At 63.2% G+C, this 114,686-nt stretch carries 97 protein-coding genes (1 of these 97 running past the window's edge); 20 read left to right on the forward strand and 77 right to left on the reverse strand.

Going from position 1 to position 114,686, the window contains the following annotated elements:
- The 6 genes in view from APH34_RS04730 to ccmA are tightly spaced (at most 46 nt apart) and all read right to left on the reverse strand, a layout consistent with a single transcriptional unit that may run on beyond the window.
- On the reverse strand, positions 1-1,207 hold the 5' portion of the coding sequence (locus APH34_RS04730; protein ID WP_177337012.1) for a heme lyase CcmF/NrfE family subunit. It extends 767 nt beyond the left edge of the window; 1,207 of the gene's 1,974 nt are visible here — the first part of the coding sequence; the start codon lies at positions 1,205-1,207; its stop codon lies beyond the left edge, outside the window.
- Positions 1,208-1,218: 11 nt separating this feature from the next.
- Positions 1,219-1,674, reverse strand: a complete 456-nt coding sequence (gene ccmE, locus APH34_RS04735) for a cytochrome c maturation protein CcmE (protein ID WP_054900026.1) — start codon at positions 1,672-1,674, stop codon at positions 1,219-1,221.
- A complete protein-coding gene (gene ccmD, locus APH34_RS04740) occupies positions 1,671-1,847 on the reverse strand; it encodes a heme exporter protein CcmD (RefSeq protein ID WP_054900027.1) in 177 nt (58 codons plus the stop codon). Before ccmD ends, ccmE begins: the two co-directional genes overlap by 4 nt.
- Positions 1,847-2,611 (reverse strand): heme ABC transporter permease, encoded by a 765-nt coding sequence (locus APH34_RS04745; protein ID WP_054900028.1) that lies wholly within the window; start codon positions 2,609-2,611, stop codon positions 1,847-1,849. Before APH34_RS04745 ends, ccmD begins: the two co-directional genes overlap by 1 nt.
- Positions 2,612-2,657: 46 nt before the next feature.
- Positions 2,658-3,335 (reverse strand): heme exporter protein CcmB, encoded by a 678-nt coding sequence (ccmB, locus tag APH34_RS04750; protein ID WP_371263294.1) that lies wholly within the window; start codon positions 3,333-3,335, stop codon positions 2,658-2,660.
- Complete coding sequence (gene ccmA / locus APH34_RS04755) at positions 3,323-3,955, reverse strand: cytochrome c biogenesis heme-transporting ATPase CcmA (RefSeq protein ID WP_054900029.1); 633 nt, start codon at positions 3,953-3,955, stop codon at positions 3,323-3,325. The genes ccmB and ccmA overlap by 13 nt, the downstream gene beginning before the upstream one ends.
- Positions 3,956-4,084: 129 nt before the next feature.
- On the opposite strand from ccmA, the gene APH34_RS04760 reads away from it, so the two are divergent.
- The 5 genes from APH34_RS04760 to APH34_RS04780 all read left to right on the forward strand — a co-directional run bounded on the left by APH34_RS04760 (position 4,085) and on the right by APH34_RS04780 (position 14,523).
- Positions 4,085-5,641 (forward strand): flagellar hook-length control protein FliK, encoded by a 1,557-nt coding sequence (locus APH34_RS04760; protein ID WP_054900030.1) that lies wholly within the window; start codon positions 4,085-4,087, stop codon positions 5,639-5,641.
- Complete coding sequence (locus tag APH34_RS04765) at positions 5,638-5,982, forward strand: EscU/YscU/HrcU family type III secretion system export apparatus switch protein (protein ID WP_054900031.1); 345 nt, start codon at positions 5,638-5,640, stop codon at positions 5,980-5,982. Before APH34_RS04760 ends, APH34_RS04765 begins: the two co-directional genes overlap by 4 nt.
- A 59-nt stretch (positions 5,983-6,041) precedes the next feature.
- The gene (locus APH34_RS04770; RefSeq protein WP_054900032.1) at positions 6,042-8,765 is read left to right on the forward strand and encodes a dermonecrotic toxin domain-containing protein; all 2,724 of its coding nucleotides are present in this window, start codon (positions 6,042-6,044) and stop codon (positions 8,763-8,765) included.
- Between the two features lie 114 nt (positions 8,766-8,879).
- Positions 8,880-11,627: a dermonecrotic toxin domain-containing protein gene (locus APH34_RS04775; protein WP_054900033.1), complete on the forward strand. Its 2,748-nt coding sequence runs from the start codon at positions 8,880-8,882 to the stop codon at positions 11,625-11,627.
- Between the two features lie 100 nt (positions 11,628-11,727).
- Positions 11,728-14,523, forward strand: a complete 2,796-nt coding sequence (locus APH34_RS04780) for a dermonecrotic toxin domain-containing protein (protein WP_054900034.1) — start codon at positions 11,728-11,730, stop codon at positions 14,521-14,523.
- Between the two features lie 49 nt (positions 14,524-14,572).
- Here the strand turns inward: APH34_RS04780 and APH34_RS04785 are convergent, their stop codons facing one another.
- The 64 genes from APH34_RS04785 to APH34_RS05100 all read right to left on the reverse strand — a co-directional run bounded on the left by APH34_RS04785 (position 14,573) and on the right by APH34_RS05100 (position 83,058).
- A complete protein-coding gene (locus APH34_RS04785) occupies positions 14,573-14,968 on the reverse strand; it encodes a DUF2802 domain-containing protein (RefSeq protein ID WP_054900035.1) in 396 nt (131 codons plus the stop codon).
- 1 nt (position 14,969) lies between these two features.
- Positions 14,970-15,449, reverse strand: coding sequence for a chemotaxis protein CheW (locus APH34_RS04790; protein WP_003254393.1), 480 nt, complete (start codon positions 15,447-15,449; stop codon positions 14,970-14,972).
- A 42-nt stretch (positions 15,450-15,491) separates the two neighbouring features.
- Positions 15,492-16,361 carry a CheW domain-containing protein gene (locus APH34_RS04795; RefSeq protein WP_054900036.1) on the reverse strand — a complete coding sequence of 290 codons (870 nt, stop codon included), beginning with the start codon at positions 16,359-16,361 and terminating at the stop codon, positions 15,492-15,494.
- The gene (locus APH34_RS04800; RefSeq protein ID WP_054900037.1) at positions 16,358-17,149 is read right to left on the reverse strand and encodes a ParA family protein; all 792 of its coding nucleotides are present in this window, start codon (positions 17,147-17,149) and stop codon (positions 16,358-16,360) included. The genes APH34_RS04795 and APH34_RS04800 overlap by 4 nt, the downstream gene beginning before the upstream one ends.
- 160 nt (positions 17,150-17,309) lie before the next feature.
- Positions 17,310-18,155, reverse strand: a complete 846-nt coding sequence (motD, locus tag APH34_RS04805) for a flagellar motor protein MotD (RefSeq protein ID WP_054900038.1) — start codon at positions 18,153-18,155, stop codon at positions 17,310-17,312.
- A gap of 3 nt (positions 18,156-18,158) precedes the next feature.
- Positions 18,159-18,899 carry a flagellar motor protein gene (locus APH34_RS04810; RefSeq protein WP_054900039.1) on the reverse strand — a complete coding sequence of 247 codons (741 nt, stop codon included), beginning with the start codon at positions 18,897-18,899 and terminating at the stop codon, positions 18,159-18,161.
- The gene (locus tag APH34_RS04815; protein ID WP_054900040.1) at positions 18,899-20,023 is read right to left on the reverse strand and encodes a chemotaxis response regulator protein-glutamate methylesterase; all 1,125 of its coding nucleotides are present in this window, start codon (positions 20,021-20,023) and stop codon (positions 18,899-18,901) included. The genes APH34_RS04810 and APH34_RS04815 overlap by 1 nt, the downstream gene beginning before the upstream one ends.
- 46 nt (positions 20,024-20,069) lie before the next feature.
- Entirely contained in the window at positions 20,070-22,280 is a 2,211-nt protein-coding gene (locus tag APH34_RS04820) for a chemotaxis protein CheA (protein WP_054900041.1), read from the reverse strand.
- Positions 22,281-22,292: 12 nt separating this feature from the next.
- Positions 22,293-23,081, reverse strand: coding sequence for a protein phosphatase CheZ (locus tag APH34_RS04825; protein WP_054900042.1), 789 nt, complete (start codon positions 23,079-23,081; stop codon positions 22,293-22,295).
- Positions 23,082-23,099: 18 nt separating this feature from the next.
- Entirely contained in the window at positions 23,100-23,474 is a 375-nt protein-coding gene (locus APH34_RS04830; protein ID WP_115274187.1) for a chemotaxis response regulator CheY, read from the reverse strand.
- Between the two features lie 104 nt (positions 23,475-23,578).
- Positions 23,579-24,319 carry an RNA polymerase sigma factor FliA gene (gene fliA / locus APH34_RS04835; RefSeq protein WP_054900043.1) on the reverse strand — a complete coding sequence of 247 codons (741 nt, stop codon included), beginning with the start codon at positions 24,317-24,319 and terminating at the stop codon, positions 23,579-23,581.
- A complete protein-coding gene (fleN, locus tag APH34_RS04840) occupies positions 24,316-25,149 on the reverse strand; it encodes a flagellar synthesis regulator FleN (RefSeq protein WP_054900044.1) in 834 nt (277 codons plus the stop codon). The genes fliA and fleN overlap by 4 nt, the downstream gene beginning before the upstream one ends.
- A gap of 93 nt (positions 25,150-25,242) precedes the next feature.
- On the reverse strand, positions 25,243-26,550 hold the full coding sequence (flhF, locus tag APH34_RS04845) for a flagellar biosynthesis protein FlhF (protein WP_054900045.1): 1,308 nt from the start codon (positions 26,548-26,550) through the stop codon (positions 25,243-25,245).
- Between the two features lie 11 nt (positions 26,551-26,561).
- Positions 26,562-28,691: a flagellar biosynthesis protein FlhA gene (gene flhA / locus APH34_RS04850; protein ID WP_054900046.1), complete on the reverse strand. Its 2,130-nt coding sequence runs from the start codon at positions 28,689-28,691 to the stop codon at positions 26,562-26,564.
- A gap of 128 nt (positions 28,692-28,819) precedes the next feature.
- On the reverse strand, positions 28,820-29,962 hold the full coding sequence (flhB, locus tag APH34_RS04855) for a flagellar biosynthesis protein FlhB (RefSeq protein WP_054900047.1): 1,143 nt from the start codon (positions 29,960-29,962) through the stop codon (positions 28,820-28,822).
- A gap of 2 nt (positions 29,963-29,964) precedes the next feature.
- Positions 29,965-30,741, reverse strand: a complete 777-nt coding sequence (gene fliR / locus APH34_RS04860; protein WP_054900048.1) for a flagellar biosynthetic protein FliR — start codon at positions 30,739-30,741, stop codon at positions 29,965-29,967.
- 7 nt (positions 30,742-30,748) lie between these two features.
- The gene (fliQ, locus tag APH34_RS04865; RefSeq protein ID WP_054900049.1) at positions 30,749-31,018 is read right to left on the reverse strand and encodes a flagellar biosynthesis protein FliQ; all 270 of its coding nucleotides are present in this window, start codon (positions 31,016-31,018) and stop codon (positions 30,749-30,751) included.
- A gap of 21 nt (positions 31,019-31,039) precedes the next feature.
- Positions 31,040-31,795, reverse strand: a complete 756-nt coding sequence (gene fliP / locus APH34_RS04870; RefSeq protein WP_054900050.1) for a flagellar type III secretion system pore protein FliP — start codon at positions 31,793-31,795, stop codon at positions 31,040-31,042.
- A complete protein-coding gene (gene fliO / locus APH34_RS04875; protein WP_054900116.1) occupies positions 31,795-32,235 on the reverse strand; it encodes a flagellar biosynthetic protein FliO in 441 nt (146 codons plus the stop codon). Before fliO ends, fliP begins: the two co-directional genes overlap by 1 nt.
- A 12-nt stretch (positions 32,236-32,247) precedes the next feature.
- Complete coding sequence (fliN, locus tag APH34_RS04880) at positions 32,248-32,712, reverse strand: flagellar motor switch protein FliN (RefSeq protein ID WP_054900117.1); 465 nt, start codon at positions 32,710-32,712, stop codon at positions 32,248-32,250.
- Positions 32,713-32,759: 47 nt separating this feature from the next.
- Entirely contained in the window at positions 32,760-33,728 is a 969-nt protein-coding gene (gene fliM, locus APH34_RS04885; RefSeq protein ID WP_054900051.1) for a flagellar motor switch protein FliM, read from the reverse strand.
- A gap of 9 nt (positions 33,729-33,737) precedes the next feature.
- Positions 33,738-34,232, reverse strand: a complete 495-nt coding sequence (gene fliL / locus APH34_RS04890; protein WP_054900052.1) for a flagellar basal body-associated protein FliL — start codon at positions 34,230-34,232, stop codon at positions 33,738-33,740.
- Positions 34,233-34,348: 116 nt separating this feature from the next.
- Positions 34,349-35,650 (reverse strand): flagellar hook-length control protein FliK, encoded by a 1,302-nt coding sequence (locus APH34_RS04895; RefSeq protein WP_054900053.1) that lies wholly within the window; start codon positions 35,648-35,650, stop codon positions 34,349-34,351.
- 71 nt (positions 35,651-35,721) lie between these two features.
- A complete protein-coding gene (locus tag APH34_RS04900; RefSeq protein ID WP_054900054.1) occupies positions 35,722-36,069 on the reverse strand; it encodes an Hpt domain-containing protein in 348 nt (115 codons plus the stop codon).
- 60 nt (positions 36,070-36,129) lie between these two features.
- Positions 36,130-37,821 carry a fused response regulator/phosphatase gene (locus APH34_RS04905; protein WP_054900055.1) on the reverse strand — a complete coding sequence of 564 codons (1,692 nt, stop codon included), beginning with the start codon at positions 37,819-37,821 and terminating at the stop codon, positions 36,130-36,132.
- A gap of 8 nt (positions 37,822-37,829) precedes the next feature.
- Positions 37,830-38,135, reverse strand: a complete 306-nt coding sequence (locus APH34_RS04910) for an STAS domain-containing protein (protein ID WP_054900056.1) — start codon at positions 38,133-38,135, stop codon at positions 37,830-37,832.
- Positions 38,136-38,293: 158 nt separating this feature from the next.
- Entirely contained in the window at positions 38,294-38,746 is a 453-nt protein-coding gene (gene fliJ, locus APH34_RS04915) for a flagellar export protein FliJ (RefSeq protein WP_054900057.1), read from the reverse strand.
- Between the two features lie 6 nt (positions 38,747-38,752).
- Complete coding sequence (fliI, locus tag APH34_RS04920; RefSeq protein ID WP_054900058.1) at positions 38,753-40,111, reverse strand: flagellar protein export ATPase FliI; 1,359 nt, start codon at positions 40,109-40,111, stop codon at positions 38,753-38,755.
- Entirely contained in the window at positions 40,101-40,865 is a 765-nt protein-coding gene (fliH, locus tag APH34_RS04925; protein WP_054900059.1) for a flagellar assembly protein FliH, read from the reverse strand. Before fliH ends, fliI begins: the two co-directional genes overlap by 11 nt.
- Positions 40,866-41,030: 165 nt before the next feature.
- On the reverse strand, positions 41,031-42,050 hold the full coding sequence (fliG, locus tag APH34_RS04930) for a flagellar motor switch protein FliG (protein WP_054900060.1): 1,020 nt from the start codon (positions 42,048-42,050) through the stop codon (positions 41,031-41,033).
- Positions 42,043-43,821, reverse strand: coding sequence for a flagellar basal-body MS-ring/collar protein FliF (fliF, locus tag APH34_RS04935; RefSeq protein WP_054900061.1), 1,779 nt, complete (start codon positions 43,819-43,821; stop codon positions 42,043-42,045). Before fliF ends, fliG begins: the two co-directional genes overlap by 8 nt.
- A 15-nt stretch (positions 43,822-43,836) precedes the next feature.
- Positions 43,837-44,169 carry a flagellar hook-basal body complex protein FliE gene (fliE, locus tag APH34_RS04940; RefSeq protein ID WP_054900062.1) on the reverse strand — a complete coding sequence of 111 codons (333 nt, stop codon included), beginning with the start codon at positions 44,167-44,169 and terminating at the stop codon, positions 43,837-43,839.
- A 129-nt stretch (positions 44,170-44,298) separates the two neighbouring features.
- Positions 44,299-45,660, reverse strand: coding sequence for a sigma-54 dependent transcriptional regulator (locus APH34_RS04945; RefSeq protein ID WP_054900063.1), 1,362 nt, complete (start codon positions 45,658-45,660; stop codon positions 44,299-44,301).
- Positions 45,657-46,877, reverse strand: coding sequence for a PAS domain-containing sensor histidine kinase (locus tag APH34_RS04950; protein WP_054900064.1), 1,221 nt, complete (start codon positions 46,875-46,877; stop codon positions 45,657-45,659). Before APH34_RS04950 ends, APH34_RS04945 begins: the two co-directional genes overlap by 4 nt.
- 194 nt (positions 46,878-47,071) lie before the next feature.
- Positions 47,072-48,547, reverse strand: a complete 1,476-nt coding sequence (gene fleQ, locus APH34_RS04955) for a transcriptional regulator FleQ (protein WP_054900065.1) — start codon at positions 48,545-48,547, stop codon at positions 47,072-47,074.
- Between the two features lie 165 nt (positions 48,548-48,712).
- On the reverse strand, positions 48,713-49,009 hold the full coding sequence (locus APH34_RS04960) for a flagellar protein FliT (protein ID WP_054900066.1): 297 nt from the start codon (positions 49,007-49,009) through the stop codon (positions 48,713-48,715).
- Between the two features lie 14 nt (positions 49,010-49,023).
- Positions 49,024-49,419: a flagellar export chaperone FliS gene (gene fliS / locus APH34_RS04965; RefSeq protein ID WP_054900067.1), complete on the reverse strand. Its 396-nt coding sequence runs from the start codon at positions 49,417-49,419 to the stop codon at positions 49,024-49,026.
- Positions 49,420-49,552: 133 nt separating this feature from the next.
- Complete coding sequence (fliD, locus tag APH34_RS04970; RefSeq protein WP_054900068.1) at positions 49,553-50,965, reverse strand: flagellar filament capping protein FliD; 1,413 nt, start codon at positions 50,963-50,965, stop codon at positions 49,553-49,555.
- A gap of 80 nt (positions 50,966-51,045) precedes the next feature.
- On the reverse strand, positions 51,046-51,423 hold the full coding sequence (locus APH34_RS04975) for a flagellar protein FlaG (protein ID WP_054900069.1): 378 nt from the start codon (positions 51,421-51,423) through the stop codon (positions 51,046-51,048).
- A gap of 71 nt (positions 51,424-51,494) precedes the next feature.
- Entirely contained in the window at positions 51,495-52,346 is an 852-nt protein-coding gene (locus APH34_RS04980; protein WP_054900070.1) for a flagellin domain-containing protein, read from the reverse strand.
- Between the two features lie 252 nt (positions 52,347-52,598).
- Positions 52,599-53,534, reverse strand: coding sequence for a ketoacyl-ACP synthase III (locus tag APH34_RS04985; RefSeq protein ID WP_054900071.1), 936 nt, complete (start codon positions 53,532-53,534; stop codon positions 52,599-52,601).
- Positions 53,535-53,749: 215 nt separating this feature from the next.
- Positions 53,750-54,895, reverse strand: a complete 1,146-nt coding sequence (rffA, locus tag APH34_RS04990) for a dTDP-4-amino-4,6-dideoxygalactose transaminase (RefSeq protein ID WP_054900072.1) — start codon at positions 54,893-54,895, stop codon at positions 53,750-53,752.
- Between the two features lie 47 nt (positions 54,896-54,942).
- Positions 54,943-55,629: a metallophosphoesterase gene (locus tag APH34_RS04995; protein WP_054900073.1), complete on the reverse strand. Its 687-nt coding sequence runs from the start codon at positions 55,627-55,629 to the stop codon at positions 54,943-54,945.
- Positions 55,610-56,587, reverse strand: a complete 978-nt coding sequence (locus APH34_RS05000) for an ATP-grasp domain-containing protein (protein ID WP_054900074.1) — start codon at positions 56,585-56,587, stop codon at positions 55,610-55,612. The genes APH34_RS04995 and APH34_RS05000 overlap by 20 nt, the downstream gene beginning before the upstream one ends.
- Positions 56,584-57,432: an NAD(P)-dependent oxidoreductase gene (locus APH34_RS05005; RefSeq protein ID WP_054900075.1), complete on the reverse strand. Its 849-nt coding sequence runs from the start codon at positions 57,430-57,432 to the stop codon at positions 56,584-56,586. The genes APH34_RS05000 and APH34_RS05005 overlap by 4 nt, the downstream gene beginning before the upstream one ends.
- Positions 57,429-58,157: a bifunctional 2-polyprenyl-6-hydroxyphenol methylase/3-demethylubiquinol 3-O-methyltransferase UbiG gene (locus APH34_RS05010; RefSeq protein ID WP_054900076.1), complete on the reverse strand. Its 729-nt coding sequence runs from the start codon at positions 58,155-58,157 to the stop codon at positions 57,429-57,431. Before APH34_RS05010 ends, APH34_RS05005 begins: the two co-directional genes overlap by 4 nt.
- Positions 58,158-58,224: 67 nt before the next feature.
- Positions 58,225-61,770 (reverse strand): glycosyltransferase, encoded by a 3,546-nt coding sequence (locus tag APH34_RS05015; RefSeq protein ID WP_054900077.1) that lies wholly within the window; start codon positions 61,768-61,770, stop codon positions 58,225-58,227.
- A gap of 51 nt (positions 61,771-61,821) precedes the next feature.
- The gene (locus APH34_RS05020; RefSeq protein ID WP_054900078.1) at positions 61,822-62,523 is read right to left on the reverse strand and encodes a WbqC family protein; all 702 of its coding nucleotides are present in this window, start codon (positions 62,521-62,523) and stop codon (positions 61,822-61,824) included.
- 118 nt (positions 62,524-62,641) lie between these two features.
- Positions 62,642-65,392 (reverse strand): glycosyl transferase, encoded by a 2,751-nt coding sequence (locus APH34_RS05025; RefSeq protein ID WP_256215523.1) that lies wholly within the window; start codon positions 65,390-65,392, stop codon positions 62,642-62,644.
- 55 nt (positions 65,393-65,447) lie between these two features.
- Positions 65,448-69,026, reverse strand: coding sequence for a glycosyltransferase (locus tag APH34_RS05030; RefSeq protein ID WP_054900079.1), 3,579 nt, complete (start codon positions 69,024-69,026; stop codon positions 65,448-65,450).
- Between the two features lie 145 nt (positions 69,027-69,171).
- The gene (locus APH34_RS05035; protein ID WP_054900080.1) at positions 69,172-70,755 is read right to left on the reverse strand and encodes a flagellar hook-associated protein 3; all 1,584 of its coding nucleotides are present in this window, start codon (positions 70,753-70,755) and stop codon (positions 69,172-69,174) included.
- 13 nt (positions 70,756-70,768) lie between these two features.
- Positions 70,769-72,799, reverse strand: coding sequence for a flagellar hook-associated protein FlgK (gene flgK / locus APH34_RS05040; protein ID WP_054900081.1), 2,031 nt, complete (start codon positions 72,797-72,799; stop codon positions 70,769-70,771).
- A 12-nt stretch (positions 72,800-72,811) separates the two neighbouring features.
- The gene (gene flgJ, locus APH34_RS05045) at positions 72,812-73,978 is read right to left on the reverse strand and encodes a flagellar assembly peptidoglycan hydrolase FlgJ (protein ID WP_054900082.1); all 1,167 of its coding nucleotides are present in this window, start codon (positions 73,976-73,978) and stop codon (positions 72,812-72,814) included.
- Between the two features lie 11 nt (positions 73,979-73,989).
- Entirely contained in the window at positions 73,990-75,099 is a 1,110-nt protein-coding gene (locus APH34_RS05050) for a flagellar basal body P-ring protein FlgI (RefSeq protein ID WP_054900119.1), read from the reverse strand.
- Between the two features lie 12 nt (positions 75,100-75,111).
- The gene (flgH, locus tag APH34_RS05055; protein WP_054900083.1) at positions 75,112-75,807 is read right to left on the reverse strand and encodes a flagellar basal body L-ring protein FlgH; all 696 of its coding nucleotides are present in this window, start codon (positions 75,805-75,807) and stop codon (positions 75,112-75,114) included.
- Between the two features lie 42 nt (positions 75,808-75,849).
- Positions 75,850-76,635 carry a flagellar basal-body rod protein FlgG gene (gene flgG / locus APH34_RS05060; protein WP_054900084.1) on the reverse strand — a complete coding sequence of 262 codons (786 nt, stop codon included), beginning with the start codon at positions 76,633-76,635 and terminating at the stop codon, positions 75,850-75,852.
- 47 nt (positions 76,636-76,682) lie between these two features.
- The gene (gene flgF, locus APH34_RS05065; RefSeq protein WP_054900120.1) at positions 76,683-77,423 is read right to left on the reverse strand and encodes a flagellar basal-body rod protein FlgF; all 741 of its coding nucleotides are present in this window, start codon (positions 77,421-77,423) and stop codon (positions 76,683-76,685) included.
- 281 nt (positions 77,424-77,704) lie between these two features.
- The gene (locus tag APH34_RS05070) at positions 77,705-77,890 is read right to left on the reverse strand and encodes a hypothetical protein (RefSeq protein ID WP_054900085.1); all 186 of its coding nucleotides are present in this window, start codon (positions 77,888-77,890) and stop codon (positions 77,705-77,707) included.
- A gap of 72 nt (positions 77,891-77,962) precedes the next feature.
- The gene (flgE, locus tag APH34_RS05075) at positions 77,963-79,318 is read right to left on the reverse strand and encodes a flagellar hook protein FlgE (RefSeq protein ID WP_054900086.1); all 1,356 of its coding nucleotides are present in this window, start codon (positions 79,316-79,318) and stop codon (positions 77,963-77,965) included.
- Positions 79,319-79,348: 30 nt separating this feature from the next.
- Positions 79,349-80,056, reverse strand: coding sequence for a flagellar hook assembly protein FlgD (flgD, locus tag APH34_RS05080; protein ID WP_054900087.1), 708 nt, complete (start codon positions 80,054-80,056; stop codon positions 79,349-79,351).
- Between the two features lie 15 nt (positions 80,057-80,071).
- Positions 80,072-80,515, reverse strand: coding sequence for a flagellar basal body rod protein FlgC (gene flgC, locus APH34_RS05085; protein WP_054900088.1), 444 nt, complete (start codon positions 80,513-80,515; stop codon positions 80,072-80,074).
- Between the two features lie 2 nt (positions 80,516-80,517).
- Positions 80,518-80,928, reverse strand: coding sequence for a flagellar basal body rod protein FlgB (gene flgB / locus APH34_RS05090; RefSeq protein WP_054900089.1), 411 nt, complete (start codon positions 80,926-80,928; stop codon positions 80,518-80,520).
- Between the two features lie 321 nt (positions 80,929-81,249).
- Positions 81,250-82,077 (reverse strand): protein-glutamate O-methyltransferase CheR, encoded by an 828-nt coding sequence (gene cheR / locus APH34_RS05095; RefSeq protein ID WP_054900090.1) that lies wholly within the window; start codon positions 82,075-82,077, stop codon positions 81,250-81,252.
- A gap of 51 nt (positions 82,078-82,128) precedes the next feature.
- The gene (locus tag APH34_RS05100) at positions 82,129-83,058 is read right to left on the reverse strand and encodes a chemotaxis protein CheV (RefSeq protein ID WP_054900091.1); all 930 of its coding nucleotides are present in this window, start codon (positions 83,056-83,058) and stop codon (positions 82,129-82,131) included.
- Between the two features lie 77 nt (positions 83,059-83,135).
- Between APH34_RS05100 and flgA the strand changes: the two genes are divergently transcribed.
- The 4 genes from flgA to APH34_RS05120 all read left to right on the forward strand — a co-directional run bounded on the left by flgA (position 83,136) and on the right by APH34_RS05120 (position 85,696).
- On the forward strand, positions 83,136-83,888 hold the full coding sequence (gene flgA, locus APH34_RS05105; RefSeq protein WP_054900092.1) for a flagellar basal body P-ring formation chaperone FlgA: 753 nt from the start codon (positions 83,136-83,138) through the stop codon (positions 83,886-83,888).
- A 152-nt stretch (positions 83,889-84,040) separates the two neighbouring features.
- Complete coding sequence (gene flgM, locus APH34_RS05110) at positions 84,041-84,355, forward strand: flagellar biosynthesis anti-sigma factor FlgM (protein ID WP_054900093.1); 315 nt, start codon at positions 84,041-84,043, stop codon at positions 84,353-84,355.
- A 49-nt stretch (positions 84,356-84,404) separates the two neighbouring features.
- Complete coding sequence (locus APH34_RS05115) at positions 84,405-84,872, forward strand: flagella synthesis protein FlgN (RefSeq protein ID WP_054900094.1); 468 nt, start codon at positions 84,405-84,407, stop codon at positions 84,870-84,872.
- 80 nt (positions 84,873-84,952) lie between these two features.
- Positions 84,953-85,696 carry a flagellar brake protein gene (locus tag APH34_RS05120; protein ID WP_054900095.1) on the forward strand — a complete coding sequence of 248 codons (744 nt, stop codon included), beginning with the start codon at positions 84,953-84,955 and terminating at the stop codon, positions 85,694-85,696.
- Positions 85,697-85,763: 67 nt separating this feature from the next.
- Here the strand turns inward: APH34_RS05120 and APH34_RS05125 are convergent, their stop codons facing one another.
- From APH34_RS05125 to bkdR, 3 genes are all read right to left on the reverse strand, one after another.
- Entirely contained in the window at positions 85,764-87,104 is a 1,341-nt protein-coding gene (locus APH34_RS05125) for an MFS transporter (RefSeq protein WP_054900096.1), read from the reverse strand.
- Positions 87,105-87,234: 130 nt separating this feature from the next.
- Positions 87,235-88,476 (reverse strand): glutamine synthetase family protein, encoded by a 1,242-nt coding sequence (locus APH34_RS05130; protein ID WP_177337013.1) that lies wholly within the window; start codon positions 88,474-88,476, stop codon positions 87,235-87,237.
- A 183-nt stretch (positions 88,477-88,659) separates the two neighbouring features.
- Entirely contained in the window at positions 88,660-89,145 is a 486-nt protein-coding gene (gene bkdR / locus APH34_RS05135) for a Bkd operon transcriptional regulator BkdR (RefSeq protein WP_054900098.1), read from the reverse strand.
- 198 nt (positions 89,146-89,343) lie between these two features.
- Here bkdR and APH34_RS05140 point away from each other — a divergent pair, with 198 nt between their 5' ends.
- Genes APH34_RS05140 through lpdA form a run of 4 tightly spaced genes read left to right on the forward strand, consistent with a single transcriptional unit; the run spans position 89,344 to position 94,290 of the window.
- Positions 89,344-90,576, forward strand: a complete 1,233-nt coding sequence (locus tag APH34_RS05140; RefSeq protein WP_054900099.1) for a 3-methyl-2-oxobutanoate dehydrogenase (2-methylpropanoyl-transferring) subunit alpha — start codon at positions 89,344-89,346, stop codon at positions 90,574-90,576.
- A gap of 1 nt (position 90,577) precedes the next feature.
- Positions 90,578-91,636 carry an alpha-ketoacid dehydrogenase subunit beta gene (locus tag APH34_RS05145; RefSeq protein ID WP_054900100.1) on the forward strand — a complete coding sequence of 353 codons (1,059 nt, stop codon included), beginning with the start codon at positions 90,578-90,580 and terminating at the stop codon, positions 91,634-91,636.
- On the forward strand, positions 91,637-92,908 hold the full coding sequence (locus APH34_RS05150) for a dihydrolipoamide acetyltransferase family protein (RefSeq protein WP_054900101.1): 1,272 nt from the start codon (positions 91,637-91,639) through the stop codon (positions 92,906-92,908). It abuts the gene before it with no gap.
- Positions 92,909-92,910: 2 nt separating this feature from the next.
- Positions 92,911-94,290, forward strand: coding sequence for a dihydrolipoyl dehydrogenase (lpdA, locus tag APH34_RS05155; protein ID WP_054900102.1), 1,380 nt, complete (start codon positions 92,911-92,913; stop codon positions 94,288-94,290).
- 73 nt (positions 94,291-94,363) lie between these two features.
- Here lpdA and APH34_RS05160 read toward each other — a convergent pair whose 3' ends face one another.
- Positions 94,364-95,362: a diguanylate cyclase domain-containing protein gene (locus APH34_RS05160; protein ID WP_054900103.1), complete on the reverse strand. Its 999-nt coding sequence runs from the start codon at positions 95,360-95,362 to the stop codon at positions 94,364-94,366.
- 214 nt (positions 95,363-95,576) lie between these two features.
- On the opposite strand from APH34_RS05160, the gene APH34_RS05165 reads away from it, so the two are divergent.
- Together APH34_RS05165 and APH34_RS05170 are read left to right on the forward strand one after the other, a co-directional pair.
- Positions 95,577-96,143, forward strand: a complete 567-nt coding sequence (locus APH34_RS05165; RefSeq protein WP_054900104.1) for a hypothetical protein — start codon at positions 95,577-95,579, stop codon at positions 96,141-96,143.
- Positions 96,144-96,297: 154 nt separating this feature from the next.
- Positions 96,298-97,248 (forward strand): endonuclease, encoded by a 951-nt coding sequence (locus APH34_RS05170; protein ID WP_054900105.1) that lies wholly within the window; start codon positions 96,298-96,300, stop codon positions 97,246-97,248.
- Between the two features lie 53 nt (positions 97,249-97,301).
- Here the strand turns inward: APH34_RS05170 and APH34_RS05175 are convergent, their stop codons facing one another.
- Positions 97,302-98,951 carry a twin-arginine translocation signal domain-containing protein gene (locus APH34_RS05175; RefSeq protein WP_054900106.1) on the reverse strand — a complete coding sequence of 550 codons (1,650 nt, stop codon included), beginning with the start codon at positions 98,949-98,951 and terminating at the stop codon, positions 97,302-97,304.
- Positions 98,952-99,129: 178 nt separating this feature from the next.
- Between APH34_RS05175 and pvdM the strand changes: the two genes are divergently transcribed.
- The 5 genes from pvdM to APH34_RS05200 all read left to right on the forward strand — a co-directional run bounded on the left by pvdM (position 99,130) and on the right by APH34_RS05200 (position 107,091).
- Complete coding sequence (pvdM, locus tag APH34_RS05180) at positions 99,130-100,494, forward strand: pyoverdine-tailoring dipeptidase-like protein PvdM (protein ID WP_054900121.1); 1,365 nt, start codon at positions 99,130-99,132, stop codon at positions 100,492-100,494.
- Complete coding sequence (pvdN, locus tag APH34_RS05185) at positions 100,494-101,783, forward strand: pyoverdine-tailoring periplasmic protein PvdN (protein ID WP_054900107.1); 1,290 nt, start codon at positions 100,494-100,496, stop codon at positions 101,781-101,783. Before pvdM ends, pvdN begins: the two co-directional genes overlap by 1 nt.
- 25 nt (positions 101,784-101,808) lie before the next feature.
- Positions 101,809-102,663, forward strand: a complete 855-nt coding sequence (locus APH34_RS05190) for a formylglycine-generating enzyme family protein (RefSeq protein ID WP_054900108.1) — start codon at positions 101,809-101,811, stop codon at positions 102,661-102,663.
- A 181-nt stretch (positions 102,664-102,844) separates the two neighbouring features.
- On the forward strand, positions 102,845-104,503 hold the full coding sequence (locus tag APH34_RS05195) for a cyclic peptide export ABC transporter (RefSeq protein WP_054900109.1): 1,659 nt from the start codon (positions 102,845-102,847) through the stop codon (positions 104,501-104,503).
- Between the two features lie 83 nt (positions 104,504-104,586).
- Positions 104,587-107,091 carry a TonB-dependent siderophore receptor gene (locus tag APH34_RS05200; protein WP_054900110.1) on the forward strand — a complete coding sequence of 835 codons (2,505 nt, stop codon included), beginning with the start codon at positions 104,587-104,589 and terminating at the stop codon, positions 107,089-107,091.
- A gap of 73 nt (positions 107,092-107,164) precedes the next feature.
- Here the strand turns inward: APH34_RS05200 and APH34_RS05205 are convergent, their stop codons facing one another.
- Positions 107,165-108,130, reverse strand: a complete 966-nt coding sequence (locus APH34_RS05205; protein ID WP_054900111.1) for an alpha/beta hydrolase — start codon at positions 108,128-108,130, stop codon at positions 107,165-107,167.
- A gap of 59 nt (positions 108,131-108,189) precedes the next feature.
- On the reverse strand, positions 108,190-114,686 hold a 6,497-nt coding region (locus tag APH34_RS05210; RefSeq protein ID WP_156358063.1), incomplete at its 5' end, for a non-ribosomal peptide synthetase.

Here is a 114,686-nt window from a genome sequence, read left to right on the forward strand (position 1 = left end):
TCAACAGCGCCATGAGCGGCAGGAACAGTGCATCGAAGTAGGGTGGGCCCACCGACAGCTTGGCCCCGGTGAGGGCGTCGAGTACCAGTGGATAGAGGGTGCCGAGCAGAATCATCGACGCCGCCACCACCAGCACCAGGTTGTTGGCCAGCAGCAGCGTTTCGCGTGACCACAGGGCAAAGCCCACCTGGCTCTTGACCACCGGAGCGCGCAGGGCGAACAAGGTCAGCGAGCCGCCGACCACGAACAGCAGGAAGATCAGGATGAACACGCCGCGCGACGGGTCGGCGGCAAACGCATGCACCGACGTGAGCACACCCGAGCGAACCAGGAAAGTACCCAGCAGGCTCAGGGAGAAGGCGGCAATTGCCAGCAGCACGGTCCAACTCTTGAACACCCCGCGTTTCTCGGTCACCGCCAGTGAATGGATCAACGCCGTGCCCACCAGCCAGGGCATGAACGAGGCGTTTTCCACCGGGTCCCAGAACCACCAGCCACCCCAGCCCAGCTCGTAGTAGGCCCACCAGGAGCCCAAGGTGATGCCCACCCCCAGAAACGCCCAGGCGACGATGGTCCAAGGCCGCGACCAGCGTGCCCAGGCTGCATCCAGGCGCCCGCCCAGCAACGCGGCAATGGCAAAGGCAAAGGCCACCGAGAAGCCTACATAACCCATGTACAGCATCGGTGGGTGAACGATCAGGCCGATGTCCTGCAACAGCGGGTTGAGGTCGCGGCCATCGGTTGGCACTTGTGGCAACAGGCGCTGGAACGGGTTGGACGTGATGATCAGAAAGCTCAGGAAGCCCACGCTGATCATGCCCATTACCGCCAGCACCCGCGCCAGCATCCCTTGCGGCAGCTGGCGCGAGAACACCGACACGGCAAAGGTCCAGCCACCGAGGATCAGCGCCCAGAGCAGCAACGACCCCTCGTGCGCGCCCCATACGGCACTGAACTTGTAGTACCAGGGCAAGGCGCTGTTGGAGTTGCTGGCCACGTAGGCGACCGAAAAGTTGTCGGTCATGAAGGCGTGGGTAAGGCAGGCAAAGGCAAAGGCGAGGAAGGCAAACTGCCCCCACGCCGCTGGGCGCGCCAGGCTCATCCACAGGCTGTCGCCGCGCCAGGCGCCGAGCAGCGGCACCGTGGCCTGCACGGCAGCGAAGCAAATGGCCAGGATCATCGCCAACTGGCCAAGTTCGGGGATCACCAACGCCGCGTTCATGGCTTGGCCCCCGTGCCAGTGGCTGCCTGGCCGCTTTCTTTCAGGGCCTTGGTGACTTCCGGCGGCATGTATTTTTCATCGTGCTTGGCCAACACTTCATCGGCCACCACCACACCTTCGGCATTGAGCTTGCCCAGGGCGACGATGCCCTGCCCTTCGCGGAACAGGTCGGGAAGAATGCCACGGTAGGTGATCGGCACCGACTTGCTGAAATCGGTGACCACAAAGCGCACGTCCAGCGAATCGGCCGAACGCTGCACCGAGCCCTTTTCGACCATGCCGCCGGCACGAATGCGGGTGTCCAGGGGGGCCTCGCCATTGGCGATCTGGGTGGGGGTATAGAACAGGTTGATGTTCTGCTGCAGGGCGCTGAGGGCAAAGCCGACGGCAACCGCCACCCCTGCCAGCAGGCCGAGGATCAGGAACAGGCGTTTCTTGCGCTGCGGATTCACTGCTTGTTCTCCCGGCGCAGACGGCGCGCCTCTTCTTGCAGGTAGCGACGGCGGGCCAGCAAGGGCACTGCGACATTGAGCGCCAGCACCGCCAGGCAGATGCCATACGCCGACCAGACATACAGGGCATGATGGCCCATGGCGAGAAAGTCACCGAATGAAGAAAAAACCATCACGCGGCCCTCCGGCCCAGGCTGTTGATCACCTCGTCCTTGACCCAGCTGGCGCGCGCTTCGCGCTTGAGCACTTCAAGGCGCATGCGCAGCAACAGCACCGCGCCGAAGAAGCAATAAAAACCCAGTGCTGTGCACAGCAGCGGCAGCCACATCTCGGCCGGCATGGCGGGCTTCTCGGTCAGGGTGAAGGTGGCGCCTTGGTGCAGGGTATTCCACCACTGCACCGAGTACTTGATGATCGGGATGTTGATCACCCCGACAATCGCCAATACCGCACAGGCCTTGGCTGCGCTGTCCCGGTTGGTGATGGCCTGGCCCAGGGCGATGATGCCGAAGTACAGGAACAGCAGGATGAGCATCGACGTCAGGCGCGCATCCCAGACCCACCAGCTGCCCCAGGTCGGCTTGCCCCAGATGGCCCCGGTGACCAGCGCGACAGCGGTCATCCAGGCGCCGATGGGGGCCGCGCACTGCAGGGCGACGTCGGCCAGTTTCATCTTCCACACCAGCCCCACCACCCCGGCCACCGCCAGCAGCACATAGCAGGACTGGGCCAGCATGGCCGCCGGTACGTGAATGTAGATGATGCGGAAACTGTTGCCTTGCTGGTAATCCTGAGGGGCAAAAGCCAGGCCCCAGATGACGCCGGTGGCCAGCAGCAGAATGGCGGAAACGGTCAGCCACGGCAGCATGCGGCCGCTGATGGCATAGAACCATTTGGGGGAACCCAGTTTGTGGAACCACGTCCAGCTCATTTTCATCAGGGTACATCCAGGGTATTAGCCGGGCTTGAAAGCCCGGGACTCGTTATTCGCCGACGCTGATCTTCAGCCCGGCCGCTATTGCAAAGGGTGCCAGTGTCACCGCAAGGGCCGTCAGGCTCGCCAGCCACAGCAGGTGCCCGGTGGCGGGCATATTCTGCAACGCCGCCTGCAACGCGCCACTGCCCAGGATCAATACAGGGATATACAACGGCAGAATCAGCAACGCCAGCAGCAAACCACCGCGCTTGAGACCGACCGTCAGCGCGGCGCCTACCGCGCCGAGCAGGCTCAACACTGGCGTGCCCAGCAGCAGTGAGCCGAGCAGCACCGGCAGGCAATGGCTCGGCAAACCCAGCATCAGCGCCAGCAGTGGCGCCAACAATACCAGTGCCAGGCCGGAAAAGATCCAGTGCGCCAACACCTTGGCCAGCACCAGCAGGGCCAGCGGGTGCGGCGACAGCACCCACTGCTCCAGTGAACCGTCCTCGAAATCGCTGCGGAACAGGCCGTCAAGCGACAGCAGCACCGCCAGCAATGCCGCGACCCAGACCAGCCCGGGCGACAAGGTTTGCAACAATTGGCTCTGTGGGCCTACCGCCAACGGGAACAGGGCCACGACGATGGCAAAGAACACCAAAGGGTTGGCCAGCTCCGCCGGGCGGCGGAACAACAGGCGCGCTTCGCGGCGCAATAACAGAAGGAATACGCTCATGCCACCCATTGCCCCAGGTTCAGTTCGCGGTAGCCGGAGGGTTTGCGGTCAAGCGTGTGATGGGTGGTCAGCACCACCGTGCCGCCGCGCTCGCAATGGCCCGCCAGGTGCGCCTCAAGCTGCGCCACCCCTTGCTTGTCCAGCGCGGTGAAGGGTTCATCGAGGATCCACAACGGCGGGCTGTCCAGGTGCAGCCGGGCCAACGCCACACGGCGCTGCTGCCCGGCAGACAGGGTATGGCAGGGAACATCCTCGAAACCGCGCAGGCCAACCGCCGCCAGCGCGGCCCAGATCGCTTCGCTTGTGGCAGGCTGGTGCAACGCGCACAGCCAGGCGAGGTTTTCCTCAGCGCTGAGCAAGTCCTTGATGCCAGCAGCATGGCCTATCCACAACAGAAGGCTCGCCAGGGCATGGCGCTGTTCGGCCAAGGGTTGGCCGCCCAGCAGGATCTGCCCGGCAGTGGGTTGCATCAGCCCGGCCAACAAGCGCAACAGGCTAGTCTTGCCACTGCCGTTGGGGCCGCTGATCTGCAGCATGTCACCGGGCCGCAGTTCGAAATCCAGGTCTTCGAACAACAGGCGCCAGTCGCGCTCGCAGGCCAGGCCCACGGCTTGGAGGTGAAAGGTCACGGTTTCGCCTTATGCAGTGTCTCAAGTCGCCCCCCTCGCTGCCGTTACAGTGGCAGTGGCGGACGGCCGGCATTATTACACGCACGGCCCCTAAGCCAAGAGGGCGGGCTCGACAGGTTGTATACAATCATGACTGAAATCAATAGTCTCGGTGCACAAACCGCGATCAACCCCCAGGCGATCAAGGCGGCGATGACCGGTGAACTGCTGAACCTGAGCCAGGCGCAACCTGGGCTGCTCAAGCCTGGCGAGACGGCCCAGGCCGAAGTGTTGACGCTGCGCCAGGCCGGTAGCGAGTTTCAGTTGGTGCTCAAACTGATCCAGGCCAACGGCAACCAGAATCAGCTCCAGGTCACTACCAGCCAGCCCATCCCCCAAGGCAGCCAGATCACCGTCAGCCAGCCAGAAAGCAACCGCCTTGCGGTACTCGTGCAACAGGCCAATGCCAGCAACGTCACCGTTCTCACACAATTGGACACGCGCAAGGTGCCGGTCGGCACCCTGTTGCAAGGCAAGGTGCTGACCAACCAGGCGCTGGCCCAGCCCCCAGGCGCCGCCACCAGCTTCCGCGCCCTCGTGAGCTTGCTCAACAGTGCCCAGGCCGGCGCGATCCTGGCCATCGACAGCCCGCGCCCGTTGCCAGTCGGCAGCCTGCTCAGCGCGCTGGTACAAGGCGACCAGTCGCTGCGCTTCGTGCCGCTCAGCGGCCGCCAGGAGCAATTGAACATCGCCCAGCAGTTGCTTACCCAGCAGGGCCGTCAGGCTTCCCTGCCCGGCCTGCTCAACGCCTTGCAGCAAATGGCCGGCGACCCGACCAGCAACGGCGAGCTGCGCACCAGCGCCGAGCGCCTCCTGGCCAGCCTGCCGGACGCCCGTCAACTGGGTGACGGCAAAACGCTTGCGCAGGCGCTGAACAACAGCGGTGCATTTCTTGAAGCCAAACTACTCGGCGGTGGGGGCGCACCCGTGGTAACCGACCTCAAAGCGCAGTTGATCAGGCTGGTCGCCCAGGCTTCGGCGTATGCCCCGGCAAGCCCCGCCAGCGCTTCGACCACCCTGGCCCAGGCCTTGCCCGCCATGGCGCGCAGTGCGTTGGGCATGCTCGAACGGGCCAGCCCGAGGCAAACGCCAGGCGGGTTCCCGCTGCCCTCTCGGTTGCTGCAGGCCATGGAACACGAAGGTGACCTGCAACAGCTGCTGCGCCTTGCTGCGGCCGCCATCTCGCGCCTGCAAAGCCACGCCCTGAGCAGCCTGCAACAATCCGGTACGCTTGAAAACGGCAACCTGCAGACCACCTGGCAAACAGAAGTCCCGGTACGCCATGGCCTGGAGTTCATCCCGCTGCAGGTCAAGCTGCAGCGCGAAGAAACACAGCAGCAACAGGCCGACCGTGAACGTGAACAACAGGACCCGCTGCAGGCGGTGTGGCGTATTGACCTGGCCTTCGACCTGGCGCCGCTCGGCCCCCTGCAGGTCCAGGCGCAACTGAGCCAGGGCCGCTTGTCCGGCCAATTGTGGGCTGAACGGGAACAAACCGCGCAGCTGATCGACAGCCAGCTCGGCGCACTGCGTGAGCGCTTGCTGGCCCGGGGGCTGGACGTCGGTGACCTCCACTGCCACCCCGGCATTCCACCACAAGGGCCGCGCACACGTGTGGAACAACGCTGGGTGGACGAAACCGCATGAGCAGCAAACAACCGCGCCAAGCCATCGCCTTGAGTTACGATGGCCAGCAAGCCCCCACCCTCACGGCCAAGGGCGAGGATGAACTGGCTGAGGCCATCCTGGCGCTGGCCCGTGAGCATGAGGTGCCGATCTACGAAAATGCCGAGCTGGTGCGCCTGCTGGCTCGCCTGGAGCTGGACGAGCAGATCCCCGAAGCGTTGTACCTGACCATCGCCGAGATCATTGCCTTCGCCTGGCAATTGCGCGGTCGCGTCCCTGCAGGTTTCACCGACGACACCGCGCAGCCCCGTGACGTCAGCCCCACGCTGCTGCGCCTGCCCTGCGGTGGTAGCGTTACCTGACGCCGTTTGCCGCACAAGCCCTCCACCCTGTCGCCCTTCTTCGTTAGCAGGGTGACCTGATGCGTCCTATTCCGTACCACAGCCTGGCCCTGGTTCGCCGGGCCTTGAAATATTTCCCCCGCCCCGACCTGCTGGCCCAGCAGACACTGTCCGACTGGCTCACCGCGCAAGGTGCGGCGCATTCGCCGCTGCTGATCGACGTGACCACCTTCCACTACCGAAGCGAACCGGCGGGTGAAGGCCGTGGCCAGACCCACACAAAAGCGGTCATCACCCAGAAGATGAACCTGGTCGAAGCATTGTTGACCAACTGGCAGGGCGAGCCCGCCGCTGGCTATGGAGGCTTCCACTATGGCGACTGGGCAGGCTCGCCGCCGCAAGCCCCATTGACCATCGTAGAACGGCTGGAGCCCCTGGACCCGTTATCCAATGCTTCGCCTTACCAGGTGTTCAATGGCTTGTACACACGCAGCGAGCCTCCCCGCTACGCGCCGGATACGCGCTTGCCGATACGGGCAGAGGATTTTCAGGCCACCCTCTGGAAGTTGAATTTTCATACCCTTTTCAAACAGCAACTCGACCGCTACTGGGCTCACCACCAAGACGACTACCAACGGGCGATTCACATTGCCTTCATTGCCGCATGCAACCGGCAGGTCTTACAGGGCAGCCTATCAGAGGCCCAGCGCCGGCTGATCTGGCGAGCTGCAGGGTTGTTGCCCTACGGCGACCTCAGTGTCTCGATGCTGAACATATACGGCTACACCTCGACCGACATCCTGTACATCAGGCAAGGCAACGGCAGCGAGGTGGTGCTGTACATTCCAGGCAATGCTTCGCCCTTTCATGCATTCGCCGATGCACAGGCCATGAAGCACTGGTTGGCGCAACAATGCCAGGCTGCAGAAAAACGCAGTGCGCTGCTTGCCCATTTCGCTCGTGCCGACTGGCCCGACGGCCTGGAATACAGCGGCTTGATTACAGCCTTGCTGGGCCTGAGCCTGTACCCCAAAGCGCATCGTTTCAGCCCCCAGCACCCCGGCTTTGCCACCAGCGGCTTGTGGGAGCCGCAACAGATCATCGATTATCGCCCCGGCACCTACTCCCCCCCGATCATCAGCGATCTGTTCGAATACCTGACCTTGCAGCGCAAGCAACGTAGCTATGCCGATGCAGACAGTCAGATCACCAGCAACCATGAAATCGACAAGGCCCGCTGGGGCAACTACCTCAACCTGGCAACCGCCCTGCTTGCGCCTTTGGCAATCCTCTTGCCCGAGCTGGCCCCGTTGTTGGTGGTCGGTGGCCTAGCCCAGTTCGGCCTGGGCCTGGATCAGGCCATCAACGGGAGGGACCTGCAAAGCCGGGACGCAGGGGTTACCGAGCTGGCATTTGGTTTGTTCAACGCGTTGCCCGCAGCCGGGCAGGGCGTGGCCAAGTATGGCTCGGTATTTCGTTGTACTCGGCCAGGGTTCTTCGCCCCGGTGCGTCTTGCGCAACTGCTAGGCACGCCGGTTGGCGCTGCGCCCATCGCCGAAGCGATCGATTCGGTGGAACTGGCGTTCCGTGAGCAGGCGATCGTATCCAACAACTCCCTCGCAGCGGTGGTGGCGCGTATCGATGAAAATCTCGAGCACCGCTTTATGGCCTGGTTACAGACCCGTGAAGGTATGGTCGGCGAATGGGTCCACTATGAGTTTGCCAGTGACAGCTTCATCCGCTCACGTGATAGCAACTTGATTGCCCCCTTGCGCTGGCGGCTCGCCAATGCCGAGGACACCGCCCTGACCCCGCTAAGACAGCGGCATATCGCCACGCACAGCCAGCGCAGTACTACCCTCCAGGCGTTGGGTATAGACCTTGACCTGCCCGTCGACTATGCGCCTTATGCACAACTGCAACGCACACCGATCCCCAAAATCATCAGTAGCGTCTGGCTGGGCGACGCCCTGCTGCACGGTGAATTTCTCGAAGCCCTGGTGCACAACGTGCGTATCGCCCGCAGCAGTGGTTATCGCTACCAGATCCTGCTGTCACAACAGGAACCGCAGGTTTTCCAGCGCAATGTGCAGGTATTGCGCACGCGGGCCGAGGGCGCGCAACTGCTGCCCCTGGAGACTCAGGGCTTCTTTCAAGCGTTCAGCCGCTCACCGTATTACCGGCAATACCTCGCTGCCATCGAAGGCAATGGCGGAAGCGGCCGCAACTTTTCTTCCGCGTGCGATATCTTGCGCTACCGGCTGCTGAACCACTATGGCGGGCTTTACCTGGATGCAGACGATCGGCTGCTGGCCGCGAGCAAGGGCGAGCTCAGCCCCCCTTTGGCCAACGTGGCTCTCACGACCACGCATGACGGCCTGCTGTTCTCGCCGCCGGTGTCAAACGACCAGTTGGGCATGTACATCAAGTTCAATAACAGCATGATCGGCAGCCACCCCGCCAACCCAACGCTGGACGCGGTGTCCGACGAAATCCTGCGTCGCTACAGCTTGGCACCGGACTTCTACGACAGCCGGCCAGACCCTCGCCAAGCGCCACTGCCGTTTCAGGGCTATGCCCGGCGCCTTAACCTGATCAGCGGCCCCGGTGCGCTCAATGCCGTCGTCGACGAACGGCTGCCACTGCTCAGACAGCTGCGCGAGATCTGTCACCTGCTGGTGTCACCGGTCTACGACATTCACGCAACACTGAATCTGGGCCGGTTCCATGCCGTGTTGCGCGAACACGCCCCGCTCGACCGCATTGCCCGCATTGGCCGTGAGCACAGCTGGACACTGACCTGAACCGGCTGAACCCCACAGCGCGCCGCGCGCCATGAGGCCTCTCCTAACTATGTACCACCCGGTAACGGTGCGCTCGGCGACCCTGTGGGCACACTTGCTCACAGGGTCATTTCAATGCATAACCTTCCCTCACATCCTCTCTACAACGTGCGCGAAACGCTGATCGGTTTCCCCCGCCCCGACCAACTCGGCCGCACGTTGCTCAAACAGTGGCTGGCCAAGTACGCGGTGCCCGTGAGCGTGGATGAGATCGATGTCGTCACCTTCCATTATCAGTACGTGCCACTGTCCGCCGGGCAACCAGCCCTCACCGCGCACGCTGTGCTGACGCAAAACTACACGCTGGTCGAAGCCTTGCTGAACAATTGGCAGGGAGAGCCTGCACAGGGCTACCTTGGCTTTCATGCCGGGGACTGGGCCGGCATTGCGCCGCAGGGTGCCCTCACGCTGGTCGAGCGCCTACAACCTGCCGGTATCGAATACAACAGCACTGGCTACCTGATTTTCAACGGTTTGTATCGGCGCACCGCCCCTGCCCGCTATGACGCCAGTACCCGTTTGCCCCTGCGCGCTGAAGACCTGCAGGCCTTCATCTGGGCACAAGACTTCAATCACGCCTACAAAGCCTCGCTCGACCTCTACTGGAAACGGCACCTGGCGCACTACCAGCAAGCACTGAAAATCACCTTCATCGCAGCTGTGAACCATCAGGTAAGCGAAGGCAGCCTGTCCGAACGGGGCAGGATACTGGCCTGGCAGGTGGCCGGCCTGATGCCGACCTGCAACGCTGGCGAGCGGTCCAACAGCCAGGTTGCAGTACTGAATGTCTATGGCTACAGCGCCACCTCGCTGCTCTGCCTGCAGGACATCGGCACGGGCCTGACGCTGCTTTACATACCTGGCAACAGCTCGCCACTGCACGAGTTCGCTGATGCCTCTGAGATGAAACACTGGTTTGCCCGCCAATGTCGCGACCCGGACAGACGCGAGGCGCTCAAGCACTGCTTCAGCCCTGCGGATTGGCCAGACGGCCTGGACTTCAGTGGCCTTGAAACGGCCCTCGCAGGCCTGGGCCTGTATCCGCACCCCCATCGATTCGCCCCCAGCCACGTCGGCTTCGCCACCAGTGGCGTGTGGGAGCCTGACTCGGTCATCAATTACCGCACCGAGCGTTACAGCCCGCAGATCGCCGGGGACCTGTTCCTGGCGCTGGCTTACCGTCAGCAGGCACGCGCTTACGCAGACGCCGATAGCCTCATCACCCGCAACGCTGACGTCACCAAGGCCCGCTTGACCAGCTACCTGCAAGCCGCCCTGACCCTGCTCGCGCCGGTCGCGCTGATGCTACCGGAACTGGCGCCGGTCTTCGCCATCGGCGGTGTGCTGCAGTTCGCCCTGGGGTTGGACAGCGTCCTGCATGGCAAGTCCCTCGACGAAAAAGTCGCGGGTGTGCAAAGCCAGGCCTACGGCTTGCTCAATGCGTTACCGCTGGTACCGGCCGCTGTGCATCGGCTGCCGAAGCTCTTCAGCTATCGCAGGCCGGGCTTCATCCCGGTGCAGCGGCTGCCGCGCTTTGCCAGCGATGCCCCGCTGCAACCGCAGGCCGAGCTTTCTTGTGCAGAGGCAGCGTTTCGCCCCGTAGAATTCGTCAGCCCGCCTCCCAGCGCTGTACCGCTCCCAGTCGCACGCTGGGTGGGCGCCGATCTGCAGCCGCGGTTTTCGGCACTCTTTGGCCAGGGCGAACAGCGCTACTTCGATTCGGTTTGCTACGAACTGCAAACAGACAGCTTCATCAAGGTCAGTGACCTGCACCTCGACGCACCCACTCGCTACCGCCCTTCCAGCGATGGAGAATGCCTGGTCCCGCTGGACCCACCGCAACGGGACGTGACCGCCGCCCAGCGTACTGCCACACTCAGACAGCTTGGCATCGAGTTGCAGTTGCCACTGGATGATGCGTGCTATGCCTCCCTACAACCTGCACCGTTGCCCAGGCGCATCAGCAGCGTCTGGGTGGGCACACGTGCCATCGACCCCCCCTATCTGGCGGCCTTGGCGCACAATGCCCGCGTGCTCCAAGGCAGCGACTTCCACTACGAACTGTTCCTGTCAAGCCAGCTACCCGAGCGCTATGAAGCCAACCTGGCGCTGCTCAATGCCCATGCCCCCGGGCTGAGGGTATCGCCACTTGAGAAGCAGCCCTTTTTCCAAGACTTCAAGGCCAGCCCCTACTACGCCCAATACCAGGCGGCAATAGACGGTAATGGCGGCGTGGCGACCAACTTCAGCTCTGCCTCGGACATCCTGCGCTACCGCTTGCTCAAGCACCATGGCGGCTTCTACATGGACGCCGATGACCGCTTGCTCGAACCCGCAGTGCCCGGCCCCTCGACACCGGCGCTCACGCGCGCAGTGCTGCAGACCACCCCGGACGGCCTGCTGCTGGCTTCACCGGTGTCCAATGATGAGCTGGGTATGTACATGCAATACAACACCAGCTTCATTGGCAGCCATGCCGGCAACCCCACCCTGGATGCGATATCCGATGAAATCGCCAGGCGCTTCGAGGCGGACCCAACGTTCTATGACTATCGCCCGGACCCCTTGCATGAGCCAGCCTCGTTTCATGAGTACAAACGCCGGCTCAACCAACTGACCGGGCCAGGGGTGCTGAACGCCGTCATCACCCAGCGCCTGCCCTGGCTCGCCCAACTTCGCGAAACCTGCAACCTGTGGATCTCGCCGGTGCGCGACAGAAGGCTGTTCATCAATGCCGAAAGCTTCGTTGAGCACTTGGATACCTTCACCCCCCTGGGTGATGTCGCCGAGATCGGCCATGTTCACAGTTGGCGGTTCACCTGAGGCGGCTGGGCGAACCTGCGACACGCGCATACTTAAATAGCGCCACCGCGCCCAACGCTCAGGCCACCTTAGCCAGCCCCCTTAGTCAAAGGTGACCGCCATGACCAACCCGTACGTGAATGCCAAGGGCGTGCAATATGTGCGCGACAGCCTCGTCGATTTTCCGCGCCCGGACCGAGCAGCGGCCCACGCCATCCGCCAGTGGGCCAACGAACAGTCCATCGACCTGAACCCTGACCGCGTCGACGCGGTCACGCTGCACTGCCAGTTCAGCCCCACGCTTGGCTGGGTTGCGCTCATTGTGCAGAAGATGACCCTGACCCAAGCGGTTCTCTCGAGCTGGCAGGGTGAGTCGGCCAACAACTGGCTGGGAGCGGCGTTCAATGCGCCTTGGGCCGGCGAAATGCCCAAGGGCCGGCTGACCATCGTCGAAACCCTGCGCGAACAAGGGCTGTTCGACTATCACGCACCGTATAGCGTCTACAACGGGTTGTTCAGCCACAGCGACAACCAGCCTTACAATGCGGATACGCATGTGCCCCTGGCAGCCGAGGCTTTCCAGGCATTTATCTGGACGCTGGACCTGCATGCGCAGTACACGGCAATGCTCGACACCTACTGGAATGCCAACCTGGAACACTACCGCATCGGCGCGAAGATCAACTTCATCGCCGCGTGCAACAAACAAGTGATCGAAGGCAGCCTCAGTGATGCCGGTAGAAAGCTGGCGTGGCAAGCGTGCGGTCTGCAAGCTTCGCCGGCGACGATGCCCAGTGACGGCAAGTCGAGCAGTAAACCCGGGGTGCGAGTCCGGCTGCTGAATGTGTATGGCTACACCGCCACTGACCTGCTGTGCCTGTACGACACCGTCAGCGGCCTGGTTTTGCTCTACATTCCGGGTAACGCCTCACCCCTGCACGAATTCAGCGACAGACAGGCCATGCTGGACTGGTTCGCCAACGAGTGTCGCGCACCGCGCACCCGTGATGCCCTGCAGGGGCACTTCGCCCTGGCCGATCGCGAAGACGGTCTGAGCTACAGCGGCCTTCACACCGCATTGTGCGGCCTGGGCAGCTACCCAGCGCCCTACCACCTTGACAGCAACCGCCCCGGTTTTACGGTGCAAGGCATCTGGCCCCCACAGGACTACATCAACTACAAGGCCAATCAATACAGCCCGCGGATCAAAGGCGACCTGTTCCTCACCTTGGCCAAACGCCAGAAACGGCGCAGTTACCAAGACGCACAGTTCATCATCACCAGCGACAGCGATGTGACCAGGGCCAAGTGGCTTGGCTACCTGAATTCAGCAATCAACCTGCTGGGCCCCCTAGCCCTGGTGGTGCCCGAACTGGCCCCGCTGTTTGCCCTGGGTGGCATCGCCCAGTTTGGCCTGGGCCTGGACCAGGCCATCCATGCCAAGAACGCTCAGCAGAAAGCCGAGGGCGTCAGCGCGTCGGTCTTCGGGGTGCTCAATGCAGCGCCGTTGATCACAGCCGGGCTGTCCAAGGCACCTGTGCTGCTGCGCTTCAAACAGGACGGCTTTGTATTGCCCAGCAGGGTCAACGACCAAGTCGGCTACCCCTTGAGCCCCATTACACCCCCTGGGCTACCGCTGGCCGACGTGGCTGATTATTTCCATATTCCAGAGCCCATTGCGCCTCTGCCGGGAGGCGACCCTGCGGTTGCTGGCGCAGTGGTCAGGACCCCTCGCTATGACGGGTCGCCCGACGAACTCACGGCGATGATCGGCGGTTATCAAGCGCCAGTGCTCTACGACATGGAGGCCGATGCCTTTCACCTGGAGAGCGACCTCAATGAGGTGGAGCCGACCTGCTACCTCGCCATTCCAGGCTCGATGAATCTGCTCGAGGTGGATGCGAGCACGCGTCAGGTTACCCATGAAATGCGCATGGCGACCTTGCGTGCGTTGGGCGTCGATCTGAAACTGCCGATTGATCTACCGGTCGTGCACACCGAAGGCCTGCGCCCGATCCCTAAACAGATCCTGAGCATCTGGGTTGGCGACAAGGTCATTGCGCAAACCTTGATCGACAATATAGCCAGCAATGCCCGTACGCTGCAGGAGACTCAGTATGCCCAGCGCCTGTACCTCTCCAGGGCCGAGCCGACGGCCTTTCAGGCCAACCTGCAGCGCTTGTCCGAGCACGCGCCCAGCGTCGAAGTACTGCCCCTTGAGGACCAGCCGTTCTACGCCCGTTTCAAAGAAAGCCCAAGCTTCGCCCAATACCAGGCAGCCCTCAACGGCAACGGTGGGGTGGCCAGCAACTTCTCCTCGGCGTCGGACGTTTTGCGCTATGCCCTGCTTGACCACGAAGGAGGCTTGTACATGGACATCGACGATACACTGCTGGCCCCTGGCGAATACCCGTGGCGAATGGACGGTGAACCCAGAGGCGTGCCGGGTGAGCGGCTGGACGACGTAGCACTCGTCACCCATGAGAATGGCTTGCTGTTGCACCCTCCAGTGTCCAACGAAAAAATGGACATGCACTGCCTGTACAACGGCAGCCTGATAGGCAGCCATGCGAATAATCCAACGCTCAAGGCAATCCTGGAAGAAATGCAGGTGCGCTATCGGGCAGCGCCAGGTTTCTACGACAGCAGGCCCTCTCTGCAAACGGACCCGGAAGCATTCTATCGTTATGCCAGGACGCTGAGCCGCCTCACCGGGCCGAGGTTGCTTACCGATGTGGTCGACCGTCTGTTGCCTGAGCTGGGCGTACTGCGCCAGATCGCCAACCTGTATGCGTTCCCCCGCACCCACTCATGGCAGTTCGTCGACCTGGCTGAGTTTCAGGCAGCGCAACGGCAGATGCTTGCGCTGAACCGCATTGCCAAGATTGGCGGATTCAACTCCTGGGCCAGGCCCTGAGCGGCACGCTCAACGAAAAAAAAGGCGACCCCAGGTCGCCTTTTCACGTTCACTCGCTGCGATGCAGCTTGCTCATCAGCTCAGCCTCGGCCCGCGTCAGCCCGCAGGTTTCCGTCAACTCCGACACACTGGCCCCCATTGCGACCAGTTTGGCCGCCTGGCTGAAGGTAACGCTGCTGGGGTCGCGTTGCTCCAGCCGCTCCAGGCGATCGGGCAAGGTGGCCATCGCCTGGCGCAGCTCATGAATGGCCTCGCCCATGCGCACCGTACCGTTCTGGTAGTCATCCAGGCGCTTGGCCAGATCCTTGATGCGTTGGTCGCGCAGGGCGTCGCCCTGGGCCTGCTGGGCAGCCAGTTCACGCTGTCGCTTGCTGTAGTTGAGGAAAAACCACAGGCTCAGCGCCCATAGCAGCCCCAGGAAGATGACAGCAACCTCGAAAATCAACTCAGATGTTCTCCAGCTCGGACCACTCTTCCTCGGTCATCATCTTGTCCAGTTCCACCAGGATCAGCAGCTCACCGTTCTTGTTGCACACGCCTTGGATGAACTTGGCCGACTCTTCATTACCCACGTTCGGCGCCGTCTCGATCTCCGACTGGCGCAGGTAAACCACTTCGGCCACGCTGTCGACCAGGATGCCTACCACTTGTTTGTCGGCTTCGATGATGACGATACGGGTGTTGTCGGTCACCTCGGTCGGCATCAGGCCGAAACGTTGGCGGGTGTCGATCACTGTCACTACATTGCCGCGCAGGTTGATGATGCCCAGCACGTAGCTCGGCGCACCCGGCACCGGGGCGATCTCGGTGTAGCGCAGTACTTCCTGCACCTGCATGACGTTGATGCCGTAGGACTCGTTGTCCAGACGGAAGGTTACCCACTGCAGGATCGGATCTTCAGAACCTTGTGCAGACGACTTTTTCATTCCCCTAGCCCTCAAAATCCGCCAATGGCGGTGTGTTCGCAGTTATTGGTGTTTGGCATGCATCTGCTTGACTGCGCCGCTGGCGATCAGCTCGGCCAGTTCGGCGACGTCCAGCAGGGCACACATGTGTTCGATGACCGTGCCGGCCAACCACGGACGCTGGCCGCGCTGGCTGCGCCACTTGATCTCGCTCGGGTCCAGGCGCAGCGAGCGGCTGACCTGATGCACCGCCAGGCCCCACTCGTAGCCCTGGACCGAAATCACGTATTGCAGGCCCTGGCGCAAATCATCGCGGTAGCGGTCAGGCATGACCCAGCGCGCAGTGTCCAGCACCTTGAGGTTGCCCGCCTGGCACGTGAGGATGCCGAGGAACCATTCCGGCTGGCCGAACAGCGGGGTCAGCTCCTGGCCCTCCAGGCTGTAGATCGACCCCAGGCACACCAAAGGCACCGCCAGGGTCAGCCCGGCGACATCGAACAGCAGGCATTCGAACGGCTCAGCGGCCCAGGCCGGGCGACCATCGACCGTGGCCGGGGGCGTAGGCGCGTTCGGCGCTGGCAGGTGCACTTCGACCAGCGGCGCAACAGGCTCGGGCGCCTGAACTTCGGTCAGTACCGGGATACTGGCCTCGGCCACCACCGCTGCCTCGACCACCGCCACCACCGGTGCTTGGACGGGGAGCACTGCCGGTAGCACAGCAGGCTGCGGTTCAGCAAAAGGCTTGGGCGTGCTGCTGGCAATGCTTGGCTGCTGTCGGGCGTCACGCGCCTGTTCTTCACGCACAGCGGCGGCAAAATCGTCGCTGGGCACTGCCGCGTCGAGCTCGCCCTCAGCTTCGGTGGCCTCCTGCAACAGACCATCGAGATAGGATTGCAGGGCCAATTGCGGGCGCGTTCCGGTCTTCACAGTCATGAAGCCACCTGCACAGCCGCCTTGTACGTGAGCAGGTGCTTGAGCAGCGCTCGGTAGGCAATCACACCGCGGCTCTTGCCGTCGAACTGCGACGGCGTCACACCGTTGCGGCTGGCATCGCGCAAGCGCGTGTCGACCGGGATGTAGCCCTGCCACACCTGCTGTGCATAGGTGTCGCGCAACACCTTGAGCGTGCCCAACGAAGCCTGGGTACGGCGGTCGAACAACGTCGGCACGATCTGGTACGGCAAGGCTTGCTTGCGTGAGCGGTTGACCATGGCCAAGGTGCCAATCATGCGCTCCAGGCCTTTGACCGCAAGAAACTCGGTCTGCACCGGGATCACCAGTTGCTGGCTGGCGGCCAGCGCATTGACCATCAGCACGCCAAGCAGCGGCGGGCTGTCGATCAAGGCGAAATCGAAATCCTGCCATAGCTGCGCCAGACTCTTGGCGATCACCAGGCCTAGGCCATTCTGCCCCGGCGACTGGCGCTCGAGCACGGCCAATGCGGTGCTCGAGGGCAGCAGCGAAATGCGCGGGTCACTGGTGGGCAGCAGCAGTTGCCCCGGCAGGCCCTCGGGCACTGCGCCCTTGTGCAGAAACAGGTCGTAGCAGCTGTGCTCCAGGGCATCGGGGTTGTGCCCGAAATAGCTGGTCATCGAGCCATGCGGGTCAAGGTCGACGACGACCACGCGCTTGCCCGCCTCGGCCAGCAAGCCGGCCAGAGCGATGGTAGTGGTGGTCTTGCCGACCCCGCCTTTTTGATTGGCTACTGCCCAGACTCTCATAGGACAACTCTGACTCATGAATTTAGCGCCCACCCTCGTGGGGGCAGGCTTGTCCCCGAACCGGGCGAAGCCCGTGTCATCAACCACGTTGCCTGCTTCGCGGGGCAAGCCCGCTCCTACAGGGACCGCGCCAACAGCGCAGTGACGGAGAATTGACGAGTTAGTGACTCCCCGCGACCGGTGCACTTTGTGTGCCAGCCCGGCGTAGCGCGGCGTCCGGGGTAGCATTGGCGCTGCCGGTACCGGTGAGGCTGCGGCGCACTTCAAGGTTGCGGGAAATCACCAGCACCACACGGCGGTTGCGCGCACGGCCCTCGGCAGTGTCGTTGCTGGCCACCGGCTGGTACTCGCCATAGCCCACCGAGGCCATGCGCCCAGGGTTCACCCCATTCATGGCCAGCAGGCGGACGATGCTCGCGGCGCGCGCCGACGACAGTTCCCAGTTGGTCGGGTACTGCGCCGTGCGAATCGGCAGGTTGTCGGTAAAGCCTTCGACATGCACCGGGTTGGCAAACGGTTTGAGGATGTTCGCCACCTTTTCGATGATGTCGAACGCCGTGTCGCTGGGCATGGCGTCGCCGCTGCCAAACAGCAGCGAAGAATTGAGCTCGATCTCGACCCACAGCTCGTTACCACGCACCGTCATCTGGTCGGACTTGATCAGGTCGCCGAAGGCATCGCGCACATCGTCGCTGATGGTCCTTAGCGGGTCGACATTGGTCTGCGCCAGGCCCGCATCGGTCTGTTCGCTGTCCCTGATCAACGGCTCGGCCGGCTTCACGCTAAGCGGCTGCTCATCGCCGATGGGGATCGGCTTCATACTGCGTTCAGGGTCGTTGAACACACCCAGCAACGCTTGCGAAACGACCTTGTACTTGCCCTCGTTGATCGAGGAAATCGAATACATGACCACGAAAAACGCGAACAGCAAGGTGATGAAGTCCGCGTACGACACCAGCCAGCGCTCGTGATTCTCGTGTTCCTCGGTATGACGACGGCGACGCATGGGCTACTCCATGAAGCCTTGCAGCTTCAGCTCGATAGAGCGCGGGTTCTCACCCTCGGCAATCGACAGCAAGCCTTCGAGCAGCATTTCGCGGTAGCGCGACTGGCGCAGCACAATGGCCTTGAGCTTGTTGGCGACCGGCAGCAGGATCAAGTTGGCACTGGCCACCCCATAGATGGTAGCGACGAAGGCCACGGCAATACCGTTGCCCAGCTGCGACGGATCAGCCAGGTTGCCCATCACGTGGATCAGGCCCATCACCGCACCGATGATGCCAATGGTCGGCGCGTAGCCGCCCATGCACTCGAACACTTTGGCGGCTTGGATATCCCGGCCTTCCTGGGTAAGGAAATCGACTTCGAGGATGCTGCGGATCGATTCGGGCTCGGCGCCGTCCACCAGCAACTGCAGGCCTTTGCGCGCATACGGGTCAGGCTCGCCATCAGCGACCCCTTCCAGGCCCAGCAGGCCTTCCTTGCGCGCCGTCAGGCTCCAATTGACCACCCGGTCGATGCCGCCGGCCAGGTCAACCCGCGGCGGGAAGAAGATCCACCGCAGGATCTGCAAGGCGCGCTTGAACGACGACAGCGGCGACTGCAACAGTGCCGCGGCCAGGGTACCCCCCAATACGATCAGCGCCGCCGGGCCATTGAGCAGCGCGCCAACATGGCCACCCTCAAGGAAGTTGCCACCCACGATGGCGACGAACGCCAGGATCAGGCCGATCAGGCTAAGGACATCCATCAGACGCAGGCCTCGACCAGGTGCTTGCCAATTTCATCCAGGCTGTACACCGCGTCTGCCAGGTTGGCTTTGACGATGGCCATGGGCATGCCATAGATCACGCAGCTCGCCTCGTCCTGGGCCCATACCGTGCTGCCACCCTGCTTGAGCAGACGCGCGCCTTCACGGCCGTCGGCGCCCATGCCGGTGAGCACCACCGACAGTACCTTGTCGCCGTACGACTTGGCCGCCGAACCGAAGGTGATGTCCACGCAGGGCTTGTAGTTCAGGCGCTCATCGCCAGGCAGGATCTTCACCGTGCCGCGGCCATCGATCATCATCTGCTTGCCACCTGGGGCCAGCAGGGCCAGGCCGGGGCGCAGCATATCGCCGTCCTCGGCTTCCTTGACGTTGATCTTGCACAGCTTGTCGAGGCGCTCGGCGAATGCCTTGGTGAACGCCGCTGGCATGTGCTGGATGAGCACGATCGGCGCCGGGAAGTTCGCCGGCAGTTGAGTCAGCACGCGCTGCAGGGCCACCGGGCCGCCGGTGGAGGTGCCAATCGCCACCAACTTGTAGGGTTTACGCTTGGGGGCCGGCGCGTGAGCGACAGCCGGCGCGGCGCTGCGGGCAGGCGCCACGCGCGCTGGCGCGGTGCTGGCCAGGCTGCTGGCGGGGGCCGGAGCAGTGCTGGCCGGCGCAGGCGCGGCAACGGGCGCTGTGCTTGCGTAGCCGCCAAAACGGCGGTTGCTGCGCGAAATGGTGTGAACCTTTTCGCACAGCAGTTGCTTGACCTTGTCCGGGTTACGCGAGATGTCCTCGAAGTTCTTCGGCAGGTAATCCACCGCTCCGGCATCCAGTGCGTCGAGGGTTACCCGGGCGCCTTCGTGGGTCAAGGAAGAGAACATCAACACCGGTGTCGGGCAGCGCTGCATGATGTGCCGCACCGCGGTGATGCCATCCATCATGGGCATTTCGTAGTCCATGGTGATGACATCGGGTTTGAGCGCCAGTGCCTGGTCGATCGCTTCCTTGCCGTTGGTCGCCGTGCCCACGACCTGGATCGTCGGGTCCGCCGAGAGGATTTCCGAAACGCGGCGGCGGAAGAAACCGGAATCATCCACCACCAGGACCTTGACTGCCATAAACACTCCATTAGGCGACGCAGCCCGCCAGGGCGCGCCACCGAAATCAAATACGCCGTGCCGCGTAACGCTTGAGCATGCTCGGTACATCGAGGATCAGCGCGATACGACCGTCGCCGGTGATGGTGGCGCCGGACATGCCCGGGGTGCCCTGCAGCATCTTGCCCAGCGGCTTGATCACCACCTCTTCCTGGCCCACCAACTGGTCCACCACAAAGCCGATGCGCTGGGTACCGACCGAGAGAATCACCACGTGCCCCTCACGCTGCTCTTCATGCACCTGGCCCTGGACCAGCCAGCGTTTTAGGTAGAACAGCGGCAGCGCCTTGTCGCGCACGATCACCACTTCCTGACCGTCGACCACGTTGGTGCGCGACAGGTCCAGGTGGAAGATCTCGTTGACGTTGACCAGCGGGAAGGCAAACGCCTGGTTGCCCAGCATCACCATCAGAGTCGGCATGATCGCCAGGGTCAGCGGTACCTTGATGACGATCTTCGAGCCCTGGCCCTTGGCCGAGAAGATGTTGATCGAGCCGTTGAGCTGGGAGATCTTGGTTTTCACCACGTCCATGCCCACACCGCGCCCGGAAACATCGGAAATCTCGGTCTTGGTCGAGAAGCCCGGGGCGAAGATCAGGTTGTAGCAGTCCGACTCGCTCAGGCGTTCGGCGGCATCCTTGTCCATCAGGCCCTTTTCCACGGCCTTGGCGCGCAGGATGTTAGGGTCCATGCCTTTGCCGTCATCGGAAATCGACAGCAGAATATGGTCGCCCTCCTGCTCGGCCGACAGCACCACGCGGCCCGTGCGCGCCTTGCCGGTGGCTTCGCGCTCATCCGGCATCTCGACACCGTGGTCGACGGCATTGCGCACCAAGTGCACCAGCGGGTCGGCCAGGGCCTCGACCAGGTTCTTGTCCAGGTCGGTCTCTTCGCCGACCAGTTCCAGGTTGATCTCTTTTTTCAGCTGGCGTGCCAGGTCGCGAACCAGACGCGGGAAGCGACCGAAGACCTTCTTGATCGGCTGCATGCGGGTTTTCATTACCGCGGTCTGCAGGTCGGCGGTGACCACGTCGAGGTTGGACACGGCCTTGGACATGGCCTCGTCGCCGCTGTTCAGGCCCAGGCGCACCAGGCGGTTACGCACCAGCACCAGTTCGCCAACCATGTTCATGATTTCGTCCAGGCGCGCGGTGTCGACACGCACGGTGGTTTCCGCTTCGCTGACGGCATGCTTGTCGGCAGAGGCCGCTGGCGCACGGGCGGGCGCCGCGGGCTTGGCGGCTGGCGCAGGCTTGGCAGCCGGCTTGCTTTCAGCCTTCGCGGCCACAGGCGCGGCAACGGCCGCAGGCGCCTGGGCAGCGACACTGTCACCGGAGAACTTGCCCTTGCCGTGCAACTGGTCAAGCAGCGCTTCGAACTCGTGCTCGCTGATGTCATCGCCGTTGGCCGGCACCGCTGCACTGTGGGCCGTTTCGGCCACCGCCGTGGCCGCTGGCAAGGCATCGGTCTGGAAGGTGCCTTTACCATGCAACTGATCCAGCAGCGACTCGAATTCTTCGTCGGTGATCTCATCACTCACCGGTACGCTGGCGGCTGAGGCCTCAGGCTCGGCGGCTGCGACCTCGGAGGAGAACTGGCCTTTGCCGTGCAACTGGTCAAGCAGCGACTCGAATTCGGCGTCGGTGATTTCCTCCGAACCGCCGCTGACGGTTTCGCCTTGCGTTTGCTGTTCGGCAGCAGCGGCTTGAGCCTTGACGGCGTCCAGCGAGTCGAGCAGCTGTTCGAATTCAGTGTCGGTGATATCGGCCTCGGCAGCCGGCGCCTCGACTACCGGCGCAGCCGCAACCTGCGCAGGTGCATCGGCGGCGGCCGGCTCGGCCAGGCGCGCCAGCGCGGCCAACAGCTCGGGCGTGGCCGGGGTCACTTCGCTGCGTTCGCGGACCTGGCCGAACATGCTGTTGACCGTGTCCAGTGCTTCGAGCACCACATCCATCAGTTCCGCATCGACCCGGCGCTCACCTTTGCGCAGGATGTCGAACACGTTCTCGGCGATATGGCAGCACTCCACCAGCTCGTTGAGCTGGAGGAAGCCGGCGCCCCCTTTTACAGTGTGGAAACCGCGAAAAATGGCATTGAGCAGGTCGGCATCGTCGGGCCGGCTTTCCAGCTCGACCAGTTGCTCGGACAGTTGCTCAAGAATTTCGCCGGCTTCTACCAGGAAATCCTGGAGGATTTCTTCATCGGCGCCGAAGCTCATTAAACGTGCTCCTTAAAAACCCAGGCTGGACAGCAGATCATCGACATCGTCCTGACCGGACACGACGTCTTCACGCTTATCGGCATGAATCTGCGGACCTTCACCCCGTGTCGGATGTTTTTCTTGATCTTTTTCAGCGCGCAACTGCTGGTGGTCATGTTCGATACCGGCAAAACGGTCGACCTGACTGGCCATCAGCACGAGCTTGAGCAGATTGCTTTCCACGTCGGTAACCAGCGCAGTCACGCGCTTGATCACCTGGCCGGTCAGGTCCTGATAGTCCTGAGCCAGCAAAATGTCGTTGAGGTGGCCCGCGACCTTGCGGTTCCCTTCGGCGCTGTGTGTCAGGAAACTGTCGACGCGCTTGACCAGCTCGCGAAACTCCGGAGCGGCAACTTCGCGACGCATGAAGCGCTGCCAGTCAACGCTCAGGCGCTGCGCCTCGGCCGCCAGATCGTTGAGCACAGGCGTGCTCTGCTCGACCAGGTCCATGGTGCGGTTGGCGGCTCCTTCGGTGAGCTTGACCACATAGGACAGGCGCTCGGTGGCGTCGGTGATCTGCGAGACTTCCTCGGCCTGCGGCATGTGCGGGTCGATCTGGAAACTGACGATCGCGCTGTGCAGCTCACGGGTGAGCTTGCCGACCTCCTGGTACAGGCCTCGGTCGCGGGTCTGGTTCAACTGATGAATCAGTTGCACCGCCTCGCCGAACCGCCCCCGCTCCAGGCTTTCGACCAACTCCTGGGCATGCTTCTTCAGGGTCGATTCGAACTCCCCCAAAGACGATTGTGTTGATTCCATGGCGCCCCCTGACGTGACTCAGCCGTTGACGCGTTCGAAGATCTTCTCGATCTTTTCTTTGAGCACCTGAGCGGTGAACGGCTTGACCACGTATCCATTGACCCCGGCCTGGGCCGCTTCGATGATCTGGTCACGCTTGGCTTCAGCGGTCACCATCAGCACCGGCATAGCCTTCAGGCGGTCGTGTGCACGCACCTTGCGCAGCAGGTCGATACCGGACATGCCGGGCATGTTCCAGTCGGTCACCAGGAAGTCGTAATGGCCGCTTTCGAGCATCGGCAGTGCCGTGGTGCCGTCATCGGCCTCATCGGTATTGGTGAAACCCAGATCACGCAACAGGTTCTTGATGATCCGCCGCATCGTCGAGAAGTCGTCAACGATGAGGATTTTCATGTCTTTGTTCAATTAGACCTCCAAGCAGTCTCAAACGCGCTCGGCCCCGAACGCGCATTCAATCAATTCGGTACAACGTGAAAACGACTGCAACGACCCCGGGCTCAGCGTGCCCGCCACTCCCCGAGGCGGCTGCGCAGGCGCGCGGCGCACTGGCTGTGCAGCTGGCTGACACGTGACTCGCTGACCCCCAGCACCTCACCGATTTCCTTGAGGTTCAGCTCTTCGTCATAGTACAGCGCCAGCACCAGCCGCTCACGCTCTGGCAGATTGGCAATGGCATCGGTCAAGGCAGCCTGGAAGCGCTCGTCTTCCAGGTCGCGCGATGGCTCGACCTGGCCACTGGCACCGTCCTCGTGCAGCCCTTCGTGCTCGCCGTCCTGCAACAGGTCGTCGAAACTGAACAGGCGGCTACCCAGGGTATCGTTCAAAATCCCGTAGTAATCATCGAGACTCAATTGGAGTTCGGCAGCAACTTCATGATCTTTAGCGTCACGGCCGGTTCTGGCTTCCACGGCACGCATCGCATCACTGACCATGCGCGTATTACGGTGCACCGAACGGGGTGCCCAATCCCCCTTTCGCACTTCGTCGAGCATCGCACCGCGGATGCGGATGCCGGCATAGGTTTCGAAACTGGCACCCTTGCTAGCGTCGTACTTGTTGGCGACTTCCAGCAAACCGATCATGCCGGCCTGAATCAGGTCTTCGACCTGCACGTTGGCCGGCAAGCGGGCCAGCAGGTGGTAGGCAATGCGCTTGACCAGCGGGGCGTAGCGTTCGATCAATTCGTACTGGGCATCCTTCGACGCCTTGCTGTACATCTTGAAACCGCTTGCGTTCATAGTACCGGCCCCGCGCTGGTGGGTTGCACCAGGCGCTCGACAAAGAACTCCAGGTGCCCGCGCGGGTTGGCCGGCAATGGCCAGCTATCGACCTTCTGCGCAATGGCCTTGAAGGCCAGCGCGCACTTGGAACGAGGGAAGGCCTCGTAGACTGCCCGTTGCTTCTGCACCGCCTTGCGCACGCACTCGTCATAGGGCACGGCACCGACGTATTGTAGGGCGACATCGAGGAAGCGATCGGTGACCTTGGTCAACTTGGCGAACAGGTTGCGCCCTTCCTGCGGGCTCTGTGCCATGTTGGCCAGCACGCGGAATCGGTTCATCCCGTAATCACGGTTGAGCAACTTGATCAACGCGTAGGCGTCGGTGATCGAGGTCGGTTCATCACAGACCACCAGCAACACTTCCTGGGCAGCACGAACAAAACTGACTACCGAGTCACCAATACCCGCAGCGGTGTCGATCACCAGCACATCGAGGTTGTCGCCGACCTCGCTGAATGCCTGGATCAACCCGGCATGCTGGGCGGGAGCCAGGTGCACCATGCTCTGGGTGCCGGACGCCGCCGGCACGATGCGCACGCCGCCTGGCCCCTGCAACAGTACGTCGCGCAGCTCGCAGCGCCCTTCGATGACATCGGCCAAGGTGCGTTTAGGGGTCAGGCCCAGCAACACGTCGACGTTGGCCAGGCCCAGGTCGGCGTCCAGCAGCATGACCCGGCGGCCGAGTTCGGCCAGCGCCAGGGACAGGTTCACTGAAACGTTAGTCTTGCCGACGCCACCTTTACCACCGGTCACGGCGATCACCTGTACGGGATGCATGCTACCCATGTTCGTTGTTTACCTTGTCTCGCTTGGACCCAAGCCACACGAGGGGCAATGCTGCCGCCCCCTTGGTGTAGGTATTTTGCATACGCTTCATCATCAACCTGCTCGCCGCGGGTTGTGATAGAGATCAGCGAACATGTCGGCCATGGCCTCCTCGCTGGGCTCGTCCTGCAACTGCACATTGACGGCACGGGTCACCAGTTGGTGCGCCCGCGGCAGGTGCAGGTCGTCAGGAATGCGCGGGCCATCGGTGAGGTAGACCACGGGCAGTTCATGACTGATGGCCAGGCTCAGCACGTCGCCAAGGCTCGCCGTTTCATCGAGTTTGGTCAGGATGCAACCGGCCAGGCCACAGCGTTTATAGCTGTGGTAGGCGGCGGTGAGCACCTGCTTCTGGCTGGTGGTGGCCAGCACCAGGTAGTTCTTCGCGGCGATGCCACGCCCGGCCAAGGTTTCCAGTTGCATGCGCAGGGCCGGGTCGCTGGCCTGCAGGCCGGCGGTATCGATCAGCACCACGCGCTTGCGCAGCAGCGGCTCCAGCGCCTGGGCCAACGACTGGCCCGGGTCGACGTAGGTCACGGGCACATTGAGGATGCGCCCCAAGGTCTTGAGCTGCTCCTGGGCACCAATGCGGAAGCTGTCCATGCTCACCAGCGCCAGGTTCTGCGGGCCGTACTTGAGTACATACCGCGCCGCCAGCTTGGCCAGGGTGGTGGTCTTGCCCATGCCAGCAGGGCCGACCATGGCGATCACACCGCCCTCCTCGATCGGCTCGACCTCGGGCACCTCGATCATCCGCGCCAGGTGCGCCAGCAACATGCGCCACGCCTGCCGTGGTTCTTCGATCTCGCCCGTGAGCTCGAGCAATTCGCGGGCGATCGGTCCGGACAGGCCGATACGCTGCAAGCGGCGCCAGAGGTTGGCCTGGGCCGGCTTGCTGCCCTGCAGTTGGCTCCAGGCCAGCGAACCGAGCTGCACTTCGAGCAACTCGCGCAGGCCCGAGAGCTCCGAGCGCATGGCATCGAACAGCCGCGGGTCCACCGGTGCCGGCGCGGCGGGTGCTGCCGGTGCAGGCGCAGCCGACTGCGGCTCGATCAGTGGCTCCGAGGCGGTCAGCGATTGCCCGGCGAACAATTGGCGATTGCCTTCGTCGCCATCGCTGCGGTTGTCCAGCTCGGCCTGGGCGGTGGCGATGCGCGTGTGGGTCTTGCGCAGCTCTTGCTCGAGCTCGGCGTTGGGCACGCGCGGGGCCAGCGCGGACAGCTTGTAGTCCAGCGCAGCCGTCAGTTCGACACCGCCAGCAATGCGGCGGTTACCGATGATGGCGGCATCAGAGCCCAGCTCATCACGGACCAGCTTCATGGCTTGACGCATATCGGCGGCGAAAAAACGCTTAACTTGCATAACCCACTACCTCAGCCGTTGGGGCCCACGGTGGCAACGATGGTGACTTGCTTGTTGTCAGGTATTTCCTGATACGCCAAAACATGCAAATTCGGTACAGCCAGGCGACCAAAGCGCGACAGCATGGCGCGGATCGGGCCGGCCACCAGCAAGATAGCTGGCTGGCCTTGCATTTCCTGGCGCTGGGCCGCATCAATCAACGAGCGCTGCAGCTTTTCGGCCATGCTCGGCTCCAGAAGAACACCGTCCTCCTGGCCTTGCCCGGCCCGTTGCAGACTATTGAGCAAAATCTGTTCCAACCTTGGCTCAAGGGTGATGACAGGCAGCTCGGACTCAACGCCGACAATGCTTTGCACGATGGCGCGACACAATCCGACACGCACGGCGGCCACCAGCGCGGCGGTATCTTGACTCTTGCCGGCATTGTTGGCGATGGCCTCGGCAATGCTGCGAATATCGCGCACGGGCACCTGCTCGGCAAGCAATGCCTGCAGGACCTTGAGCAGCCCCGACAAGGAAATGACACCCGGCACCAACTCCTCGGCAAGTTTAGGCGAAGCCTTGGACAATACTTGCAACAGTTGCTGGACTTCCTCGTGGCCTATCAGCTCGTGGCAGTGTTTCTGCAGGATCTGGTTGAGGTGGGTGGCAACCACGGTGCTGGCATCCACCACCGTATAGCCCAGCGACTGTGCCTGAGCGCGCTGGCCGACATCGATCCACACCGCTTCCAGGCCAAAGGCCGGATCGCGTGCGGCAATGCCGTTGAGGGTGCCGAACACCTGGCCAGGGTTGATTGCCAACTCGCGGTCTGGGTAGATCTCGGCTTCCGCCAAGATCACCCCCATCAACGTCAGGCGATAGGCGCTGGGCTGTAGATCGAGGTTGTCGCGGATGTGCACCGTGGGCATGAGAAAGCCCAGGTCCTGGGAGAGCTTCTTGCGCACGCCCTTGATCCGTGCCAACAGTTGGCCGCCCTGGTTGCGGTCGACCAGCGGGATGAGCCGGTAGCCGACCTCCAGGCCGATCATGTCGATCGGTGTCACGTCGTCCCAGCCCAGCTCCTTGGTTTCCAGCGCGCGCTGCGGAGAAGGCAGCAGGTCCTGCTGACGCTGCGCCTCCTTCTGCGCCTCGACCTTGGCCTTCTGCTGCTTCTTCCAGACCAGGTAAGCGCCACCGCCCGCCAGCAGGCCCAGGCTCAGGAACGCGATATGCGGCATGCCCGGCACCAGGCCCATGACGATCATCAGCCCTGCCGATACCGCCAGCGCCTTGGGCGAATCGAACATCTGCCGGTTGATCAGCTTGCCCATGTCCTCGGAGCCCGAGGCCCGGGTGACCATGATCGCGGCAGCGGTCGACAGCAACAGGGATGGCAATTGCGCCACCAAACCGTCACCAATGGTCAACAGCGCGTAGACCTTGCCGGCATCGCTGAACGACATATTGTGCTGCAGCATGCCAATGAGCATGCCGCCGATGAGGTTGATGAACAGGATCAGCAGGCCAGCGATGGCATCACCGCGCACGAACTTGCTGGCACCGTCCATCGAACCATAGAACTCTGCCTCCTGGGCCACCTCGGCACGGCGCGACTTGGCCTGGGCCTGGTCGATCAGGCCGGCGTTGAGGTCGGCGTCGATGGCCATCTGCTTGCCGGGCATGGCGTCGAGGGTGAAGCGCGCGCTCACCTCGGAAATACGCCCGGCACCCTTGGTCACCACCACGAAGTTGATGATCATGAGGATGGCGAACACCACCGCACCGACGACATAGTTGCCGCCGATCACGACTTCACCGAAGGCCTGGATCACCTTGCCGGCGGCGCCATGGCCCTCCTGACCGTGGAGCATGACCACCCGCGTAGAGGCGACGTTCAACGCCAGGCGTAGCAGCGTTGCGACCAACAGGATGGTGGGGAATGCGGCGAAATCGAGCGGACGCAAGGCGTAAACGCAGACCAGCAGAACCACGATCGACAGGGCGATGTTGAAGGTGAAGAATACGTCGAGCAGGAACGGCGGAATCGGCAACATCATCATTGCCAACATCACCAGCAGCAACAGCGGCACGCCCAGGTTGCCCCGGCCGAGCCCGGCCAGGTTCTGGCGAGCGTTGCTGATTAACTGAGTGCGATCCACCGCGAGTCCTCTTCATGCAAAACTTTGACGCCCAAGGGGCGCTTGGGCGTGGCTCTGCAAGAAGCTTTCCAACTTTAGGTTTTTGCGCTCAGCGGCCCCCTAGCCGGACGAACTGCCCCCGCAGCAGATCAACGGTCACGGCGCAAATCCGGCGGAATCGGCAGATCTTCCTTCAACGGCTCTGGCCGCTTACCCTTGCCCGCCCGGTACTGCCGAATCTGGAACACATACGCCAGCACCTGCGCCACCGCCAGGTACAACCCCGCCGGGATCTCCTGTTCAAGCTCGGTGGAGTAATAGATCGCCCGTGCCAGCGCTGGCGACTCGAGAATCTGCACCTTGTGCTCGACCCCGATCTCGCGAATCTTCAAGGCAATGAAGTCCGTGCCCTTGGCCAGCAGCAAGGGGGCCACCCCGCCCTTCTCCGGGTCATACTGCAGGGCGACCGCATAGTGCGTCGGGTTGGTGATGATCACATCCGCCTCCGGCACGGCGGCCATCATGCGCCGCTGCGACACCTCACGCTGCAACTGGCGGATCCGCTGCTTGACCTCAGGCTTGCCTTCGCTGTCCTTGTACTCGTCCTTGACCTCCTGCTTGGTCATCTTCAGCTTCTTTTGCGTCTGATACAGCTGGAACGGCACGTCTGCCGCCGCAATCAGCAGCAACCCGGCAGCCATCCACAAAGCACTCCAGCCCACCACCTGCACGCTGTGGATGATCGCCTGCTCCAGCGGCTCGTTGGCAATTGCCAGCAGCGCCTGGCGGTCATTGCTGAGCACCACCAGCGCCACGATCAGGATCACCAGGAACTTGGCCATCGCTTTGAGCAACTCGGTCAGCGAGTTCATCGAAAACATACGCTTGATCCCCGACAAGGGGTTCATGCGGCTGAACTTTGGCTGCAGCAGGCTACCGGAGAAGATGAACCCGCCCAGCGCAATGGGCGACACCAATGCCACCACGAACAACAGCATCAATATCGGCTGGACGGCCCAGATGGCCATCTTGCCGGAGGTCAGCAGGAACAACCCCATCGAGCGCTCGTCCGTCAGCACCTCGCGCGACAGTGAGAAGTTGAGCCGCATCAAGGTCATCAACGTCTCGGCCAGGTACCCACCAAAGGCCAGCAATGCCCCGGCGCCCGCCAAGGTCACCGCCACGGTGTTCAGCTCTTTGGAGCGGGCAATCTCGCCTTTTTCGCGCGCGTCGCGCTTGCGCTTGTCGGTGGGGTCTTCCGTCTTGTCCTGACCGCTCTCGCTTTCAGCCATGCTCAGCGCGCCCTTGCCAGTTCACGCAGCCATTGCAGCGCTTCGCTGGCCAATGCCTGGTAGTGGGAGAGGATATCGGCAAGGCCGACCCAGAAGATGCCGATGCCCAGCACCAGGGTCAGCGGGAAGCCGATGGAGAAGATGTTCAGCTGCGGTGCGGCACGCGTCATCACGCCAAAGGCGATGTTCACCACCAGCAGCGCGGCGATCGCCGGCAAGATCAGCAGCAGCCCGGCCCCGAACACCCAGCTCAGGCGCCCGGCCATTTCCCAGAACTGGTTGACCACCAGCGCGTTGCCCACCGGCAAGGTGGTAAAGCTTTCGGTCAGCACCTCGAATACCACGAGGTGGCCATTCATCAGCAGGAACAACACGCTTACCAGCATCGTCATGAACTGGCTGACCACCGCGACGTTGACCCCGTTGGCCGGGTCGACCATCGAAGCGAAGGCCATGCCCATCTGCACCGCGATGATCTGCCCGGCGATGACAAAGGCTTGAAACAGCAGCTGCAGCGAGAAGCCGAACAGCGCCCCGACGATGATCTGCTCGCCGCACAGCAACATGCCGCGCAGGCTCAGCGGATCGAATTCAGGCAACGGTGGCAACGCCGGCACGATCACCACCGTGATGGCCACGGCTGCGTACAGGCGGATGCGCGCCGGCAGCATGCGGGTGCCGAAGATCGGCATGGTCATCAGCACCGCAGTTACCCGGAACAGCGGCAGGATGAAGGTGGCGACCCAGGTGCCGATCTGCGCGTCGGTCAGCTCCAGCATGCCCGTCTCAACCGATCAGCTGCGGGATGCTGGTGTACAGGCCGGTGATGTACTCCATGAACTTCTGCACCAGCCAGGGCCCGGCCACGATCAGTGTCACCAGCATCACCAGCAGGCGCGGCAGGAAGCTCAAGGTCTGTTCGTTGATTTGCGTGGCCGCCTGGAACATCGCCACCATCAGGCCCACCAACAGGCTTGGCACCACCAGGGTGGCAACCATCAGCGTGGTCAGCCAGAGGGCATCGCGGAACAGGTCGACGGCAACTTCAGGTGTCATGCAGCGCTCTCCTTGACGGCGTCAGACGCCGCCGAAACTGCCAGCCAAGGTACCCATGATCAGCGCCCAGCCATCGACCAGGACAAACAGCATGATCTTGAACGGCAGCGAGATGATCAACGGCGACAGCATCATCATACCCATGGCCATGAGCACGCTGGCGACCACCATGTCGATGATCAGGAATGGGATGAAGATCATGAAGCCGATCTGAAACGCGGTTTTCAGCTCGGAGGTGACGAACGCCGGCACCAGGATGGTCAGCGGTACCTGGTCGGGGCCAGCGATGTCGGTACGTTTGGACAGGCGCATGAACAGGTCCAGGTCGCTCTGCCGAGTCTGCGCCAGCATGAAGTCCTTGAGCGGCCCCTGGGCCTTGTCGATCGCCTGCTGGGCCGTCATCTGCTCCTTCAGGTAGGGCTGCAGGGCATCCTGGTTCACCCGGTCGAATACCGGCGCCATGATGAACATCGTGAGGAACAGCGCCATGCCGGTCAGCACCTGGTTCGACGGCGTCTGCTGCAGGCCCAGGGCCTGGCGCAGGATCGAAAAGACGATGATGATCCGGGTAAAACTGGTCATCAGGATGACGAACGCTGGAATGAAGCTCAGCGCCGTCATGATCAGCAGGATCTGCAGGCTGACCGAATACTCCTGCTGCCCGTCCGGGCCATTGGACAGGGTAATGGCCGGGATCGACAATGGGTCGGCCGCCAAGGCCAACGGCGCGGCCAGCAGCAGCGCCAGGGTCAACAACATGCGCAGCGCGCCGCTCATCACTTCTTGTCCTTCTGGTCCTTGCCCATCAGCTCCATCAGCCGCTGGGCAAATTCAGGCGTCGCCTGGCGGGCGCTGGCAGGTACTTCCACGGGTTCGGCCAGCACGTGCAAGGCCTCGATGCTGCCAGGGGAATGGCCGATAAGAATCTGCTCTTTGCCGACCTGCACCAGCAACAGGCGATCCCGCGGGCCGATGGCGCGGCTGCCAACGATCTCGATCACCTGGCCGCCCTTGGGTGCGGCGCCCTGCATGCGGCGCAGCAGCCAGGCCAGGAAGAAGATCAGGCCCACCACCACTAGCAAACCGAACACCATTTGCGCCAGCTGCCCCCCCATGCTGCCGGGCGCGGGCGTTTGCGCCGCAGCCGGTGCAGCCGGCGCCGCGGCGATCACCACTTCGCTGGCAAACAGCGCGGCAAGGGCCGCCACGGCCCGCATCGCGGCTTTCACTCAGCGCAGCTTCTTGATGCGTTCGCTGGGGCTGATCACGTCGGTCAGGCGGATGCCGAACTTCTCGTTGACCACGACCACTTCGCCATGGGCGATCAGCGTGCCATTGACCAGCACGTCCAGCGGCTCACCGGCCAGGCGGTCGAGCTCGATCACCGAGCCCTGGTTGAGCTGCAGCAGGTTGCGGATGTTGATCTCGGTGCTACCCACTTCCATGGAGATGTTCACCGGAATATCCAGGATCACGTCCAGGTTCGGGCCTTCGAGGCTGACGTTTTCCTTCGGCCGCGGCGAGCTGGCGAACTCTTCCATCGGCAGGCGGCCAGCGCCAGTGTTGCCGGTATCACCGCCCAGCAGGGCATCGATGTCGGCCTGGCCGGCGTCACCGGTTTCTTCCAGCGCAGCAGCCCATTCGTCAGCCAGGGCCTGGTCTTCCGGGGAGGTGATCTCGTTTTCGTTAGCCATGATGTCCTCGACAGGCATTCAATTCGTAGTGAGCGACCGGCACGCCGTCAGCGGCGTTCGATCGGGTCAATGATCTGCAGGGCCAGGTTGCCCTTGTGCGAGCCCAGGCGGGCCTTGAACGACGGCACGCCATTGGCGCGCAGCACCAGGTGCTCCGGCAGCTCCACCGGGATCACGTCACCAGGCTGCATGTGCAGCACGTCGCGCAGCTTCAGCTGGCGGCGGGCAACCGTGGCGCTCAGCGGCACGGAAACATCCAGCACATCCTCGCGCAGGGCCTTGACCCAGCGCTCGTCCTGGTCGTCCAGGTCGGACTGGAAACCGGCATCGAGCATTTCGCGCACCGGCTCGATCATCGAGTACGGCATGGTCACGTGCAGGTCACCGCCGCCGCCATCGAGTTCGATATGGAAGGTCGACACCACCACCGCCTCGCTCGGCCCGACGATGTTGGCCATGGCCGGGTTGACCTCGGAGTTCATGTACTCGAAGTTGACCGGCATGATCGCCTGCCAGGCTTCCTTGAGGTCGACGAAGCACTGATCCAGCACCATGCGCACCACTCGCAGCTCGGTGGGCGTGAACTCACGGCCTTCGATCTTGGCGTGGCGGCCGTCACCGCCGAAGAAGTTGTCCACCAGCTTGAACACCAGCTTGGCATCAAGGATAAACAGCGAAGTACCGCGCAGTGGCTTGATCTTCACCAGGTTGAGGCTGGTCGGCACGTACAGCGAATGCACGTACTCACCGAACTTCATGACCTGCACGCCACCCACGGCCACGTCCGCAGAACGGCGCAGCAGGTTGAACATGCTGATGCGGGTATAGCGGGCGAAACGCTCGTTGATCATCTCGAGGGTCGGCATGCGCCCCCGTACGATCCGATCCTGGCTGGTCAGGTCATAACTCTTGATGCTGCCGGGCTCGGCAGCGCTCTCGGTCTGTACCAGCCCATCGTCGACGCCGTGCAACAAGGCATCGATTTCATCCTGGGACAGCAGGTCCTGTACGGCCATTGCGGACTCCTACTGCAATACGAAATTGGTGAACAGCAGCTGGTCGATGACCGGCTTGCCGACTTCCTTCTGCGCCACTTCCTGAACCACGGCGGTGGCTTTCTGACGCAGCATCTCCTGCCCTACCGGGCTGCCGGCCAAGGTGTCGAAGCCCTGCCCGGAAAACATCATCACCAGGTTGTTGCGGATCACCGGCATATGCACCTTCAAAGCATCCAGGTCGGCCTGGTTGCGACCTTGCAGGGTGATGCTCACCTGCATGTAGCGCTGGCGACCGTTCTGGTTGAAGTTGACCACGAAGGCCGGAGCCAGCGGTTCGTAGATTGCCGCCGGCTTGACGCTGGCCGCAGTCGGGTCGACCGGCGCCGGCTCGCGCTTGTGCATGAAGAACCAGGTGGCACCCACCGACAAGCCGACCGCCAGGAGCAAGGCCAGCACCAGCAGCAGGATCAGCTTGAGTTTGCCGTTAGTGGCGGGGTCTTTCACTGCGTCGCTCTTCGCCATGCCAATAATCCGTCGTCCATCGGGGTTTCATAGGAGGATGACGTGGCTTGAGCAAGTGTTATGCCAGATTGAGCGTTTTGCCTGTCCCAGCCCTATCGGCGGGACGGGCAACACAATCAGGCGTAGAAATCGACCGCACTGTCGCCGATGACGACCTGCTGCTCGACCGGCCGGGCAGCATCGGCAAGCTCACCCTGCTCGGCGCTACCGCCATTCTGCGCCCGGCGCGCCGCCACCCCGGACAGCTGCGCGCCGTCCTGCTGGGCCTGCTGCTGTTGCCCGCGCGACTGATCGGCGACGTTGACGTCCGGCTGGGCCAAGCCCTGCTGCGCGAACAGCTCACGCAAACGGTGCACCTGGCTATCCAACGCATCACGCACGCCGGCATGGCCACTGATGAACGTGACCTGGGTGCTCTGGTCCGCCGCCACGTTGACGCGGATGTCCAGGCGGCCAAGCTCGGCCGGCTCCAGTTGAATATCCGCCGACTTGAGGTTCTGGCTCGAGAGGTACATGACCCGGTTGACCAGGCCTTCGGCCCAGGCGTTCTGGTTCATCGGCAGCGGCTGGTGCAATGGGCTGCCGTTGACCGGCAGGGCATTGGCCGTCTTCGCCGTGGGCGCCTGGGTCAGGCTGGCCAGGCGGTTGGCGAAGTCGTCGACACGGGTATCGCTGTCCGCGCGCTTGGTGTCCTTGAGCCCCTCTTCGAGCAATGCACCGAACCCCTTGTCTGCGCCACCGTCTCCCGATTTCGCCGCCTCGGCTTCGACCTTGTCCAGCAGGGCCGCCAAGGGATTGACGGTCGCCTGGCCATCGTCGGCCGCAGGCTTGGAAGCGTCAGCGGCATGAGCAGAGGTGGTGCCCTTTGCCTGCGCGCTCTGTTCAAGGGCCAGGCGCAGCGTAGGCAGATTGGCCAAGGGATCAGTGTCAGGGTCGAAGGTTTCAGCCTCTGGCTGCTCCGCCAAGGCCTCGACGACCGGGGTTTGCGGCTGCTGGACCGCAGCCTGCAGTACCGGAGCTACCGCTTCGGCCTGGGCTTGCAACAGTTGCGCACCGGGTTGCGCATCGGTGACCTGGCCAGCCACAAGGTTGGCGTCCAACGAACTGGAATCGCCGCCTGCCGCAGCATCGGCAGGGGCTTGCGGCGTATCGTCGGGTGGCAAGGGGTTGCCGTCATCGGCAATCGCCGCCCCCTTCTTGCCGCCCTGGGCGACATCGGGTTTGTCCCTGGTCTTGGCCATGGCGCCTTTGTCATCGCCCAAAGGCGACTTGTCACGCCCCTGCCTGGCCATCACCTGATCGAAGCCACCGCCCTGTGCACCTGCCGCCTGCAGCGGCTTGTCCAGCAGCGAGGAGCCCGCGCGCGACGGCTTGCTCAGGGTGCTGGTTTGCAACAAAGGGTTGGGTGCGACAGGCATTGAACGGTCTCCGCGCCAGGAACAAAAAAAACATCCTGGCACATACAGGCAAAACTCGCGCCAACTCGCGCTCAGCCTGCCGAAACGCGCTCGCGCTCAGCACGATAAAAACGCTGCACTTCCAGATATTCCTGGTCGATGCGGTTGATCAGGTCTTCGATACCGTACAGCGGCAGCGCCTTCACCCGCTCCTCCAACTGCTGGCACAACTGCGCCAGGCCAACAGCCCCCATGTTGCCGCTGCTGCCTTTGAAACTGTGCGCCGCCATGCCGAGCTCCTCGGCATTCCTGGCGCCATGCAACTGGGCCAGGCGCCGCTCGGAATCTTCCAGAAAGGTTTCCAGCAACTGTAGGTAGCCATCTTCCATGACCTCCTGCAGGTCACTGAGCACCTTGTGGTCTATATGCATGTCAGTCACTTGCTCGCTCCTTGATCAAGCCGGATTATGCCTCAGTCGCCAAGCGGCTCACCAGGCGACTCACCAATCGAACTGCACCCAGGCGCAACGGCCACCCTCACCCCAACCGGCGTGGCTTCCCAGCCGCCTCACCAGGTTCAGGCCGCGGCCGCTCAGGCCATGCTCACGGGCCGGGCGCGACAGTACCTTGTGCACATCGAACCCTGCGCCACTGTCGCGCACCTCGATCATCAGACGCCCACCTGCCGCGTGCGGTTCCACCTTAAGGTCAATGCGCACGAAACCATCGACCAGGGCACGCAGGCGCCGAGCGCGTTCCTCATAGTAGTCGGCAAACCCCTGCACATCACGTTTAAGCCGCGAATCCAGACCCAGCACCCCGTGCTCCAGTGCATTGGAATACAACTCGCTGAGGACGCTGTGCAGGTCACCGGTACGCGACCGCAGCCCGTGGATTTCCTGCAACAACTGCACCAGATACGGCACAGGGTTGAAGCGCTTGAGGCTTTCGCCTCGCGACTCGAAGCCCAGCGACCAGTCCAGCGGGCTGGAGCGCCCGCTGTCGGAGTAGATCGTGGGCGCCGGGACCCGCTCCTGGGCCGTGAACATGCGGATATCGCACAGACTGATGTCATCCCGGGGCCGCCCACCAAAGCGTTCCAGCGCCTGCATCACCTCATCGAACAGGTACGCTGGATCGCGGTTCGCCGCCAGCACCGCACGCAAGCGCTCGACACCGAACAGGCAATCGTGCTCATCGGCCGTGTCGACCACCCCGTCGGACAACAGCAACAGCCGCTCGCCTGCCGCCAGCGGCAGTACCTCGGTACTGTCGTCGAAGCGCTCGGGCGCCAGAATGCCCAGCGGCAGATGCCGCGAGGCCAGGGTCGAGAGCACCTCACCAGCGCCCGACAGCCGATAGCCGTCGGGCATGCCACCATTCCACACTTCCACCGCACCCCGCTGCACGCTCAGGTTAAGCAGCAGCGCACAGCAGAACATGTCCACCGGCAGGATGCGCTTGAGCTTGGCGTTCATTTCGCGCAGTAGCTGGGGCAGCCCGTACCCTTTCGCAGTCATCCCGTAGAACACTTCCGCCAGGGGCATGGCGCCGACGGCAGCGGGCAAACCATGGCCGGTAAAATCGCCCAACAGCACGTGCATGTCGCCCGACGGCGTGAAGGCTGCCAGCAACAAGTCGCCGTTGAACAGCGCATACGGTGATTGCAGGTAACGAATGTTCGGCGCCGTGATGCAGCCGGAGTGGGCCACCTTGTCAAACACCGCCTTGGCCACCCGCTGCTCGTTGAGCAGGTGATGATGGTGCCGGGTGATTTCGTCACGCTGCGCCAGCACCGTCGCCTGCAGGCGGCGCAAACGGTCCATGGCGCGGATCTTGGCGCCCAGGATCACCGCACTGTAAGGCTTGGCCATGAAGTCGTCGCCGCCGGCCTCCAGGCAGCGCACCAAGGCCTCTTCCTCGTTCAATGAGGTGAGGAAGATGATCGGCACCAGCTGCTCGCCGGCCAGCGCCTTGATCTGTCGGGCCGCCTCAAAACCATCCATCACCGGCATCAGGGCATCGAGCAGGACCACGTGCGGACGCTTTTCGGCGAACAGCGCCACGGCCTGCTCGCCGTTTTCCGCGGTGAACACCTGGTGCCCCTGCCGCCGCACGATCTGCGCCAGCAGCAGGCGATCGGTCGCCCCGTCCTCGGCCACCAGCACGGTCAACGCCTGCGCGGGCTCCACCTGGGCACTCAACTGATATCGAACAGCTTTTCAAAATTGGAGATCGCCAAGATCTTGCGCACGTCTGAGCTGGCATGCACCACGCGCACATCTGAATCATCACCACCGGCATGATCACGCAGCAACAGCAGCATGCCGAGCGCGGAGCTGTCCAGGTACGTGGTGTCTTTCAGGTCGACCACCACCGAGTCGGGCCGCCTGGACTGACGTTCGTAGGCATCGCGAAATTCCTGATGCTTACCGAAATCGAAGCGCCCCTTGATCTTGATCGTGAGCTTTTTTCCGTCCTGCGAAAAATCGGTCTCGACTGCCATGCTAGCGATTCCTTCGATGATGGCGAATGCAACTCTTGAAGGTTTAGCAGGCAGTTGCGCCCCTCGCAAATTGAGGCTGCCTGCCCTGGCTTAGTCGCCGACAAGCCGGACCCCACAGCAAAAGTAGACGCAAATCCTGTGGTAGCAGGCTTGCCCGGCTACAGATGCCCCTGCCTTGGCAACCGCTGCGAGAGTTCATCCAGCAGACGCTGCTCGCGCTTGTCCTCGGCCCGCCGTGCCTCTTCCATGTAGCGCTGCACCAGCTTGCGCAACCCTTCCACCCGGGCATAGGCCTGTTGCCAGGTGCCACGGGCATTCTTGAGGTTGTTCTGGTGCCAGATCAGGCTCTGGCGCTGCTGGGTCATGGCGGTTTCAAGCTGCCCCAGAAAACGCTGGTAGTTGACCAGCCAGCTGCCGTTGACGCCCTGGCCGCCGCGATCGATCCATTGCGCCTGATAGCCTTCACGAAAGCTCTCCAGCTCGGTGAGCTTGGCCTGCGCCTGGGCCACCAGTTGCTGGAAATGCCCCAGGCGCTGGGCAGCCTTGCGCTCGGCCTCTTCGGCCATTTGCACCACAGGCGCCAGGCGCGCTGCACGGCTGGATACGCTCATCGCCTATCAACCGTTCGCCGGAGGCGTGAAGATTGCCCCCAACTGCTGGCGGCTCTGGCCGATGCCAACATTTTCATCCAGCCCTTGGCGCAGGAACTCCACCAGCTTGGGCTGCAGGGCAATGGCCAGGTCAGTCTCTGGGTCGCCCCCGGCGACGTAGGCGCCGACGCTGATCAGGTCGCGGCTTTGCGACAGGCGCGACCACAATTGCTTGAACTTCTGCGCCTGGCGCAGGTGGTCGGCATCGACCACCTGGGGCATGACCCGGCTGATCGAGGCTTCGATGTCGATGGCCGGGTAATGGCCCTCTTCGGCCAGCCGCCGGGACAACACAAAGTGCCCGTCGAGCACGCCACGCGCTGAGTCGGCGATCGGGTCTTGCTGGTCGTCGCCTTCGGACAACACCGTATAGAACGCCGTGATCGAACCGCCACCCGGCTCGCCATTGCCGGCCCGCTCCACCAGCTTGGGCAGCTTGGCAAACACCGACGGCGGGTAGCCACGGGTGGCCGGCGGCTCGCCAATGGCAAGGGCAATCTCACGCTGGGCCTGGGCAAAGCGGGTCAGCGAATCCATCAACAGCAGGACGTTCTTGCCCTTGTCGCGGAAGTACTCCGCGATGCGCGTGCAGTACATGGCTGCGCGCAAGCGCATCAGCGGCGCGTCGTCAGCGGGGGATGCGACCACCACCGAGCGTTTGAGGCCCTCTTCGCCCAGGATGTGCTCGATGAACTCCTTCACCTCGCGACCCCGCTCGCCAATCAGGCCTACCACGATGATTTCGGCTTCGGTAAAGCGGGTCATCATGCCCAGCAGCACGGATTTACCCACACCGGTACCGGCGAACAGCCCCAGGCGCTGACCACGACCAACGGTGAGCAACCCATTGATGCTGCGAATGCCCACATCCAGCGGCTGACTGATCGGATCACGGTTCAGTGGGTTGATGATCGGGCCGTCCATCGGCACCCAATCCTCGGCCTTCATCCCGCCCTTGCCGTCCAGCGCCCGTCCGGCACCATCCAGGACCCGGCCGAGCATGCTCATGCCCATGGGCAGGCGGCCGCTGTCGTCCAACGGCACCACGCGCGCTCCAGGCGCGATGCCGGCGATGCTGCCCACCGGCATGAGGAACACCTTGTTGCCAGCAAACCCCATGACTTCGGCTTCGACTTGCACCGGATGGTAACTGTCGTCGTTGATCACCAGGCAGCGCCCGCCCACTGCTGCGCGCAGGCCCTCAGCCTCGAGGGTGAGGCCGACCATGCGCAGCAGGCGCCCTTCGACCACCGGTTGCACGGGCAGCTTGATCGCCTCGGCATACCCCCCCAGGCGTTTGCCGAAGCTGGTGCGTTCAAGGCGCATCGTCGGCGCCCAGCTCGATGGAAACATCCGGCGCCGCCGGATGCAGGGATTGATCGTGAAGCTGGTCGAACAGCTGCGCCACGGCCTTTTCGATACGGGTTTCCATGCTTGCGTCGATGCGGCTGTGCGCGGTTTCGATACGGCAACCGCCCGGCAACAGCGCGTCATCCTCAAGCAGCTTCCAGCTTTCCTCATGGCGCTCGCGCAGCGCCTTGGCCAGCTCGAAGTCTTGCGGGTTGAGATGGATGCGGATGTTTTCCGCGCCCATTGGCAGCAACTTCAGTGCCTCGCGCAGCACCTGGGTAATCTGGCTGGAGTCGCTGCGCAGTTCGCGACCTATGACCTGACGCGCCATGTGCGAGACCAGGTGCACCAAGGCCTTTTCTATCTGCGTGTCCTGCTCGGCGATCGGCTCCAGCAGGTGCTCCATCAGCTGCTCCAGGCTGGCGAGCTTGGCATTGAGCGCTTCCTCGGCTTCCTGGCGCACCTTGAGCTGGGTGCTGTGAAAGCCCTCGCGCTCACCCGTGGCAAAGCCCTCGTTGTAGGCCTCCTGGCGGATCGCCTCGAGGTCCTCGAGGGTGAGCGGCTGGACTTCCTCCAGCGGCACTTCCTCGACTTCGTCCTCGATGACCTCGGGTTCCGGCTCAGGCTCCGGTGCAGGCTCGGGGTCGAAGCTGGGCAATGCCCAGACGTCGACGCCCTCAAGGTCGCGGGCGCGGATCAGGTCGCTGGGGTGGGATTCTTTGGTGGGCATGTTCTCAGGTACTCAGAACCCTGTTCGATAAGGAGGCAGGCTTGGCCCCTGTGCAAGCGGGCCTGTCCGGCGAAGCAGACGCTGCGGTGAATGGCACCGGCTTTGCCGGTGTTGCGGGGCAAGCCCGCACCCACAGGGATCCACGGCGGTCGATAGACCTGCGTCTTAGATCATTTCCTCGGCGCCCTTGCCACCGAGCACAATCTCGCCGGCCTCGGCCATGCGGCGGGCAATGGTGAGGATTTCCTTCTGCGCCGTTTCCACGTCGCTGACACGCACCGGGCCTTTGGCCTCGAGGTCGTCGCGCAGCAGTTCCGAGGCACGCTTGGACATGTTCTTGAAGATCTTGTCCTTGACCCGCTCGTCGGCACCCTTGAGCGAAACCACCAGCACATCGGAGGACACTTCGCGCAGCAGGGCCTGGATGCCGCGGTCGTCGACGTCGGCCAGGTTGTTGAAGACGAACATCAGGTCTTCGATCTGCTCCGACAGGTCGTTGTCGATTTCGCGGATCGAATCCATCAGCGCACCTTCCACCGAGCTGTCGAGGAAGTTCATGATGTCGGCTGCACGCTTGATACCGCCCAGCGTGGTGCGTGCCGCATTGGAATTGCCCGAGAACTGCTTCTCCAGGATCTGGTTCAGTTCCTTGAGTGCCGCCGGTTGTACGGTGTTGAGCGACGACACCCGCAGGATGATGTCCAGGCGCACCTTGTGGTCGAAGTTGCTCAGCACCTCACCGGCCTGGTCGGGGTCCAGGTAGGCGACCACAATCGCCTGGATCTGCGGGTGCTCGAAGCGGATGACATCGGCCACGGCACGCGGCTCCATCCACTTGAGGCTGTCCAGGCCGCTGGTGTTGCCCCCCAGCAGGATGCGGTCGATCAGGCCGTTGGCCTTGTCCTCGCCCAAGGCCTGGTTGAGCATCTTGCGGATATAGCCATCGGAGCCGACGCCCAGGCTGGTCTGGTCGCCGACGATCTCGACGAACTCACTCATCACCTGCTCGACCTGCTCGCGGTGCACGTTGCCCATCTGCGCCATGGCCACACCGACCCGCTGCACTTCCTTCGGGCCCATGTGCCGCAGCACCTGGGCGGCATCGGTCTCACCCAGCGACAGCAGGAGGATCGCCGCTTTGTCAGTGCGGCTCAGCTTGGCGGTAACGGCTCGGTTATCACTCATCGGCGTTGATCCACTCTTTCACGACCTGAGCCACGCGACCCGGGTCTTCGGCCACCAGGCCTTTGATTGCGTTGAGCTGCGCCTCGTAACCCTCGCTCGGGCTTGGCAACAGAATGCTTGTCGGGCCACCCAGGCTGACGCGGTCGTTGGCCAGTTCGCCATCCAGACCGATCATGCCGCCCAGCTCCATGTCGCTGTCCGTCGCGGTAGCTTGCTTGCCGCCGCCTGTGATGTTGTTGAGCACCGGGCGCAGTACCCCGAACACCAGCACCAGGATGAACACCACGCCCAGCACCTGCTTGACGATGTCCCAGAACCACGGCTGCTGATAGAAGGCGATGTCGGCAATCTCTTCGCCACGGTCGGCGGCGAACGGCACGTTGATCACCGTCACACTGTCGCCACGGCTGGCATCGAAGCCCACGGCGTCCTGTACCAGGCGGGTGAAGCGCGCCAGGTCTTCGGCCCCCCAAGGGGCGCGGGTGGTCTCGCCACTGGCGTCGACCTTGACCTGGTCATCGACCACCACTGCCACCGACAGGCGCGTCAGGCGACCCTGCTGCTGGCGGGTGTGGCTGATGGAGCGGTCCAGCTCGAAGTTCTTGGTGGTTTGCAGACGCTTGTCGGCCGGGTATGGCGCGAGCATGGGCTGGCCGGTGGCCGGGTCCATGATCTGCTGGCCGTTGGCATCCACCAGCGGCTGGCCAGGCTGGATGGCACCGGCGGCAGGCGCGGCAGTGGTGGCATTTTCCGGTGCAGAGGCACCGGCTGGCGGCTGGTTGCTCAGCGCCCCCGGCACGCCTTGCGGGCCCGAGCTGCTGGAGCGCTGCTCGTTCACCGACTGCTCGCTGCGCAGCGCCGGCTGGTCCGGATTGAACTGTTCGGAGGTCGACTCCACCGCACTGAAGTCCAGGTCGGCAGACACTTCGGCCTTGTAGCGGTCGTTGCCCAGCACCGGCTGCAGAATGTTGTGCACCCGCTGGGTGAGCATGCCTTCCATGCGGCGGCTGTAATCGAATTGTTTGCCGGCCATGGTCAATGCGGTGTCTTGCAACTGGTCGGAAAGCAGGTTGCCCTTCTGGTCCACCACGGTAACTTGCGACTTGTCCAGTTCTGGCACGCTGGTGGCGACCAGGTTGACGATCGCCATCACCTGGCCGGCTTCCAGGGCGCGGCCGGGGTACAGCTCGACCAGTACCGACGCGCTTGGCTTGCGCTCATCGCGCACGAACACCGAGCTTTTCGGGATCGCCAGGTGCACGCGGGCAGCCTTGACGTTGTTCAGGCTGGAAACGGTCCGGGCCAGCTCGCCCTCAAGGCTGCGGCGGTAACGGGTGGCTTCCATGAACTGGCTGGTGCCCAGCCCCTGCTCCTTGTCCAGCAGCTCGAAGCCGACATTGCCATCGCTGGGTGCCACGCCGGCGGCTGCCAGTTTCAGGCGCGCGCGGGAGAGGTCGTCGGCCTTGACCAGCAGAGCACCGGAATTGGGCTCGACGTTATAGGGGATATCGGCAGCGGCCAGGGTTTCCATGACCTGCTTGGTGTCCATGCCCGCCAGGCTGCCGTACAGCGGGCGGTAGTCCGGCTGCTGCGACCACAGCACCACGGCAAAGCCGATCGCCACGCTCGCCGCCAACCCGACCAGCAGGCCAACCTGGCGCAGCATGGGCATCTGCGAGATGTTTTCCAGAAACGCCATGCCGAACAGTGGCGGCTTGGGTGCTGGCGAGCCACTTTTGGCGGGCGCGTTATCGACGACTGCTTCAGCCATGACTTACTTCCGTCCTCAAACCGGCATCTGCATGATGTCCTGGTACGCCTGGACCAGCTTGTTGCGTACCTGGGTCAACGCCTGCATGGAAACGCTGGCCTTCTGCGAGGCGATCATCACGTCGGTCAGGTCGACACCGCTCTTGCCAATTTCGAAGGCATTGGCGAGCTGGGTCGAGGCCTGCTGAGTTTCATGCACCTTGCCGATGGCCTGGCCAAGCATGTCGGCAAAGCTGCTTTGGCCCGGCGCCAACTCTGGGGCGGCCGTGGCTTTGGGCAACGACATGGCATCAGCCTGCATGGCACGCATGTCCAACATCAGACGATTGAATTCAACACCTTGGGTCATGAACTTCTCTCTCCGGCGGCCGCATTTTTTTGACACTCATGCGGCGGGTAGCTCGTGTAAAGCAACAAAGGTGCCAGCCTTTGAAAACATCACCTGCCCGTGGGCAGACACCTCTGCGGGCGCAGCCTGTCAGCCGAACAGGCTGGCCTCGACGTCGAAACCGGCATCGCGCATCTGCGCCAGCTTGTAGCGCAAGGTCCGGGGGCTGATGCCCAGTCGCTCAGCCGCCTCTTTGCGGCGGCCGCGCTCGGCGCGCAAGGTATCGATGATCATCTGGAATTCGTGACGGCGCATGTCATCACCCAGGCCCGCGCTTTCGTCTGCCTCTTCGGCAACTGCTGGCGTACTGCCAGCCGACAAGGGAATGGCACCCTCCAGACAGAAATCCGCCGCCTCGATCACGCCGCCCTGCTGCAAGATCAGCGCACGCTGCAAGGCGTTATCCAGTTCGCGCACATTGCCCGGCCAGGCATAGGCCTGCAGGCAGGCCTGCGCCGCCTTGGAAAGGCGAACCGGCGCATGTTTCATCTTGGCGACATGCCGGGCCAGCAGCCGCTCTGCCAAGGGCAGAATATCGCCGCTGCGCGCGCGCAGCGGCTGCCAGGCCAGGGGGAATACCGACAGCCGATAGTACAGGTCTTCGCGGAAGCGCCCGGCCGCGACCTCACCCGCCATGTCACGGTTGGTGGTGGCCAGCACGCGGATATCCAGGGCAATGGGCTTGCGCCCGCCTACCCGCTCGACCTCGCGTTCCTGCAATACACGGAGCAGCTTGGCCTGCAACCCCAACGGCATTTCGGAAATCTCATCGAGGAGCAAGGTGCCGCCTTCGGCCTGCTCGAACTTACCGGCCTGGGCGGCGATGGCACCGGTGAAGGCGCCCTTCTCATGGCCGAACAAGGTGGCCTCGAGCATGTTGTCTGGAATGGCCGCGCAGTTGATCGCGACAAAGGGCTGCGCCGACCGGGGTGATTGCTGGTGGATGTAGCGCGCCAGCACTTCCTTGCCCGTGCCCGACTCGCCCGAGATCAGCACGGTCGAATCGCTGCGGGCTACCCGTGCCGCCAATTCCAGCAACTGGCGACTGGCGGCTTCACAGGCCACAGGGCCTTCTTCATCGGCCGTACTCAGGCGGCCGGCAGCATGGCGCTCGACCAGGCTAAGCAGCGCCTTGGGCTCAAATGGCTTGACCAGGTAATCCACCGCCCCCTGGCGCATGGCTTCAACAGCGCGCTCCACGGCCGCGTGGGCAGTCATCAGCAGCACCGGCAACTGCGGGTAATGGCGGCGCAACTGGGCCAGCAACTGATGCCCATCCATCCCCGGCATGTTCACGTCACTGACCACCAGGCTGAACAGTTCGCCGTGCACCGCCTCCAGCGCCTCCTCGGCACTGCCGACGGCGCGGTAGGCAAACCCGCCTATTTCCAGGGTATCGCCCAGCGCCTGGCGCAACGCGCGGTCATCCTCGACCAGCAACACCTTGATCATTGCACGCCCTCCGCGGGCTGCCCGTCGATCAGCGGCAACTCCACCCTGGCGCAGGTGCCACGCCCCACCTTCGAGCGCAACTGCAGCTTGCCCTGGTGCGCACGCACCACGGCCTTGACCACTGCCAGCCCAAGCCCGGTGCCGGTGGCCTTGGTGGTCAGAAACGGTTCGCCAAGACGCCCCAGCAGCTGCGCATCGATGCCACTGCCGGCGTCACTGACGCACAGGTGCAAAGTGTTCTCGCGACGGTACAGGTGCACCTTGATCCGCGCCGCAGCGCCGCTGGCTTGCAGCGCATTTTCAATCAAATTGAGCAGCGCCCCGACCAAGGTATCGCGGTTACACAGCAACTCGCCCAGGTGGCTGTCGCATTGCCAGCGCACGGCATGGCCCTGGACGTGGGACTGGGCCGCCTGCTGCAGGGCCTGGAACAAGGCTTTCGGGGTCAGCCGATCGCCCAGCGGCAGCTCCCCGCGGGCGAACACCAGCATGTCACGCACCTGGTGTTCCAGCTCATGCAAGCGCTCCTTGAGGCTGCCGGCAAAACGTTGACGGGTTTCGGGCGCGAGCTCGCGCTCGCCGTCGGCCAGATGACTGGCATAGAGCATGGCAGCCGACAACGGTGTACGGATCTGGTGGGCCAGCGACGCGACCATACGCCCCAGCGACGATAAACGCTCGTGGCGCGCCAGCTGGTCTTGCAGGCGACGGGTTTCAGTCAGGTCGTTGAGCAGCACCAATTGCCCGGGCTCGGCATCCAGCGAGCGCGTGGCAATCGACAGGCGGCGGCCATCACGTAGCGACACCTCGTGCCCGTCGTCCTTGCGCGGGGCAAAGCTGCGGGCGATCACCTGGCGCCACAGCTGGCCGAGCAAGGGTTCGCCCAGCAATTCACAGGCCGCCGGGTTGGCTTCGCGCACCCGCCCTTGATCATCGATCACGATCACCCCGCCGGGCAGCAAGTCCAACAGGTTCTGCAAGCGATTAGCCAGGCGTTCCTTCTCGTTCAACTCGTCCATGCGCTGCGCACCGACCACCGCCAGCTCGCCCTTGAGCTCGCTGACGCGGGCCTCGAGCATGCTGTAGGACTGATTGAGCTGCGTGGACACCTGGTTGAACAGGGCGAATGCCTGCTCCAGCCCTTGTCGACTCTCCTGTTCGACCGGGGTACGCCCCTGCGGATCAGGGACTCGGGAAAAGTGGGCGGCCTGGGGCATCGTGCTTTACTCGCGTGGCTGACCGTCATAAAAACGGTATGGTGCCAGCGGTATAGCAATAGCCGTGCCGGGGATGGGGGTTTGTGCGGACGGTCATGCTCATCGGCGGTAAGCCGGCCCCCACAGGGCGCGCAGCAACCTTGCAGAACTTGTGCACGCCCGCTTGCCGGCGATGAAGCCAGGGCCGCCAGGCGTCAGTCTTCCGACTGCTCCTCGCCACCCTGGCGGCTCATGCCGTACTTGCGCATCTTCTCAACCAACGTGGTACGGCGAATGCGCAAACGCTCGGCCGCCCGCGCGACGATACCGTTCGCATCGTCCAGCGCCTGCTGAATCAAACCCTGCTCCAGGCTACCCAGGTAGTCCTTCAGGTCCAGACCCTCAGGCGGCAGCATCGCCGGGTTGGAGAAGTTCAGCGAATGGCCGTTGATCGCCACGCGTTCTTCCAGGTCATTGCGCAGGTGGTCGACCATCTGCTCGTCTTCATCATCGACGTAACGGAACTTCTTCGGCAGCTCGGAAACGCCAATCACGCCGTAGGGATGCATGATCGCCATGCGCTCGACCAGGTTGGCCAGCTCACGCACGTTGCCCGGCCAGCCGTGGCGACACAGCGACATGATCGAGGCGGAATTGAAGCGGATCGACCCACGCTTCTCGTGCTCCATGCGCGAAATCAGCTCGTTCATCAGCAGCGGAATGTCCTCCACCCGCTCACGCAGGGGCGCCATCTCGATCGGGAACACGTTAAGGCGGTAGTACAGGTCTTCGCGGAAGGTCCCCTCCTCGATCATGCTTTCGAGGTTTTTATGGGTCGCGGCAATGATGCGCACATCGATGCTCTGGGTCTTGTTGCTACCGACCCGCTCGAAGGTGCGCTCCTGCAGCACACGCAACAACTTGACCTGCATCGGCAGCGGCATGTCGCCGATCTCGTCCAGGAACAGGGTGCCGCCATTGGCCAGTTCGAAACGCCCGGCACGGCTGGTGATCGCGCCGGTGAAAGCGCCCTTCTCGTGGCCGAACAGTTCGCTTTCCAACAACTCGGCGGGGATCGCGCCGCAGTTGACCGGCACGAACGGCGCTTCGCGGCGCTTGGAATGGTAGTGCAGGTTGCGCGCCACCACTTCCTTGCCAGTGCCAGACTCACCCAGGATCAGCACGCTGGCATCGGTGTCGGCCACTTGCTGCATCATCTGGCGAACATGCTGGATCGCGCGACTGGTACCGACCAGGCTGCGGAACAGGTTGGGCTCACGCTGGCGGCCACGCTCGCGGGCCTGGTCATACATTTCGCGATAGACCTGGGCACGGTGCAACGAGTCGAGCAACTGACTGTAGCTGGGCGGCATTTCGAGGTTGGACAGCACCCTGCGGCGAAGCTCTTCCGGGTACTCCGCAGAAGAAATTTCACCAATCAGCAACACAGGAAGGAACTCATCCCAACCGGCCACTGTCTTAAGCAGCCCAAGCACATTGCCTGGAGCATTCACGGTGCCGATGAGCACGCAGAGCACTTCACGGCTCGAAGACAACGATTCCACCACCTGCTGCCAATCCTGGCTAGAGCAGGGCAGATTGTCTTCGCCGAGAAAATTCAGGACCACCGCCAGATCGCGGCGGCGGGCGCTGTCGTCATCGATCAGGAGAATCTTGGTTTCACGCCACATGCAATAGCAACTTCCCTAGTCATATCGGCGCCCTTAGGCGTGCTCGAGATCATCCCGACTGAATGGTCAGCGTTCGGACGTCTGAAATTCGAAAACAGCCACTAGTAAAGTCAAAAAAAAGCATACAGTCAAATTAATGGCGCACGGCTTTTTGGACACCTGTGGTCAACTGAACAGATGGTATACCTTGGCGGCGTTTTTTGCCTGACGGATTTGCGTCATCTCGTCGACTATTGATTGACGCTCGCCACTTGCAACCTCTATTAATTGCCGGTAGACCTCCAGCAACTGCTCCAGGCTATCGCGGACATCCGCCTCCTGGCCCTGCGCCTCGGTAAGCACATCGTTGATACGCAGGCGGCATTCCAGGTCCAGCTCACCCACCGCATCCCAGTCTCGGCTCGCCAGGGCAGCCAGCAGCAAATCGCGGGTCTGTTCGATGCGGGTGATCACTTCACTCATGGCATCCTCCTTGATCAGGGCGCCGGCGACTGGTCGGCGATCGCATCCCAACCTTCTTTCACAGTGATCAGCAGGCGCGCGACTTCGTCGATGATGGCAGGATCGCTTTTTGCGTTGGCCTCGATGAGGCGTCGGCTCATATAGGTATACAGACTGTCCAGCTCGGACAGGCTGTCAGCATGGTTTTCCAGGTCCAGGCCTTCTCGCAGGCCACCGATGATATCGATCGCCTTGCCGATCAGAATCCCCTTCTGGGCGATGTCGTTACGAGCGATGGCCCCCTTGGCCTGAGCCATGCGATCAAGACCGCCCTGCATGAGCATCTGCACCAGACGGTGCGGGCTGGCTTCAGACGTCTGCGCCACACCGTTGACTTTCTGGTATTGACGAAGGGCCAACATCGGGTTCATGGATCTACCTCGTTGCTGCGAAAAAGGTTGCTTGTACCTGCTTTATCGCCGGGACGTCAAAAAACTTTAGGGCCAAAACAAAAAGCCCGGCGCGTCTTGTGGACGCTGCCGGGCTGTTGGCACTCACAACCGATCAGGAGTTCCTGGCCTGGGCATTGATGGCATCGAAGACCGATTTGATCTGGCTGGCCTGAGCGTTGAGCTTGGCGACCGTGGTGTCCATCGCCACGTATTTCTTGGTCAGCGACTCGGTCAGCGCTTCGGTACGGCGGTCCAGGGCCAACTGCTGGTCCGACAGGTTCTTGGCCACCTTGTCGAGGTTGGCCTTGCGCGTGGCCAGGCTGCCGTCGGTGGCGTTGTACGGATCGATGGCCTTGTTCATACGCTCGATGATGCCATTGCTGCCGGTGAACAGCTCCTGCACCTGTGAACCCAGCTTCTTGTCGTCCATCGCCGAAGTGAACTTGGTGGCGTTGAACTCCAGAGTACCGTCCTTGGTGGTATTGATACCCAGCTGGCTCAGCGTGGTCAGCTGGTCACCCGAGCCCACCTCGGAAAGCACCTTGCGGACATCGTTGACCAGCGAACGGGTCGTCGGGTCATTGCTCAGCGGGCCGAGCGAGAGGTTGTCATCTTTGTCACGGGTGCTGGTGGTCAGCGCCGTAATGGTCTTCTGCAGGGTGTTGTAGGCATCGACGAACGCCTGGACGTTCTTCTTCAGGCCATCGTTGTCCTGGGCGACGGACAGGCGGGTCGCAGTGCCGGTCGAGCCAGACTTGGGACTGACGCCCGTCAGTTCCAGGGTGATGCCGCTGATCGCATCGCTGATGGTGTTCTTGCTGCTTTTCACCGTCAAACCATCGATGGTCAGCTCGCTATCCTGAGCAATCGCGGTGACATAACCCCCGCTGCTATCGCTCATCTGCGCAGTGCCGTCGATTTCCAGCTCAGGAATGCCACTGACCTTGAGGTCGGAGCCGGCGCCGGTGGTGGTCGAGCTCAGTACCAGCCGCGCGCCCCCTTCACCGTTGACGATGTTGGCGGAGATACCCTGAACGCTCAATTGCTTGTTGATCTGGTCGCGAACGGTCTGCAGCGTGGCGCCATCGGCGACATCGATTTCATAGGCATTGCCGTTCTGCTCGATGGTCATCTTGCCTGCGCTAACCGCAGACGCTGCGCCAGCGTCAAACGGTGCACTGGCCACCTTCGAGCCTGTGGCCAGCTGGTTGACCACGATGTCGTAGTTGCCCGCCACCGCCGTGTTGCTGGCAGTCACTTTGACCACCGCTTCGTTGGCCGACTTCGCCGAATAGGCGTTGAAGGCGGGGGCGGTCTTGTCGTTCAGCTTATTCATGGCGTCCTGGAACGCCGTGAGGGCACTGCGCAGCGAGCCCACACCGGAAATCATCGCGCTGTTGTTGCTGGTCTGCCGGGTGATCTGCGCCTTTTTGGCCGCAGTGTCGGCACTGACCAGGGCGTTGACCATGTCGGTGATGTTCAGACCTGTACCTTGGCCGATACTCGATACCAGTGTGCTCGCCATACAGTAATCCCTCTCTCTGAGACGTCAGGCCCTGCAGCTGCAGGACAGACGTCAATCCCGCTTGAAAACTTCGCCGCCCGCTACACCTTGGCGTCGAACAAAAGACTGTTTACATCACTCAAGCTGTGAGCGATCCGCAGCGCTTCCTCGGAAGGCAGCTGGCGAATCAACTCGCCCGTTTCGCTGGCGATGACCTTGACCACAATCTTGCCGGACTCTTCATCCGTCGAGAACTGGAGGTTGCGCCGGGTAGAGCTGAGAAACTTTTCAATTTCCGTAACGGCGTTTTTGACCTTTTCGGCATCACTGCCTTTTTCGGCAGCCGTCACTGCTTTGGGTTCCAGCGTATCAGCATTGGCGCGAGGCGCATCCGCCGACCGGGCAACCGCCTTGTCACCTACCTGCTCGGCCGGCCGAACGGCCGGGTAGGACAGATTCAGCTTGACGCTCATGTCCATGTCTACCACCTCGTAACGAAAAGGCGGGGAAGTGCCCTATGATGCACTCCCCCGCCGGTTACCATCAACGATTACTGAAGCAGCTTCAGTACGGCGGATGGCAGCTGGTTGGCCTGAGCCAGAACCGAAGTGGAAGCTTGCTGCAGGGTCTGCTGCTTGGTCAGCTGGGCAGTTTCAGCAGCGAAGTCGGTGTCCTGAACACGGCCACGAGCGGCTTCGGCGTTCTCGTTGATGTTCTGCAGGTTGTTGATGGTGCTGGTCAGACGGTTCTGTACGGCACCCAGGTCGGCACGAGTGCTGTTGATGGCGTTCAGGGCGTCATCGATTGCGCTCATGGCGGCGGTGAAGGTGGCTTCGGCCGCGCTGCTGTTGGCACCGGTGATGTTCTGGCTGGCCAGACCGCTCAGGGCGCCAGTGGTGTTCAGCGCATCGCTCAGGCTGATGGTGATCTGGTTGTCGCTACCGGTGTTGGAACCGACCTGGAAGGTCATGTCGCCAGCGGTACCGTCCAGCAGGTTCTTGCCGTTCAGCTGAGTCGAACCGGCGATACGGTCGATTTCCTTCAGCATCGACTGGAATTCTTTGTCCAGAGCGGCGCGGTCGTCTTCGCTGTTGTTGTCGTTTCGCGACTGAACAGCCAGTTCACGCATACGCTGCAGAATGTTGGTCTGCTCTTGCATCGCGCCTTCAGCGGTCTGGGCGATGGAGATGGCGTCGTTGGCGTTTTTGATGGCCATGGTCTGACCGCGGATCTGCGAGGTCATGCGGGTAGCGATCTGCAGGCCGGCGGCGTCGTCTTTGGCGCTGTTGATTTTCAGGCCGGAGGACAGACGGGTCATCGAGGTGCTCAGTGCATCGGAAGCACGGTTCAGGTTTTTCTGAACGCCCAGAGAGGTGGTGTTGGTGTTAACGGTCAAAGCCATGACGAATTCCTCGTTGGATTGGGTACTACGGCTTCCGGCCTTGGCAATTCGCCGGGTGTGGCACAGAGAACCTTCGTAATAGTTATCGTCGTCAGGGCGGGTTGCTTTAGGGGATTTTGGAAAATTTTTACTGGCATCCTGCCAGCCCAATGAAATCAAGGCGTTGACGCCAGATTACCAGCGCCCGACGCCAATGGACTGGAAAAGAAAACGCCGCCTGAAGGCGGCGGCGTCTACCACGGCGATGAACGGTCAGTCACGGCGCTCGATGATTGCCGAACCCCACGACAGCCCCACACCGAAGCCACTGAGGGCTACGCGCTTGTGCTGCGAACCGAGCACGTGCTTTTCCAGCAACAGCGGAATGCTCGACGACACGGTATTGCCGGTCTCGACCATGTCCTTGACGAACTTGCGCTTGTGCGCGCCTTCATCGAACCGCGCCGATACGGCGTCGACGATCGCTGCGCTGCCCTGATGCAGGCAATACAGGTCGATATCGTCGGACTCAAGTTCGCTGGCCTCCAGCAACTGCTGCAGGTGCGCAGGCACTTTGACCAGGGCGAAGTTGTAGACCTGACGGCCATTCATGAAGAACTTGCCATCGGTGGTACGCAGGTGCTCGGCGCCGGCACCGTCGCTGCCGAACAGCGACTTGCCCAACTGCCAGGTGGCACCCTCGCCCATCCAGGTGGCGGTGGCAGCATCGCCGAACAGCATGGTGGTGTTGCGATCTTCAGGGTCGACGATCTTGGAGTAAGGGTCGGCGGTGATCAGCAGGCCGTTTTTCAAACCGGCGGCTTCCATGAACCCCTTCATTGCGTACAGGCCGTAGACATAGCCCGAGCAGCCCAGGGAGATATCGAAGGCCGCGATGGCGGTCGACAGGCCAAGCTTGTGTTGCACGATGGCAGCGGTGTGCGGCAGGCCTTCGGCGTCGCCGTTCTGGGTGACCACGATCACGGCGTCGATGGAGGCCGGGTCCAACGACGGATTGGCAGCGAACAGATTCCGGGCGGCCTCGACGCAGAGGTCGGAGGTTTCCTGGGCAGCCTCCTTGCGCGGCAAGAAGGTCGAACCGATCTTGCCGAAGATGAAGTCCTGGTCTTTGCCAAACTTCGCGCCCTGGGCGTAGTTGTCCACCCCTTCGGTAGGCACGTAGCTGGCGATGCTTTTAATGCCAATCATATGGCTTCCCAATTCAATAACAGCGAAGTATCCACTGCCTGCGCAACGGCAAACGCCAGGCGATACGGCAGGCACCGATCCCTGAGCATTTTCCAGGCGCAGCGCAGCGGCTCCCGGTTTTCGACAATATACAGTGAAGATGCGCGTTCTGACTGCCAGGTCACGCTCTTTTTGTCGAATAGACCAGCGTTACGCCGTGCGCCCGCCCTTGGGTATCAGAACCTGGCCAGGATATCGCCGAGAATCTCCACCACGCGCTGCTGGGTGCCCTTGGGCATGCCCCACCACAATGGCAGGCGCAACAGCCGCTGCGCACTGTAGTCGGTGACCTCCATGGCACCATGGGCGCGCCCGTAACGTTCACCGGCAGGCGAAGAATGCAGCGGCACATAATGGAACACGGCATAGATCTCGTGCTGCTTGAGTGCGCCGAGCACCGCCTGGCGATCAATGCCCGGAGCCAGCAGGACATAGTACATATGCGCATTGTGCTGGCAGCCCTGCGGCACGATGGGCCGGCGCAACAACCCCTGCCGCTCAAGGCCGGCCAGGGACTCATGGTAGGCCTCCCAGGTCGCCAGGCGGTTGTCGGTGATCGCTTGCGCTTCCTCCAGCTGTGCCCAGAGGAATGCTGCGATCAGTTCACCGGGCAGGAACGACGAGCCCACATCCTGCCAGGTGTACTTGTCCACCTCGCCACGGAAGAAACGGCTACGGTCAGTGCCCTTTTCGCGAATGATCTCAGCCCGCAGCACCTGCTCCGGGGTATTGACCAGCAACGCACCGCCCTCACCCGAGATGACGTTCTTGGTCTCATGGAAGCTGAACGCCCCCAGATCACCAATGCTGCCAAGGGCCCTTCCCTTGTAGGTGGACATCACGCCTTGGGCCGCGTCTTCCACGACATGCAGCCCGTGCTTGCGGGCAATGGCCATGATGCTGTCCATTTCGCAGGCCACCCCGGCATAGTGCACGGGCACGATGGCCTTGGTGCGTGGGGTGATGGCGGCCTCGATCAGGCGTTCGTCGAGGTTCAAGGTATCTGCACGGACGTCGACGAATACCGGCACCGCGCCGCGCAGCACGAAGGCGTTGGCGGTGGAAACGAAGGTGTAGGACGGCATGATGACTTCATCGCCCGGCTGGATATCCAGCATCAGCGCGGTCATTTCCAGGGCGGCGGTACAGGAGTGGGTGAGCAGCGCCTTGGCACAACCGGTCTGCGCTTCCAGCCACTGGTGGCAGCGCTTGGTGAACGTACCGTCACCGGCGAGCATATTGCCGAACTTGGCTTCGGCAATGTAGTAAAGCTCCTTGCCAGTCATGTGCGGGCGATTGAAGAAGATCTTTTCAGTGCTCATTGCTGTTTTTCCGCAGGTAGGACGGTAGAAGGGCTACAGCTGGGAGTTCAAAGCCCCTGAATGGCGCTGATCCTTCCACCTATCTGGGTGCCTTTGTCTAGGTTTTCATAGAAGTACGACGTGAAGCCTGCCCTGGCCATGGCCTGCTGAACCTGCGCGATGTCGTATTCGACGCGGTGCAGCTCGAACGCCTCGCCATCCCAGGTTGCAAACGCAGCCCGCGGGTCGCCGTCACGCGGCTGGCCAACCGAACCCGGGTTGCAGTAGACCTTGCCCTGCCCCTGCCAAAGATACTGGACATGGGTATGCCCGGACGCGAAACAGCCACCAGGCAACGCGTCGAAATAAGCCTGGGAAGGCCGCAGGTATTCATCCAGAGGGTCGTTCCAGCCACCGTGCACAAGGCTTATGCCCTGCTCGAAGGCCTGCAACGCCAGGCCGTCGAGCCATGCCAGGTTCTGCTCGCTGATAACACCCGCCTGATAGTCCAGGCAAGCATTGGCACTGTTCGAACGTGGGCAACGCTGCTGCCTGGCCAGGTACCAGTCATGGTTACCCATGACCGAAAAGACCGCCCGTTCACGCAACGCATCGCAGCACTCGTTCACCTGGCAGTAATAACCGGCGGTGTCGCCCAGGCAGATGATCCGCGATACACCCAAGGCATCGAGCCTGGCCAGCACGCTGCTCAGCGCGCTGTAATTGCCATGGACGTCAGAAATGATCCCGATCATAGACGATCAAGTCCTCGATGTAGCGGACGGCGAGCCCCGTCCTGACGGCGGCCGCGGGCGGCGTCTGGTGGTCCAGGTAGAACGCCAGGCACATCGCCGCCTCGTTGTAGCCGAACGCTCGGCGAATCGAGCTGGTCGAAGAAATCCTCGGGTTGATCTCCAGCAACTTCCAGCTGCCGTCATCAGCACGGCGAAACTGCAGATTGGTCGGGCCAACCGGCTTGAATGCACGGCACAACCTGGCGACAACCTGGTCAAGCGAAGCGTCCGAGCAAACCCGCGCCTTGGCCGTGGAACCGTCCGAAGCCAGGCTGCGCCGCAGGGTGATGGTCGGGCCCGTCGCCCCTTGGCCGTCGCCGAACACTGCGACGGTAAATTCCTGTGCGGCACTGCCAATGATCGGTTGAGCCATCAGCACTTCACCCAACAAGCCGGCGTGTGCAGCAAAGTCCTGTTCCTGGTGCACCCACACCAGGCCCTTGGAGGCATAACCCTTGCGGGGTTTGAGCAGAAACGGCAGGCCCAGGGTGTCTTTCAACGCGTGGAAGTCACCGCTGAGCGCGCTGGGTATACGGCAGGGCTCCTCCATCGCCAACAGGGCCTGGTCCATGGCCCACTTGTCGCGGGACAGGTCGATCAACTGCGGGTCATTGAGCGCTACCTGACAACGGGCGCCCTGCAGCAGGGCACGATTGTCGCAAAGCCAGTGTACGTCCTGCTCGATGCCCGGAATCAACAGGTCGACCTCATGCCTGGCAATCACCTCCAGCAACCACTGGGCATAACGCTTCTCGGCGGTCAGCGGGGCCTGCTCGAAAACGTCGCACCAAGCCCGGCCCGCAGCATCGTCGTAGATGTCGGTGCCCACCAGGCGAAGCGACGGGTCGGCCTCACGCAGCGATTTGAGCAGGCCATAGCCCATGATGGCGCCGACGCCCGTTACCATGACCGTTCTCATGCCTGCTGCTCCCTGTGCGTCTTGATCAGTTCGAAACCTTCGCCAATACCGATCTGCGGTGCATAGCCGATACGCTCGAACAATTCGCCGGAGCAGACGAAGGGTGGAAGATCGGGGATGTCGTCTTTTTCTGGCACGAAGCGAATGTCTGGCGGCGTGCCGAACGCCGCGAAGGCCGCCTGAGCGATCTCGGACAGCCGCGGATCCTGCGGATGGCCGCAATTGTGCACCCCCGCGACCCGCCGCTCGGCCACCCGCACGCAGATTTCAGCCAAGTCATCCAGGTGCAGGTAATTGCGCCGCGCATCGTTGCTGCCGTACAGATAGACCGTCTTGCCGACCGCCGCATTGTCGCCGATGGCGTACAGCAAAGGCTGATGCACGCGGCACCGGGCCTGGCTGTCGTATACCTGGCTGATGCGCAGGATGGTCAAGGCCATGCCGCGCGCCTGGCAATACAAGCTGACCAGTTCTTCAGCATGGCGCTTGGACAGCGCGTAGATGCCGTAATACGGATCGCCTGGCTGATGCGCCGCCCAGCGCGAGGACAGCAGGATGAAATGTCGCACCCCACAGTGTTCGGCCAGGCGGCAGGCGGCCAGGGCGCCAATACCGTTGACCTGTTCGGTGCGCATCAGGTCGTCAGGCTCGGCGCCGCCAAAATCGGCAGCGGCATGTATGACTACATCGAACGCCTGGTCACCGGGTGGCAGCACGGGCTGGCTCAGATCGAACAGGATGTCGGCCTCGCGACGCCCTGCCAGCTTGACCGGCCCCAGGCGGGCCAATGAACGGGCGACAACCTTGCCAATGGTCGAGGTGCTGCCGATCACCAGGCTTTTCATACCCCGTCGACCGTCGCTTCCAGCATCAACGCGCAGCTGAGTTCCGGATAATCGATCGCCACGGTGCACATGGCAGTGGTGATTTCATCACTCAGATCCAGGGCTTTCATCTGCGACGTCATGAAAGGCTTGAGGAACAACCCTTCCTTGCGCAGCACACGCAGGCCGGCCTGCTCCAGCTCCTCGGTCAGGGTGTGCAGCGAGTAGGCGCGCAGGTGACCCAGTTCGTGATCGCCCTGGCCCAACACCATCATGTCATCGAGCAACCCGGCAGCATGGCCGAAGCGTCGGTGCAGCGACTGCGCGTTGGGCACCAGGACAAAGCACCGCCCTCCCGGGGCGAGGAACTGCTTGAACCTGCGCAGGACCACCTGAGGGTCTTCGACATGCTCAAGGACGAAGCCCATGACGATCAGGTCAAAGCGCTGATCGGTGTCGAAGTGTTCAAAATAGGCCTCGACGATTTGCGCGGGACTGTCCGGGTACTGAGCCTGGAATTGCGCGATCACCGAAGGCGAACCGTCGATGACGGTGTGCGAATTGAAGTACCGGGAAAACCGATTGGTGGAGAAGCCATGACCGATGCCGAGCTCGAGCAGGTTGAGCTCTTGGCCGCACAGCTCCATGATCCGCCGCGGATACCAGTTGAGCATGATGTTGTTGTCATAGGCGTAGCCGAAACTGTCGCTGTATGCGCCGATGAAAGTATCAAGAGTGTTGTTCATGTTTGCCCAGCTCCAACGTTGGGTCGGACCTATATCCGCCGTGATCTGTTCAGGTGCCGCGTGGCGCTCAATCTGCCAGCCAGGCACGTCGCCATGCTTGTAGCCGCTCGCCTTTGAGCAGCCATTGTTCACGCACCCTGGCCTGCAAGGCGTCGCCCAGGCACGCTGAAGCCTGGCGGTCCTGCAGGTGCATGCGGATCGCCTCTATCCAGTCGGCTGCCTGGTTGTTTACCCGCGTCAGCGGCAGCGAGTCTCCCCCCACAAAACCGGCGACCCGGCTGCAGATCACCGGGTGTCCGCAGGCCGCATGCTGGAGGACGCGCAGATCGCCGGAGCAGGCGTTGCCCAGCGTCTCAACCATCGGCACCAGGGCCAGGTCCAGGTCCAGCCCCAGCAGGGCCGACGCCAGGTGCTGATGGTCGATTTCCGGGTGCCAGCTCGCCAGCAACGGCCGCAATTGCGTCGGGCACTCGCCCAGCACCACCCACTCGACCTCATCGGCCAGTGCCGGCACCACTTCGGCGAGCAGGTGCGAGTCCTTGCCACCCAGCCAGCCCAACCGCGGCTTGGCGCCCTTGCCCCGCTCTGCGCGCAGGGCGCCCCAGCTTTCGGGCAGGGCAGCTTCCAGCAGGCGCACGTCGTCATGCTCATCCTGCAGCAACTCGGCCAGTGCAGGGCTTGCCACCAGCACCCGGTCGGCCTGCATCAGGCCTTGGCGCATGCGCTGCACGATCTCGTCGGCGTCCCACTCCCCCGTCAGGTTCATTTCCGGCAGGTAGCCGTCCAGGTCATAGACCTTGAAAGCCTGGGAGAAGGCCCGCAGGCGGCGCATGGCCAACAGCCCCGCCTCAGCAAGGGGGCGCTGAAGGATCACGCTTGCCGGCTGCACACGCTCCACTTCCACGGGGTTGAGCAGGCCTGCGGTCACCACACCATCGACAATGCCGCTTTCGCGCAATGCCTTGAAAGGCAGGATCAGCCGCGTTCGCCCTGCCACCTGCTGGTCGGCCGCGCAAGCGAGCACGTTCGGTACGAGGCCTTGCAAGGGCCGCCAACTGAAGCCGTTGCTGTCCAGGCTGAAGCTTTCGCCCGTACGCAGCGAGAAATTGCTGTTGTAAGAAGCGTCGTTTGCCAGTTGAGCAAGCCAGCCTGCATACAAGGCGTCTGCCTGCTCGGCACTGTGGGTTGGCACCGATTGTTGGTCGAGCAACAAGCGCGCGTAGGGCGTCCAGACGTTGAGGTAGCCGCCACGCGACAGCCGCAGACACAGGTCGGTATCGATCCAGGGTGCCAACAGCGGATCTGCATCGAAGCCCCCGGCCTCGATGAACAGTTCGCGCCGCACCATCAGGCATTGCCCTCCGACGGCTTGGCAGTTGCGCTCAAGCCATAACTGGCCCATGTAGCCCAGAGCCTGCGCAGGCTGCCCCTGGAATGCCGGCCCAACCGTGCCGCCCTGCCCCAGCACCAGACCGGCCTGGTATACGTTGCCGTCCATATCGAGCAGTTTGCCGCCCACGGCGCCTACTTCAGGGCGCTGGGCGTGGTTGAGCAGGGCTTGCAGCCAACCGCGGTCGAGGACGCTGCTGCGGGCATCGAGCCAGACCAGATACTCGCCCGTTGCCTCCTGCGCCGCCGCATTGCACATGGCAGCGCGCGGCTGACCCGGCATGAAACGAATCACCTGCAGCCTGACCCCGTCAAGGCGCTCAAGCAGTGCCAGCCACGTCAGCAAGGCGGGGTCCTGATTACCCGGCTCGATCAGCAGCACCTCGAAATCGACAGCGGTCGCGTGCGACAGCAGGCTCTCCAGGCAGCGTTGGAAGTGCGCCAACTGCCCTTCCAGGTAGATCAGCAGACTGACCGAAGCCTTTCGCGGGTGACCGTAGTCAATCCGGTAACTTCCCGCCGCCACCTGTACAGGGATCACCCGGGCACCGCTGTATCCGCGCTCATGCAGGTGGGCAAGGATGACTGCCTGCTGGTCGGCGCAGTGCTCGGCAGCCGCCTTTTCGGCGACCAGCAGCGGCTCGCTGACGTGCGCCACACAGCCGAGGCCGCGCTCCACGAGAAGACGCAGTTGGAACTCGAGTTCGAAAGCACGTCCGCCCGCATCATCGAAGCCGCGCAGACCGCGCACCGCCTCACGCCGGTACCACCAATGGCGCGACAGACCGGCAGGATAAGCCAGCAGAAGATCCAGGTTGAGCCCGGGCCGCAACGACAGCTCGATCGCTCCATCTTCCCGGCGCAGCGCCTCATCGGCATACATCGCCAGGCAGTGCGCTGGCGCCTGTGACAACTGGACCGCACTCATCAGCAGGCCGCTGGCAATGAAGCTGGCTCCCGCCTCGACTACCATGAACCAGCCGCCTTGCACCGCTGCAAGCCAGTCGTTGATGGCCGCCACAGGCGCCTGCGGATCGCCTTCGAACCACTGCACCCCAACGCCTTCCGGCAGCTGCCGGCCGAGCACAGTGACCTCGGCGCGTCGGTACAGGCCCCGCGCCAGGCTGTCCAGGGTAGCAGCCAGGGCAGCCGAATCACCGTGATCGATCACCAGTACGGCAAGGCTCGGCGCCGCTGGCTGGCCCACCTGCGCTTCGAGCACACGCAACTGCCCAGGCTGCGGGTAGCGCTGGCGCAACCAGTCGAGCATGCCCAGCCGGTTGCCGACAGCCTCACGCCGCGCGGCAAGCTGAGTCTTGGCGATGAACACTTCAAGCTGCTGCCAGAATGGCGCGGTGCGTTCGACGTAGCGCGGCAAGGCCTGGTCCAGGTTTGCCCTGGCCAGCTCGAGCGCATCGGGCTCATCGAGCATGGCAAAGCCGATGCAGCCAAAGAAACTGTTTTCCAGGAAGGTCCGGTCAATACCCTGCCCTGGCATGAAAATCACCGGACAACCGCACAGCACTGCGAGCACGCAGGTCATCGACCATTCGTAGGTGTACAGCACTTGAGCCTTACGCAGCACCCCGGCAAGTTCGGGCAGGGGCAGCGCCTTCGCAATGCTCAGCAGTTGGATGTCCGAGGGCAGCTGCCCGTAGTCGATCCGCTCCAGGGGATGGCGATTCTGATACAGATAGCGGCCTTGGCGGGGGCTGTCGCAGGGGTCAGTGCGAAACAGCTGGATATCGACGGTCGGCAGGCACAACAGATCACCGCCCGGATTGCCGTGGTGCTCGGCCAGGCGCGGGGCGTAATAGAAGAACAGGTCATCGGCCCTTGCGTGCATGGCCTTGCCGGAGATGAACCCTTCGAAGTTCAGGAGAAAACGCACCACCACCGGCAGGTTCAGCGGATTGCCTGAAGTGACTTCCGGGTACACCGCGATCGGCACCTTCCCCGCCACCTGGTGGCGCTCGGCTATTGCCGGCTCGAGCAACGGTGTCTTGAGGTCCGAATTCACGACCTGGGCGCCGCATAGATAGGCCTCACGGCCATTGAGATTAAGCAGATGGCAGAGGTAGTGCAGCGACACGATCCCTGAGGACGTCTCGCGGTAGTCGGGCGCGTAGATGTAGTAGGGATGTTCCGGCTTGGCAAACATCAGCCGCAAACGCGCCAGCGCCTCTTCGTGCGGTAGCAGGTCTGGCTGCGCAGGGTTCGACATCGGTGAACTCCAGGTTCAGATCACAATCGGGCAATCACGGCACCTGCCTTTTCAGGCAGCCCGTCGTTCCAGAAACGCCATGGCGTCGGCGCCGGTGTTGAACAAAAGATCGATTACGCTCACCGCGTGCTGGAACTCGCCAAACAACTGCGGGTACTCGGGATAACCTGCGTAGCTCATGTACGACAGCCCGATGCCAGCCGCGGCAAACGCCGCCTCGTCCAGGTAACAGCTGGCGGCCGGGCCGGACAGGTAATCGGTGCCCTGCACCGCCTGGCACAGGTGAATCAGGCGCTCATTGCGGCCCTCTGCCTGGCCAAGCGCTTCGGAGCGGTACAGGGGCGTATGGATGCCCAGCAACGGGCACAGGCCGGCGATGAACAGCTGGTTGATGGCCGACAGGTGAGTCATGCTGCCCGCCTGCTCGTAGAGCGCGCGAACCTTGCCCTCCAGCTCGGCGAAGCAAGGCGCGCGCCGGTAGCTCATGGCGAGGGTCTTCCAGTGCTGCTCGGCCCAGTTCGGATCGCTGATCTCCACTTCATTGATCAACTGCTCGAAGCGCCCTTTGTTCTTTACCGGCACGCTCAGCCAGTGCTCGCCCTGGGCGGTCTTGATCTTGTTGCGGTTGCGCCAGTCGCGACGGGTGTATTGCACATCGTCGTAGAACACAAAAGCATCGACGCTGCGGATCAGGTCGAAGTAGCCCTTCCAGGGTATGTAGTTCGACTGCAGAACAGCCACTTTCTTTGGCATCGCTAACCCCGAACCAAGGCTTCAAATGCCAGCCCTGGCCTGTCAATAATTCGCCGCCCGGCATAAAAAAGCTGGGCCATTGGCCCAGCTAGTGCAAAACCCGAGCCAGCTATATCAACTACGCCAGCTGAGCCAGCCATTGCAGCTGGGCGCTTGGCGCCGCGCCGCCACCGCACTGCGCCTGCCCGGTGAACACTGCAGGCCAGCGTGCAGCCAGTGCATCCCACGCGTGGGCCTCAGCCGCGCCAGGGGTGCTGACCTGCAGCTGCGAACGTGGTGTCCACAGCACCATCAGGCCGGCTTCTTTGGCGGCCAGGCACAAGTCGATGTCGGCACCTTGCAGCGTCTGCAGCCCGCCACAGTGGTCGAACAGTGCCTTGCGCACCATCAGGCAATCGCCGGACACGGCCGCACAGCTGCGCACCGAGCTGACCCAGTGTTCCTTGCGCGCCGCTTCGCTCGACAGCCCCTGCCACGGCGAGAACACCTGCGGGCCGGCAAGCAGCTCATAACCGGCATGCGCCAAGGTACCGTCAGCGGCATGCAGGCGCGCCCCGACAACACCGACTTCCGGACGCTGGGCCTCGTTGAGCAGGCCTTCGATCCAGGCCGGCGTGAGCACATTGCAACGCGCCGACAACAGCACCAGGTACTCGCCGCGAGCGTGGCTGGCGGCAAGGTTCAACAGCTGCTCACGCGAGGCACCTGGCTCACCCGCCAGCAACTGAATGCGCCCGCCCAGCGCCTTGCCGGCAGCACCGTCCAGGTCGAACTCACCCTGGGCACAGGCCACCAGTACTTCGTAACGCGGGTAGCGGCTGCGTTGCAGCACGGCGGCCAGGCACGCCTGCAATTGCGCCGTGTCGCCTTCGAAAGCCAGAAGGATACTGACCAGCGGCGTGGCGTCATGACGGAAATCGACCGTCAAGCCCGCATGTCCCTGGTCACTGACCTGGCTGCGATAACCCAGTTGCGCCAGATGCCTGCCCAGAACCGCCTGCGCTTGCTCTGCCAGCGCTGGCGAAGCCTGCCGCGCGACGACCAGGAACTCATCCATGTGCGCCAGGCTGCCCAGCCCCTGCGTTTCGACCAGACGCAGCAGCAGGTCGAGCTCGATGGCCTGACCGTTCGTCTCACTGTAACCGCCCAGCGCGAGCACCGCCTCGCGGCGCACCAGCCAATGCCGCGACATCAGCCCGGGTTGGCTACGCAGCAGGTCGAGGTCAGCACCAGGGCGCACGACACTGAACAGACGCCCTTCGTCGTCACGCTGCACTTCATTGGCCGCGATGGCCTGGCACGCTGGGGCCTCGCTCAACTCCACCGACAGGCGCAGCAGACCGCCAGCCAGCAGCTCGTCGCCGGCATCGAGCAGCAGCAGCCACTCGCTCGGCAGCTGGCGCACCGCCTGGTTAAGGTGGGTCACCCAGTTGCTGTCATTGACCTGGATGAAGTGCAGGGTATCGCGTGGCGTGGTGATCGCTGGCGCTTTGCCGGCCTTGAGCACCAGCAGCTTGAAATTGCGCAAGCCACTTTTGAGCAGGCTGTCGAACGTGGCTTGCAGTGCCAGGTCGTCGTTGCCGAGGTCGAGCACTATGAAGGCGACCTGCGCAGCGGGATGTTTAGCCAGGTGCGCAAGTACGCGCTGGCGGCCGACCTGATCCGGTGTGGCGGCGGCAATGGCGGCAATGACCTCGCCGGATGCAGTACCCTGCAGGCGTTGCTGCTGATCGCCAGACGGGACCTGCTCAAGCCGCGCCAGCCAGTCCGCCAGTTCACGCGCACGCGCGATATCGGCGCCACCGCGCAGCATCGCCAACAGACGTTGGCACACTTCGATATTGAACAGGCCCAGCGCCAGGGCTTGCCAGTAGCGATGCAGCTGGCTCTCGGCATTATCGTTGGGGTGTTCCTGCAACAAGTCACGCTGACGCACCCAGATGCCTTCCAGCGCGTGCCGTTGCTGTTGGCCGGCGGGCCAGGCGTGGCAGAGGAACTCCAGGTGGGTCAGCTGCGCAAACAATGCACCGTTGTAGTAAGGCAGCTCGACATCCTGACGCGGCTCGAACTCACGCTCCGGCTCATCGAGCACGCTGCCCCAGCGGGAAGTGAAGATCAACGCTGCCGCGTCCTGGTCATAGCTGTTGCGCACGAACTGGTTGAGCACGGTGAAGCCGTCTTCGCCACCACACAGCTGATGCACGTCGGCATCCCACTGGCGCAGGGTTCGCACCAGCTGCGTCAGGTGCTCTTCGCGGGCGACCGGGTTGAGCGCGGGCGGCGCATGTTCGACGATCACGTCAGTCTGCGCCAGGTGCACCACCGGCCCCTGGGCCAGCAACGCATACGACAGGGCCACCCGCAGGGCAGCCGCATCAAGCTCATCTGGCAGCGTGGCCACTGCGCGCTGCAGGGCCGACACACGCATTACCGCGCGCCACGCCTGCTGCCCAGCCAGGGCATATTGTTCGAGCCTTGCCCAGGCTTGACCCTCGGCCAGCGGAGCAAAGGCCGCCCCCATCCTGTAGTAACGGACCAGCCCGCTGCCTACGGCGTGACCCAAGGCGTAGCCTTGGGCCGCCACTGCCGAGGGCTGAGCGGTCAGGCGGATGACCGCATTGTCCAGCGCCGACGCCAGCACGAAATCAGCATCCAGGGCCAAGGTCACAAAGGGGGTCGTCAGGTTGCCGAGCACTTGCAGCAAGGGCTGGATCTGCTCATCGCGGGCTGAACCGGACAACGGTTCAAGCACCACGCAAGGCACACCGGCCTCACGATAGTAGTGCTGCGCGCGGGCACGGCTGTCTGCTTGCCCCTGCCCCAGCAGTACAACGGTCACATCATTGCGCGAGCCAATTGCGGTTTCCATCATCATGCACCTGTTCAGTTTTCATTGCGGCGCGGGCACGGGCCTGCGCCAACGTTCAGTCCGCCAGCCAGGCGTTGGCCCAATGCTGCAAGTGGTGCGGCATCAGCATGTAGTCCTGCAGCACCGCCTCGCGCAGGGCATCACCCTGGCGATAGCTGGCCTGCGGGTCGGCCAGGTGCATGCGGATCGCATCCAGCCATTGTTGCGTGGTGTTGTCCTTGACCCGGGTGCACGGCAGATAGCCGGCGTAGGCCTTGGCATCCGTGCAGATGACCGGGAACCCGCAGGCACCGTACTCCAGCAGGCGCAGGTTGCTCTTGCAGTCGTTGAATAGATTTTGCTCCAACGGTGCCAATGCCAGGTCCAGGTTGAGGCTCGCCAGCTTGCGTGGGTAGTCGGCCATCGCAATTGCGCCGTGGAACTCCTTCACGTAAGGGCGCAAGACCTCCGGGCACATCCCGAAGAAGACCCAGTCCACCTCGTTGGCCAGCGTCCTGACCACTTCCAGCAGCAGCTCCAGATCACCCCGATGGCTGGTACCACCGGCCCATCCGACACGTGGCCGGGCGCTGGTCTGGCGTTGGCTGGCAAGGCCCGCCCACAACTGGGCCGACAACATGTTGGGTACCACGCGAATATCGTGGTGCATGCTAGACAGTGCATCGGCCAGAGGCTCGGTGGAGCAGACCACGCGATCACACAACGCAATACCTTGGGCAACCAGTTCACCGATGTTGCTGGGCAGGTTGCGGGCATGGTCGTTCTTCTTCGGTGGCTCGATGATGTAATCGTCCAGCTCGTAGATTCGCCGTGCATGGGAGAATCGCTTGAAGCGGGCCATTTCCTTGAGATTGGTCGGCGTGTAGCGGCACTGCAGGATCAGCACATCGGGCTTCTCCCGCTCCAGTTCGATCAATCCGGGGGTCGTATGGTTGATTCGCCCCTGGATCCAGCCCGCACGCTCAAGCTCGGTGAACGGCTGGATCACCCGGTAATGCCCAATCGCCGTGGTGTTGCTCGGCAACGCCAGCACCGAAGGCATCGCACGTGCAATGAAGGGGTCCCAGCCTGTGCGCAAGCCTGGCTCGAGGTTGAAATTGGCAAGCTTGAGGCTCAGGTTGTCGTTGTACGCCGGGTCACGTGCCAAGCGGGGCAGCCAGCGGTCGTAAACAACGTCCTGGTCGGCTTGTGTCACTTCATCTACCGATCCAATTGCAGCGTCGCCGGACAGTTTGGCGACGCGTGCAAACGGCGTCCACACCACCAGATAACCTTGCTCGCGGGCACGTAGGCAAAGGTCGACGTCGTACAGCGTGGCCTGCAGGGCGTTGTCATCGAGGCCACCCAGGGCTTCGAAGAGTTCTCGACGCACCGCCAGGCAGTCAATGCTCACCGCACTCCAGTTCTGTACCTGGCGCAAGCGGCCCATGTATCCCTCTGCGCCCAGCTTGCTGCCCACAAACGGCGTGCCGGCGGTGCCATTGTTCAGGCCAAGCACCAAACCCGCGCAGACGACCTTGCCATCGCCTGCACAGAGCATTGGGCCAACGATGCCAACTTCGGGCCGCTGCGCCTGGCTCATCAACGTGCTCAGCCAGTGCTTCTCGAACAACGCACAGCCTGGATCGAGCAGCAGCAGGTAGTCGCCACGTGCGAAACGGCTGGCCTGATTCAGCGCCGCCGCCCTGCCCTGCGCCTGCACGTCAACGATACGTAACTGATCGCCGCCCAGGCCGCGCATCGCCGTAAGCCAGTCGGCGAGGTCGCTAGACGCATTGCCGTCTGCAATTATCAGAACCTCGAAATGGCTGTAGTCGGTGTGCTGGAACAGCGATTCCACGCAACGCCTGAGCCCATGCAGATGCTTACCCGCCGGGATCAGGATCGACACGCTGGCCACACTGTCATGCAGGTAGGTCACGCGCGAAACCAGGCCAGTGCCGCCCCCTTCCACCGTGGCCGCCACACCCAGGCGCTGCAGGTGCGCCTTGACCACCTGCAATGCCTCCCGCTGCGCCTGCGGCTCATTGAACCAGTCTGCATAACCGCACTGACAATGCACCAGCATCTCGGCGACATGCTCCACCACCTGCAGACCATGGGCCTCGACCATTCGCCAGAGCAGGTCCTGCGGCGCCAGGCTCTGGTACTGGGTATCGAAACCGCCCAATGCTTGCAACGCCGCACGGTCGAACGCCAGCATGCGGCCCACATAAGGCACGCTACGCATCAGATCGAGGTTGAAATCGGGTTTGAAGATCGGATTGGAAGGCGCCAGGTTGTCGAAGGTGTCCTCGTCGCTGTACAGACACAGGCTCTGGCTGCGCAACGCCATGCGCTCGGCCATGATCACCAGCGCGTGCGCCTGCAAACGGTCCCCGGCACGCAACAGCAGCACCCAGTCGGCCGCCGCCGGGCTCGCCAGCCACTCATTGAGTTGCCCATAGCCGCTGCCGCGCAACGTCAGATACTGCACGCCTGGAGCAGCGACTTCAGCGAAACCTTCCGGGACCAGAACCAGGACGCCCGCTGTCGCATACGACTGCACAGCGAGGCTGTCCAGGGTGGCAAGCAGGGCCCTTTCATCCCCTGCCTGGCACGACACCACCGGCACGATGCGCGGCCGAACCGGCCATTGCGCGATGCGCTTCGACAGCAGGCGCAGTTGCCCGGCGGACAGCGTTCGGCACTCCAGCCAGTCGGCATAGAGTTCGGAAAAACTCAGCGCGTGGCTGCCGACCTGCTGAGCGAAGTTGGCAACCTGCCCGGCAAAGAACCGTCGAATATCGAACTCTTCCCAGACCTGATCGGCATCCCCGGTGTAAGCGTCCAGCGCCAGATAGCGCACCCACCCGTTGGCCGGCGCAGGCTCGCCGGTGCGCGCTGCCAGCATCTGCTGCAGCCATTGGGTCTCGCTCTTGTAGGCTTCGGTCATGCCGACGTGATGGCTGAGCCGGCCGGCATGCATGCGCTCGACACTCAGCACCTGCTCCAGGCTGGCAAGGTGACCTCGACGCAACAGGCAAGCGTACAAGGCAAGGTCCAGGCGGGCCGCGAACCCCTGCCCATCAAGCACCAGTTGAGCCAGGTAATCCTCGACCTGGGCACGGCGGAACATCGCATGGCTCAGCCCACCGAACAGGTTGGGGGCATTGTCGGCGATACTGGCCAACAGGTCCGTGCCGATCAGCACTGCGCTGTGCGGCGCGATCACGCTATTGAGGGCCCGGGACGGCAGCAGAATGTCATCCGCAGAGCAGATCAGGCGCTGAGCGATGACCATGCTGACCTGCTGCCACTGGGTCAGTACGCTGGCCTGACGGCTGATGCAACTGTCCAGCAGCAGGTCGTCATCACAGAGGAACTTGATCAGCTCCCCGCTCGCTTGCGCCAGGCAAGCCTGCAGGTTGCGCGCAAAGCCCATGCGGGTGGGGTTGCGAACATAGCGCAGGGGAGCCGCAGCGTCCTTGCTCAGCGCGGCGCAGATCGCCTCGATCTCGCCGTCGGCACTGTCGTCGCAAACGATGATTTCCAGGTTCGGATAGTCCTGAGCCACCGCGCTGGCCAGGGTGCCGCGAAAGAACTCGGCATTGAAAGCTGGAATGGCGATGCTGACGAGAGGCTGCTCAGTCACGATGACGACCTTGATAAGGGGTGGCGCGGTTCGCCTGGAGAACGGGCCGGCTTCAAGCCGTTAGCGAAACAAGGGCACCCTGGCTTGGCATTGTCAGCCACCGCCGGAGCACCCTTGTGGAGGACCTGGCGAAGGTCCGGGCCAATCAGATGTAGTTGACCAGCGAAAGCCCGGCGACCTTGGCATAGGCCTGCAGGGACGCTTGCAGCATGTTGCTCTGCATCTGCAGGCGCACCATGACCTCGGCCTGATCGCTTTCGCGGATCGAGCTCTGGGTCTTGGTGTTTTCAGCGCCCAGGGCTTCGTTGGTCTCGGCCTGCACATCCAGCGCCTGGCCGCGGCCACCGATGGCACTGACCGACGAGGACACCTGGTTGATCGCGCTACCGACGTTACCGATGGCCGAGTCCAGCGCGGCCTTGAAGTTCTGCTTGGCTACCGGGTCGCTGTCTTGCGGCGTGCTCAGCGCCGCGCGCAGTTGGCTGATGGTGTCGAGCACGTTCTGGGTTTGGTGGGTGTCAACCTTCACCGAGAACGAGTCACCTGCCGCCGGCGCGCCGGACAGCTCGAAGCTCACGCCCGCCGCAGTGGCAGTGGTACCGTTCGGCCCACCCAGCGTGCCCGAGGCCACTGGGCGGCTGTCGGCACTGACCGGCGAGGCATACAGTTCAAACGTATTGGTGCCGGTGAACTTGAGCACGGCGCCGCCAGAGGGGAATGCGGCCTTGTAGGCATTCGGGTCGGTGATGGTCGCTCCTGTCACCTGCTCCGAGGACGCGTTGCCAGGGCTGCGGGTACCGGTTACCGCGTCGGCCTTGGAGCTCAAGGTGAAGGTGTGGCCGGCGATCACCGCGTCTTCATTGCCCTTGTCACCGTCCTGGAATTTGATGCCCAGGCGCAAGTCGACACCGCGAAAGCTGATGGTGGTGTTGGTACCGTTGGGGTCGAACTTGCCACCCTGGCCCGCCTCCAGAGTGACATCGTTGCCGCCGGCGTCGGTGATCTTGAATTCGGTGCTGCTGACGAACTCGACCGTGTAGGGTTCACCGCTGCGGAAGCGGTCGTTATAGGTCGAGCTGCCCGAAACCTGGCCATTGGACAGGCTGACACGGCCATCGTCGATGGCTGGCGCGGTCATCTTGGTTTCGCTGCGGCTGGTATTGAGCGCCTGCTCGAAGGCGTCGTAACCGGTCTCGTTGGCCGCCAGGCTGAGCATGTCACCCACCTGCAGGTTCAGCTTGCCCTGGTCGCCCTGATAGCTGTAGGTGCCATCGGCATTACGCGAGTAAGGTGGGGTATCACCCTTGGAGCCGGAGAAGATGTACTTGCCGTTCTCGTCCTTGCTGTTCATCAGCGAGAACAGTTGGTCTTCCAGCGAGGCCAGCTCATCGGCATTGGCCTTGCGATCGGAATCGGTGAACGAGGCGTTGCCCGAGCTGATGGCCAGTTCGTTGACGCGCTGCAGGACGGTGCCGATCGCCTTCAAGGTGCTCTCGGCAGTGCCCAGGGCATTACGCACATTGACGATATTGCCGCTGTACTGCTTCAACATGTTCTGCTGCTGCTCCAACTGCAGCAACCGCGCAGCACCCACCGGGTCGTCCTTGGCCGACCGCACGCGAATGCCATCGCTGGCCTCCTGCTGCGTCCTCACCGTCTTGGCGAAGTTGCTTTGGTAGTTGGCCTGGTTGGTGTTGTAAAACTGCGAAGTAGAGATGCGTACACTCACGATCTACGGCTCCTTAAAGACTGTTGATCAGGGTGGCGAAAGTTTCCTGGGCCGCCTTGATGATCTGCGACGACGCGGTGTAGTACTGCTGGAACTTGACCAGGTTGCCCACTTCTTCGTCGACCGACACGCCCGACAGGCCGTTGCGGCTGTCCAGCGCAGAGCTGTGCAGCGCCGTGGTGGCGTCGGTGTCCATCTGGGCCTGGCCGGCTTTGCCGCCGACGTTGGACACCAGTTTGGCGTAGGCATCGGTGAAGCTGATGCCTTTGCCGTCGGCACCGACCTCGACCGTCGACTTGGTCTGCAAGTCGATCACCGACTGGCCATTGCGGTTGTCTGCCGAGCCTGCGCCGGTCAGTGCCACGGTGTAGCTGTCGCCGTTTTTCGGCGCACCGGACACGCTCATCTCGAAGGTGAAGTTGCCACCCAGCGCGTTGCCGTTGCCATCGACCAGCGGCACCGACAACTGCAACTTGTTCTCCTGACCCGGCACGATGGTGCCGCTGCCGATCTCGGTGCCCTTGGCGTCATACATCTTGTAGGCCTGGGGCGAGGTGCCCTCGTCGCCGAACACCAGTTTGACCGGGGTCGAGTACTTCAGCCCGTTCTGCAGCTGCGTACGCTGGGCAGCATCATAGATGTCCAGCTTGGAGGTCAACGTCGGTTGCGTGATGACACCGGTGCCCTTGTTGCCAGAACCGTTGGTGGCGGTCAGTGGCGAGGCCAGCGCCAGGCGCTTGGGGTCGGTGAGCACGGTGTCGATGTTGGCCGCAGCGTTGCGGGTCGGGGTGATCTTGAAGCTGTCACCCGCGCTCAAGCCACCGCCGTTGAGCGACAAGGTAAAGCCATCGATCACCGGCGGCGGCGTATCGGTGAGGTCGAAGCTGCCCATGTCGGTGCCTTCGGGCAGCTTGCGCACGCTGTAGCCGGTGGCGCTGGTAAAGGTCACCTGATAGTCGCTGGTGGACAGCTTGCCGGTGTCCTTGATGGTCACATCCAGGTTGCCGGAGCCCGCGCTGTTGCCGGTCTTGGCGACACTGCGCTCGCTGATGGCTTTGGCGCTGTTGATGTCGCCGAACAGCGTGGCGCCGAAGTTACCGTTCTTGTCGATACCCTGGGCCAACTGGCTGTTGATCGCGTCGGCTACCACCAGCGCGACGCGGCCCAGCTCATTGAGGGCAGGGTCGAGGGTTTCCTTGCGATAGCGGATCAAGCCACCCAGCTCGCCACCGGTGGCGCTGCTGGTGATGTCCATCTTGGTCGAGCCGCGGTTGAGGATCAGGCTCATGCGGGTCGGGTCGGTCGCGCTCGGCTCCACGCCCAGGGTCTGGGTGGTCTTGCCCAGGACCAATGACTGGCCGTTCTTCAGGTAGATGTCGTAGTTGCCGTCACGCTCGACCACGTCGGTGCCGATCAGCGCATTGAGCTCGCGCACCGCGCCGTCGCGCTGGTCAAGCAGGTCGTTTGGCTGACCGGAAATGGAACTGACCCGAGAGATCTGTTCGTTGAGGTCGGCGATGGTCTTGGTCAGGTTGTTCACCTGGTTGGCCAGCGCGCCCATGTTGCTGTTGACGTTGCTGTTCTGCTGATTGAGCTGCGACGACAGGGTGTTGAAGCGCTTGGCCAGCGACTGCGCACTGGTCAGCAGGAGCTGGCGCGAAGCATCTTCGGTTGGCTTGGCGGCCGCATCCTGCATGGCGCTGAAGAAGCTTTGCAGCGCGGCAGTGATACCGGTGTCGCTGCTGGACAGGGCAGTGTCCAGGGGTGTGATCTGGTCCAGGTACGAGGAAGCCTCGCTGCTCAGCGAAGTGGTGGTGCGCAGCTGGTTCTCAAGGAACGCGTTGTACACCCGGCGCACATCGGCCAGCGTGGTACCGCTGCCGATGAAGACCTGGCCGACCTGCTGGCCGCCCTTGGTCTTTTGCACGTTCTGCTGGCGCGAGTAGCTTTCGACGTCGGCGTTGGCGATGTTGTTACCGAGGGTGTACATCCCCGACTGCGCGGCGCCAAGCCCCGACATACCAATGTTGATCAGACTCGCCATGGTTCCATGCCCTTAAAGTTGTGTTGTGGTACCAAGCGATGCATAGCTCTGGTACGACTTCATCTGTCTTGCAATCTGCGAGATCTTGCTGGCGTAATTCGGGTCGGTGGCGTACCCGGCCTTCTGCAACTCTTGCACGAACTGTTCTGGTTTATCGGCCGCCTTCACCGCATCTTGATAGCGGGAATTGTTCTGCAACAGGCTGACCAGGTCGTGGAAACTGTCCTGGTAGGAGTCGTAGGAACGGAACGCTGCGGTCTCCTTGACGAACTGGCCGTCGCGGTATTCGCTGGTGATCGCCCGCGCCGAATCGCCTTCCCAGTTGCCGGTGGCCTTGATGCCGAACAGGTTGTGGCTGCTGCTGCCGTCGCTGTTGCGCATCACCGACCTGCCCCAGCCGGTTTCCAGGGCGGCCTGGGCCACCAGGTAACGCGGGTCGACGCCGATGCGCTTGGCGGCCTGCTCGGCCATCGGCAGCATGGTGGCGACGAATTGATCGCTGTCGGCGAACGCCTTCTGCGGCGCCAGCGGTGGCTGTGCCACGGCTCGCCCGGTGATGCGCAGGCCACGCTCAGGCACAGCGAAGCTCTGTGCCACCTGCTGCCCGTCACGGGCCGGCACGGCAGCGGTATTGGTCGCCGCTGCCGGGCTGCCAGCCGACGGCACGATGCCGGCCAACAGGCGGTCGGTCAGCTTGCTCGGCAGGGCCAGGCGCCGTGCGTTGAGCGCGGCAACATCGTTGCGCGTGGCGCTCGACGGCGTGGCATGCACAGGGTCGGCCACCTTGTTGCCCCACAGCGGCGGTGCACTGCCCTCGCTACGCGCAAACGGGCTGGTGTTGGGCGGGGCGCTCTTGTGCTTGGACAGCTGGCGAACCAGCACATCCTGCAAGCCGATACCGCCGCCTTCGCGGGACATGCTCACGGCCAGCTGCTGGTCGTACATGTCGCGGTACTGCTTGACCGTCTCGCTGTTCATCGGGTTGTCGTCGGCCAGCACATCGCTGGCCTTGCGCGAAGCCTTGAGCATCTCGCTGATGAACAGCGACTCGAACTCCTGGGCTACCTTGCGCACGTTGGCGTCGCTGTCGCGGTCACCATGCTTGAGCGAGCTCAGGCGATTGAGGTCGGTATAGGCGCCGCTGTCGGCGGTGCTGGAAACCAGGCTTTTCGAGTTCATCCGCGGCCTCCTCAGATCACGATCAGGTCGGCCTGCAGGGCGCCGGCCTGTTTCAGGGCTTCGAGGATGGCCATCAGGTCGCTGGGCGCCGCCCCCACCTGGTTCACCGCACGGACGATTTCATCCAGCGTGGTACCCGGGCCGAACTTGAACATCGGCTTGGCTTCCTGCTGCGCATTGACCCGCGAACGCGGCACCACGGCGGTCTGGCCATTGGAGAACGGCCCTGGCTGGCTGACGATCGGGTCTTCGGTGATGGTGACGGTGAGGCTGCCGTGGGTCACGGCCGCAGGTGAGACCTTGACGTTCTGGCCAATGACAATGGTGCCGGTACGCGAGTTGATGATGACCTTGGCCACGGCCTGGCCCGGGTCGATCTCCAGGTTCTCGAGGATCGACAGGTAATCGACGCGCTGGCTCGGGTCCATCGGTGCACTGACGCGCACCGAGCCACCGTCCACGGCCTGGGCCACACCTGGGCCGAGCAGTTCGTTGACCTTGTCGACGATGCGCTTGGCCGTTGTGAAGTCGGGGCGATTGAGGTTCAAGGTCAGGGTGTTGCCCTGGTTGAAGCCACTCGGCACTGCCCGTTCTACAGAGGCACCACCGGGAATACGGCCAGCCGACGGAACATTGACGGTGATCTTCGAGCCGTCACGGCCTTCGGCGTCAAAACCACCGACTACCAGGTTGCCTTGGGCGATGGCGTAGACGTTGCCATCGATACCCTTGAGCGGGGTCATCAGCAGGCTGCCGCCGCGCAGGCTCTTGGAGTTACCGATCGACGACACGGTGATGTCCACCACCTGGCCCGGCTTGGCGAAAGGTGGCAGGTCGGCATGTACCGATACGGCGGCTACGTTTTTCAACTGCACGTTGCCCGAGCCAGGCGGCACCTTGATGCCGAACTGCGACAGCATGTTGTTGAAGGTCTGCAGGGTGAACGGTGTTTGGGTGGTCTGGTCACCCGTACCGTTGAGCCCTACCACCAGGCCGTAACCGATCAACTGGTTGGAACGTACGCCAGAGATGCTGGCGATGTCCTTCAGGCGCTCGGCATGGGCACCGAACGCACAGGACAGAAGCAGGGTTGCGGCAATCAGCTGCCTGAGGTTGAACATGTTCATCCGTACTCAGAAGGGCCAAAGCGGGCTGAGGAAGAAGCGGTCCAGCCACCCGGGCTGGCTGGCGTCGGCGAACGAACCTGTCCCTGAATAGGTGATGCGCGCATCGGCCACGCGGGTCGACGGCACGGTGTTGTCGGTGGCGATGTCGTCGGCACGTATCAGGCCGGCAATGCGTACCAGTTCTTCACCTGTGTTCAGGGTCATCCACTTCTCGCCGCGCACGGCGATGATGCCGTTAGGCAGCACCTCGGCCACGGTGACCGTGATCGAGCCGGTCAGGGTATTGCCCTGGGTGGCCTTGCTGTCGCCCTTGGTGGTGCGGTCGCCGCTGTAGCCGGCTTCAAGCGACAGGTCGCCTCCGCCAAACGGGTTGTTGGTGTTTGGCGTGGAGCCGAACAGCGAAGTCAGGCCGATGTCTGCCTTGCTGTTCTTCTGGATCTGCGAGCCTGCGTTCTTGCTGGCCGAAGTGCGCTCGTTGAGGGTGATGGTGATGATGTCACCCACGCGGAACGCCTTGCGGTCGGTGTACAGGCTCTGCTCGAAACCGGCCTGGTAGATCGAACCGTTGTTGGCCGCTGCCGGCAACGGGGTGCGCGGCAAAACCGGCGCATAGTACGGGTCGTTGGGCTTGGGCGTCGGTGCGACGCAACCAGCCAGAACCACCACACCCCCCAGGGCGAATACGGACAACAAACGCTTCATGACGCATACCTCACGGTGTAACTGAACTAGGGCGGCCAGGGCTTACAGCTGCTGAGTGACGAACGACAGCATCTGGTCGGCGGTGGAGATGACCTTGGAGTTCATCTCGTAGGCACGCTGGGTGGTGATCATGTTCACCAGCTCTTCCACGGTGCTGACGTTGGAGTTTTCCAGGGTCTGCTGCAGGGTGGTGCCAAAGCCGTTCAGGCCTGGTGTACCGACCTGTGGCGCACCGCTGGCGGCGGTTTCCAGGAACAGGTTTTCACCGATGGCCTGCAGGCCAGCCGGGTTGATGAAGTCAGCGGTCTGGATGTTGCCGATAACCTGCGCAGCCGGGTTGCCGGCGGTGGTGATCGACACGGTGCCGTCCTGGCCGACGGTGAAGGTCTGGGCATCGTTGGGCACGACGATCGCAGGCTCGAGGGCAAAGCCGTTGGCGGTCACGATCTGGCCGTCGGAATTCAGGTGGAAGGTGCCGTCGCGGGTGTACGACACAGTGCCATCGGGCTGCAGGACCTGGAAGAAGCCACGGCCGTTGACGGCCATGTCCAGTGGGTTTTCGGTGGTCTGCAGGCTGCCGGTCTGGAAGTTCTTCTGGGTGCCGACGATGCGCACACCGGTACCGACCTGCAGGCCCGACGGCAACTCGCTGTCCTGAGTGGACTGCGCGCCTGGCTGGCGTTTGATCTGGTACAGCAGGTCCTGGAACTCGGCACGGTCACGCTTGAAACCGGTGGTCGAAACGTTGGCCAGGTTGTTGGAAATGACCGTGAGGTTGGTGTCCTGGGCGGACAGGCCGGTTTTAGCGACCCAAAGAGCCGGAAGCATCAGTATTCTCCTCGTGCGCCTGTTTTACGGCACCCGTTCAAGTGTGGTTAGCCGATTTGCAAAACACGCGCCATGGCTTCGTCGCCTTCCTTGGCCGCGTTCATCATCTTCACGTGCAGTTCGAATTGACGGGACAGCGCCAGCACCGAAGTCATTTCTTCCACGGCGTTGACGTTGCTGCCCTCCAGGAAGCCTGACACCACACGCACATTGACGTCGGCGGCGGCCGGCTGGCCATTCTGGGTGTGGATCAGCCCATCAAGGCCTTTGCTCAGGCCTTTGGTGTCCGGGTTGACCAGCTTGATGCGGTCGACTTCGGCCATCACCCGCGGGTCTTCGCCCATGGAGCGGATGCTGATGGTGCCATCGGCGCCCACTTCGACTTTCTGCTCTGGCGGAATGGCGATCGGGCCGCCGTTGCCGATCACCGGCATGCCATTGCCGGCGCGCAGGACGCCCAAGGCATCGATGTTCAGGCTGCCGGTGCGCACGTAAGCTTCACGGCCATCCGGTGCCTGCACGGCGATAAAGCCCTGCCCGGCCACGGCCACGTCCAGATCGCGCCCGGTCTCGACCATCGGCCCTTCACTGAAGTCCGTGGCAGGGCGCTCGGTCATGGCAAACGCCCGCGACGGAAAGCTGTCGCCGAACACCGGCATCGAACGCGCCTGCTCCAGGTCACGCTGGAAGCCGTTGGTGGAAATGTTCGCCAGGTTGTTGGCGTGGGCCTTCTGCGCCAGCGCGTTCTGGCTGGCGCCGGTCATGGCCACGTAAAGCATCTTGTCCACAGTCATCCTCCGCTGCACTGGCGATCGTTTGCCGCTCGCCGCTGCTGTGCAGGCGTAGAAGCAAGTTCCGAACCAACTTTTTGAAAGTGTGAAAAAGCCCGTGAATACGGGCCTTTGCGGGTGAGGGTGGCGAGGGGGACGCCGGTTATCCGGCGCCAGGTTGCCGATTGCGGCAAACCTGTACCGGCCTCTTCGCGGGGCAAGCCCGCTCCACAGGTTTGAGGGCGCAACACAATTCCCTGTGGGAGCGGGCTTGCCCCGCGAAGAGGCCGGCACAAGACTCAACGATCGCGGCAACCACCATTGTTGTAGGGCCCGGCAAAACGCTTCCAGCCTTCCCCCGGCGACCACTGCGAACACACCAGGCGGCCATCCACCTGGCTCTCCCAGCGCCACCATGGCGCGGTGCCTGCCTGTGCCTGGTAAAGGCAGAAAGCGGCCAGCAATGCGACAACCCACTTTTTCATGTTCCCTCCCGCAGATGCGACAAACCCCTTCACGAGAAAGGGGTTCGCCCAAACACCATCACCCCGTGACCATCACGTCATCTGGATGATGGTCTGCATGACGGTGCTTTCGGTGGAGATGGTCTTGGCGTTCGCCTGGTAGTTGCTCTGCGCCTTGATCAATTCCACCAGCTCCTGGGTCAGGTTGACGTTGGAGCCTTCCAGCGCATTGGACTCGACGCTACCCAGGGTACCGGTCTTCGGCGAATCGATGCCGGGAATGCCAGAGGTGTAGGTTTCAGTCCAGCGGGTGCCGCCGATCTGCTGCAAGCCCTGCTCGTTGGCGAAGCTGGCCAGGGCCACCTGGCCGATGGCGCGCGACTGCTGGTTGGTGAAACTGGCGAACAGCACGCCGGTGGAGTCGATGCTCAAGCTCGACAGAATACCGGTGGCATAACCGTCCTGGGACTGCGACATACGGGCAGTGTCGGTGTTGTAGGAGGTGGTGCTGTTCATCGACAGCTTCATGCCATCGGGATTGCCATTCGCGCCGTTGGCGGCCCATGCTCCCGACGCATCCTGCACTGCTGGCACCCAACCGGCCATGGTGAAGACGTTGTTGGTCACGCTGAACGATGCGCCAGGCGGGTGGCCGGTGTTGTCGGCCGCCATGCTCTTCACCGAACCATCGCTGTTGAAGCTGATAGTGCCGGTCAGGGGCGTGGTGGAAGACGGGTCGAACGGGTTGCGACCGTCGACCAGGGTGTACATGGTCCACTCGTTGGTGCCGGTCTTGCGGTAGAACTGCTCCATGGTGTGCTCGTTGCCCTGGCTGTCATACACCTTGGTCGGGAACGACTTGGAGTAGGTGGTTTCGTCCGAGGGGTCGAACACCTTGTTCGGCACCAGGTTGCCCGTGCCGTCATCGACTTCCAGCGGGATATCGACAGACGACGAGTTCAGGTTGATGCCCTGGTCGATCAAGGTCGTTGCCTTGGGCTTGAGTGCCGACGTGTCGATTTGCAGGTCGGTCAGCACACCCTTCTGGATCTTGCCGTTCGAGTCGGCCGCATAGCCTTGCAGACGCAGGCCATCGGAAGTCACCACGAAGTTGTTCTTGTCGGGCTGGAACGCACCGGCACGGGTGTACACCTGCGCCCCGTTGTCGGACAGCACGAAGAAGCCTTGGCCCTGGATGCCCATGTCCAGCACGTTGCCGGTATTGTTCACGTCACCCTGGGTGAACTGCTGCGAAACAGCCGCCAGGCGCACACCGTTGCCGACCTGGTTCTTGCCTACGCCCAGGCGGTTGGCGCCGGCGTAGACGTCGGCGAACTCGGCGCGCGACGATTTGAAACCGGTGGTGTTGACGTTGGCAATGTTGTTGCCGGTAACGTCCAACTGCTTGTTGGCTGCGTACAGACCGCTAAGGCCGATATTGAAAGACATGAATTCACTCCTGTGCCGCGCTAGCGGGCCTTAGATACCGATGGTTTGTACGTCGGAGAGGGAAACCTTGCCGACACCCGCGAGGTTGAGCACCATTTCGCCCGTGGCGTTGAAGCTGACACTGGTCACCTTCGCCGGCAGCAGGGTGTTCATTTGCACTGTTTTGCCATCGACCGTGGTGCTGGCGGTGAAGGAATAGGTACCCGGGTCGACCTTCTCGCCCTTGGCGTTGGTGCCATCCCAGATGAAATCGGCGTAACCGGCTTTCTGCTCGCCCAGCTCGATGGTCTTGACGGTATTGCCGTCCTTGTCCTTGATGGTGATCTTCGCCTCGCCGATCGCTTGCGGCACGACGAACTGCGCGTTGAAGCTTTCCGTGGTATCGACCACCGCCTTGTCGTTCTGTACCACCACCGAACGGCCGACCAGCGAGGACGCCTGCAGGGCCTGAGACGAGGCCATGGCGTTGGTGATGCCGCTGACCGATTCGTTCAGCGTCGTGATGCCTTCCAGGCTGCTGAACTGTGCCAACTGGGCCACGAATTCGCCGTTGTCCTGGGGGTCCAGCGGGTTCTGGTGTTGCATCTGGGTAACCAGCAGCTGCAGGAACGCGTCCTTGCCGAGCGTGTCGGTACCGGTCTTGGATGCGGTGTCGGGGGTTTTCTTGGCGCTGCCACCCACGCCCGATGCCGACAAGACATCGTTGAGGTTCACACCGTTGGTGCTATCGACTGCCATGGTCTGGATTCCTTATCACTGACCGAGGGTCAGGACTTTCTGCATCATGTTCTTGGCGGTGTTCATCAGCTCGGCGTTGGTCTGGAACGCCCGGCTGGCAGAAATCATGTCAGCCATTTCCTCGACCACATTGACGTTCGGGTAGTACACGTAGCCGTCCTTGTTCGCCGCCGGGTGGTTTGGCTCGTAACGCGCCTCCAGGTTGCTCTGGTCTTCGATAATCCCCTTGACCTGCACGCCCTGCCCTGCCTCGCCCTGGTCCTCGAACAGCGACTGGCTGACACCGGCCTGGGCGTTCTGGAAGGTGGTGGCGAACACCGGGTGGCGCGCACGGTAGGTCTGGTCGATGCTCGACGAAACGGTTTCGGCGTTGGCGATGTTGGAAGCCACGGTGTTGAGGCGGGTGTTCTGCGCGCTCATGCCGCTACCGGCAATGTTGAAAACACTGGAAAGGGACATGGTCATTCTCCGCGCAGGGCCGAAACCAGCCCTTTGAATTTACTGTTGAGCAGCGTGAAACTGGCCTGGAAGCCGATGGCGTTTTCGGTGTAGTTCGATTGCTCGATCTGGGCGTCCACGGTGTTCTGGTCAATCGACGGCTGCGTCGGCGTGCGGTACTGCAGCGTGTCGTCGGCCATCGCCAGGCCTTCGGCCTCGATGTGACGGCTATTGGTGCGCTCCATGGCGAAACGGCCACCGCTTTGCTGCTTCTGGCTTTCGGCAGCAAGCACCGAAGAGAAGTCCATGTCACGCGCCTTGTAGTTGGGCGTGTCGGCGTTGGCGATGTTGTTGGCCAGCACTTCGGCGCGCTGGGCACGGAAGCCCAAGGCCTTTTCATGGATGCCAAGCGCCTTGTCGAAACTGATGCTCATGTCGGGGAAACCTTCAAAGGTTGACCGGAAGATCGTTGACCAAGCTATAGCAAGGGCTGTGCCAAACCTTCAAAAACCCGAAAACACTGGGCTGCGCCAGGCATCAAGGGGCGGAGGATGCCAGAAAAGCGGCAAAGTGCTTCCGCTTGATGAGGGGAAAGCGGCAATTGCCGGACGGCAAAAGCGGCAAACCAAAAAATTGACGTCAACTGAAAGCGGCCACTGGCCTTGAAATCGGTGCAGCAGCAGGAGCCGGCTTACTGGCGACAGGGGTCGAGCAAACAACAAAAAAGGCCGGCATCGTTACTGCCGGCCTTTTGCCTACTTGGCCTGGTAGATGATCCCCGGGCTGCACTGCACCATCTGGTAATGGTCCGGCAGCCCGTTGAGCGCTTCGGAGGCGCCCAGGAACAGGTACCCACCCGGCTTCAGGGTGCTGTGAATACGCAACAGGATGTCCCTCTTGACCTGCGCCGAGAAGTAGATCAGCACGTTGCGGCAGAACACGATGTCGAATTTGCCCAACGCTGCGTAGCTGTCGAGCAGGTTGAACGAACGGAACTCGACACGGCTGCGAATGGCCGGCTTGACCGCCCAGCGCCCCGGCCCCTTGGTATCGAAGTAGCGCTGCAGGCGCTCCTGGGACAGGCCGCGCGCGATCGCCAGGCTGTCGTATTCGCCGGTCTTGCAGTTGTTCAGCATCGACCCGGACAGGTCGGTGGCGACGATCTGCGCGCCCATCTTCAGTTGGCCAAGGTTGCTGCGCTCGAATTCGTCGATGGCCATCGAAATGGAATACGGCTCCTGGCCCGAAGAACAGGCCGCCGACCACATGCGCAGGCGCTGGCCTGGATTGTTCTTGATGAACTCCGGAATGACCTTGTTCTTGAGCACTTCGAACGGGTAGGTATCGCGAAACCACAAGGTCTCGTTGGTGGTCATGGCATCGACCACCTGCTCGCGCAGGCCGCTACGCGGCTGAGTCTGGATGCGCTGCACGAGCTCACCCAGGCTCTTGATGCCCTGTTGCTCCATGAGCTTGTTGAGACGGCTCGAGACCAGGTATTGCTTGTTCTCGCCCAGCAGGATGCCACAGGCTTTCTCCAGGAATACCCGGAACTGTTCGAAATCCAAATTACCCGTAGACACTACTGCAGCCTCTTTTCAATCGCTGGTGCCGGGAACTGCCTCCCGGCTGCTTCAATGCGTTGCCTTGATCCGGTCGACCACTCGCTGGGCCAGATCGTCCGGCTTGAACTTGGCAAGGAAGTCATCCGCCCCGACTTTCTTGACCATCGCCTGGTTGAACACCCCGGACAGCGAAGTATGCAGGACGATGTGCAATTTTTGCATACGCGGGTCGTTACGGATCTCGGCCGTCAGCGTATAACCGTCCATTTCCGGCATTTCAATGTCCGAGATCATCATCAGGAACTCTTCTTCCGGCTTTTTGCCTTCGTCGACCAACTTGCGCAGGTAGTCCAAGGCCTGACGACCGTCATTGAGCGCCACCACCTCGACCCCGACGGTTTGCAGGCAGCGGCTGACCTGCTTGCGCGCCACCGACGAATCGTCGACAGTCAGCACCCGCAGCAGCACGGCCTTGTCCTGCACGTCGGCATCGACCACACCGGCAGACACCGATTCGGACGATGGCGCTACCTCGGCCAGCACCTTTTCCACGTCGATGATCTCCACCATGCGGTTGTCCACACGGGTGACCGCGGTCAGGTAGTGATCACGGCCGGTACCCTTGGGTGGCGGATGGATCTCTTCCCAGTTCATGTTGACGATGCGCTCGACCGAATGCACCAGAAACCCCTGGGTCTTGGTGTTGTACTCGGTGATGATCACAAAGCTGTTGCGTGTTTCTTCCTTCAACCCAGGCAGGCCCGTTGCCATCGACAGGTCGAGGATCGGGATGGTTGCCCCGCGAATGTTCGCCACGCCGCGTACCACCGGGTGGGATTTGGGCAACAAGGTCAGCTCCGGGCACTGCAGCACCTCGCGCACCTTGAATACGTTGATCCCGTAAAGCTGCTCGCCATTGAGGCGGAACAGCAACAACTCCAGGCGATTCTGCCCCACCAGCTGCGTGCGCTGGTTGACCGAATCCATTACCCCCGCCATGCCTGACTCCTTATGGTTTGTGCTTTTCGTCGCCACTCGGTTAACGAGTCGGCACGGGCTTTGCTTTTTTGAGCGCCATGTACACGAAAACGACAATTTTCCGACGACTGCCCCACCTGCTCAGTGGCGCACTGGCCGTGCTGAGCCTGCTGGCGCCCGGCCTTCGTACGCTGGCGGACGCAGTTACCTTGCCTGAACAGCTTATCGGTGTCACCCAAGGGTTTCTTGAATTCACCGTCGAGGATTACCTGGCCACCACCCAGACCGCCGGGCGCTACGAGATCCAGGTCAACCCACTCGATCCGCGCCTGCGCATGCCGCTGTGCAGCCAGCCGCTGGACGCTTCGCTGGAAAGCCCGGCGCAGCCTCTGGGCCGGGTAACGGTGCGGGTACGCTGTGACAGCAGCGCGCCGTGGACCCTCTTCGTGCCGGCAACGGTGCGCTTGTTCCGCGACGTGGTGGTGGTCACCCGCCCGCTCAAGCGGGAAAACATCATTGCCGAGGGCGACGTAGCCTTGCGCGAGCGCGACGTGGGGACCCTCGGCCAGGGTTTCCTCACGGACCTCGACCAGGCAGTGGGCATGAAAATGCTGCGCCCTACGGTCATCGATCAGGTGCTTACCCCGCAGCACCTGGAACAGGCCGAAGTGATCCGTAAGGGCGACCATGTGGTGATCATCGCCCGCAGCGGCAGCCTCAGCGTGCGCATGCCGGGCGAAGCCTTGAGTAAAGGCGGCCAGGGTGAGCAGATACGGGTGCGCAACCTCAATTCGCAGCGGGTGGTGAAGGCCAGGGTCACCGGGCCTGGCCAGGTCGAGGTGGCCATGTAGATTGGGCTGGCGGTGGGGAACCGCTTTTCCTAAACTGTGTCAGAAAACGGGTTCGCGGGCTTGCCGACAGGCGGCTGAGCATTTGTGCCTAAAGTTTCTTTCGGGTTGGCCGAAAACAAGGCAAGCGTCCAAATACCCAGAGGTTTCTGATCATGGTCATCGACTTCAGTCGTTTGAATAACTCTCCGTCCATCACGGGCGGCGTTCGCGGCAACACCGCGACCGGTAACGCCGACAAAGCCGGCGAAACCCACGAGGCGCCGAAAAGCGCTGGCGCCAGCGGAGAAGCGGTACACCTCAGCCAAGAGGCCCAGCAGTTGCAGAAGATCAGCGACAAGCTGCGTGATCAGCCCGCCGTCGACAGTGCCCGTGTGGCGCAGTTGAAACAGGCGATCGCTGATGGCAGCTACCAGGTCGATGCCGGCCGGGTCGCCAGCAAACTGCTCGATTTCGAAGCCCAGCGCTAACCGTTCGGCGCGCTGACTTCACGGACGCTATAAAAGCCAAGAGTTAGCCATGCACGACATCACCTTGCTGCAACTGATCGAAGACGACATCGCACCTACCCAGGAACTGCTCGACCTTCTGCAGAAGGAGTCGGTCGCCCTGCATGGGCGTGACATGGAACCGCTGGAAGGTATCCTGGCACGCAAGCAGTCACTGATCGTTCTGCTCGAGCAGCAAGGCCTGCGCCGCAACAACCTGCTCACCAGCCTCGGCCTGAGTGCCGACCGCGCCGGTGTCCAGGCGGTGGCCGAGCAGTCAGCCAATGGTGCCGTCATCCTGCAACAACTCAACGTGCTCACCCAGTTGATGGACGCCTGCCAGAAGGTCAACGAAACCAATGGCCGGATTATCCAGGTGCAGCAGCACGTCACGGCCAACCAAGTCAGAATCCTCATGGGCGGCGATTCCCCGTCGCTCTACGACAGCCGTGGCGCCACCTCGCCGCTGGCCAAGCCTCGGGCCATCAGCCAAGTGTGATTATTTCTATCAAGGCACGGAACATACTGGCAAAATGCCGTTACTTGCGTGTGTCGTTTTTGCCTGGAGATTGATAACCCGTGTTCAATGAAGCCGATGCCCCGCAGCCGCCAAAGGTGCTGAACACCCCTTTGGAGATCGCGGCCAACTTGCGCCAGCTGCAGGAGAGCCATGATCCTTTGATCATCACCTTCCACGAGCGCAGTCAGCGGTTCCAGAGCTACGTGGTGCATGTAGACCGTGAGAGCAACACCCTGGCGCTGGATGAGATGATCCCGCGCGACGGCGAAAAATACATCGAGAACGGCGAACCGTTCCGCGTCGAAGGTTTTCACGATGGTGTGCGCATTGCCTGGGACTGCAACCACGAACTGAAAATCACTGAAGTCGATGGTCACCGCTCGTACCGCGGTGCCCTGCCTGATGAAATGACCTACCACCAGCGCCGCAATGCGTTTCGTGCCGCGCTGAAACTGTCGCAACTGGTCGATGTGATCCTCGATGGCACCCACCTCAAAGGCAACGGTGCCCTGCGCGGCAAGCTGCTGGACATCTCGGCCACCGGTTGCAAACTGCGCTTTGAAGGCAATGTCGAGGACCGACTGCAACTGGGCCAGGTATACGAGCGCTTCAAGGCCAGCAACCCACTGGGCCTGGTGGACACCATGGTCGAATTGCGCCACCTGCACTACGAAGAGCGTATCAATACCACCTTCGTCGGCGTGCGCTTCCATAACCTCAATGGCCAGGCGCAGCGCAAGATCGAGAGCTTTGTTTATCAACTGCAGCGTGAGGCGCGGCGGTTTGATAAAGACGACTACTGATTTCGTCCTCAGTGTACGAACGCCACCTTTGGGTGGCGTTGGCTATGCGCCTGGGCGGTGCAGGCTATCAGACCAGTCGGTCGGCCTGGGCCTCAGGCTTGACGCCGTTCTCTGCCTGCACCGGCTCTTGCTCGGTATCTTCCGCTGCCACCGGCGCCTGCATCACATCCTGAACGGTCTGCTCATCAACCCGTGGGTCAAGCGCCGCCGACAACGGTGAACCGGCAGCCGGCATTGCCACGTGCCCCAGCGGTGCATCCTGCACCTGGTGCAGGCCGGTAACGGCTTTCGGGCGGATGCGCCATACCAGCACCAGGGCAAAGAACACGAAGAAGGCATACAGCATCTGAGCGCCCAGCACCTTCATCAGCACCCCCGCCGCCAACGGCCCGATGCACGCGCCCACCCCATAGGTAACCAGCAACATGGCGGTCAGCGAGACGCGTCGCTCGCTTTCCACATGGTCATTGGAAAACGCCACGGCCAAGGGGTACAGGCAGAACTGCAGCAGCGAGATGAGGAAACCAATGCCAAACAGCAACTCCAATGGCACGTCAGGCAGGATGGCCAACGGCGCCGCCGCCAGCGCCAGGCCCACGGCCACACTGCGGATGAGCAGCGCACGGTCATAGCGGTCGGAGAGCCAGCCCAACGGCCACTGCACTACCAGGCCGGCGAAGATGCAGCTACCCATGAACAGACCGATCTGTTCGGTAGAAAGCCCCTGGCTTGAAGCATACAGCGGCGCCAGGCCGTAGAACGAGCCGACGATCAGCCCTGAGCCCAGCACCGTACTCAGCGATTGGGGTACGCGCTTGATGAAAAACTTCGGCTCCATCGGTGCCGGGCGCAGCGGCGCCGGGTGGATGCGCCGGGTCATCGCCACCGGCACCAGGCACAGCGCGAAGCACATGGCGACCAGCATCAACAGTTCCGGACCGAGCTGCGGATGCACCACCAGGATCAACTGGCCGAGCACCAACCCCAGGTAGGAGGCGATCATGTAGCCACTGAACACGGCACCACGATGCTTGGCGTCGGCCTGCTCGTTGAGCCAGCTCTCGATGACCATATACTGGCACATCATCCCCAGGCCCACGATCATCCGCAGCCCGACCCAGGCCGGTAACCAGTTGGTCAGCCCATGCCCCAGCACGGCGGCCCCGACGATGCCGGCGCAGGTGGCATAGGCGCGGATATGGCCGACCCGGCCGATCAACCGGTGCCCGACCTTGCCGCCCACCGCCAGGCCAAAGTAGTTGGCCGCCATCAACGCACCGACCCAGAGGCTGTCGACATGATCGGCCGCCAAGCGCAGCGCCAGGTAGGTACTGAGCAGACCCGAACCGATGAGCATCATCAAGGCAGCAAAGTACAGCGACTGAAACGGCTTCCAGATGTTTCGCATACGTCCCGTCGGGCTCCCTGTTCAGGTGGCGTTGGCTTGCTGGCAAGCATAAAAGCAAATGCGCCGCGGCGCAGGCCCCTGCAAGCGAAAATCTTGGCCAGAGGCGCGACCCATGGCGGTCATGTCGCGTTCAGGCCTGTCCCGCCAGCACGCGCCGCTCCCACGGCGTGATCTCGTCGAAGAAATCGGTCAGTTCCAGCGTCTTGGTGGCAACGTAGCCTTCGATGAACTCACGGCCGAACAGTTCCCGCGCCAGGGCGCTGCGCTTGAGGCGCTCGAGCGCTGCGTGCAGGGTACACGGCAGGCTCAGGTGGCCAGGCACCTCGAACTCGCCCTGGATGGCCGGCGCAGGCTGCAACCGTTGCTCGATACCATGCAAGCCGGCCGCCAGGCTCGCAGCAATGGCCAGGTACGGGTTGGCATCGGCGCCCGGCAGGCGGTTTTCGACCCGCCGGGCTGCTGGCGCGCTGGCTGGAATACGCAGGCCGGCAGCGCGGTTGTCCTCGGACCAGCAGGCATTGTTGGGTGATGCATAGGGGTGGCAAAGGCGCTGGTACGAGTTGACGTTGGGCGCGAACAACGCCGTAAAGTCCGCCATGCAGGCCTGCAGGCCGCCAATGAAATGGTGGAACGTTTCGCTCGCCTGCCCCTGCTCATCGCTGAATACGTTACGCCCCGTGGCGGGCTCGACCAGGCTCTGGTGGATGTGCATGGAACTGCCTGGCGTATGCGCCAAAGGCTTGGCCATGCACACCACGTTCAGGCCATGCTTGAGCGCGACTTCCTTGAGCAGGTGCTTGAACAGGAAGGTCTGGTCGGCCAGCAGCAGCGGGTCGCCATGCAGCAGGTTGATTTCGAACTGGCTGACGCCCATTTCGTGCATGAAGGTATCGCGTGGCAGGCCCAGTGCCGCCATGCATTGGTAAACCTCCTGGAAGAACGGCCGCAGGCCATTGTTGGAACTGACACTGAACGCTGAGTGGCCGAGCTCACGGCGGCCGTCCTGGCCCAGCGGTGGCAGGAACGGCTGGAGCGGATCGCTGTTGGGTGCAAAAACGAAAAACTCAAGCTCAGTGGCCACCACCGGCGCCAGCCCGCGTGCAGCGTACCGGGCAATCACCGCCTTGAGTAAACCGCGGGTAGACAACCCCGACGGCTGGCCGTCGAGCTCGTTGGCGTCGCAGATCGCCAACGCCAGCCCGTCGTCGTTCCAGGGCAGACGATGAATCTGCGTCGGCTCGGCCACCAGCGCCAGGTCGCCATCATCGCTGCCGTAGTATTTCGCCGGCGGGTAGCCGCCCATGATGCACTGCAGCAGGACGCCACGCGCCATCTGCAGGCGCCGCCCTTCGAGAAACCCTTCAGCGGTCATCACCTTGCCGCGCGGGACGCCGTTGAGGTCGGGTGTGACGCATTCGATCTGGTCGATGCCCTGGAGGTGCTCGGCGAGCGAGCGCGGGGCTGCAGTGCTCATGACGCGTGTCCTTGTTGTTATAGGCTGGCAACAACATAGGCTGGGGGTGTTTAAAATATCAAGCACCCTAAGCAGGCCCTCCTATTCCCGCAACGTCATGCCATTCGCAGGCAGCGGCAAGGCCGTCTTGTAGCGCACCTGCTTCAAGGCGAAACTCGAGCGGATGTTCGCCACCCCCGGCAACCGCGTCAGGTAGTCGAGAAACCGCTCCAGCGCCTGAATGCTCGGCAACAGCACGCGCAACAGATAGTCCGGGTCGCCGGTCATCAAGTAGCACTCCATCACCTCGGGCCGCTCGGCGATTTCTTCCTCGAAGCGGTGCAGCGCCTGCTCGACCTGCTTTTCCAGGCTGACATGGATGAACACGTTCACATCCAGCCCCAGCACCTGCGGCGACAGCAAGGTCACCTGCTGGCGGATCACGCCCAGCTCTTCCATGGCCTTGACCCGGTTGAAGCACGGCGTCGGCGACAGGTTCACCGAACGGGCCAGCTCTGCGTTGGTGATGCGGGCGTTGTCCTGCAGGCTGTTGAGAATACTGATATCGGTACGATCGAGTTTGCGCATGAGACAAATTCACCGGTTTTTTGTGTTTATGAGGAATGTTTATCTGCACCGACCGGCAAAGGCAATCAACTTGAGAGAAAAATTCTTTCGCGCTGTCTCTACTATGTAATTGACGCTGACCTACCAGTCACAAGCCGGTAGTTCAGCGGCGGCCGCTTCAGAGCTCACAAAAACAACATTCGAGCGAGCGTAAAAAGCATGAACGAGTACGCCCCCCTGCGTTTGCATGTGCCCGAGCCTACCGGCCGGCCAGGCTGCCAGACCGATTTCTCCTACCTGCGCCTGAACGACGCAGGTCAAGTCCGTAAACCCCCTGTCGATGTCGACGCTGCCGACACGGCGGACCTGTCCTCCAGCCTGGTCCGCGTGCTCGACGAACAGGGCAATGCCCTTGGCCCATGGGCCGAAGGCATCGATCCGCAGACCCTGCGCCAGGGCATGCGTGCCATGCTCAAGACGCGGATCTTCGACAGCCGCATGGTCGTCGCCCAGCGCCAGAAGAAAATGTCTTTCTACATGCAGAGCCTGGGCGAAGAAGCCATTGGCAGCGCCCAGGCGCTGGCGCTCAACCGCAGCGACATGTGCTTCCCGACCTACCGCCAGCAGAGCATCCTCATGGCCCGCGATGTGTCGCTGGTCGAGATGATCTGCCAGTTGCTGTCCAACGAGCGGGACCCGCTCAAGGGCCGCCAGCTGCCGATCATGTACTCGGTGCGCGACGCCGGTTTCTTCACCATCAGCGGCAACCTGGCGACCCAGTTCGTGCAAGCCGTCGGCTGGGCCATGGCTTCTGCGATAAAGGGCGACACCAAGATTGCCTCGGCCTGGATCGGCGACGGCGCCACCGCCGAGTCGGACTTCCACACCGCCCTCACCTTCGCCCATGTGTACCGTGCCCCGGTGATCCTCAACGTGGTCAACAACCAATGGGCGATTTCCACCTTCCAGGCCATCGCCGGTGGTGAGTCGACCACCTTCGCCGCCCGCGGCGTGGGCTGCGGCATCGCCTCGCTGCGCGTCGACGGCAACGACTTCGTCGCGGTGTATGCCGCCTCGCGCTGGGCCGCCGAACGCGCCCGCCGTGGCTTGGGCCCGTGCCTGATCGAATGGGTCACTTACCGCGCCGGCCCGCACTCGACGTCCGACGATCCGTCCAAGTATCGCCCGGCAGACGACTGGAGCCACTTCCCGCTGGGCGACCCGATCGCCCGCCTGAAGCAGCACCTGATCAAGATCGGCCAATGGTCCGAGGAAGAACACCAAGCCGTCACTGCCGAATTCGAAGCCGCGGTCATCGCCGCGCAGAAGGAAGCCGAACAGTACGGCACCCTGGCCAACGGCCACATCCCGAGCGCCGCCTCGATGTTCGAGGACGTGTACAAGGAAATGCCCGACCACCTGCGCCGTCAACGCCAGGAACTGGGGGTTTGAGATGAACGATCACAACAACAGCATCAAACCGGAAAACGCCATGGCCACCACCACCATGACCATGATCCAGGCCCTGCGCTCGGCCATGGATGTCATGCTCGAGCGCGACGACAATGTGGTGATCTACGGCCAGGACGTGGGCTACTTCGGCGGCGTGTTCCGCTGCACCGAGGGGCTGCAGACTAAATATGGCAAGTCCCGCGTGTTCGACGCGCCGATCTCCGAAAGCGGCATCGTCGGCACTGCCGTGGGCATGGGCGCCTATGGCCTGCGGCCGGTGGTGGAAATCCAGTTTGCCGACTACTTCTACCCCGCTTCCGACCAGATCGTATCGGAAATGGCCCGCCTGCGTTACCGCTCGGCCGGCGAGTTCATCGCTCCGCTGACCCTGCGCATGCCCTGCGGTGGTGGCATCTATGGTGGCCAGACCCACAGCCAGAGCCCTGAAGCGATGTTCACCCAGGTTTGCGGCCTACGCACCGTCATGCCGTCCAACCCGTATGACGCCAAGGGCCTGTTGATCGCCTCGATCGAGTGCGACGACCCGGTGATCTTCCTCGAGCCCAAACGCCTGTACAACGGCCCGTTCGACGGCCATCACGACCGCCCTGTCACCCCGTGGTCCAAACACCCGCAAAGTGCCGTACCCGATGGCTACTACAGCGTGCCGCTGGACAAGGCAGCGATCACCCGTCCCGGCAACGACGTTACTGTGCTGACCTATGGCACCACCGTCTACGTGGCCCAGGTGGCCGCCGAAGAAACCGGCGTGGATGCCGAAGTCATCGACCTGCGCAGCCTCTGGCCGCTGGACCTGGAGACCATCGTTGCCTCGGTGAAGAAGACCGGCCGCTGCGTAGTCGTGCATGAAGCCACCCGCACCTGCGGCTTCGGGGCCGAGTTGGTGTCGCTGGTGCAGGAACATTGCTTCCATCACCTCGAAGCGCCCATCGAACGCGTCACCGGCTGGGACACCCCCTACCCTCACGCACAGGAATGGGCTTACTTCCCAGGCCCTTCGCGGGTAGGTGCGGCATTGAAACGGGTCATGGAGGTCTGAATGGGCACGCACGTCATCAAGATGCCGGACATCGGCGAAGGCATCGCGCAGGTCGAGTTGGTGGAGTGGTTCGTCAAGGTCGGCGATGTGATCGCCGAGGACCAGGTGGTGGCCGACGTCATGACCGACAAGGCCACCGTGGAAATCCCTTCGCCGGTCAGCGGCAAGGTACTGGCCCTGGGGGGCCAGCCAGGTGAAGTGATGGCGGTCGGCAGCGAGCTGATCCGCATCGAGGTGGAAGGCAGCGGCAACCATGTGGACGCGCCGCAGGCCAAGCCGACCGAGCCGCAGCCAGCACCGGTGGCCAGCAAACCCGAACCCCGTGTCGAGCCACAGCCTGTGGCCAACCCGGCATCCGCTGCACAGGGTGCTGCGCCGATTGTGCCGCGCCAGGCCAGCGACAAGCCCCTGGCCTCTCCGGCCGTGCGCAAGCGCGCCCTGGACGCGGGTATCGAACTGCGTTACGTGCATGGCTCAGGCCCGGCCGGGCGCATCCTGCACGAAGACCTCGATGCCTTCATGAGCAAGCCCCAGAGCCCTGCGGGCCAAGCGCCAGGCGGCTACGCCAGGCGCACCGACAGCGAGCAGGTGCAAGTGATCGGGCTGCGCCGCAAGATTGCCCAGCGTATGCAGGATGCCAAGCGCCGCGTCGCACACTTCAGCTACGTCGAAGAAATCGACGTCACCGCCCTGGAAGCCCTGCGCCAGCAGCTCAACAGCCAGCACGGCGAGCGCCGCGGCAAGCTGACCCTGCTACCGTTCCTGGTCCGTGCACTGGTCGTCGCCCTGCGCGATTTCCCGCAGATCAACGCCACCTACGACGACGAAGCCCAGGTCATCACCCGCCATGGTGCGGTGCATGTCGGCATCGCCACGCAAGGTGACAACGGTCTGGTGGTACCGGTGCTGCGCCATGCCGAGGCCGGCAGCCTGTGGGGCAATGCCGGCGAGATTTCGCGCCTGGCCAGTGCCGCGCGCAACAACAAGGCCAGCCGCGAAGAACTGTCCGGCTCGACCATCACCCTGACCAGCCTCGGCGCATTGGGCGGCATCGTCAGCACGCCGGTGGTCAACACCCCGGAAGTGGCGATCGTTGGTGTCAACCGTATCGTCGAGCGGCCCGTGGTGATCGACGGCCAGATCGTCGTGCGCAAGATGATGAACCTGTCCAGCTCGTTCGACCACCGGGTGGTCGATGGCATGGATGCCGCATTGTTCATCCAGGCCGTACGCAGCCTGCTTGAGCAGCCCGCCTGCCTGTTCGTGGAGTGAGCATGCAACCGACTATCGATACCACCCTGCTGATCATTGGTGGCGGCCCCGGCGGCTACGTCGCCGCCATCCGCGCCGGCCAACTGGGCATCCCTACCGTGCTGGTGGAAGGCCAGGCGTTGGGCGGCACCTGCCTGAACATCGGCTGTATTCCGTCCAAGGCGCTGATCCATGTGGCCGAGCAGTTCCACCAGACCACCCGCTACACCGGGCAATCCGAACTGGGCATCAGCGTATCCTCGCCACACCTGGACATCAGCCGCAGCGTGGCCTGGAAGGACGGCATCGTCGACCGCCTGACCACCGGCGTGGCTGCGTTACTGAAAAAACACGGGGTCAAGGTGATCCATGGCTGGGCGAAGATCCTCGACGGCAAGCACGTCGATGTCGACGGCCAACGCATCCAGTGCGAGCACCTGCTGCTGGCCACCGGCTCGAACAGCGTCGAACTGCCCATGCTTCCCTTGGGCGGCCCCATCATTTCATCCACCGAGGCCTTGGCGCCGACCACGTTGCCACAGCATTTGGTGGTCGTAGGCGGCGGCTACATCGGCCTTGAGCTGGGCATCGCCTACCGCAAGCTGGGCGCGCAGGTCAGTGTGGTGGAGGCGCGTGAGCGTATCCTGCCCACCTACGACAGCGAACTCACCGCCCCGGTAACGGAGTCGTTGAAAAAGCTGGGCATTGCCCTGCATCTGGGCCACAGCGTGCAAGGGTACGAGAATGGCTGCCTGCTGGCGGCCGACGGCCAGGGCGGGCAGCTGCGCCTGGAGGCCGACCGGGTGCTGGTGGCTGTAGGCCGCCGGCCACGCACCCAGGGTTTCAACCTGGAATGCCTGGACCTGAAGATGAACGGCGCGGCCATCGCCATCGACGAACGCTGCCAGACCAGCATGCGCAACGTCTGGGCCATCGGCGACGTGGCGGGCGAACCGATGCTGGCCCACCGGGCGATGGCGCAAGGCGAGATGGTTGCTGAAATAATTGCCGGCAATGCGCGGCGTTTCGAACCCAGCGCAATTGCCGCGGTGTGCTTCACCGACCCGGAGGTGGTGGTCGTGGGCAAAACGCCGGTGCAGGCCAGCGAACAGGGCCTGGACTGCATCGTCGCGCAGTTCCCGTTTGCCGCCAATGGCCGGGCCATGAGCCTGGAGTCGAAAACGGGCTTCGTGCGCGTGGTGGCGCGGCGCGACAACCACCTGATCGTAGGTTGGCAGGCGGTTGGCGTGGCGGTTTCGGAGCTGTCCACAGCCTTCGCCCAGTCACTGGAAATGGGCGCCCGGCTGGAAGATATCGCGGGCACTATCCATGCCCATCCGACCTTGGGCGAAGCCGTGCAGGAAGCGGCGTTGCGCGCACTCGGCCACGCCCTGCACATCTGACACTGAAGCGGCTGCGGCCGATTTGACCCGCGGCGCCCCAGGCGCCACGGGTCTTTTTTTCAGTGATCGTGGGCTACTCCGACACCGTATTCTTGCCCTTCCCTTTTGCCCGGTACAGGGCCTGGTCGGCACGGCCCAGCAGTGCAAGCTGGTCTTCACCTTCGCGCCATTGCACCACCCCATAGCTCATGGTGAGCCGGCACTCTCCCACAGGTTCCACCCGCATGAGCACCTGCTGCAGCGTTTGCGCCACCTCCAGCGCCTCGCCCAACGAAGTCTGCGGCAAGACCATGACAAACTCGTCCCCCCCCCAGCGCGCCAGCAGATCCTGCTCGCGCAGGCAACTGCGCACCTGGTCGACCACCCGCACCAGCGCCGCATCGCCCCGCGCGTGGCCATAGCGATCATTGATCGGTTTGAAGTCATCCAGGTCCATGACGATCAGCGCCAGAGGCTGGCGAAAACGCAGGGCGCGCTCGCACGCCTGTTGCAGCGATTTTTCCAGCCGATAGCGATTGGCCACGCGGGTCAAGGCATCACGCTCGGCCAGCTCGCGGTTTTCGTCGAGCTGACGCTGCAACTGCTGGTTCACCCATGACAGCTCACGGGTATGTTCCGCCACCAAGGTTTCCAGAGACTGGTTTTTCTGCTCCAGTTCGGCCACCAGGCGTTTGCCCGCATCGATGTTGCGGTGGGCGCCCAGCATGCGCGCCACCGAGCCATCGGCGTTGCGGTCGATGATATGGCCGCTGTCTTCGATCCACAGGTAACTGCCGTCCTGGCAGCGGCAGCGGTACTCGATGAGGTAGCGCTCGTTGCGCTGGTTGATGTAGGCCTCGAAGTGCGCCATCACCCGTGGGTAGTCCTCGGGGTGGATCACGCTCTCCCAGGTCAGCACGGTATTGGCCAGCGAATGGCTGGGGTAGCCGAGCATGGCGTACCAGCCGGGGTTGCGGTAGACGTAGCCGCTATTGGCATGCCAGTCCCATATACCGTCACTGATCAAATCGAAAAGCGTGTGCAACTGCTGTTCACTGAAGCCCGCGGGCCCCGGCATTGGTTCCTGACTCATAGGACGCTCTCCCTGGTGTCCAGCAACTGCGCCCCGGTCAAGGCTGCCGACAATGCTCATGATTGCCGCAAGCGGCAAGTTCGTTCCCCTGCAGGGCGAGCATATGCCGTGCAGGTGGCGACCGGAATAGCCGCAATGGCCTATTTTCGCACCCCGGCGGGCTGGCATGGGTTTTGCCCAGGTTCCCCTGCGTTGCAATGTCCAAGGAGGCTACATGGCAATCACCCTCAACGGCCTGGGTTGGCAGGCCAACGTGCAGCATCACCACCGCACCGGCCAGGACCCAGCGCCTGCCGATGGCACCCCGTTTCGCGCGCCGCTGGCCACCCCCTCGGCTTCAGCGCAGCAGAACTGCCAGGGCAATACTTCGCAGCAAAACGCCGATGATGCGCGCGAAGAGGCCTTCGCCAAGCTCAAGGTGCTGCTGCAGAACCCAGGCCTTGCCACACACCGGCTGGCCGGCGCCCCGACCGAGCAAACCAGCAAGGCCGTGCAGGACTTCCGTGATTACATGGCCAAGTCACCGGAGGAGAAGATCAAGGAAAAGATCTTGCAAGAACTGGGCTTGACCGAGGATGACTACAACAGCCTGCCACCGGAGAAGAAAGACCGGGTCGACAGGCAAATCGCGCAGCGTCTGCAGGAAGACGTCCGGATGAAAACCCAGGCGAAAGTGGAACAGGAGGCTGCACGCGCTGCACAGGCTCGCCAGGGTACCGACATCGCCGCCTCGCAAGGCACCGATGAGCGTGAGAAAGCCCTGGAAACCAGGCCAGCCTGAGCACGCCCTGCCACCTCGCGGGCGGGGTGGCATGGCGAAGGGTGGGCACAGCGTGGGTAATGTAGGCCTGTGCCAGCAAAGTCATGGGACATTTCTTCAATCAATGTCAGCAGGTCGTATAATCCCGCCCCCAAAAATCCGATGATGTTTTCTCATGAAGAAACTGCTGTACGTCGTAACCCTCGCCCTCACCGTCATCTCGCCTGCCCTCGCCAATCCTCCCGCCACCTTTACCGAAGCCAAAGTTGTCGCCAAGCAGCGCATCTATCTTGACCAGGCCGATAGCGCCATGGGGGATCTGTACTGCGGCTGCAAGTGGACCTGGGTAGGCAAGTCCGGCGGCCGGGTAGACTTGAAGTCCTGTGGTTACCAGGCCCGCAAACTGCAGACCCGTGCCGAGCGTACCGAGTGGGAGCACATCGTGCCGGCGTGGACATTTGGCCACCAGCGCCAATGCTGGCAGAACGGTGGGCGCGAGCACTGCGTCGATAGCGACCCGACCTTCCGCGCCATGGAGGCCGACCTGTTCAACCTCTACCCGTCCGTGGGTGAAGTGAATGGTGACCGCAGCAACTTCAACTACGGCATGGTCTCGGGGGTTGCGCCACAGTACGGCCAGTGCACCACCAGGATCGACTTCCAGCAAAAAGCTGCGGAACCGCGCGACGAAGTGAAAGGCTTGGTGGCGCGCACAACGTTCTACATGTTCGACCGCTACCAGTTGAGCATGTCGCGCCAGCAGCAACAGCTGCTCATGGCCTGGGACAAGCAGCATCCGGTGTCGGCATGGGAAAAGGAGCGCGACCAACGTATTGCCCAGGTCATGGGGCATGCCAACCCCTTCGTCACCGGCGAGCGCACCTGGACGCTTGGCTACAAGCCCGCAGGTGCCAGCATTGCCGCTTCAGTGCCCGCTCAGGCCAAGCCGACCCTGGCGAGCGCCTCGATAGACGGTGCGATCATCGGCAACCGCACCAGCCATCTGTATCACCTGGCCAGCGGCTGCCCGGGCTACAGCCAGGTGGCCCAGAAAAACCAAGTCGCTTTCGGCAGCGAAGCACAAGCGCAGGCTGCGGGCTATCGCAAGGCCGGTAACTGCAAATAGCAATTCCACCCCCTGCGGCAGCGGGTCCACCCGCGAAGCACATGGCGCGGGCTTTACAGCCCGTCAGCCTTTGAGCGTGGGCCTGGCAACTTCAGGTGGCGCGCATACCAGGGCCTGCGCGGCACGCGCCGCAGCAGGTCACTGACATCGCTGTCCCCGCTGAAGGTGATACGCAATGCCAGTTTCATGGCCTCGACTTCCATTTCCCCTGCCCCGCCACCGGCGTCGGCGATACCTCCGCACCCATGGGTCAACGGCCCCAGCCAAGGGTCGGCCACGTCCACCCAGGGCCCGGGGGCGAACCAGGAAACACCGTTGACCACCCGGCGCTGCACCTCACCCGGGTGCGCGCGCTCGTGAGCGCGGTACCAGTCCTCGATACGGTCGTCGATCCAACCATGGAAGCGCCAGAACACCGGGTTCACGTGGGATGAAAACGGATCACCGAGAAAGTCGTTCTCGGCACGGTACCAGCGCGCCGCGTAGTCGACCTGGTCGCGATCACCCACCACCGGCATGCCGTTTGACGGGTCGCGGGTCACGGTGGCCCAGCGCATGTGCAACCAGTCGTGAATGTTCAGCTCGACTTCGGAACCAAACTGCCCCAGGGTCAGGCGACTGAGGTAGTCCGGGTCCTGATAATTCGATTCCCACACCTGAAAATTGCTGAAGAAGGTTTCTGCCGCCTTGATGCCGTGCAACCACTGGCTCAATTCATCGTCCTGCGCCGCGACCCAGGCAGGGGGCACCGAATTGCCATCGTGGTTTTCCTGGTAGCGAATGAACCCCACGCGGTCGTACTCGAGCTGCGGTGACGGCAATGGCAGGCGCGCCCAATTGGGCAGGTCCGGTTGCAGGCTACGGGCATGCCCGAGCATGTGTCGGTGCATGAAGAAGAAATCCTCGCCTGAGCCATTGAGGTGCTTGCGCCGCCCTCGCGCCCCCCGCTCGGCGTCACGCGGGCCGGGTTGCCAGCCGGCACCGCGCAGGGCATCGCGCTTGTCCTGGTCAAGGCGGTGCCACTTGTCCCGGGTGGCATGCCACACCTGGTGGAACAGACGATGTTCGGGCGATACCAGCCAGGCCATCAGCGCGGGTGCCAGCGGCGTGACCTGGCGAGCCTCGGGGAAGGCGCGCTTGGTGGCAACAAAATGGCTGTCCGGCTCGGGCAGCGACAGCGGGCGGTCGATGCGGCGAATGCGCCCGGTCAGGGTACCTGCCCCCGCATCGCCCCAGGCACCCCAAACCTCGTCCAAGGTCGCTTCCAGCATGTGGCTGGGCACCGACTCGCCAGCCGGCACCAAGCGCCAGCGCAGCGTGCTGGCGTCGGCGACAACCAGCTCGCCCAGCACCCGGTAGCGCGGCATCTGTTCGCCACGCAGCCGTTCTGCGACGTCGATGAACCCACGCAGTGAACGGCCGCTGGGACCGACGTCGAGCAGCATCTGCACCGCCTGCAGCGGCAAACCGTCCAGACCGCCGTCTACGCCGCCAAAGCGCAGGTCCCAGATGCCGCGCAGCGTATCGGCGATTCTCACCCCACCTGCTTCGGGGGCCTCGACACTGGCCTCGCCAGGCGTCTGCACCTCGTCCTTCTCGAGCGTTTCATCGTAGTCCCGCGGCTGACGTGCGTACCACGCCGCCGAACCCGCAGCCCCGGCTACCGCCAGCCCCACCATGAACCCACGCCTGGAAAACCTCATCGCCACATCCGTATCCGTGTCAGCCACGCCTTTGGAGCTAGAACGAGAGGCCACGAATCAAATTTACCGGTACTGCGGCGCTAAATTTCCCTGCAGCCCTCTCGTCCCTCCGTGACAGGCAAGCCCCGCAGCGGCGGGCGCCGGCATCGCATCGACCCTGGCAATCAACGGGATGGCAATGAACACGACCCGCTTCAGCAAGGCCCCCTACCTCGTCGCCCTGACGCTGATCATCGCGCTCGCGGCCACAGCGGCCTGGTACTTCTTCGCTTACCTGCCTGCAGGCTACCCACGCGAAGTGATCAAACAGGCCAATGCGCTGCAGGAGCGCATCATCTCCTTCGACAGCCACATCACCGTACCGCTGAACTTCGGCACCGAGGGCCAGGAAGCGGACAAGGACGGCGAGCATCAGTTCGACCTGGTCAAGGCTGGCCGTGGCCGCCTTTCCGGCGCCGCGCTGACCCTGTTTGGCTGGCCCGAGATCTGGAACGGCGCCAACGCGCCCCATCGCCCCACCGCCGCCTTCGTCGACGAAGCCCGCCACCAACAGGAAGTACGCTACAAGATACTCACCGGCATGGTCCGCGACTTCCCCAACCAGGTCGGCATCGCCTACACCCCCGCCGATTTTCGTCGGCTGCACGGTGAAGGCAAGTTCGCCATCTTCCTCAGCATGCTCAATGCCTACCCCTTGGGCGAAGACCTCAACGCCCTGGACGACTGGGCTGCACGCGGCATGCGCATGTTCGGTTTCAGCTACGTGGGCAACAACGCGTGGGCCGACTCCTCGCGCCCGCTGCCCTTCCTCAATGATACGCCGGACGCCCTCGGCGGCCTGTCGCCCCTGGGCGAGCAGGCCGTGGCGCGGCTCAACGACCTGGGCGTGATCATCGACGTATCGCAGATGTCTACCCTGGCCCTGGAAGACGTGGCACGCCTGACCCGCGCCCCGATGGTGGCCTCCCACTCGGCACCGCGCGCGCTGGTGGACATTCCACGCAACCTCAGTGACCGCGAACTGCAAGCCATCAAGAAAAGCGGCGGCGTGGTCCAGGTAGTGGGCTTCCCCGCTTACCTCAAGCCGCTGAGCCAGGCCACCCTGGACAAGCTCAATGCCCTGCGCGCACGCTTCGACCTGCAACCGCTCAACGGCCTGGCCAACGCGCTGATGCCCGGCGACGCGATCATCGCCATCTGGCCAGAGCAGAAGTTCGGCGAGTATGCCAGCGCGCTGTACGCCATCCTCGAAGAAGAGCCTCGCGCCACCGTCAAGGACCTGGTGGACGCCATCGACTACACCGTGCGCAAGATCGGTATCGACCATGTCGGCATCGCCTCGGACTTCAACGACGGCGGCGGGGTTACGGGCTGGATGAACGTCGGTGAGTCGCGCAATGTCACCGCCGAGCTGATCCTGCGCGGTTACTCCGATGCCGACATCGCCAAACTCTGGGGCGGCAACTTCCTGCGGGTATGGGAAGCGGTGCAGCGCCTGGGCAAGCCCGGTGCTGCCGGCCAGGCACAAGCGGGGCGCGGCTGATGAACGACCGCCGTAATTTCCTGAAGCAGGCCGGCCTGCTCGCCGCCGGCTTGCCCCTGGCGGCCGGCTTCAGCCCTGTTGCCCAGGCCGCAAAGCCGCTGGCACAACCGACCCAGGACAAGTGGCAGGCCCTGCGCCAGCAGTTCGACCTGGACCCGGCCTACCTGCACTTCTGTAACTTCCTTCTCACCTCTCACCCCCGTGTGGTGAGCGACGCCATCGCCCACTTTCGCGCACGCCTGGACCAGAACCCCGGGGAAATGCTCGACTGGGACCGCGAGGAACTCTGGGGGTATGAACACGATGTGCGCGCCTGGGCCGGCCGGTATTTCGGCGTGCAGCCAGGCCAGGTAGCCCTGACCGGCAGCACCACCGATGGCTTGGCGATGATCTACGGTGGCCTGCAGGTACCGCCGGGCAAGGAGATTCTGGTCAGCGCCCACGAGCACTACTCCACCAATACCCGGCTTGACTACCGCGAACGGATGATGGGCACCCAGGTACGCCGCGTGACGCTGTTCAAGGACCCCCACCTGGCCTCGGTGGATGAAATGCTCGGCAATATCCGCCAGGCCATCCGCCCCGAGACGCGCGTGCTGGGCATGACCTGGGTGCAGTCCGGCAGCGGCGTCAAACTGCCAGTGCGCGAGGTCGGCGAGCTGGTGAAAACGCTCAACCAGGGCCGCGATGCGCACGACCGCATCCTCTACGTGGTCGACGGCGTGCACGGCTTCGGCATCGAAGACGTGACATTCGCCGACTTCAACTGCGACTACTTCATCGCCGGTACCCACAAGTGGCTGTTCGGCCCGCGCGGCACCGGCGTGATCATCGCCCGGGAGCAAGCGCCGCAACCTTACCTGGTGCCCAGCGTGCCCACCTTCACCAAGGGCGAGAACTTCGGCACCTTGATGACCCCCGGCGGCTACCACGCCTTCGACCACCGCCTGGCCCTGGGCAAGGCGTTCGAGCTGCACCTGCAACTGGGCAAAGCCGATGTCCAGGCACGGGTGCACCAGCTCAACGACTACCTCAAGGAGCGCCTGGCCGAACACGCCAAGGTGCAACTGGTAACGCCACGCAGCAGCCAGCTTTCTGCCGGGTTCACCTTCTTTCGCGTCGAAGGCCGGGACTGCGACGCCGTGGCCCGTCACCTGATGGCCAACAAGGTGATCAGCGACGCCGTGGACCGCGATGTCGGCCCTGTGGTGCGGCTGGCCCCAAGCCTGCTCAACGACGAAACCGAGATCGACCGGGTGATGGCCATCCTCGCCCCACAACTTGCCTGACCTTTCGCCATTCATGAGAACCGCCATGCACGTATTCAAGCCCCTGGCCCTGGTGGCCGCGCTGTTCGCCACCGCCCCGGCCTTCGCCGCCGACGCACGTCAACCCGGCGCTGTGTTCCAGGACTGCAAGGATTGCCCAAAGATGGTGGTGCTGCCCGCCGGCAGCTTCACCATGGGTACGCCCGAGGATGAAGTCGGCCGCCAGCCCGATGAAGGCCCGCTGCACACCGTGACCTTCGCCAAACCGTTCGCCATCAGCCAGTTCCATGTCCTGGCCAAGCAGATGCAGGCCTGGCAGCGCGAGGCCAAGGTTACCCTCCCCGACGGCGACGACCGCCCGGGCCGCCTCTGCAGCAACGGCAAGCCCAGTTACCCCCAGGGGCCTGAGCAGCCGGCCGTGTGCATCAGCTATGACGAAGTGAAGGCCTACATCGCCTGGCTTTCGAAGAAGACCGGCAAGCATTACCGCATGGTCAGCGAAGCCGAACGCGAGTATGCCGCACGTGCCGGCAGCACCGGCCCGTTCCCCTTCCCCTTCGATGAAGGCAAGGAGTACAGCATCGCCAAGCACGCCAACACCTACGGCCCTGTCGACGGCTACAGCTTCACCTCACCGGCGGGCGCTTTCCCGCCCAATGCCTTCGGCGTCTACGACATGCATGGCAATGTCTATGAATGGGTGGCCGACTGCATGCACGACAGCTACGTAGGGGCGCCGACTGACGGCAGTGCCTGGATGGAAGCCAGCTGCGAATACAACCACATCCGTGGCAACGACTACAGCGAAGCCCCGGTGTTCTCCCGCTCCGGCAACCGCAATTACCGCGAACCCTACGTGCGCGGCGACTGGCTGGGCTTTCGTGTTGTGCGCGAGCTCTGACCCACCTCCCCCAACCAATGGCCAACAGGCACCGCAATCGGTGCCTCACTGGCCCCGGCCAACGGCCTGGGCCTGCTAAAGAACCACGCCTGCCGAACGTCTCCTTCACAGGGCAACCGCCCACACGGCGCCTGCCCGCGCAGCGCCGCAACCGCATCCGCGCATCCACCAGGAACCCACCATGAACCGATCGACCCCTGGCGCACTTCGCGAACTCCTCGGCCTGCTCAAACCCTACCGACTGATCGTCGCCCTTGCCGTAGGCCTGGGTATCGTCGGCGGCTTGTGCATCACCCTGCTGCTCGCCAACATCAACAACCTGCTGCATGCCCCTGGCGCCCTGACCTGGGGCGTAGTGCTGGCCTTCGCCGGTATCTGTCTGGTGGCACTGGGTTCCTCCATCGCTTCGGACATCGGCACCAACTATGTTGGCCAGCACGTGATTGCCCGTTTGCGCCGGGAGCTGGGGGAGAAGGTGCTGAGCGCACCCATCGAACAGATCGAGCGCTACCGCAGCCATCGCCTGATCCCGGTCCTGACCCATGACGTGGACACCATCAGCGACTTCGCCTTCGCCTTCGCGCCACTGGCCATCTCGCTGTCGGTGACCCTGGGCTGCCTCGGTTACCTGGCGCAGCTTTCCTGGCAGATGTTCCTGATTGCTGCGCTCGCCGTGTTGCTGGGCACGGCGGTGCAGTATGTCGCACGCCTGCGCGGCATCAGCGGTTTCAACGATGCGCGCGAGGCCGAAGATGAATTGCAGAAGCACTATGATGGGGTCGCGTCCGGCGCCAAGGAGCTGCGCATCAGCCGCCCACGCCGCCAACGCATGTTCAGCGAGCGCATCACCCGTACGGCGAACTACATCCGCGATACCCACGTGCGCTCGATCAACATCTTCGTCATCGCCAAGAGCCTGGGCTCGATGCTGTTCTTCGTGGTCATCGGCCTGGTGCTGGCGCTACAGCAAGCCCAGCTGATCAGCGACCCCAAGGTCACCAGCGGGTTCGTCCTGGTGCTGTTGTACATGAAAGGGCCGCTGGAGCACCTGGTTTCAACCCTGCCCATCATCAGCCGGGCGCAGATCGCCTTGCGCCGTATCGCCGAGCTGTCCACCCAGTTCTCCTCGCCTGAGCCGCACCTGCTGCTCGACGCCGCTGAAGTACCGGACCAGCAAATCCGTAGCCTGGAACTGCGCGACGTACGCTTCGCCTTCCCGCCGGTGGACGGCGCGGCGCCCTTCACCCTGGGGCCGATCAACCTGCGCATCGCGCAGGGCGATATCCTTTTCATCGTCGGTGAGAACGGCTGCGGCAAGACCACCCTGATCAAGCTGCTGCTGGGCCTGTATGCCCCTCACCAGGGGGAAATCCTGCTGGATGGCCAGCCCGTCACCGCGGCCAGCCGTGACGACTATCGCCAACTGTTCACCACTGTGTTCGCCGACTACTACCTGTTCGATGACCTGCTGCAGGATGCCGAGGCCTTGCCCGCAGACGCTGGCAAATACCTGCAACGCCTGGAGATCGCACACAAGGTGCAGATTCGCGATGGGGCCTTCACCACCACCGACCTGTCCACCGGCCAGCGCAAGCGCCTGGCGCTGGTCAACGCATGGCTGGAGAAGCGCCCGGTGCTGGTGTTCGATGAATGGGCCGCCGACCAGGACCCAACGTTCCGGCGCATCTTCTATACCCAGTTGCTGCCCGAACTGAAGCGCCTGGGCAAGACCATCATCGTCATCAGCCACGACGACCGTTACTTCGAGGTGGCCGATCACCTGTTGCGTCTGCGCGATGGAAAACGGGTGGAAACCGAGGTGGCTGAATTTTCCAGCTGATTTTTTTCCGGTTCTGGGTGAGCTATACGTCACATAAATGCAAATAAAACTCATAAGTAATTCTGCCAACATTGAGTATCCGCATGACCACTAATACGCTTTCACCGCTGGCCCGAGCGGTTCGCAGAACATCACAGGCTTTGCTTGCTCCTTCGCTGCTTGCGTGCGCCCTGGCAGCTTCCATGAACGCCCAGGCCGAGCCGGTGGCGCTGGATATTCCGCCCCAAGGGCTGGTGGGGGCGCTCAACACCCTGGCCAAGCAGGCCGACCTGCAGTTGCTGTACAGCCCGGAAAACCTGCGCGACACCCCCGTCCCGGCGATCAAGGGCAACATGGAGCCAGAACAGGCCCTGCGCTTGCTGCTGCGCGGCAGCGGCCTGACCTACCAGCTCGACGGCCACACCGTGATTCTCAACGGGGCCAGCAACTCGTCGGCGATGGAACTGGGGCCGCTGAAAATCAATGCCAACCGCCTGGATGCGACCAGCGAAGGCACCGAGTCCTATGCTGGCCGGGCGGTCACGATCGGCAAGGGCACGCACACCCTGCGCGAAACACCCCAGGCCGTCACCGTGCTGACGCGCAAGTTCATGGATGACCAGAACATCAACACCATCGACCAGGCCATGGAAAAAACCCCTGGCATCGCGGTGTACGAGTCACCCATGGGCGGCAAGTACTTCTACTCCCGCGGCTTCATGATGCAGGGGCAGTACCAGTACGACGGCGTGCCGCTGGATGTGGGCGGTGAGTATGTCCAAGCCAACAGCTTCTCTGGCGACATGGCCTACTACGACCGGGTGGAGGTGCTCAAGGGCGCCGCCGGGATGATGAAAGGCTCGGGCAGCTCCGCGGGTGGAGTCAACTTCGTCCGTAAACGCGGGCAGAGCAAACCCACCACCAGCCTGAGCCTCTCAGCAGGCTCCTGGGACAACTACCGCGGCCAGGTCGACACCGGCGGCCCGCTCAACGAGTCAGGCACCCTGCGTGGCCGGGCGGTGGTGGCGCTGCAGGATCGCCAGTATTTCTACGACCTGGGCAAACGCAACGACCAGATCCTCTACGGCGCCCTGGACTACGACGTGACCCCCGACACCACCGTGGGGGTGGGCGTCGCCTACGAGCGGCTCGATGCCAGGCCCTGCTGGCACGGCCTGCCGCGTTACAGCGATGGCAAGGACCTGAAACTCAGCCGTTCGACCTGCCTGGGTGCATCCTGGAACACCTGGGACAGCGAGCGCACCACCGTGTTCGCCGACCTGACCCACCAGTTCAACGACAACTGGGCCTTAAAGTTCGCCGGTGTCTGGACCCATAACGACCAGGACATCAAATATGCCCTGTCGGAAACACCGGACGGCGTACCCCACGGTGCAAGCACAGCGCCCTCCTCGGTGTACTCCGGGCTGTTCGACTACGACCAGACCGACTACGGCTTCGATGCCTACGTGGATGGCAAATTCGATGCGTTCGGCCTGCAGCACGAGCTGATCGTCGGGGCCAACGCCAGCCGGGCCAAGACCCGCGACCATTGGGCCCTGATCAACATGACCGATTTGCTCGGCACCTCCCAGGACCCGTTCAACCCCAACCCGCACATCCCCGAGCCAAGCGATGGGTTCTACCCACCCAACTCTTACCGGGGCGGCTCGGTTCCCACCGAAACGGACACCAAGCAGTACGGCACCTATGCCACGCTGCGGCTGAAGCTTGCCGAGCCGTTGACCTTCGTCCTGGGCTCGCGTGTCAGCTGGTACCGCAACAGCCGCGATTCCTACACCCAGTCGTGGGACTACTGGCAGCACGACAAGAGCCAGGAAAATGGCGAAGTCACCCCCTTCGCAGCGCTCATCTATGACTTGAACGACAACTGGTCCGTCTACACCAGCTACGCCAGTATCTTCCAGCCTCAGAGCACCTATACCGATGAGTCCGGCAGCCCGCTGCAACCCAAGACCGGCGCCAGTTACGAGTTGGGTATCAAGGGTGAGCTGATGGACGGCCGCGTCAACACCGCCTTCAACCTGTTCCGCACCATCGAGGAACACAGGGCCGAAGCCAACTACGACAGCTCCTGCCCAGGCTCGTCGGATGGCTTCTGCTACAGCGATGTCGGCAAGGTCAGGGCACAGGGCTTCGAGGCAGAAATCAGCGGCGAGGTCATCGACCGGCTGCAAGTGCTGGCAGGCTATACCTACACCCAGACCAAATACCTGGACAGCACCAACGACAACCCACAGGAGCCCGCCTTCTCGGTCAGCTACTTCCCGCGCCATCTGTTGCGCGCCTGGGCTGACTACCAGCTGGCCGGCGACCTCGATCGCTGGAGCGTGGGTGCCGGCGTAACGGCGCAGAGCGACGTTTCCTTCCGCGATGCGAACGTGGCGCCTGCGGTGAAATCGGTCCAGTCGGGTTATGCCATCTGGAGTGGCCGCATCGGCTACCGTATCGACGACAACTGGACCGTTGCGCTCAACGGCAACAACCTGCTCGACAAGAAGTACTACCAGAGCGTGGGGGCTGTTTCGTGGGGCAACTTCTACGGTGAGCCACGCAACTTCATGGTGACACTGAAAGGGACGTTCTGACGTCGCGTCCGGACGCGTGTTCGCATCAATCAAAAGGGGCCGCATAGCGGCCCCTTTACTGTTCACGCGTACTTCATGCAACGGCTCGGTCAGCCGCCAGCAGCCGGGCCAACGCCTGGCACAAACGCTCGTGCACGTGCAGCACGTCTGGCACGACAGCCGCCATGCGCAACAGGTCATGGGTCAACCCCGGCAACTCCAGCAACTGGACCTCGACGCCGGCCGCACGCAAGCGCTCGGCATAGGCCAGCCCTTCATCCAACAGCGGATCGAGCCCGGCCAGGGCAACGATCGCCGGCGCCACGCCGCTCAGGTCATCGGCCAGCAATGGCGAGAAGCGCCAGTCCTGGCGGTCCTGTGGTGTGCGGGCGTAATGCCCGTAGAACCACTCCAGGGTCTCGTTTTCCAGCAGGTAGCCTTCACCGAACAGGGTGCGCGAGACACGCTGGCGGCTCGCATCCGTGACCGGGTAGCAGAGCAGTTGGGCACGCGGCGTCAACACGGCACGCTCCCCAAGCCTGGCTGCCTCGATGGCCAGCACCGTGGCCAGGGTCGCACCCGCGCTGTCGCCACCCAAGGCCACCCGGTCAAGGTCCAGGGCCAGGCGCTGACCTTGCTCGGCCAGCCAGGCCAGGCAATCCTGGCCATCTTCCAGCGCCACCGGGAAACGGTGCTCCGGCGCCAGTCGGTAGCCCACCGCAAGCACCGCGCAACCTGCACGCGCACTCAGTTCGCGGCACACACCGTCATGGCTGTCGAGGCTGCCAACCACAAACCCCCCGCCGTGGAAATACACCAGCACCGGCAGCGTACCCGCCACCTGTGCCGGGCGGTACAAGCGCAGCGGTAGGGTCCAGCCGTCCCTGGCCGGGGCCTGCAGGGCTTCAACGCTCACCCCCGGCGGCACCGGCCAACGCAACTGTTCGGTGGACTGCTCGAAGACCTTGCGGGCCTGTTCAGGGCTCATGCGGTGCAACGGCTCGTTGCCGGCATTGGCTTGGGCAAGGTCGAGAAAAGCTTCAAGTTCAGGATGCAGCATGGTGTTCCTCGGAGGGGGGAGGCCCGCAGCGGCCTCCCCCGATTGCATGACGGAAGGGTTCAGCCCAGGTGCTCCAGGCAGTGGTCGATCAGCAGTTCCAGCTCGGCGCGGTAGTCATCCATCAACGCTTGCACGGTTTCGGGGCGATAGCGGCGTGTGCTGTAGACACAGCGCAGCGCCAGGCAACCGTCGTAGACCTGGCCGATGATCTCCAGCCAGTTGGCCAGGCGGGCCGCCGGGCTGTAACAGTCCCCGGTGTCCTCGGCGGCGGGCACCAGCATCGCCTGGTCATCGAAGCTCTGGTCGAACTGCCCCAGGTAGTTGAAGGTGATGCGGGCCTGGGGCAGGCGCGCAAGACGCTCGCCCAGCGCAGGCTCGCCGAGGTAGCGCAGCACGCCATAGCCGATGCCTTTGTTAGGTATCGCCTGCAGTTGCCCCTGGATGGCCCGGATCGAGCCACCCATGTCCGCCTCGGGCTGCAAGCGCACCGGGAACATGCTGGTGAACCAGCCCAAGGTGCGGGACAGGTCGAGCGCCTCGAACAGGTCTTCGCGCCCGTGGCCCTCCAGTTGCACCAGCACCGACTCCTGCTCGCTCCAGCGGCACAGCACGCGCCCCAGCGCAGTCAGCAGCAGGTCGTTGATCTGCGTGCCGTAGGCCGCAGGGGCCTCCTTGAGCAGGCGCGTGGTGTGGGCCGCCGAAAGCACGACCCTGGCCACCGCCTGCTGGCTGACCTCGTTGCGGCCCCTGGGGTTGTCGCAGGGCAGATCACGGCCGGGACGGTCCAATTGCCCCAGCCACCAGTCGGTTTCCTCGCTGGCGATGCGCCCTGCGTCCTGCGCCAGGCGCTCGACCCAGGCGCGGTAGCTGCTGCTGCGCATCGGCAGCACAGGTTCCAGGCCCTGGCAACAGGCCTCATAGGCGGTGCGCAGGTCCTCGAGCAGCACCCGCCAGGACACTGCGTCCACCACCAGGTGATGGATCACCAGCAACAGGCGTGCTTCACCGTCCGCCATGGCCACATGCAGCGCGCGCCACATCGGGCCGTTGGCCAGGTCGAGGCTGCGCTGCGCTTGATTGGCCAGGCAGTCCAGTGCCTGGGCATCGGCGGCCTCGCGGCGCCACAGCACCGGCGCACAGGCCTCTTCGTCCAGGTAATGCTGCATCCAGCGCCCACCGTCGCGGGTAAAGCGCAGGCGCAGCGAATCGTGGTGACGCTGGATCACCGCCAGGGCACGCTCCAGCGCATCCAGGTCCAAGGCGCTGCGCGCCTTGAGCATCAGTGCCTGGTTGAAGTGGTGCGGCTCGCTCATGTCCTCGGCGAACAGCCACTCTTGAATCGGCAACAAGCGGAACGCCCCTTCGACGGCTTGCAGGCTGTCATCCTCCACCGGGCCAGCCAGGCTTTCCACTGGCCGCTCGCAGATGCCGGCGATGGTCTGGTAACGCAGCAGATCGCGCAGCTTGAGGTCGAGCGCCAGGTCCGGATGGTTCTTGACCCGCGACACCACCTGCAGGCTGAGAATCGAATCGCCCCCCAGCTCGAAGAAGTTGTCTTCGATCCCAACCTGCTCCACCTGCAGCACCTGGGCCCAGATCTCAGCCAGCAACTGTTCTTCAGGGGTGCGCGGGGCCACATAAGCCTCCTGCTGGAGGCTCGGCGCTGGCAGCGCCTTGCGGTCGAGCTTGCCGTTGGGGGTCACAGGGAACGCCGCCAGCACCATGACCTGCACCGGCACCATCCAGTCCGGCAGGCTGGCGCGCAGGGCCATTTTCAGGCTGTCCCCTGCCACCCGCTGATCCGCCACCACGTAACCCACCAACTGCTTGCCGGAGGCGCTTTCACGGGCCACCACCAGTGCATCCTCGACGCCCGCCTGACGGCGCAGGGCCGCCTCGACTTCACCCAGCTCGATCCGGAAACCGCGAATCTTCACCTGCTGGTCGATGCGCCCCAGGTAGTCGAGGATGCCATCTTCGCGCAAGCGTACCAGGTCACCGGTACGGTACAGGCGCGCACCCGGCACACCGAACGGGTCAGGCACGAAGCGCTCGGCCGTCTGCCCGGGTCGGTTCTGGTAGCCACGGGCAACACCTTCACCCCCGATGTAGAGTTCGCCTGCGAAGCCAGCCGGCAATGGGTTGAGCTGCTCGTCCAGCACATGCAGGCTGCGCTCACCCACCGCGCAGCCGATAGGCGCGTAGTCGGCGCCACAGCGGTCGCTGTCGGCGGCCTTCCACAGCAACGGGGTCACCACGGTTTCGGTAGGGCCGTAACCGTTGGTGAAGTAACGGGGGCGCAGCGCCGCCCTCACCTGCTCGAAGCTGCGCTCCGGCACCGCGTCGCCACCAAAGCAGTAGATACGCACGGGCGGTGCCGGCATCCCACTGCCTTCGACGAATTCGGCCATCTGCTTGAGGTAAGCCGGTGGGAAGCAGGCGATGTCGATGCGCTGCTCATGCAATGCGCGGCAGGTCTGCTCGGGCGTCCACAGGCTGCCATCACGAATCACCAGCGTGCCGCCGACCATCAAGGTGGTCAGCCAGCGCTCGTGGGCACCGTCGAAGGCAAAGGACATGAAGTGCAGCTCGCGCACCCCGGGCCCCATCTCGTAGCATTCGGCGATGGCCTGGCAATGCATGCTCAACGGCCCTTGGGGTACAGCCACCCCTTTTGGCCTGCCCGTGGAACCCGAGGTGTAGATCAGATAGGCCAGGTTGCCTGGATCGGCCTGCACTGCAGGTGCCTGCTCTGGCCACTGACGGTCGTCGGTTTCATTGAGCACCACGCGCTGCAGGGTGACGGGGGCCGGTACACGGTCCTGCAGATCCTCCCGGGTGATCAACAGCGCCATCCCCGAGTCCTCGACCATGTAGGCCAGGCGCTCGGCCGGATAGTCGATGTCCAGTGGCAAGTACGCGGCGCCGCTTTTCATCACGGCCAGCAACGCCACCAAGGTCTGTACCGAGCGCTCCAGCGCGACGCCGATGACCACTTCCGGCCCAGCGCCCAACGCCAGCAAGCGGTTGGCCAAGCGGTTGGCGGCCCGTTCCAGTTGCCGGTAATCCAGCTGCTGCGCGCCACACTGCACTGCCACCGCGTGTGGGCGCTGCTGGGCATGGCGCGAAATGAGCGCCACCAGCGGCTCAGGTTGCCAGGTATTGCCGGGGGTTTCACTCCAGCGTTGCAAGGCCTGGCGCTGCACCTGGGGCAAGCGTTGCAGGTTACCCAGTTGCACCTGCGGATTGGCCAGGATCTCCTCCAGCAAATGCTCCATCATCGCGCGGATACCTTCCACCACCGGCTCGGCGAAGCAGCCACGCAGGTACAGGTATTCGATGGACAACTGGTCCCCCAGATGCACCGCAAGGTCCATGGGGAAGTTGGTGACGTCATGGTTGGACGACTGGCCAAAACTCAGCCCACCCTGCGCACTGCCCCCCAGGCGTTGGTCGATGGGGTAGTTCTCGAACACGATGATGCTGTCGAACAACGGTTGACCACCCTGGCCAGACCAGCGCTGCACGTCGGCCAACGGCGCGTGGGCATGCTCGCGCAGTTCCAGGTTGTCACGCTGCAATGCCTGCAACCAGTCGATCAGACGTTGTTCGGCGTCCATCTGGCCGATCACTGGCAAGGTATTGATGAACAGGCCGAGCATGCGATCAGCCCCGGCCAACCGCTCCGGCCGCCCTGCGACGGTGGCGCCGAAGCACGGTGCCGACTGGCCGGTGTAGCGCTGCAGCAACAGCAGCCAGGCACCCTGCACCAGGGTATTGGCCGTGATGCGCAGCGCTCGGCAGCGTTGTTGCAAGTGGGCGGTACGCTCGGCATCCCAGCGGGTGTAGATCGCGTGGTGCCCTGGCGTGTCGCTGGCGTGGCGAGGGTGTACCGACTGGCTGAGCGACGTGGGCTCGTCCAGCCGCTGCAGGCGTGCTTTCCAGAAGCGTTCCAACGCGCCCTGGTCCTGACGCTGCAACCAGGCGATGAAGTCGCGGTAACGGCCGATCTCGGCACTGCTGCGGCCTTGGTGATATTGCTCCATCACCTCGCCGAACAGCTGCGAGCTGGACCACCCGTCCATGAGGATATGGTGGCTGGTCCAGGCCAGGTGATAGCGCTGCGGCGCCACACGGATCAGCAACAGCCGCTGCAGCGGTGCGCGGGTCAGGTCGAAGCCGCGGGCACACTCGGCTTCGGCGCGAGCCGCCAGGCGCTGCTCGTCCACCGCTTCGCCACTCCAGTCCAGCACCTCGAAATCCAGGCGCGCCTGGCGGTGCACTACCTGTACCGGGCGCGGCAACCCTTGCCAATGGAAACTGGTGCGCAGGATGTCGTGGCGGGCCATGACGCGTTGCCAGGCCGCTTCGAAGCGATCGGGGTCGAGACCGTCGACCGGCAGGCACACCTGGTTGACGTAGAGCGCCGATCCGCCATCGGAGAGGGTATGGAACAGCATGCCCTCCTGCATCGGCGACAACGCGTACAGGTCTTCGATGTCCTCCAGCGCCACCGGCAGCGCATCGAGCTGTGCCTGATCCAGGCCGGACAACGGGAAGTCCGACGGTGTCACGCCCCGATGGACCGGTTGCCGGCAATGCTCGACCAATGCCTGCAGGGCGTTCTCGAATGCCGTGGCCAGCGCCTGCACGCGGGCGGGCTCGAACACGCAGTCACTGAACGTCCAGTTCAGGCTCAGCGCCCCTTCATGCACCTGGCCGTCGAGGCTCAGCCAGTTGCCCAGCGGCGCGCCCTCATCCATACCGCTGCCGGACGCTTCCTCGGCCAGGGTCCACAAGGCATCTGCGCTCGCACCAGCATCGAACTGCCCCAGGTAGTTGAAGGTGATGCGCGGCTGCGGCAAAGCCGACAGTGCATCCCGGGCGGCCTGTGGCCCGAGGTGGCGCAGCAGGCCATAGCCGAGGCCTTTGTTCGGCACGGCGCGCAGTTGTTCCTTGATGCGCTTGATCGACGCGCCGATGTCGGCTGCCGGTTCCAGGCGCACCGGGTAGAGGCTGGTGAACCAGCCTACGGTGCGGGACAGGTCGATGTTCTCGAACAGCGCCTCACGGCCATGCCCTTCCAATTGCACCAGCGCCGACGCTTCGCCGCTCCAGGCGCACAGGGCCTGGGCCAAGGCCGTCAGCAGCAGGTCATTGACCTGGGTGCGGTAGGCCGCTGGGGCCTCCTGCAACAATGCGCGGGTCAACACCGTGTCGAAGCGGCTGGTCAGGGTATGGGCATGACGCTTGGCCTGGCTGCCGTCGTGGTGGTCGGCCACAATGCCTTCGCCGCCGTTGGCCAGCAGGGCCTGCCAGTAGCCCAGTTCGGCGCCCATGGCCTCGGACTGGGCATGGGCCACCAGGCGCTCGCCCCAGGCCTTGAAGGCGCAGGTCTTGGCGGGCAGCCGCAGCGCTTGTGCCGCTTGCAGCTGACGGTAGGCTGCCTGCAGGTCCTCCAGAAGGATGCGCCAGGATACGCCGTCGACCACCAGGTGGTGGATGACCAACAGCAAACGCTGGCTGCCATCAGGTGCATTGGCCAGCAACGCCCGACACAGCGGCCCCTGCTCCAGCGACAGGCTGCGTTGGGCCTTGTCGAACGCCTGCTCAAGGTCACCGGCGGTGACCCGCTCCAGGTGCACCGCCGCGCCGGTGTCGACGTGCTGCTGCACCCAGCGCCCGTCCTCTTGGCGATAGCGCAGGCGCAAGCCATCATGGTGCGCCACGACATGCTGCAGCGCCGCCTCCAGCCGATCCGCGTCCAGGGTTTGGGTCGGGGTCAACAACAACGACTGGTTCCAATGTTGGCGGTTGGGGATGTCCGTTTCGAAGAACAGCCGCTGGATCGGCAGCAAAGGCGCCTCACCGGTCACCGGCCCTTGGTCCACCTCGCTCGCCGCCTCGGTCTGCCGGGCAACCATGGCCAGGCGCTGCAAGGTCTGCTGTTCGAAAACATCCTTGGGCGTGAAGCGCAAGCCCTGCTGACGCGCACGGCTGACCAACTGGATGGAGACGATGGAGTCGCCGCCCAGCTCGAAGAAGTTGTCACCCAGGCCGACCTGCTCAATGCGCAACACGTCCTGCCAGATAACCGCCAGGCACTGCTCCACCTCGCTTTGCGGCGCCTCATATTCGCGCCGTGACTGGCCCAGCTCCGGCTTGGGCAGTGCCTTGCGATCGAGTTTGCCGTTGGGCGAGAGCGGCATGTGCTCGAGCAACACCCACTGGCTTGGCACCATGTAGTCGGGCAGCACGGCGGCCAGGTGCGCCTTGATCGCGTCCAGCCCCTCGGCCAGCTCAGCCACCAGATAAGCCACCAGTTGCTTGCCGCTTGGGCCATCGGCAGCCACCACCACCGCTTCACGCACTGCATCCTGCTCCTGCAGGCGCGCTTCGATTTCACCCAGCTCGATGCGCAGGCCGCGGATCTTCACCTGATGGTCGATACGCCCGGCATATTCGATCACCCCATCTTCGCGCTGGCGCGCCAGGTCGCCGGTGCGGTACAGCCGCTCGCCGCTGCCGAACGGGGCAGTGACGAAGCGCTCGGCAG

Origin of the sequence: Pseudomonas sp. NBRC 111131, assembly GCF_001320525.1 — a bacterium.
Taxonomy (GTDB): domain Bacteria; phylum Pseudomonadota; class Gammaproteobacteria; order Pseudomonadales; family Pseudomonadaceae; genus Aquipseudomonas; species Aquipseudomonas ceruminis.

Excerpts from the sequence above, each read along its gene's own strand:
- ccmD (WP_054900027.1), bottom strand. The coding sequence starts at position 1,847 with ATGGTTTTTTCTTCATTCGGTGACTTTCTCGCCATGGGCCATCATGCC.
- APH34_RS04745 (WP_054900028.1), bottom strand. The coding sequence starts at position 2,611 with ATGAAAATGAGCTGGACGTGGTTCCACAAACTGGGTTCCCCCAAATGG.
- ccmB (WP_371263294.1), bottom strand. The coding sequence starts at position 3,335 with ATGGGTGGCATGAGCGTATTCCTTCTGTTATTGCGCCGCGAAGCGCGC.
- APH34_RS04760 (WP_054900030.1), top strand. The coding sequence starts at position 4,085 with ATGACTGAAATCAATAGTCTCGGTGCACAAACCGCGATCAACCCCCAG.
- APH34_RS04765 (WP_054900031.1), top strand. The coding sequence starts at position 5,638 with ATGAGCAGCAAACAACCGCGCCAAGCCATCGCCTTGAGTTACGATGGC.
- APH34_RS04770 (WP_054900032.1), top strand. The coding sequence starts at position 6,042 with ATGCGTCCTATTCCGTACCACAGCCTGGCCCTGGTTCGCCGGGCCTTG.
- APH34_RS04775 (WP_054900033.1), top strand. The coding sequence starts at position 8,880 with ATGCATAACCTTCCCTCACATCCTCTCTACAACGTGCGCGAAACGCTG.
- APH34_RS04780 (WP_054900034.1), top strand. The coding sequence starts at position 11,728 with ATGACCAACCCGTACGTGAATGCCAAGGGCGTGCAATATGTGCGCGAC.
- APH34_RS04790 (WP_003254393.1), bottom strand. The coding sequence starts at position 15,449 with ATGAAAAAGTCGTCTGCACAAGGTTCTGAAGATCCGATCCTGCAGTGG.
- APH34_RS04795 (WP_054900036.1), bottom strand. The coding sequence starts at position 16,361 with ATGACTGTGAAGACCGGAACGCGCCCGCAATTGGCCCTGCAATCCTAT.
- APH34_RS04800 (WP_054900037.1), bottom strand. The coding sequence starts at position 17,149 with ATGAGAGTCTGGGCAGTAGCCAATCAAAAAGGCGGGGTCGGCAAGACC.
- motD (WP_054900038.1), bottom strand. The coding sequence starts at position 18,155 with ATGCGTCGCCGTCGTCATACCGAGGAACACGAGAATCACGAGCGCTGG.
- APH34_RS04810 (WP_054900039.1), bottom strand. The coding sequence starts at position 18,899 with ATGGATGTCCTTAGCCTGATCGGCCTGATCCTGGCGTTCGTCGCCATC.
- APH34_RS04815 (WP_054900040.1), bottom strand. The coding sequence starts at position 20,023 with ATGGCAGTCAAGGTCCTGGTGGTGGATGATTCCGGTTTCTTCCGCCGC.
- APH34_RS04820 (WP_054900041.1), bottom strand. The coding sequence starts at position 22,280 with ATGAGCTTCGGCGCCGATGAAGAAATCCTCCAGGATTTCCTGGTAGAA.
- APH34_RS04825 (WP_054900042.1), bottom strand. The coding sequence starts at position 23,081 with ATGGAATCAACACAATCGTCTTTGGGGGAGTTCGAATCGACCCTGAAG.
- APH34_RS04830 (WP_115274187.1), bottom strand. The coding sequence starts at position 23,474 with ATGAAAATCCTCATCGTTGACGACTTCTCGACGATGCGGCGGATCATC.
- fliA (WP_054900043.1), bottom strand. The coding sequence starts at position 24,319 with ATGAACGCAAGCGGTTTCAAGATGTACAGCAAGGCGTCGAAGGATGCC.
- fleN (WP_054900044.1), bottom strand. The coding sequence starts at position 25,149 with ATGGGTAGCATGCATCCCGTACAGGTGATCGCCGTGACCGGTGGTAAA.
- flhF (WP_054900045.1), bottom strand. The coding sequence starts at position 26,550 with ATGCAAGTTAAGCGTTTTTTCGCCGCCGATATGCGTCAAGCCATGAAG.
- flhB (WP_054900047.1), bottom strand. The coding sequence starts at position 29,962 with ATGGCTGAAAGCGAGAGCGGTCAGGACAAGACGGAAGACCCCACCGAC.
- fliR (WP_054900048.1), bottom strand. The coding sequence starts at position 30,741 with ATGCTGGAGCTGACCGACGCGCAGATCGGCACCTGGGTCGCCACCTTC.
- fliQ (WP_054900049.1), bottom strand. The coding sequence starts at position 31,018 with ATGACACCTGAAGTTGCCGTCGACCTGTTCCGCGATGCCCTCTGGCTG.
- fliP (WP_054900050.1), bottom strand. The coding sequence starts at position 31,795 with ATGAGCGGCGCGCTGCGCATGTTGTTGACCCTGGCGCTGCTGCTGGCC.
- fliO (WP_054900116.1), bottom strand. The coding sequence starts at position 32,235 with ATGCGGGCCGTGGCGGCCCTTGCCGCGCTGTTTGCCAGCGAAGTGGTG.
- fliN (WP_054900117.1), bottom strand. The coding sequence starts at position 32,712 with ATGGCTAACGAAAACGAGATCACCTCCCCGGAAGACCAGGCCCTGGCT.
- fliM (WP_054900051.1), bottom strand. The coding sequence starts at position 33,728 with ATGGCCGTACAGGACCTGCTGTCCCAGGATGAAATCGATGCCTTGTTG.
- fliL (WP_054900052.1), bottom strand. The coding sequence starts at position 34,232 with ATGGCGAAGAGCGACGCAGTGAAAGACCCCGCCACTAACGGCAAACTC.
- APH34_RS04895 (WP_054900053.1), bottom strand. The coding sequence starts at position 35,650 with ATGCCTGTCGCACCCAACCCTTTGTTGCAAACCAGCACCCTGAGCAAG.
- APH34_RS04910 (WP_054900056.1), bottom strand. The coding sequence starts at position 38,135 with ATGGCAGTCGAGACCGATTTTTCGCAGGACGGAAAAAAGCTCACGATC.
- fliJ (WP_054900057.1), bottom strand. The coding sequence starts at position 38,746 with ATGAGCGTATCCAGCCGTGCAGCGCGCCTGGCGCCTGTGGTGCAAATG.
- fliI (WP_054900058.1), bottom strand. The coding sequence starts at position 40,111 with ATGCGCCTTGAACGCACCAGCTTCGGCAAACGCCTGGGGGGGTATGCC.
- fliH (WP_054900059.1), bottom strand. The coding sequence starts at position 40,865 with ATGCCCACCAAAGAATCCCACCCCAGCGACCTGATCCGCGCCCGCGAC.
- fliG (WP_054900060.1), bottom strand. The coding sequence starts at position 42,050 with ATGAGTGATAACCGAGCCGTTACCGCCAAGCTGAGCCGCACTGACAAA.
- fliF (WP_054900061.1), bottom strand. The coding sequence starts at position 43,821 with ATGGCTGAAGCAGTCGTCGATAACGCGCCCGCCAAAAGTGGCTCGCCA.
- fliE (WP_054900062.1), bottom strand. The coding sequence starts at position 44,169 with ATGACCCAAGGTGTTGAATTCAATCGTCTGATGTTGGACATGCGTGCC.
- APH34_RS04945 (WP_054900063.1), bottom strand. The coding sequence starts at position 45,660 with ATGATCAAGGTGTTGCTGGTCGAGGATGACCGCGCGTTGCGCCAGGCG.
- APH34_RS04950 (WP_054900064.1), bottom strand. The coding sequence starts at position 46,877 with ATGCCCCAGGCCGCCCACTTTTCCCGAGTCCCTGATCCGCAGGGGCGT.
- fleQ (WP_054900065.1), bottom strand. The coding sequence starts at position 48,547 with ATGTGGCGTGAAACCAAGATTCTCCTGATCGATGACGACAGCGCCCGC.
- APH34_RS04960 (WP_054900066.1), bottom strand. The coding sequence starts at position 49,009 with ATGAGTGAAGTGATCACCCGCATCGAACAGACCCGCGATTTGCTGCTG.
- fliS (WP_054900067.1), bottom strand. The coding sequence starts at position 49,419 with ATGAACCCGATGTTGGCCCTTCGTCAATACCAGAAAGTCAACGGTGTG.
- fliD (WP_054900068.1), bottom strand. The coding sequence starts at position 50,965 with ATGGCGAGCACACTGGTATCGAGTATCGGCCAAGGTACAGGTCTGAAC.
- APH34_RS04975 (WP_054900069.1), bottom strand. The coding sequence starts at position 51,423 with ATGGACATGAGCGTCAAGCTGAATCTGTCCTACCCGGCCGTTCGGCCG.
- APH34_RS04980 (WP_054900070.1), bottom strand. The coding sequence starts at position 52,346 with ATGGCTTTGACCGTTAACACCAACACCACCTCTCTGGGCGTTCAGAAA.
- APH34_RS04985 (WP_054900071.1), bottom strand. The coding sequence starts at position 53,534 with ATGATTGGCATTAAAAGCATCGCCAGCTACGTGCCTACCGAAGGGGTG.
- rffA (WP_054900072.1), bottom strand. The coding sequence starts at position 54,895 with ATGAGCACTGAAAAGATCTTCTTCAATCGCCCGCACATGACTGGCAAG.
- APH34_RS04995 (WP_054900073.1), bottom strand. The coding sequence starts at position 55,629 with ATGATCGGGATCATTTCTGACGTCCATGGCAATTACAGCGCGCTGAGC.
- APH34_RS05000 (WP_054900074.1), bottom strand. The coding sequence starts at position 56,587 with ATGAGAACGGTCATGGTAACGGGCGTCGGCGCCATCATGGGCTATGGC.
- APH34_RS05005 (WP_054900075.1), bottom strand. The coding sequence starts at position 57,432 with ATGAAAAGCCTGGTGATCGGCAGCACCTCGACCATTGGCAAGGTTGTC.
- APH34_RS05010 (WP_054900076.1), bottom strand. The coding sequence starts at position 58,157 with ATGAACAACACTCTTGATACTTTCATCGGCGCATACAGCGACAGTTTC.
- APH34_RS05015 (WP_054900077.1), bottom strand. The coding sequence starts at position 61,770 with ATGTCGAACCCTGCGCAGCCAGACCTGCTACCGCACGAAGAGGCGCTG.
- APH34_RS05020 (WP_054900078.1), bottom strand. The coding sequence starts at position 62,523 with ATGCCAAAGAAAGTGGCTGTTCTGCAGTCGAACTACATACCCTGGAAG.
- APH34_RS05025 (WP_256215523.1), bottom strand. The coding sequence starts at position 65,392 with ATGGAAACCGCAATTGGCTCGCGCAATGATGTGACCGTTGTACTGCTG.
- flgK (WP_054900081.1), bottom strand. The coding sequence starts at position 72,799 with ATGGCGAGTCTGATCAACATTGGTATGTCGGGGCTTGGCGCCGCGCAG.
- flgJ (WP_054900082.1), bottom strand. The coding sequence starts at position 73,978 with ATGAACTCGAAAAGCCTGGTTTCCAGCACCGCCGACAGCGGCGCCTAT.
- APH34_RS05050 (WP_054900119.1), bottom strand. The coding sequence starts at position 75,099 with ATGTTCAACCTCAGGCAGCTGATTGCCGCAACCCTGCTTCTGTCCTGT.
- flgH (WP_054900083.1), bottom strand. The coding sequence starts at position 75,807 with ATGAAGCGTTTGTTGTCCGTATTCGCCCTGGGGGGTGTGGTGGTTCTG.
- flgG (WP_054900084.1), bottom strand. The coding sequence starts at position 76,635 with ATGCTTCCGGCTCTTTGGGTCGCTAAAACCGGCCTGTCCGCCCAGGAC.
- APH34_RS05070 (WP_054900085.1), bottom strand. The coding sequence starts at position 77,890 with ATGAAAAAGTGGGTTGTCGCATTGCTGGCCGCTTTCTGCCTTTACCAG.
- flgE (WP_054900086.1), bottom strand. The coding sequence starts at position 79,318 with ATGTCTTTCAATATCGGCCTTAGCGGTCTGTACGCAGCCAACAAGCAG.
- flgD (WP_054900087.1), bottom strand. The coding sequence starts at position 80,056 with ATGGCAGTCGATAGCACCAACGGTGTGAACCTCAACGATGTCTTGTCG.
- flgC (WP_054900088.1), bottom strand. The coding sequence starts at position 80,515 with ATGTCCCTTTCCAGTGTTTTCAACATTGCCGGTAGCGGCATGAGCGCG.
- flgB (WP_054900089.1), bottom strand. The coding sequence starts at position 80,928 with ATGAGCATCAGTTTCGACAAGGCGCTTGGCATCCATGAAAAGGCCTTG.
- APH34_RS05100 (WP_054900091.1), bottom strand. The coding sequence starts at position 83,058 with ATGGCGGGGGTAATGGATTCGGTCAACCAGCGCACGCAGCTGGTGGGG.
- flgA (WP_054900092.1), top strand. The coding sequence starts at position 83,136 with ATGTACACGAAAACGACAATTTTCCGACGACTGCCCCACCTGCTCAGT.
- flgM (WP_054900093.1), top strand. The coding sequence starts at position 84,041 with ATGGTCATCGACTTCAGTCGTTTGAATAACTCTCCGTCCATCACGGGC.
- APH34_RS05115 (WP_054900094.1), top strand. The coding sequence starts at position 84,405 with ATGCACGACATCACCTTGCTGCAACTGATCGAAGACGACATCGCACCT.
- APH34_RS05125 (WP_054900096.1), bottom strand. The coding sequence starts at position 87,104 with ATGCGAAACATCTGGAAGCCGTTTCAGTCGCTGTACTTTGCTGCCTTG.
- APH34_RS05130 (WP_177337013.1), bottom strand. The coding sequence starts at position 88,476 with ATGACCGCTGAAGGGTTTCTCGAAGGGCGGCGCCTGCAGATGGCGCGT.
- bkdR (WP_054900098.1), bottom strand. The coding sequence starts at position 89,145 with ATGCGCAAACTCGATCGTACCGATATCAGTATTCTCAACAGCCTGCAG.
- APH34_RS05140 (WP_054900099.1), top strand. The coding sequence starts at position 89,344 with ATGAACGAGTACGCCCCCCTGCGTTTGCATGTGCCCGAGCCTACCGGC.
- APH34_RS05145 (WP_054900100.1), top strand. The coding sequence starts at position 90,578 with ATGAACGATCACAACAACAGCATCAAACCGGAAAACGCCATGGCCACC.
- APH34_RS05150 (WP_054900101.1), top strand. The coding sequence starts at position 91,637 with ATGGGCACGCACGTCATCAAGATGCCGGACATCGGCGAAGGCATCGCG.
- lpdA (WP_054900102.1), top strand. The coding sequence starts at position 92,911 with ATGCAACCGACTATCGATACCACCCTGCTGATCATTGGTGGCGGCCCC.
- APH34_RS05160 (WP_054900103.1), bottom strand. The coding sequence starts at position 95,362 with ATGAGTCAGGAACCAATGCCGGGGCCCGCGGGCTTCAGTGAACAGCAG.
- APH34_RS05165 (WP_054900104.1), top strand. The coding sequence starts at position 95,577 with ATGGCAATCACCCTCAACGGCCTGGGTTGGCAGGCCAACGTGCAGCAT.
- APH34_RS05170 (WP_054900105.1), top strand. The coding sequence starts at position 96,298 with ATGAAGAAACTGCTGTACGTCGTAACCCTCGCCCTCACCGTCATCTCG.
- APH34_RS05175 (WP_054900106.1), bottom strand. The coding sequence starts at position 98,951 with ATGAGGTTTTCCAGGCGTGGGTTCATGGTGGGGCTGGCGGTAGCCGGG.
- pvdM (WP_054900121.1), top strand. The coding sequence starts at position 99,130 with ATGAACACGACCCGCTTCAGCAAGGCCCCCTACCTCGTCGCCCTGACG.
- pvdN (WP_054900107.1), top strand. The coding sequence starts at position 100,494 with ATGAACGACCGCCGTAATTTCCTGAAGCAGGCCGGCCTGCTCGCCGCC.
- APH34_RS05190 (WP_054900108.1), top strand. The coding sequence starts at position 101,809 with ATGCACGTATTCAAGCCCCTGGCCCTGGTGGCCGCGCTGTTCGCCACC.
- APH34_RS05195 (WP_054900109.1), top strand. The coding sequence starts at position 102,845 with ATGAACCGATCGACCCCTGGCGCACTTCGCGAACTCCTCGGCCTGCTC.
- APH34_RS05200 (WP_054900110.1), top strand. The coding sequence starts at position 104,587 with ATGACCACTAATACGCTTTCACCGCTGGCCCGAGCGGTTCGCAGAACA.
- APH34_RS05205 (WP_054900111.1), bottom strand. The coding sequence starts at position 108,130 with ATGCTGCATCCTGAACTTGAAGCTTTTCTCGACCTTGCCCAAGCCAAT.